This is a genomic window from Echinicola shivajiensis, from assembly GCF_018642165.1.
Taxonomy (GTDB): Bacteria; Bacteroidota; Bacteroidia; order Cytophagales; family Cyclobacteriaceae; genus Echinicola; species Echinicola shivajiensis.
Genome location: NZ_JAHHZM010000004.1, coordinates 57,672 through 173,014, shown reverse-complemented (window position 1 = coordinate 173,014; position 115,343 = coordinate 57,672). Strand labels below are relative to the sequence as shown.

Here is a 115,343-nt window from a genome sequence, read left to right as displayed (position 1 = left end):
CAACAATTAGTTTGCCACAATGGTTTTCCTGACAAACTGACACTAAGCCATTATCGCACTGTAAATTAGATCTTTGAGCTTATCTAGGTTATGCTGGCTTACTGACGAAATAAACAGGTATGGCACATCTTCTGGCACATCTGACTTCATCTCCTCCATCAATTCTTCATCCAACATGTCTGATTTCGAAATGGCAAGTATCCTTCTTTTGTCCAGTAACTCGGGATTATACTCCTTTAACTCATTCAATAAAATATGGTACTGTTCCTTGATACTGTCCGCATCTGAAGGGATCATAAATAAAAGAATGGAATTCCTCTCAATATGCCTTAAGAAACGCAGGCCCAAGCCTCTGCCTTCTGCTGCCCCTTCTATAATCCCTGGAATATCTGCCATTACAAATGACCTATCATCCCGATAACCGACTACTCCAAGATTTGGCACCAGAGTAGTAAAGGGGTAATCACCTATTTCGGGCTTAGCAGCTGAGATACTAGACAATAAAGTGGACTTACCAGCATTCGGAAAGCCAACCAGCCCAACATCCGCCAACAATTTCAGTTCAAGAATAATCCACTCTTCTATTCCTTCTTCTCCAGGCTGGGCATAATGCGGAGCCTGATTAGTGGACGTCTTGAAATGGTCATTCCCTAAACCTCCTCTTCCACCTCTGGTCAATATCACTTCCTGTCCATCTTCCGTTATCTCGAAGCGCACTTCCTTGGTTTCGGCATCTTTAGCAACTGTCCCCAAGGGAACCTCCAAAATGATATCACCACCATCTTTACCCTTTCTCCTACCTCCTTCACCGCCTTTACCGTTTTGGGCAATGACATGCTTCTTATATTTAAGGTGTAGAAGGGTCCATAGCTGGGCATTCCCTCTTAAGATTATGTGCCCACCTCTACCACCATCTCCACCATCTGGGCCTCCTTTAGGTACATGTTTTTCACGCCTAAAATGGGCAGAACCAGCCCCACCAGCCCCTGAACGGGAACAAAACTTTACATAATCAATAAAATTAGAATCTGCCACGGCTAAATTTGTTATTTCATTCCTTAAACAAAATTGGCTAAGAAAAATTCTTAGCCAATTATTAAATTATCTGCAAAGATACTATTTATTTCCCAGATTAATACTTATCAATTTCCGCACAAATCTTTCCGAAGATTACCTCGATACCACCTACACCATGAATAGTAGACAATTTACCTTGCTTTTCATAGTATGAAGCCACAGGAAGCGTTTCCTCTTTATACACCTTGATCCTGGTATTGATCTTCTCTTCATCTTGATCATCCACACGACCTGAGGTTTTTCCTCTGTGTCGGATCCTTTCCTTTAACTCCTCTTCAGGAACATCCAAGGCAATCATGCCAGAAATAGACTCGCCCTTTTCTTCCAACAATCTGTCCAATGCCTCTGCCTGTGCAACAGTCCTTGGAAAACCATCCAAGATAAACCCATTAGCATCAACTGTAGTTTTGAACTTATCATCAACCATCCCAATTACTACTTCATCAGGAACCAATCTCCCCTCATCCATATACTTCTGAGCAAGTTTTCCTAATTCAGTACCTTCACCAAGGTGCTTCCTGAACAAGTCTCCTGTAGAAATATGAACTAGATTATACTTGGAGATTAATTTTTCACTTTGTGTCCCCTTCCCTGCACCAGGAGGGCCAAATAAAACTATATTTAGCATAATATGAAAATTGTTTGTGCTGTGAGCCCCATGCTATTCGGGTCACTTAAGTTGATATATTTCTTTTAAATTTCTACCGAAACCATCATAATCCAAGCCATATCCTACCACGAATTTATCTGGAATCTCAAACCCAACATAATCTATCGTGACAGGTTTTTTCAAAGCGTCGGGCTTCAAGAGTAGACTTACGACTGAAATATTGGCTGGCTCCTTCTCAGAAATACACTCTAATAGATGAGTCATACTTATTCCAGTATCTACTATATCTTCCACCACGATCACTTCTCTTCCCTTTATTTCTTCCGACACGCCAATCAATTCCCTTACTTTCCCAGTAGAATTCATGGCTTGATAGGATGAAATTTTAATAAAAGACATTTGAAGCGGAATGTCCACTGCTTTCATTAAATCGGATAAAAACATAAAGGCTCCATTCAGCACACCCAAAATCAATGGGGACTTCCCTTCAAAATCCTTTGAAATCTCCTTACCCATACGGCCAATTCTTTCTTCCAACGCTTCTGCAGAGATAAACCGGGTGAATTCCTTATCTTTTACCTTCATCTTTAATAATAAAAAAGCCCTAAAACTAGGGCGCTACAAATATAGAAAATTTTACCCTCACCTTCCTAATTTGAAAGACAAAGACTTAAAGATGAGCCATTAGGTATTTATAAAGGTCTATCATTGCTGCTAAATCCTTAAGCGAAACCTTTTCATAAGGCGTATGAACATTGTCCTCGGGAGCTCCTATAAAGCACCAATCTACTGGATAAGGGCTCATTTGAATTTCCCTCCCATCGCTTCCTCCGGCACCTTCTACTTCTACTTGAAAAGGAATGCCACTTTCTTGAGCCAAAGCAATGATTTTATCAGTAAAAACCTTCCTTGGAATAAACTTGTCTCTTAACGAAATAGCAACCCCTTCATGGTGCTTTACACCCTCTGTTACCCAAGTAATATCAGATATTAAAGCTTGTTTGACATTCCAGTTTTCATAAATATATTTAATCAAAAAGGGCACACTTCCTCCCCCATGTTCTTCATAGGTAGAAAAAACAACCACTCCATTCTCAAGATCCTCACAAATTTTAAGTGCATTATACACCCCAAGCCTATTATCTAAATAAGCTGCTTGGATAAACTCATCGTCCAAAATGACATGCTGCTTAAATGACAAATTTGTTCCTGGAATAATACCTCTTTTAAAGTCATGGATAAGGCAATCATCAACTATTTTTACCTTGCATTCAATCGGTCCCAAAGCATCTTCTCCCACCAATATATCACCATCATTTACATCTGGACCACCCACGGTAACCAACTGATTTTCATACCTTGAGGTAAACCCTATAGTATCTATATGAGCAAAAACAGCTGTCTTGGGATTCCCGAATTTTAAGATAATATTGTCTTGAAATATTCCACCATGGTATACTTCAGGTTGAACTTTCCACTCTCCTTTCCGTTGAAGCACATAATCTGCAATAAATGCAGAAAGCTCATATTCGTCTCCTGACACACCTCTTTTTTTGAGGATTTCGAGTAAAATATCCATTGTTGGCATAGTTTATGAGTAAATTATTTTGCAAATTTCGGACTTAATAACTGAAAACAAATAGTCAAAAGTTTATAGTTATTGAATAAAAAATATACATTTGCATAACAGTTAATAGTTACTAAGTTTGGATTTAAATTAATTAAACACTTAATTTTGGAAAAAATTTTTTTTTAATCATGAAAAAATTATTACTATCAACATTAATGGCTGGTGCCTTAGCAGTTGGAGCTAATGCACAAGATGACTTCAACAAGTGGTCAATCGATGTTAATGGTGGGTTTAATAAACCAATGGCCCCTATTACGCCAGGTTATTATTCTCCATCTTTGAACCTTGGACATGCTGATCTAGGCGTTAGATACATGTTCAATGAGAAATTTGGTGCTAAACTTGATTACGGATTTGGTAAGTATCAAGAAGCTGACGGGACTCCTGAATTTGAGACCAATTACTACAGAGTGAACCTTCAAGGTGTTGCTAACCTTGGTAGAATCATGAATTTTGAGACTTTCTCAAGAGGATTTGGTTTATTGGGTCACTTCGGTGCTGGTTTCGGAAGAGTGACTCCTCAATCTAACACTTGGGCTGATTTCGAAGATAACGTTTATAACTTTATCACTGGATTAACAGCACAAGTAAAACTTGGAAACAGAGTAGCTCTTAACGGTGACATCAGCACTATCATTGCTGGCCGTCAAGATGTAGCTTTTGATGGAGCATCTTCTATCAATGCAGGTACAGAAAACGGTTACTATGGTGCTAATGCTGTATCTTGGACTGGTACTTTAGGTCTTTCTTTCTACTTAGGTGGAAACAGCACTCATGCTGACTGGTATATCAGAGAAGACAAATATGCTACTAAGGACGAATTGGAAAGCCAAATCGGAGAAATCAAAGATATGTTGAAAGACTCTGATGGTGACGGTGTGCCTGATTACCTTGACAAAGAGCCTAACACTCCTGCTGGTGCAAGAGTTGATTCTCACGGTAGAACTTTAGACTCTGACGGTGACGGTATTCCTGATCACTCTGACGAATGTGCTTTCGTTCCAGGTCCTGCATCTAACAACGGTTGCCCTGTAGAGGAAGTTGAAGAAGAAGACTTCTTCAAGAAAGCTATCAACGAAGGTTATGTAAATGTTTACTATGCTTTTGATAGCGCTAAGCCTCTAGGCTATTCTTCTTCTTCAGTTAACTATGTAGCTAACTTCTTGAAGAGAAACCCAGGCGTTAACGTAGAAGTTAAAGGTTATGCCGATGAAATCGGACCAGAAGATTACAACATCAAATTGTCAGAAAGAAGAGCTAAGGCTGTTTACGATCTATTGATCGCTGCAGGTATCGATGGTTCAAGAGTTTCTTACAAAGGATATGGTGAAGATACTAGTGTAGACAAGCAGTCTAAAGATGCTCGTCAGTTGGCTAGAAGAGCTTCTTTTGAAGTTCAATAATCTTCAAAAACACATAAATTTAAAAACCGACCTTTACAGGTCGGTTTTTTTTTGCTTAACTTTGGCCTACTATGTTTATACTGAACCATCACGATTCCATAGCGCATCAATTTTTAGAAGGCTTGAGAGATATTAATATCCAAAAGGACAGATTAAGATTTCGAACCAATCTTGAAAGATTAGGCCAAATTTTAGCCTATGAGATATCAAAGGCCTTAAGCTATGAAGAACACACAATTGCTACTCCTTTAGCCAAGACCAATTCCAAAAAACTAAAATCACAACCTGTTCTAATTTCTATTTTAAGAGCAGCTATGCCATTTTATAATGGCTTTCTTAACTATTTTGATGAAGCCGACAGTGGTTTTATCGGAGCCTATAGAAAAGAAAATGAGGGTGAAGAATTAAGTATTGAATTCAACTATCTTGCAGCTCCACTTTTAGCAGGCAAAGAAGTCATCATCATTGACCCTATGCTAGCAACAGGCAAGTCCTTAATTACCACTATCGATCATTTGCTTCAACATGGCAACCCTAAAAAAATCCACATTGCAGCAGCTATTGCAGCTCCAGAGGGCATAGACTATATAAAGGAAAACCTCAAAACTCCCTATCAACTTTGGATCGGTGCATTAGACGAAAAGTTAAATGACAAGGCTTATATAGTCCCTGGACTTGGAGACGCAGGAGATTTAAGTTTTGGACCTAAATTATAGTACAATAGTGATTTACTTTTTATTGATTATCGGCTTTGTCATATTATTGACAGGGGGAAAAGTATTAGTAGACGGAGCGTCTGCCATTGCTGCAAAATTGGGACTTAGTCCTAGCCTTATAGGAATGACTATCGTTGCATTCGGCACCTCCGCCCCGGAACTTCTAGTAAGTGTCACAGCTGCCCTCAAAGGTACCAACGACATTGCTATTGGGAATGTTGTTGGCTCCAACATTTCAAATATCACACTGGTATTAGGGATCACTGCTATTATTTATCCCATTTTGTTAAAATCGACAACACTAAAGTGGGACTTTAGCTTTACTTTACTTGCCACTGTTCTTTTCTACTTGCTTTCACTTAACAATATCATCAGTACAATAGAAGGCATTATACTTTTTATTCTTCTAATCCTTGTCAATTGGTTTCTCTTCAAAAAAATGGACCATAATTTAGAGGAGTTCACAGAAGAGAATGCGGAACAAATCAAGAAAGAGCCTATGCTAAAAGCTGTCACTTTGGTCTTGGGGGGCATTATAGGTCTATATTATGGCTCTGAATTACTGGTCAACAATTCAATAACTTTGGCAAAAGAATACGGCATTAGTGAACGAATAATTGGCGTAACCATTATTGCCATTGGGACAAGTTTACCAGAATTAGCTACCTCTGTTTTAGCTGCCATAAAAAAAGAAACAGATATTGCACTTGGCAATATTTTAGGTAGTAATTTGCAGAACATTCTATCCATTATCGGTGTTACATCTATTATAAAGCCCATTGAAGTAAGTGAGCTTTTTCTAAACAGTGATTTCCTTTGGATGATAGGTTTCACCCTTCTGCTTTTTCCTTTGATGAGATCAGGATATAAGATAAGCCGAGGAGAAGGTGCACTACTGATTGGAGCTTACGCTGCTTATTTAATATTTCTATTATAATGATTGAGTACATTTTACAGTTCTTGGCAATTTATATTGTCTGCCTGTTCAAATTTATAGGAGGGCCTGTTTTAGGTACGGCTGCTGATTATTCTGTACTGGAAATTGTGCTTGTGACTGTTTCTGGGATGATGACCAGTGTATTGGTATTTACATTTTTAGGAGAATGGATCAAAGACAAATGGGCAACAAATTCAAAAAAGAAATCCAAAAAGTTCTCCTCTAAAAACCGAAAGATTATTCAAATTTGGCAAAAATTTGGAGCATGGGGTGTCGCTGCTATCACCCCATTGATTCTAACTCCAATAGGAGGCACCATTGTGATGACTTCTTTTGGTGTAAAAAGAAGAAGGATTTTTTCCTATATGCTCGTAAGTTCTATTTGTTGGTCACTATTCTTTGGCCTCACCATCAATCGGCTTATGACTATTCCGTTTCTAAATAATTTAATCGGCTGATTCTTCATCCGGTAAGATCTCTATATCATTAATCAACACTTTTTGAGCTACACTTTTCCCTGTCAAAGTTGCAGCCAAACCACCTAATGCAGTCTCTTTGTATTTATTTTCCATACTAGCTCCTATCTCACCCATAGCTTCGATGCATTCATCAACTGGAATCACTCCACTCACGTTTGCCAGAGCGATTTGAGCTGAACTATTAGCAATTGCTGCAGCGCTTGCATTTCTTACCACACAAGGTACTTCCACCAAGCCTGCTACAGGATCACAAACCAAACCTAACATACATTGGATAGTGATCGCAACGGCATTGAATACCTGGTCGATATTACCTCCCAAACAGTAAACCATGGCTCCAGAAGCCATTGCTGCAGCAGAACCGGTCTCAGCTTGACAACCTCCAACGGCCCCGGCCAAACTAGCATTTTGTTCTATGATCAAAGCTATCCCTGCCCCAACCAACAACCCTTCTAATATTTTCTTATCTTCTAATTGATGGATTTCCTGGAGGGTGTATAAGGTTCCTGGCAATATACCTGAAGCCCCGGCAGTAGGCGCTGCCACTACCCTGCCCATACAACTATTTACCTCTTTGGCAGCTAGCGCTCTTGATATCAGTTTTTGAAATTCAGGAGACAATACTGCTAGAGGGTGGTTATATACTTTTTTTGCTCCATCATTGATCATTCCTGACCTTGATTTCATCTCTTCTGTCAGACCAGTATGGACAGCTTCCTTCATAACTGAAAAAGCATTTTGAAGCCCTGACCAAACTTCTTCTTCCTTCTTATCACCTTGGTCCATTTCATACTCTAGGACAGGCTCAAACAAATCCAGTTCTCTTTCCTCACAATAGGACTTCCAACCTTTAAAATTCTCAAATAAATAGCTCATTCTAATTGGGTTTATATTTAAGGCAAATTTGGGAATTGAACATTACAAAACAAATGATATCACCTTATTAAAGTGATAAAAAAAGGCCATTTAGAAAATTTTCCAAATGGCCTCTACAATTCGATTTGGTGAAATTATTTTTTATTTAATTCCAGTAACCTTGGCTTTAAAAAGGATAGGCTTGAATGGTTTAACCACACTGGTCAAATATCCCATTTCAAAATATTCGTCCCTAATTTCCATAGGAACAACTTGGGCCGTTGCATCATATGCTTGACTAGATGGAGAAATCACCTCAACCACTGCATCTTCATGCAAATCATTAAGTCCTATATTCAGGAAACCAAAATTCTCTGTGTCACCCAATGTAGTGGTAATCGGGGTGCTTTCTACTTTTGAGAACGGCTCATCATTACCTAACTGAAATAGTTCATAGGTAAATGAAACATCATTTCCGTTCTTGCTTTTATCAGAAGAGGTATCACCTTCTTCTACGACTTTTACATAGACTCCACTCTCCTTAATCGCAAAGCCTTCCAATTCATTTTCCTCAATATAAGCTGTAATCAAGTCATCTTCGATCGCACTTACTTCTTGAGTTGGATAAATTTTAGCAAAAGTCACCTTGATGATCATATTGGTATTTGCGGGGAATAATTGACCATAGCTAAAATCTCCAAAAGCTCTATAGGAAGGCACATAAAGTGTCAAGGTTTCACCTACATTTGACAAACCTACCGCTAAGTTGATAGCTATAGGGGCTAAAGTTTGTCTACTGATATCATATTGAAAAAGGACAGGGTCACCATCTGCTTCTGTGTGTGAGCCGATAAAAGAACCATCTAAACTTTCCATCTCATAGTAGATGCCTATAATATCCCCATCATTGAGCTTAGCACCCTCTTCATTCTCCACATCCTTTTTATAATAATATCCGGAGGCGGTTTGGGTAGCATCTATACTATGAGCACTAATGTATTCGGAGAGAATTTGATCATCTCTTTTTACAATTTTATCAAATTCCGATTCCTTCTCTTGAAGACAAGAAAACATCATTGCACTCATTGCTAGAGCGAAAGCTGTAGTTAAAAATCTTTTCATTGTTGGTAAGTTTAATTTATTTTTTGAATTGAAAATTCATTCTCAAGTTAACTCCACCTATGTAAAACTGCTGGTTGGTGAAAGTCAAGCTTCCCAAAGGAAGTTTATAAAAGGGCTCAATAGAAAGATATGTACCATTCATCAGGTTATATTCATATCCAAAGGACAGATTAAGCATTTTGCCCAAATCCACATTTGAATCGCCAGAGACTGGACTGTAACTTTCCGTATACTCCTGCACCGTACTGGCAAACTGAAGATCGCCAACAGCATTACTGGTGAATTTGGAGTCAACTGAAAATGTCTCACTGCCTCTCTGATCCAGATATACCATACTGGAAAGTCCGGTGATGAGATACATATTAGTATTCTTTTTGTCAAATACCTTATACTTCAAATTGATGGGAATATCCAAACCAGAATAGCTCAAGGTATATTCCGACCCAATATAGTTATTGGTAAAAGAATTGGCTTCTGTAGCCGTACTCGCCCTTGCAGTCATTGATTCAGGAAGATTTGAACTGCTGTTTGCTTCAACACTTTGGTGCGCATATGTCACTCCGACATCAATTTTGAGTTTATCACTTAAGGAAAATTCAGAAATTACTCCGCCACCAAATTGCATGCCTGAAACCTGATTAGAAGCAGACTGAGGTCCACCTATGACACCTAACCTGAAAGGGTTTTGATCCTTAGTTCTTTTGACTATTGTCTCAGAATTTGTTTTTGCCTCCTGCTCCCCATTCTTCCATTTCTCTACCCAAGCCTTGGCCTTTTCTTCATCAATCTCTTCTTCCTTATTAGGATTAGAAATAGCAACCATAGCATCTAGATTCGTCACTGAAGATTCAGTGATCAGGTTAATTTCTGGAAGAACAAATTCAATAGAAGGCGAATCATCAGCAAAAAAGCTTTCTTTGCTGGTAGCACCTATTTTTTCGACACCTTCGTAAGCAACTCTTTTTGAACTACTAGATGAAAAACCCTCAACTTTTTGATGTGATAGCCTTGCAACAGATGATTCAGACACATTAGGCTCAATTTCCTCTAAAGAAGATTCATTTTCATCAATTACTGAAGGAACTTTATCCACTTTTTGGGGGGCCAAACCTCTAATTACAGTAGGCTCATTTTTAAGTGCTGTCAATCCTTCGTCTATTTGCTTCTCAAAGGGCAGGAAGAAAAACAGCAACAATAAAGATGCTGCAATTCCAGAGAACCAAAATGGCCAATAAGCTATTCTCTTTCTCTTGTTTGGTTTGTTAAAATAAGCATGTGAAAACTTTTCCCACTCTCTTGGGTCAAAGGCCTCCTCATGATCTTGGAAGGAGTCCCTGATCTTCTCCACAAGTCGCTTATCGAATTGCTCCTTCATCATTTATTTTATTTAACTCAATTATCTTATTTCTTAATCTTTGCTTGGCCCTTGCCAAATATGTCCTACTGGTACTTGCTGGTATTTGAAGCTCTTCCCCAATTTCATTATGGGAATATCCTTCAATTTCATACATATTGAAAATAACCCTCATAACCTCAGGAAGCTCCCTCAGTGCCAATAAAATATCTTCCCTTGATAACTCATCTATTATATTGGGGTCACAACTTTCCGCACTTGCTTTTTCAATATCCATAGCGGCATAATGCTTCAGGTTTTTCCGATAACTATCTATAGCGGTATTGATCACAATTCTCCTAAACCACGCTTTGAAAGAGCTTGAATCAGAATATTGGTCAAGTCGATCAAAAGCTTTCATAAAACTGTCATTGACAATTTCACAGGCCTCCTCCCTTGAACTGGAATATCGCAGAGCTATACTCATAGCATATCCATAGAAATGCTTATAGAGCGTTTCCAGGGCTTTGGGTCTCCCCTTTTTGGCTTCCTCAATTAATTGTTGATCCAAATGAATGGGTTTTATATGCTATGCTTACTAATAAGACGGAAGGACAAAAAAAAATGCTACATCACATTTAAAAAAAAACGAAATTTATTAAAAGTTGAAATTGATGGTTTGCTTCACTTCCTCTGACAATGTAAGTGCCACGGGGCAAGTCCTCGCAGCATTTTTTAGCTTTAGCAAAATCTTCTCATCTTCCAATGGGTTCTCCCATTTAAAATCAACAATGATTTCCTTAATCTTTCGAGGCTGATCATTCATTATTTTGGTCACTTCCCACTTCAAGCCTTCCAAACTCACATTCTCTCTGTTTGCTACAATTCCCATAATAGTTACCATACAGCTTCCCAATGCAGCAGAAACTAAATCAGTTGGCGAAAAAAATTCACCCTTCCCGTTATTATCAACCGGAGCATCGGTAATAATTTGATTACCGGATTGAATATGCTCGGCCTGAGTTCTGAGATTTCCGAGGTAGGAGCTTTTAATAGTAGCCATAAACCTTTATTTTTATTTATAGTTTGTTAACTTAAATGGCAAAATTAGCGTTAAATTTCTTAGGAAATATGGCAAAAGAAACAAAATATCTTTTAATCTTACTGTTGTGGACATTCCCCCAATTTTTAATGGCCCAAGGTCGGGAAGCGGGTGATTATGACTACGATAAGGAAATTTTATTTGGGGTCAATAAAAACACCAATGGCGGGCTAATAGGTGGCTTATACCTTAAAATTGGCTCTAGAATAAACGAAGAAAATTTTCAATTTTTCTCTTTAGAATTAGCCAATGTAAAAAACCCTAGGGAAAGCAGATATAGCACAGTCCTTGGCAACAGCTTCATTTATGGCAAATCAAACTATCTTTACAGCGTCAGGCCTCAATACGGAAGGGAGTTGATTTTATTTAAAAAAGCCCCCCAAAAAGGTGTTCAAATATCTGTCCTATCCGCTATAGGCCCTACCTTAGGAATCGTTGCGCCCTATTATATTGAATACGCCACTAGTAGATCTGAAAGTTCAAGAGCCCAATACGACCCTGAAATTCACCAATCTTTGGCCTACTTCTTAGGGCCTGGGAGGTTGTTTGAGGGTATAGGCGAATCCGAAATAGCCATTGGAGCTAATGCAAAAGCCGCTCTATCCTTTGAATTTGGTGTATTTAAATCAAATGTCACAGGCGTGGAACTAGGATATCAATTAGAGGGTTTTACAAAGGAAATAGAACTCATGCCGACTGTCGAGAACCGCCAGGTTTTCCAATCAGTCTATTTTACTTTGTTCTATGGTTTCAGGAAATAGATTACAAATTGGTTTTGAATGCGTAAAACCTTAATTTCGCGTTAAGTTAAGATATAGAGATGATTGAACTACCCGTAATTTCAGAAGAGTCAAAAAAACGCAAAAAGCCTGACTGGTTAAGAGTTAAACTACCAGTAGGCAAGGAATATGCGAATGTAAGAAAACTTGTAGACGAACATAAATTACATACCATCTGTGAAAGTGGCAATTGTCCAAATATGGGTGAATGTTGGGGAGCAGGTACAGCTACCTTTATGATCTTGGGCAATGTATGTACCCGATCATGTTCCTTTTGCGCAGTTGCTACTGGCCGTCCACCTGAATATGATCAGGATGAACCAAGAAGAGTTGCAGAAGCCATTCATTTGATGAAGGTAAAACATGCGGTAATTACTTCGGTAAACCGTGATGAATTAAAGGATAGAGGAGCTGAAATTTGGTATCAAACAGTAATTGAAACTAAAAAGCTATCCCCGGAGACAACCATCGAGACTTTGATTCCAGACGTTAAGTCAAATTGGGATGCATTATATAGAATGATCGACGGAGGTCAGGAAGTAGTTTCCCATAATATGGAAACTGTAGAAAGTCTTTATAGGAGAGTTCGCCCCCAAGCAAAATACTATAGATCCTTAGAGCAAATAAAACTCACCAAGGAATATGGTAAGAGAACCAAAACAGGTATCATGCTGGGATTAGGTGAGACCAAAGAACAGGTTTATAAAGCCATGGATGACCTAGCTGAACATGGATGTGACATCCTAACTTTAGGACAATACCTACAGCCTACCAAAATGCACATAGAAGTGGCAGAATTCATTCACCCTGATTTATTTGATCATTACCGCGAAGAAGGCCTTAAGAGAGGGATTAAATATGTAGAATCTGGTCCTTTGGTAAGATCATCTTACCACGCAGAAAGACACGTCAATGTATAAAATAAAAAAACTCTCCACTTTCATGGAGAGTTTTTTTATTTGCTTTACTCTTTATTTTCTTAGTTGCCACCCAATGCTTCAGCACCAGCAACAATCTCAAGTATTTCATTTGTAATAGCTGCTTGACGCGTTCTATTGTACATCAATTTAAGCTCTTTAAGCAATTCTCCAGCATTCTCTGTTGCCTTATCCATTGCTGTCATCCTAGCGCCATGTTCAGAAGCATTACTCTCCAAAACAGCTTTATAGAATTGTATTTTCAATGATGTTGGCACCAAATCCTGGATGATATACTCCCTAGATGGCTCCATGATATAGTCAATATTGGTAGTCGAAGATTCTTCTGTAGCTTCTTGTTCCATTGGTAGAAATTGCTCGTTTCTAACGATCTGAGTAGCTACGTTTTTGAATTCATTGTACACCAAAACTACCTTATCATAAGTACCTGCAGTAAATCCTTCCATTGCGTGTTCTGCAGCCTCTCTCACAGCATCAAAAGACACATCAGCAAACACATTGGAATAATCATCTACCAATTTGAAATCCTGCTTTTTGAAGGTATCCAAAGCCTTTTTCCCTAAAGGAAGTACTGTGATATTTTTTCCTTCAAACTCAGTATTGATGGCAGCCATACTGGCTTTGATGATATTAGTATTAAAAGCACCACAAAGGCCTTTGTCAGAAGTTACAGGAACGATAAGTACATTGTTTACCTCGCGCTTTTCAGCATATACCAAATCGCTGCTACCCTCATTTCCAGAAGAAACATTATTAAGAATGGCAGTTAATTTCTGAGAATAAGGACGCATTTGGGTAATTTTATCCTGAGCTCTCCTAAGCTTTGCCGCAGCCACCATTTTCATAGCTTTGGTGATTTGCTGAGTAGAAACTACGGAGTTGATCCTTTCTTTTACTTCCTTTAAGTTAGCCATATTTACTAATAGAGAATATAGGATTCCACTCCCCTATCTACATAGGGAAGTGGATATATAAATTATTTTGCGTACTTAGGTGTAAGTTCTTTTGCTGCTTTTTCCAACAACTTACCAGCTGTGTCCAAGTCACCTTTTTTCAATGCAGTCAAAGCATCTTGATACTGGCTAGTCAATAGATTATAGAATTCCTTTTCAAATTCTCTAGCTCTTTCAACTGGAACAGTATCCATCAAACCTTTTGTAGAAGCATAGATAATCGCAGCTTGAAGTTCTACTCTAACTGGAGAGTACTGATTTTGCTTCAAGATCTCCTGGTTTCTACGACCTCTTTCAATAGTTCTCTTGGTAGTTGCATCAAGATCAGAACCAAATTTAGCAAATGCTTCCAATTCACGGAACTGGGCTTGGTCTAGCTTAAGCGTACCAGAAACCTTCTTCATTGATTTGATCTGAGCATTCCCCCCTACTCTTGATACAGAAATACCAACGTTAATAGCAGGACGGATACCAGCGTTAAACAAGTTTGTTTCTAAGAATATCTGACCATCGGTAATAGAAATTACGTTGGTAGGAATATAAGCAGAAACATCACCAGCTTGAGTTTCGATAATTGGAAGGGCGGTCAAAGATCCACCTCCTTTTACCAATGGCTTGATAGACTCAGGAAGATCATTCATTTCTTTTGCAATAGCATCAGAAGAATTCACTTTCGCTGCTCTTTCCAACAATCTTGAGTGAAGGTAGAATACATCACCAGGGTATGCTTCACGTCCTGGAGGTCTTCTAAGAAGTAGAGATACTTCACGATAAGCTACGGCTTGCTTAGAAAGGTCATCATAAACCACCAAAGCAGGACGACCTGTATCTCTGAAGAACTCACCAATAGCTGCACCAGTAAATGGAGCAAAGAACTGCATTGGAGCTGGATCAGCTGCAGAAGCAGAAACAACTACTGTGTATGGAAGGGCTCCACCTTTTTCCAAAGCTGCAACAACACCTGCTACTGTAGAAGCCTTCTGTCCGATGGCTACATAGATACAGAATACAGGTTCTCCCCTATCGTAAAATTCTTTTTGGTTAAGAATGGTATCGATGGCTACAGCAGTTTTACCTGTCTGACGGTCACCAATGATCAATTCTCTTTGCCCTCTTCCGATTGGAATCATGGCATCGATTGATTTGATACCTGTCTGAAGTGGCTCGTTAACTGGCTGACGATAGATTACACCTGGTGCTTTACGCTCCAAAGGCATATCATATAGATCTCCTTCTAAAGGCCCTTTACCATCAATTGGCTGACCAAGGGTATCTACTACTCTACCCAACATGCCTTCACCTACTTTGATTGAGGCAATTTGTTTGGTTCTTTTAACAGTATCTCCTTCTTTAACTCCCTTAGAGTCTCCGAAAAGTACTGCACCAACATTGTCTTCTTCTAGGTTAAGTACCATTGCTTTAAGTCCATTATCAAACTCAAGCAACTCACCAGATTGGGCTTTTGATAGTCCGTAAATTCTGGCTACACCATCACCAACTTGTAGGACGGTACCTACTTCTTCCAGTTCAGCTTCAGTTTTAGCGCCAGAGAGTTGTTCTCTCAATATCGCCGAAACTTCATCAGGTCTTACTTCTGCCATTCTTGAATATAGTTATATTGTTTCTGCTATGTTATTTTAAAACTGCTTCTCGAAATGATTATTCGAGAACTCTAGACGAAGGGCTTTAAGCTTACTAGCCATGGTCTCATCCAACTGACGATCATTGACTTTCAACACAAATCCTCCAATAATATCTTTATCGATCCTTTCCACCAACTCCACTTTGCTTCTTCCAGAAATATCTTTGACAGCTTCTTCGAATTTCTTTCTCATCGAATCATCTATCTTGAAAGTGGTAGTAAGATCTGCCACTTGAATATCCATGTGATCATTATATTGCTCATGGAATTCTGCTGCTATCTCAGGCAATATATTTTCCCTGTTCTTTTTAGACAAAATGCTATAAAAAGACAAGGTTAGTTCCTGGGAAGATTTTGAAAACAATTCCTTGATCACCTTAAGCTTAAGCTCCGATTTATGAATTGGGCTCTTCAATAAAAGCGCAAACTCCCTGCTTGATGCAACCAAAGAACGGAATTGTTGCATGTCTTGGTGTACTTCTTCCAGTACTCCCTTTTCTACTGCCAATTCTATCAAAGACTTGGCATATCGAGAAGCGACTCTTTTTGCTGACATTTGCTTTGGTTAATTTAACTTAAGATCTTTTACAAACTCCTCTACCAACTCCTTTTGCTCTTTTTCAGTATCTAGGTTTTTACGCAACAATTTCTCTGTCACGTCCAAAGCCAAAGAAGCCACTTGGTTCTTCACTTCGGTCAAAGCTGCTTTTTTCTCTGTTTCAATTACCGCTTTAGCATCTTCGATCATTTTTGCACCAGCTGCAGAAGCTTCTTCTTTTGCTTTCTCAATAAGTTTAGCAGAAGTTTCGTTAGCAGTTTTCAAAATCTGATCTCTTTCAAGCCTTGCTTCCTGAAGCAATTTCTCATTTTCAGCTTTAAGGTTAGCCATTTCATTTCTGGCATTCTCAGCTGCCTTAAGAGCTCCCTCGATGGCACTTTCACGCTCCTCTAGAGCCGAAAGAATTGGTTTCCACGCAAATTTACCTAGGATAATTAATAAAATCCCAAAACCAATAATTTGCCAAATGATTAATCCAGAACCAGGAATTATAAGATCCATCTATATTAAATTTTAATTTGTTTTGTCCAAATTTTAAAAGGAGGGGACAAACCTAACATTTGCCCCCAATCTTTGTACTTCTTAGAAAGTGATGTTTTCGTTAAGAGCAATAAGTAGACAAACTACTACCGCAAATAGGGAAACCACTTCAATAAGGGCAGCAATAATCAACATAGCAGTTTGGATTTTACCAGCTGCTTCAGGTTGTCTTGCAATACCTTCCATAGCCTGACCACCGATTCTACCGATACCAAGACCTGCGCCTATCGCTACAATTCCAGCACCGATACCAGCACCCAAAAGAGCGATGCCAGCAGTCAATAATAATGAAGTTAACATACGTGTTATTATTTATAAATTGAACAAAGAAATTTAATGATCATGATGCTCCGCTACCGCTGTACCAATGTACATGGCAGAGAACAAAGTAAATACGTAAGCCTGAATAGTCGCTACCAACAATTCGATCAGGTTGATAAATACCACCATTACAGTACTAGCTACACCTACAGCATAAGATTCAAAAACGAATATCAAACCGATGAAGCTAAGGATTACAATATGGCCTGCAGTGATCGCAACAAAAAGTCGGACCATCAAGGCAAATGGCTTTGTAAATAAACCAATGATTTCTACAGGAACAATTACTATTAGAAGTGGCAACGGCACTCCAGGAGTAGCAACTACGTGCTTCCAGTAATCTTTGTTTCCATTAAGATTAGTCGCAAAAAAGGTGAATACCGCCAAGGTCATGGTCACCGCAATATTTCCCGTCAAGTTAGCTGCACCCGGAACCAGTCCAAGCAAGTTACCTATCCAGATAAAGAAAAATATAGTCAATAAATAAGGAGTGAATTTCTTGTACTTAGGACCGATATTTGGCTTAGCCACTTCGTCCCTTACAAACAATACTAAAGGTTCTATAAATGAAGCAACTCCTTTTGGCGCTCCATTTGGATTCCTTTTGTAATTTTTAACAGCTGAAAACACCAAGAAAAACACAACAATCAAAACTATTATAAGCATTGCTACGTTCTTGGTAATCGAAAGATCTATATAAGACCTGCTTTCGTCAACAGCATGCAACTTATCATGCTCATTGATATAATAACCATTGTGCTCGATTCCGAACTTATGAGTTTCATGATCTTGAAAATCTGAAGAGGAATAAAACTCAAGCCCACGGTCAGCCGAATAGATAATCACTGGCAATGGCAAAGTCACATGGGTATGCCCCATTGTAGCAAAGTGCCACTCATGCGAATCCTTAATATGGTGCATGATGAAACCTGTCTTATTTTCTCCGCCTTCCTCAGATGAGGCAAAAGTCGCAGTTGAAAGTACCAGTAAAAACACTGATATCAAGGTGCTTATGCACAGAAACTTACGAAACATCAACTAATTTATTATAGACCTACTTAGAATGAGGGCGCAAGTTAGTTATTAAGCTGTATATATCAAACAACAAATACAACAAATAGATCACAAAGAAGTCTGCAAAAAACAGAATCTTATTATCCAGTTTGGTAAACAGAATAATGGCAATAAAAATCAAACTCGCTAAAAACCTTAGAATAGTTGCGCCCAAGGTTATTGCAACAGAATTTTCTTCCGATTGTTTTAACAAAAATTGAATAAGCTGTCCACTCGACAACATCAGCACAAAGTAAAAAATAATGATCTGCCATACCCTAGGATGAATTAAGTTAGGCAAGAAATATTGCAGCATTAAAGTCAAAGCTACAATAAATAGGCTTAGCACCACCAATGATCCTATATGCGACTTAATAAATTTCATTTCCACCAATTTTTTCTGGTCGCAAAAATAGAACTTTATTTTGGGCTTTCCGCTTTAATCCTGTTTCATGGATTTAAATAAGCTGTAAAAAGCAATTGCAATGGAAACAAAACAAAATAGAAGAAGCCAAACCGGAAATTTCATTTGACTTCTCTCTTGTACCTTCAAGCCCACCCAAGTCCCAAAACCAATAATGGCACACATCTGGAAGGCAAGGCCAATGTATTTCACATACTCTGGATAATTATCCTGTGACAACTTCTTTTCCTTTTTTTGCGGCAGCTTTTTCATCATCAACTACACCATTCCTTTTTACGGTGCTTGAATTATCAGAGGACTCCATTTCGTTCATTTTACAAATACCGTTGAATACGGCTCCATTTTCGATAATCAGTTTTTTGGTATAAATATCCCCATCAATAACTGCTGACTTTTTCAAAAACAAAATCTCGGTACATTTAACAGTACCTACTATTCGGCCTGCAATCTCGGCTTCTTTGGTCACTATGTTCCCTTCCAAAAGTGCTGATTCACCTATAACAATCTTAGTTTTAGAATTTAACGTCCCCTCTACCGTCCCCTCAATTCTAATATTTCCAAAGGTGATAATATCTCCTTTTATGGTGGTTTCTTTGGCGATTACGTTGCTGGAGTTCACCATCTCCGCGACTGATTTTTTTTCTTCTCCTTTAGTAAACATGTTTAATCGAAGGTTATAAATTCTTGTGGGTTTAAAGGATTCCCTTTATACCATAGTTCAAAATGCAAGTGTTGTCCTGTAGTTTGCTCTCCTGTGTTTCCTACTACAGAAATGACTTCTCCACCACTTACCGGTTCACCGACTGACTTCAATAATACCGAATTATGCTTATATATTGAAATCAATTCGTTCGAATGCTGTATCCCGATCACATAACCCGTTTCCAGCGTCCAGCTGGCAATGATCACCGTACCATCAGCCACTGATTTAACAGGTTCGTTTTCCTCTGATACCAAGTCCACACCAAAATGGTCCTCTGTTAGATCAAAACTACTGGTCACCACTCCTTTGAGAGGAGAGAAAAAGTAAGTCTCCGTAAAAGAACTACTTGAAATTCGCTCAAAACTCCTTTCTCCCGGGGGCATGGCTTCAAATTCTTCTATCACCTCTTTGGAAGCCTCGCCCTTGATAAATAAATCCTCCTCCTTTGGTGTGCTGAATGCAGTGTTATTTTGATTCACCGAATCATCCGTTACAACAATTGATGAATCGTTGACATATTCTCCAGCAATAATCTGCTGAATATTTTTTATATACTTATCCTTTGCTTCTGACTCTACCATCAGTGAATCGACAGTTTGAGAAAGTGCAAAGATTTTTTTCATATTCTCCGATTCCTGATATCCAGGATCAAACCAACTTGCTAAAATGGTCTTTGACATGATTAAGGAAATCAAGAAAAAGCATAATAAGGTAAATACAAGGATAAATCCAAATTTGATCTTATTAATGCTCAAAGAAGTGATTACCGAAAAGTCCTCTTCCCTTCTAATTACGAAGAGATATTTGTTATCAATCCATTTTCTTATCTTCTGTTGTAGGCTCAAGTGCTTGCTATTTTCCTAATATATAAGTTACAAAAATATAATATTAATCCGTAGCGTTTACATTATTGATTCAAAAGCACTAATTTGGGATTTTATAACAATAATGAAAATGTGAAAGTGAGAAACCATTCCTATTTATTCATCTTTTTAATTTTTATAGCCATTGGGTGCTCATCTCAAAAAGACACTTTTACCAACCGCTTATACCACAATGTAACGGCTCATTTCAACGCCTATTTTCTTGCAAAAGAAAAAATAGTTGAGGCTGAAAAGAGTTTTGCAGATGCCTACCAGGAAGACTACAGTCAAGTGCTGCCTGTATTCTTACCGATTGATAGCGCAACAGTTGATCAAAACGAAGAAACATTGGAGGAAGCAAGGGAATTGGCAGCTAAGGCAATTGACTGGCACCGCATCAGCAATTGGGTGGATGACAGTTATTTTCTCATTGGACTGATAGATTATTATGAAGCCCAAACCGACGATGCTATCAACACTTTTAAATACCTCAATGTAGAAAGCAAAAACGATGAAGTAAGACATAGGTCCCTCGTTCAACTTCTTAGGATCTTTATAGATCAGCGTAAATTTGATAATGCGGCTTATGTAATTGACTTTCTTTCCAAAGAAGAGGAAATCAGCAAGGAGAACAAAAGGATTCTTTACAAGACCTTGGCTTATTATTACGAAGTAAGGAACGAAACAGATGGTTTAATCGCTGCACTGGAAAAAACGCTGGAACATACTTCAGATTCCAAAGAGGCTTCAAGGTTATATTTTACTTTGGCACAATTGTACCAAGGTGCAGGGTTCGATGCTCAAGCCTATGCCTATTATCAAAATGCCATGGATGGTAACCCTCCCTATGAAAGAGCATTTTTCTCTCAACTATATTCCCAGCAAGTAGCGGAGCTTGAAAAAAGTAAGGACTTCAAAAAGGTCCGTGCCTATTATGATGAGCTTTACAAAAACAGAAAAAATATAGACCTGAGGGATGTGGTACTTTATGAAAAGGCCCTTTTTGAATTAAAGCAAAACGAAACTGATGAAGCCATTCGACTTCTTCACAAAGCAGCACAGGAACAAGGTAAAAACAATAAGCAGAAAGGCTATATATATCAAAAATTAGCCGAGGTATATTTCAACCAAAAAGAAGATTTCCAATCATCTAAGTATTACTTGGACAGTGCACTACAGAATTTCAAGCCAACTGACAGCAACTATAATGCTCTGTTAAACAAAAAAGAGGTTTTGGATAATTTCACCTTCAATTATGAGATCATTCATAGAAACGACAGCTTGATTGCATTAAGTCAGCTAAGTCCAGAACAACAGGAAAAAATTGCTGAAAAATACCTAGAAGAGGAAGAAGCCAGACTTTTGGCCGAGGCGGAGAAAAAAACCAGTAAAAAAAACGCCAGTATTTTCAATAATCTTTTGGCTTTTGGTGGCAATGGATCTGCCGCTTCATTTTATTTTGATAATCCTACTGCTATCCAGCAAGGGGAAATTGAATTTTTTAGAAACTGGGGAAACAGGGCTCTTGCTGATGACTGGAGAAGGAAATCCAGTGGTTACCAAGCGGGCTCAGGAATAACCAATAACAACACATCTGCTGACTCTTTGGAGACCCAAGAAGCCAGTGTTCAAATCAGGTCTTCGCTTCCATCCAAAGAAAGTCTATTGGCCAATATCCCTAAAGACAATAAAGCAATAGCAAAACTTAATGACGAGTTGGAAAGTGCTTATTTCGAATTAGGAAAAGTATTGTTTTTTGATTTGGCAAGGCCAGATATGGCTAGGGAATACCTGCACGATCTTATTCAAAAATATCCTGATTCTGATAAGAAACCTGAAGCTTACTATACTTTATTTCTAATAGAAGAAGAAACAGGAGGTAACGCTTCTTACTATGCCAATAGGCTGAACAATGAATTCCCAGAATCTCCATTTACCAAATCAGTAAACAACCCTATTGATGAAGCTTCCGGAACTATTGCCAACAAAAATGCGTCTGCCAATTATAGTGAAGCTTATGACCACTATCAGTCAGGCGATTATATGCAGTCTCGGCAAATCATCCGTAGCACGTTGGACAACTATCCTTTGACACCAGTTACAGACAAATTATTATTGCTTGACATAATGATAGCTGGAAAAATAGATGATAAGGAAATCTACCAAAAACGCTTAGAGCAATATATAAACACTACCAAAAATAAGGGGCTGGAAAAAATGGCAAGAAATATGCTTATTGCTTTTACAGGTGAGCAAGATAGCGATCAGGTGGATACAGAAAGTAATATAGCAACTACAGATTCCCTTGCAAACCAAAACCAAGCACTTGAAACGGAAACAAATACTGACAGTCTCAAAACAGAATCTATTTATAAAGTAAACCCAAACCAAACACACATATTTATTTTGGCAGTAGCTCCAGAACAAGCTGATAAATCAAAAAATTTAACTGCTGAAATGGAAAACTTCCATAATAAAAATTATCCTAATTCTCGATTGAGAACAGGCAGTCTGTCATTTACAAGGGAGTACACCATAATTTTGGTAAGCCCCTTCTCGAATGCGGCCAAAGCATTGGATTATAGAAATAAATTCTTAACAGAATTTAAGTCCCAAGCTTTATCAGAGGAAATAAAAAAGAGTAGTTTTGTGATTTCATTAGAAAACTTCCAACAGTTAAACAAAAGAAAAGACATCCCGGAATATGAAGCTTTCTACAAGGCTTCTTATCAATAAAGTCATGAGTAAAAAGAAACAAACCACTAATAGCGGCAGTTTTGCAGGTAAAATAGTTAAGTCCCTTTGGATTATTTTTTTCGCAGGACTCTTGAGTCTTATCATATTTATTTGGTCGGTAAGCGTTAATTTTTTGGGGCTATATGGTGAACTACCTGATTTCAAAACACTGGAAAACCCTGATAGCGAATTAGCTTCTGAGCTTTATTCTGCAGACGGAGTATTGTTGGGTAAATATTATAGGGAAAACCGTTCCCCTGTTAAATACAATGAACTTTCGCCAAATCTGATTCATGCCTTGATTGCTACTGAGGATATCCGTTTTGAAGAGCACTCCGGTATTGATTTGAAGGGGTTGGCCAGGGTATTTTTTAAGACCATCTTACTAAGGCAAAGTAGTGCAGGAGGAGGAAGTACACTTAGCCAGCAAACAGCAAAGAACCTGTTCAAAACCCGGGGGGCAGAATCTCAGGGGTCCCTGAGCAGAATTCCAGGATTGAGAATGCTTATCATCAAAACCAAAGAATGGATTGTAGCCTCACAGCTCGAGAAAGCCTACACCAAGGATGAAATCCTAACCATGTACCTGAACACATCGGAATTTGGGAGTAATGCCTATGGTATCAAAACTGCTTCAAAAACATTCTTCAATAAAACACCAAAAGATCTTAACGTTCAAGAATCTGCCGTCCTAGTTGGACTTTTTAAAGCGCCAACCTATTACAGTCCGGTTTATAATCCTGATAATTCCCTAAGAAGAAGGAATACAGTATTAAATCAAATGAAAAAATATGACTACCTGACTGATGCGGAATATGACTCTATTTCTTCATTGCCAATAGAATTGGATTATAATGTAGAAAGCCATAACCGAGGTTTGGCTACCTATTTTAGGGAAATCGTAAAAGCTGACTTAATAAAATGGACCAATGAAAACTTAAAGGTAGATGGCAAACCATACGATCTTTTTGGGGATGGTCTGAGAATCTACACGACCATTGACAGCAGAATGCAGAAATATGCCGAAGAGTCCGTTGATGAGCATATGAGAGAGCTTCAGGCAAAATTTAAAAATGAACTCAGAGGTAGAGAACCTTGGATCGACAGTGACGGCCGGGTAATCCCTAATTTCCTCGAAACCATGATCAAAAGAACTGAGGCCTATAGAGTCCTAGTCAATAAATATGGAGCAGGATCTGATTCAGTTAACATCAAACTGAACGAAAAGAAAAAGATGAAGGTCTTTTCTTGGGAGAAAGGTGAAATTGATACACTAATGAGCTCAATGGACTCATTAAGATATTATAAGACCTTCCTACAAACAGGTTTTGTATCCATGGATCCACATACAGGTCACATCAAGGCTTGGGTTGGTGGTCTGAACCACAAATATTTCAAATACGATCACGTAAGAGAAGGAAAAAGACAGCCAGGTTCCACCTTTAAGCCATTTGTTTATGCTGCTGCCATTGAGAATGGTTATAGCCCTTGCTATTCTGTAGTAGATCAACCTGTTGAAATCAATATCCCTGGTCAACCAGCTTGGATACCAAGTAATGCCGATAGCAAATTCTCCTATGAAAAAATGACCATTAGGCAAGCCATGGCCAGGTCCATCAATTCTATCACTGCTTATATCATGAAGCAAATAAGCCCTGAGGTAGTAGTGGAGACAGCACATAGATTAGGGGTTACCAGTGACCTGGACCCAGTACCGGCATTGGCTTTAGGGACCAGTGATGTATCTATTTTAGAAATGGTAGGTGCCATGAGTACTTTTGCCAATAAAGGTGAACACATAAAACCTTATTATATCGATAGAATTGAGGATAAAAACGGCAATGTACTTCACCAATTCCCTGCTAGAAAGAAACCTGCTATGAGTGAGGAACATGCCTATTTGATGCTACATATGCTCATGGGAGGTTTTGAAGAAACAGGTGGTACAAGTCAAGGAATCCCAATGAGCCTAAGAACTGACAATGAATTGGGCGGTAAAACAGGCACTACACAGAATGCCTCAGATGGATGGTATATAGGACTCAGCAAAGACCTAGTAAGTGGTGTTTGGGTTGGCGGTGACGATCGTGCTGTTCACTTTAGAAGCTGGCTAAACGGCCAAGGGGCAAGAACAGCAAGACCAATTTGGGTTAAATACATGACTAAAGTCTACAATGATCCAAGCTTAGGAATTACAAAAGGACCATTCCAAAAACCTGAAAGACCATTAAGCATTGAGCTTAATTGCGATGAATACAACCTTAAAACAGACGATTTCTCGGACTTTGACTACGACAGAAGTAGCAACGACTTTTAAGGAACTTATTCCATAGTTGAGACATTAAATAAACTTGAAAACAGCTCGCGTCGGTGAGCTGTTTTTTTATATTTGTTATTATGCAAACACCATCATACAATCGTGATGAATATCTAAAACTTCCTGATTCACCAGGAGTTTATAAATACTTTAATGATGAAGGAACTCTAATCTATGTGGGCAAGGCCAAAAGCCTGAAGAAAAGAGTAAGCAGTTATTTCGTCAAAAGTGCTGGGCTAAACCTGAAAACCAAAAGAATGGTCAGGGAAATCAATAAGATCGAGTTTACCATGGTTAACTCTGAGTTTGATGCCCTTTTATTAGAAAACAACCTCATCAAAAAAGCCCAACCTAAATACAATATCCTGCTCAAGGATGACAAGACTTACCCTTATTTGCTTTTAACCCAAGAACACTTTCCTCAAATCTATCCTACACGGAAGGTCATTCCATCTAAAGGCACTTATTTTGGGCCTTTTGCCAGTGTAAAAGCGATGAATAATGTCCTTGAATTGATCAGGACATTGTTTACCATTAGGACCTGCAAGCTCGATCTAAATCCCTATAAAATAGCTGAGCAAAACTACAAGGTGTGCTTGGAATACCATATAGGCAACTGCCTTGGTCCTTGTGAAGCACTACAAAGCGAAAAGGACTATATGAAAGATATAGATCAAGCTAAGAATATCCTAAAAGGGAATTTGGGTATCCCTAGGGCTTTCTTTAAGGCAAAGATGCAGGAGGCGGCAGAAAACCTTCAATTTGAGAGGGCACAGCGTTTTAAGGACAAATTGGAATTATTGGAAAAATACCAAGCCAAATCACTTGTAGCCAATCCACAAATCACCAGTTTGGATGTATTTACTATAGTCTCGGATGAAAAGTTTGCCTTTGTTAATTACCTCAAAATTAAAAATGGTGCCATCCATATCACCAAAACAGTTGAACTTAAAAAGAAACTGGATGAAACCGATCTTGAGCTTTTATTAACCGCACTGTTCAGATTAAGGGACCAATTCCAAAGTGACTCCAAAGAAATCATCAGTAACATCCCTTTGGAAGAACCTATTGAAGGGCTCCACTTGGTGGTTCCAAAAATTGGTGACAAAAGAAAACTAATTGAGCTCTCCCTTAAAAATGCCATGTACTATAAAAAAGAAAAGGCATTGCTGAGTGGAAAAGCAAAAGAAAAAAAGAACCGAATCCTATTGCAATTACAAAAGGATTTATCCCTAAAGGACATTCCAGAACATATCGAATGTTTTGACAACTCCAATATACAGGGGGCTTACCCAGTAGCCAGTATGGTATGTTTCCTCAATGGCAAACCTGCTAAAAAAGAATACAGACACTTCCATATTAAAACAGTAGTTGGCCCTGATGATTTTGCAAGCATGACAGAAATCGTTGGGAGGCGGTATAAGCGATTGTTAAAAGAAAACAAGGCATTACCTAACTTAATTGTAATTGATGGCGGTAAAGGCCAGTTATCCGCCGCTGTGGAAGCTATGAAAGCTATTGGCATCTATGGACAGGTTCCTGTTGTCGGAATTGCCAAAAGGCTTGAGGAAATTTATTTCCCCGAGGACTCCTACCCTTTGCATATAGACAAGAAATCAGAATCATTAAGATTGATCCAAAGAATAAGGGACGAAGCCCACCGATTTGCGATTACCTTCCACCGGGATATTAGAAGTAAAGATGCCTTTAAAACTGCCCTAGACGAAATTGATGGAATAGGTCCCCAGACCAGCAATAAATTACTTAAACATTTTAAATCTATTAAAAACATCAGGGAAGCCAGTCAAGATGACATCATTGAATTAATAGGCAAGGACAAGGGCCAAAAAATAATAGACTTCATAAAAAAATAGAGCAGATAAATATTTATCTGCTCTATTGCTGTTATTTTAATCTTCAGGAATTATTACCACTCCCAAAGGCTATTTTCAAATTCTAATAGATCATATTCAAACTTCAAACCATTGAGATAGGCCTGCAATTCTGGATTCGGGTGAGTTGGATCTACCAAATCCGCAATCAAGGCATCATCTGCATTGGAGAATTTCCTCACCACAGATTTAAACAATCTCAAATCAAATGCCTGACTATAAGATAAATCCTTGGAAGTATTCTTGAAGTTTATCCATCTAGCTTCAGGATGGTCTTTAAAGTATTCATAGAAATCTTTAAACCTGATATAAGCAATGGTTTTTTGCCCTGCATTGGAATTGGTCTCCGAAGGCATTACCATGTGAATATACTTCACATCAAATTTTACTTGTGAATGATGCTTATCAAAAAGGAAATCTTCTTTTAAATCTAAATAATAAAGATTTTTCACAAAAATACTATCACCATTGGCAGCAATCCAGAAGTTGGTCTGGAAATCAGCAATAGAAAGAGGTGTTGTGAATTTCTCATCAGCAAATACCTCAATAGCATTTTCTTCAACTACTGCTTTATAAATATTGTTAATAATACCATTTCTCTTGGTATCTCCTGTACCATAAAGTGGATGGTTGTATTTCTCTCTAAGATCAATCCTCCTCCAAACACCTATTTGATACATTTTGTCATCCTCCCTTATAGGGTGAGCGGAGAAGACCGTATCTATCTCAAACTGCCTATCGCCATAGCTGGAAGGGTCAACACTAGTTGCTCCTGCTCCCTGCCCGAAGACTTCTGCTCCACTTGCCGTAACAAGTAAAACCAGCAGCGATCCAAAGATTTTATTAAATAGTTTCATAACAATATTTTTTTGCTCTTCTAACTAAAGGCTCCTAAAACGCTGGGATTACTTAATTTGTATCCACATAATTTCATTCTGAGCACTTCTAATTTTGTTACCTCTAAAATTTGTTCGGGTAACTTCAGTTACTTGAATCACCAACCTATCCCCAGTTCTGGCAGCAGCTAGTAAGTTTCTAATCGCTACATTTTCACCAGTGATATTTACTTGGTCCCTAGGCACATCATTTCTTACCAACTTAACAACCCCACCAGTCACTTCAAACCTCGCATCCTTAGGCATGGTTCTTCCAAAGGTTGGTTCAGGAATAGCTTTCACAAGCAAAGTGGAAGGTCCTGGAGACGGATATGGATTTGTCAAATCAATTTCTCCTCTAGCATCAAATGGACGAATCGTAGGAGCTGGAACCGGTCTGATGTCATAGGTTTTGGTACCTATTTTAACACCTCCACTACTCACACCAATATTTACTTTTCCAGAACTTCCTGGGATAATCGTCACATCCCCTGGCTTACTTCCTTTGATTGCCTGTCCATTACTAATAGCAAATTCAGGAGCGTAGTTATTACCTAAAGCGGGCACCTTAATACTCAATTCATTTGCACATTCGGCATATAATTGCTGAATGGCTTCTGCAGTTACTTCAATGGTAGGATTAGCCACATAATAATCGTAAGAATAAGGCATTACACTATCCGTACCATTAATATTGATCACTACCTCACCAGAGAATGTTTTCTTAGCCAATCCCCTATCATCATAACTACCGGCAGGAGTAACAGGGAAACTAATTTGGCCAAAGCCGTTTTCTACTGGGATCTCCGCACCATTTGCCGTCATTTTTGGCTGTATAGAGGATGAAGATGAAGCAATAAATAAACTTCCTTCAAATTTGGTACCTGCAGCTACGATATTAGAATTAGCTGAAACCATTGGTTCAAATACATCCGACTTGAAATAAAACGAACCCAAAGAACTAGTTATTGCAGTAAGTGCCTCAGATTCAATATTGAGCACTTCATTTTGATACTGACTGATGATCGCCAAAACAGCACCTACTGGGGATTTCACAAAGTTTAGATTTACAAAATCCTTATAGCTAACATCTGGATCATTTTTGAATAAATCTATTTCATTGGCATCCTTTGCAATCTTATCAAAGGTCATTGGGATGTCAAGACTACTCAATATGGATGAAATTTCTTCTGGATAGGCATTTAGCCTTTCCTGCATTTCATAGCCCTTTTTGTTATTATTAAAGATATTTCCAGGAATATCAGTATTCTTTAGTGCACTATTCTGAAACTGTCCCTCATCATTCAAAGCGTTGGAGCTTGTGATCAGGTCCTGCTTTAAGCTTTCCAAATAAGCAAAAACCTCAGCGGTCTTTTCCCTTACTTCTTGAGCTGCTGCAACTTTAGGAACATCTTTGGCATTATTACCTTGCTGTTCCACCGTACTTTGTATTGAACTTACTGTAAACTCATTTTTTTGAATATAATTCTTGGAGGTCCTCTCCAATCCATCATTCAACAAAATGAACTTTTGTAATATTTGATTACTTACTTGCAATGCCAAAAGAGCAGTCAGAACGAGATACATCATCCCGATCATCTTCTGCCGTGGCGTTTCTTTTCCACCGGCCATATATCTCCAGTTAAATTAAAGTTCTAAGAAAAATTTAACCTCAACCTTTCATGGCGGTCAACATACCACCATATACATTGTTGAGAGAGCTAACGTTCTTGTTCAATTTAGCTAGTTCAGCTTTGAATGCTTCAGTTTCCTTACCTGCTTCATTCAATCCTTCCATAGCTGCGGTAACGTTAGAATAGAATTTATTAAGAACTTTAACATGACTGTTAGCATCCTGTAATTCCAATTCATAAACTGCATTCAATGCAGATAGGTTTTTGGTAACAGCAACTACTTGACCGTGATATTCTTTTGCATCTTGCGAAGCAGAAGACATTTCTGATAAAGCTGCGGCTGTTTTACTATATGATTGGTTAATATCGATCAAAGTTTTAGAAGCTGCTTTCACATTCTCAGCATACTCAGAAGTAGCTACAGCGGCATCGGAAACCTCGCCCATTTTCTCAGTAGATTTAGCCAACTTGTCCAAACCTTTACCTAAACTCTCAATTAATTCAGGTCCAACCTTAGCATCTGACAACATTTTATCCAGTTGTTGGGAAACATTATCACCTGTTGCTGCTTTTTTACTCCTGCGGCCTTGAGACGGAGCACTATCATCTTCCAATTCTGGATATACTTTACTCCAATCTAAATCCTTTGCTTTAGGTTCGAAGGCTGACAGAAAGAATATAATCGCCTCTGTTGAAAGCCCAACACCGATCATTAGAGAAGCTCCAGTCCAATCCAAAATTTTAAACATTGCCCCTAAAATCACTACTGAGGCACCGATCCCATAAATCTTAGGCATAACTGAGCCATAAAATTTATGAGCAAATGAATTTCCGTTATTTGTTGACATAGATTTTAAAAGTATGGTTTTTTATTAGTGTGTGTAGTTTAATAATATTTTGAGTGATTAACGTCTTCTTCTTCTTGATGCCCTTACATCCATAGAACCTGATCTACCAATAAAGGTCATCACAGTTCTAAAACCAATATGTGCAGTTTTCACATCTTGGTACTCGTAAGTTCTGGTACTTGTTTCCAGATAATGGGCTATGTCTTTCCAGGATCCCCCTCTAACTACTTTCCTAGATTCGTTTTCATCTTCATATCGCGGATCCAAATCCCAACTTAGTGCACTTCCTGCAGGGTTATAAGCATCCTCTACCCATTCTGCTACATTTCCAGACATATTATAAATCCCAAAATCATTAGGGGCATAAGTATCTACTGGAGCAGTGTAGGCAAATCCATCATCAATATAATTACCTCTGCCAGGTTTGAAATTGGCCATCAAACAACCACGTCTGTTTTTCAAATATGGTCCACCCCAAGGATATTTTGCGATTTCTTTCCCTCCTTTGGCTGCATATTCCCATTCTGCTTCAGATGGTAATCTAAAGCGCGGCATGTCATATTCTGACTTGTCATTGGCATTCATATGATAAGTCTTCCACTCACAAAATTTCTTTGCTTGCTCCCAACTGATTCCGACCACTGGATAATCATCAAATGCAGGGTGTTCAAAATAATATTCCATCAAAGGGTCTCCATAATGGTGGGTGAAACTTTGAGACCACACTGTAGTATCCGGTACCAATTCATCAATATTGAATTGCGGTGGATCTTTCAAGGTTGTAGGGGTTGACAAAGCCAATTCTCCCATCTTAACCGCTTCTAAAAATTGACGATATTTGTTATTGGACACTTCATATTTGTCCATGTAAAATTCTGATATCGTCACCTGCCTGTTCAGTGAGGATTTACTGACAGCTATATCCTCGTCTGCCTGGCCCATCCAAAAGGTACCTGCTTTTACCGGCACCATCTCATGGGGCAATACCTGCTGCCACCCAGATCGGTTTGGCACACCTGTTACCTCACCGGACCTGTTAGCTTTTTCACTTGCTGAGCCTTTACTGCCAAAAAGACCGCAACTCTGCAGAAGTACTGAAGCTATCAGCATCACGACTCCTGTCAAAAATCGTGAGTTCATTTTTCTGTACATATAAGACACTTTAGTTGACAATTCCCAATTTTCTAGACACACGTCTATTTACCAAGATCGAAATTTAACAGAAAATACCAAAAAAACGCAATGAATGCACGAAAATAAATGATTAATTAAAATCTAAATCTAGGTGTTCTTTGTATGGCTTTCTGTAAATTTCGTGTTACAGATGGCAAATTATACGACAACATAAGCTCATGGGAACTAGGTGATTTTGCTTCATTCCCACCAACTACCAAATCAAATGCATACCCTAATCGAAGAGATTTATCTCTCAACAATTGATAACCTAAAAGCACGGACACGGATTCTTCTCCTCTATAGGCTAAGCCACCGCTAATACGATCGTTATGTGTGGCTATAACGCTAATATCATAAGAAAAATTATTCAAGCCAACAGTTTTAACTAATAAACTTGGGCTGAACCTTATCTGTGCAAATGTTTTAAACTCATACCCCAACATCAAATAACTATGATTCCTCAGTTTATTATCAAATGTACCATCACCAAAATCGAAATTAGGTTCATTGATGTTTCTACTGCTTAAACTCACATAATAATCTGCTGTTTTATAGAGTAAGCCCGCACCAAAGTTTACGCTCATCTGACTTTCATCACCTGAGGCCGGTACATTTGGGTCAGGATTTACCAAATCCAACTCGTCATATTTAATGGTATTGGAAAACACTCCTCCAAAAACCCCAAGACTTAGTGTTCCTTTCCTGATGTTTTTATGATAAGCTAATGAAATATTAATATCCTGGCTGGTAGTGGGACCGATGTCATCATTGACAAATGTCAAGCCCCAGCCAAATGGTTTACTGGAAAATCTGCCAGTTGCTGTCAATAATTGAGTAGTAGGCGCCCCTCCTTGTCCACTAGAAGTAGTATATCCTAACCACTGGCTTCTATGAAGCGCTGAAAATTGATAACCTCCCTGTAATCCAGAAAAAGCAGGGTTATAAAAAAGTCGGTTATACATATACTGAGAAAACTGAGCATCCTGTTGCGCTTGCACAGTTTGGCCCATAAACAGTATTATGATAATGCTCGAAAAAATAACAAAATAAAGGTAAATTCTATTTTTCATGTGCATCAAAAGTACATTATGCTTAATATATCTAGTCTACACAATTATAATCGAATTTACCCTATAAATGTTATCTTTTTTTTAGACGTTATTCACTTTTTTAATATAAAGCTCCAAAGCACCTGTCATACTAGGTGCATTTGGCATAGGCGCCTCAATATCCAAAATCAAGTCTTGGTCTTTCACACTTTTTGAAGTGGTTGGGCCAAAAGCTGCAATCCTGGTAAATCCTTGCTCAAAGTCAGGAAAGTTTTGAATCAATGACTTAATTCCAGAAGGACTGTAAAAAGCTAAAATATCATACTTGATATCTTTCAAGTCCGAAAGATCAGCCGCTACTGTATGGTAAATAATGGCCTCAGTAAAGTCAATATTGTTTTTTTCTAAGAAATCAGGAATATCATTTTTCCTGATATCCGAACATGGGAACAAATACTTTTCCCCTTTGTGCTTTTTGAAATAATCAAATAGATCAGCAGCTGTTCTTACACCAACGAAAAGCTTTCTTTTCCTGATTACAATGTATTTCTGCAAATAATGGGCGGTTTGCTCAGAAATACAGAAATACTTCATGTCTGCAGGCATTTCAATTTTTAGCTCCTGGCAGATCTTAAAAAAATGATCGATAGCATTCCTGCTCGTAAAAATTACTGCAGTGTGCTTCAAAATATCAATCTTTTGCTTTCTGAAATCTCTAATACCTACAGGCTCTACCTGAATAAAAGGTCTAAAATCAATCTTTAGATTGTACTTCTCAGCGAGCTGAAAATAGGGAGACTTAGTGTCCGAAGGTTTAGGTTGAGAAACCAAAATACTCTTAACCGGCCGAAATCTGTCTTTGGTAGATTTAGTCATATTGTCTGTTTTCTACTTTTGTTTTCTCTAATCTTTTTTCCTGTAATCAGCCCAAGACTATCTTGGCGATTACCAAGAATGGAACCAATTCAGAGCTGCAAATGTAAGAAAATAAATGGTAACTTTTAAATGGGACTTTTTTTAACATGATGTAAAAAAGTCTAAAAATGCCCAATAAATAAACTAATAAAAATAAAGACACGGCATAATTTAACACCAAATCCATTTCTGTGAACCCTTGAATATAGAATACAATAATCACAATAAAGCATAATAACATTAGGATAACCAATCCTCTCATCAAGTAAAAGAATTGCCGAAAATCCCAGCGCTCAATTTGATAAACAGAAGTAAACAATTTGATCCACAAATACTTAAGAACTGACAGGATCATAAACACAGCCGTACCTGAAAGCCAAACTAGAAAAAGAAAATTAACATCGCCCATCAAGTACTTCTCCAAAAATGGCACTTCTGTAAAATGTATCCCCGACATAATTATCAAGGTTACAAGCATGCTAAAAACCAAAATATTAAATATCATATCTGATGAAAAAACTTTTCCACCTGTTCCTGGTTCTGAAAAATCTTCCGAGAAAATTGAAACAGGACGTAAAGCGGTTTTGAACATAAGTGGATAGGTCACCTTAAACAATGCTATCAATGCCAGAATGATCACCAAGGCCAAAATCAAAAAATCCTTTACTGAATCCTTTGCCCTGAGTTTTAGCCCGTCCACATTTTTTCCCCCATCAATTTCTAGTCCTGATCTAAAAACACCCTTTTTAATAGAGATGTCTTCCTTTCTAATACCAGATCGATAAACTTCTATCCCCACTTTTCCAGATAGTCCTGAAAATTGTTCTTTAAACGCTGACATGGGCAACAAAAAAGAGGTATCGCTTTTGGTATAAAACCACAATTGATCACCAACAAAAACCGCTGAAGATGTTGGAAACTTCATTTCAAAAGTAGATTCGGGAAAATTCTCCACATCTATGGAGACTGAAGCCATGACCGGGCTTATAGCAAACTCATGCTTCGTGCTCGTTGTAATCTGAGGATTGTAGTTTTCCAAAATCTGGGCATGGGCCTGGGAAAACACAAAAAATATAAACACCGCTAAAATTGTCCGTACTTCTTTTACCATAATTATTTAAAACCTCCCTGTATATCCGAAATGTACCTTAGCATAGTTCATGCCCATCTGCTGTTCATTTGATTTACCTACTCCGAGAATAAACTGGAATGCTCCCTGTCCGGTATCCAAACTTAGTCCCCCTCCAAATGAAACAGGCCGATCCATTTCTCTCTCCCCGATCAACCCATTTTGCTCCAACACTGCCACATCCATAAATCCCATAAAGTAGGAACCGTTCTCGAAGTAAAACCTGGGTTCAAAATTAGCATAAACATACTGATTTGCGAAAAAGAAATTTTCATTAAAGCCCCTTATGCTTCTTAACCCTCCCAACCTGAACATATCATTCTTCAAAACATTATTTCCTGCGATCTTTCCGGCCCTTAACCTGATCATGGCCATCAACATCGGGCTCCACCTCCAGTAATTTTCTATAGAAAACTCTCCATAATACTGAAGAGCTGTTAAATCAACATCCTCGTAAAGGTCTTCAGGAATGGCTGTATTCATCAGGATTTTTTTATTGCCAACCGCCGATTCAAAACTTACCCTCAACCCACTTCTGGGATTGAATATATCATCCAAAGCAAAAAGGTTAAACTGTGCGCCGTAGCTATTGAACCTAAAATCCAGGACTTCCGGCAAAGTACTGACTTCATCCTCTTCCGTTGACACTGACAATAAATCACCTGACTGCCTTTTTGAGAAGAAATTAAGGTAAAGCAAAGGACTCAATTGATGCCCCAAATCAATTCTAAAATCCCTATTGATGAAAGTGGTATCTTCCTTCAAAAGGTAAAAAGAAGCTTTAACATCTATTCCCGACCCAAAAACCATAGGCTCTTCTGCTTTGATTTTCAAGTTTTGAGAATATTGACTGAGCCGCTGCCAATGCAGCCCATAGTTTCTCCCTCTTCCACTCACATTGAAAAGCTCCAGGTCAAACTGGCCCGTCACCAGCATCTTGCTCCTTTCAGTTTCATTGGGCAATAGTCCAATAATCCCATCTATAGAATTAACTTTCCTATCCACCAAGGGCACATAGACTGTAGCTTCACTGTTTTGAAAGCTAACCTGTGGATTATCAGAAATTTTAAGTCCGTTTTGCTGCTTCAGCCTCTTACGAATTTCATCCACAGTATTTTGGCTAAAAGGCCTACCTGGATTAATTCCCAAATACCTTCCCAAATAAGCTACATTTGCTTTTGAATTCCCCACAAGCCTTAAGGTGTCAAAGGTTATCAATGGACCTTGGTTGAGCTGTAGGCTAGCGGTGAAAAGATTTTCCTCCTGCCCTATACTGTCTAATTTAACCGAGGCAAAGGGATAACCATTATCTTCATTTTCCTTGATGATTTTATCAATCAAGGAAAGTATTTCATCAAAATTGACTGGATGTCGATCAAATCGCTTTTTATTGAAACCGACCCTATTCAGAATTGACGGAGGGATATTGCCTTCAGAAAGGTAGAGCCATTCATACCTTTGTCCAGTATTTATCACTACCTCCTTGGCATTTCCATTAGTTAAAACTGCTACCATATCGGCCATTAGATAGCCCTTATTCCTCAATGAGCCCAAATACTCGTTTATAAATTCACTACGCCCAAATTCATGAGGGAACCCTTTCAACTCAGAATGGCTAATCCCCCCTTTGACTATCATGTTAAGGGATAGACTGTCCTGTCCAAAAACCAACTGTAATGCCGTGGTCAAAAATATAAATAATGTAATGATTCCCTTTTTCAAATAGCCAAACCTTGAAATTACTTACCTTTGCATCGATAAAAGTAATGATTTTGGCAGGAATATACATTCATATCCCCTTTTGTAAGCAAGCATGTCACTATTGTGATTTTCACTTCAGCACGCAAACTGATCTGAAATCCAAAATGGTGGAGATGATTTGTAAAGAATTGATACTCCAAAAAGACTATCTGGGCAAGTATTGCATTATCAAGACAGTTTATTTTGGTGGTGGAACCCCCTCTCTTTTGAGTAAGGAAGAAATCTCTGCAATTCTTCAAACCATTAGCCTACACTACAGTTTGGACTTGGAAGAACTGACCATAGAAGCAAATCCTGATGACCTTTCCCCTGCCAAGCTCCAAGAACTTAAAGAACTCCAATTTGACCGCCTGAGCATCGGGATACAAAGTTTCCATGACGAAGTCCTTAAATTCTACAATAGGAGCCACAATGCTGAAGAATCACTGAGGGTAATTGAAAATGCGAGGAATGCCGGTTTTGAAAAACTGTCCATAGATTTAATGTATGGCTTTCCCTCAGCCAGTCATGAGCTTTGGAAAAAAGACCTTCAAATAGCCACTTCCCTCGATCCTGGTCATATCAGCAGCTATTGCCTGACCATAGAACCTGGCACAGCGCTGGGCAATTGGACCCAAAAAGGAAAGTTTCTTCCCGCCTCTGAGGACTTTAGCGCCGATCAATTTGAAATCATGCAGAAGCATCTGGAAGAAGCCGGATACATTCAATATGAAATATCCAATTTTGGAAAACCGCATGCTTTTGCTGTTCATAATACCAATTACTGGAAGGGTATCCCCTATTTGGGTGTAGGGCCAAGTGCACATTCATTTGACGGAAAAACGCGACAGTACAATATCGCCAACAATGCCAAATACATAAAATCATTGGAAAACGGACTTATCGATTTTGAAAAAGACCTACTTTCCAGAGAAGATGTAATCAATGAATACATACTGACCTCATTAAGAACTATTTGGGGAACAGATCTCCAAAAACTTGAGGATCAATTTGACATCTCTCTAGTTGACTTAAAAAAAACCGAATTAAAAGAATTTCAGGAAGACAGATTATTGACCTTGAAGGATCAATATTTGGTCCTTACCAAAGAGGGAAAACTTTTGGCTGACTATATTGCCGGAAAGTTATTTCTATAGCGAATACTTAGTACCTTTAAGCATATGAAGAAATATCAGGATTATAATCCTCGTAAAAAGGAAATCACTCCGCTAAAGGAGGCTTTTGAAGAGCTTTTGCAAGCATATAGACTTAAAGACAGGTTCAACGAAAAGAAAATTGCGGGATCTTGGGGAGAGCTAATGGGCAATTCCATTGCCAGTAGGACAAGTAGTGTTTATGCGAAAGACAAAAAACTTTTTGTAAAGCTAAGCTCTGGACCCATCAAAAAAGAATTGATGATGAACAAATCAAAAGTGCTCCAAATCATTGAAGATAAATTCGGAAAAGGAGCGATAGAGGACATTACATTTCTGTAACATCCTCTATCCTTGCATTAATCCTGTGCTGCAAACACTCTTTTCAACAAAATGCTAGTTCTTTCCAAAGGGTCTTCACGAATCGCTTTTTCTTCTTCAGCAACTAGCTTAAAAAGGCCTTCAATAGCCATATTCGTAACATAACTGTTCAAATCTGGATCCAGTTTATCTTTTGTCGTAGGAACTCTGTTGTATGCATTGACCAATTCACTATAATGCTTTGTCGCTCCAACTTGATTTAAGGATTCCTGAACGTGGGGCTTAAAAAGCTCTGTGAGTTGATCAGAAGTAGTTCTTTTCAGGTACTGGGTTGCCGCATCATCTCCTCCCTTAAGAATATCCCAAGCATCCTGAATGGACAATTGCTTGATGGCATTGATGAAAATCGGTTTCGCTTCCATGGCAGCATTTTCCGCCCCACGGTTAATCGTAGTGATCGCTTTATCCACCTCATTTCCCAAGCCGAACCTCCTGAGCGTTGACTCTACCTTTCGTACATCTTCAGGTAATGCGATCCGAATCAGTTCATTTCCCAGAAAACCATCTGTCGATGAAGCACTTTCTACTCCTACTGAAATACCTTTAACCAATGCTTCCTTTAGTCCAGCACTAACATCTGCTTCTGATAATGTGCCCTGACTAGCTCCTTGGATAAATTTGTTTACTTCAGAAGCGGTGCAGCTTACTAGGATAAAAATGAATAGGACTCCAAAAATTCTGTTGATAATTCTCATTTCAAAACTAAGGTTATATTATTTGCTTATTAAAATGCTTCTTGATAATTGAATGACATTATGTATAATTGTAATGTTTTTTTAATCAATGTTTAAACTCCCCAATATAAATATCGGAAAGATCACCCTGCTAGTGACGATACTCACTTGGCTAGGGATGCTTTTTGTGGACCTTTTGAGACTTTTTGGGACCATTAACCAAATGAACTTGGGCATAGCTCCTGAAATCACTTGGTCCTTGGAAATCATGTTTTTCATCCTGATCTACATTTTCATCAGCCGGTCTCTTGCCCAAAATGAAAATAATAATTTCATTCAATTGATATGGAGAGGTGCATCTACTGGTTTGATGGCTTTGGGTACAGGTTTATTGATTCAATTTTTCTACTATCTCCTCAATAATACAAGACTGTCAAAAGATCCATTATTGGCCAATTTCTTTTACCATGTCAATTTTGGGATGACCACAATATTTCTGATTTCATGCACCTTGTTATGGAAACACCTCATTTTATACCAGAAAAACAAAAATGTGGTTCAACAGTGGCAAATATATGAAGTCATGCTCACAGTCAGCATGTTTTTCATTTATTTTAACCAAAACAGTTTTGACTTCACATTCCTTTTTGGCCTGCTGTTCCTTTTGATATTTAGCATTATCATTTCAGTAAACCTAAAATGGATCCCTTACCTTACTTTCAAGGACAAGTGGAAGTCAATATTATTCTTTGCCATTATCATCATAAGTAGTCTAGGGCTATTTATCCAAATGCTCTCCTATAGTGAAAAAGGGTTTGTCCTTGTCAATCTTACAGATAATCTTTTTCTATTAGGTCTGTTTGGATTTGTATTTATATATGCCCTGTTCAGCTTTCTGGTCACCCTGTTCAATCTGCCTACCTCATCAGTTTTCGAACAAAAACTGACTGAGGCCATCAACTTTCAGAAGCTAAGCCAATCCATACAGCCAGGACAAAGTGAAAGCCAGGTGCTGGACATCCTGATGGACAGCTGTATGAGCGCAGCCTATGTGGACGCAGCTTGGCTGGAAGTAAAAGATGAAAACAATCATTTCCAGACGCTCCACCAAAGGTTTATTACCAATAAAGACCGGAAAGACATCAAAGAAATGCTCGAGCAAAACAAGCCTTTTTCTGATTATCTGAAGGGCACTGAACAGGTTGATTTGGAACATATCAATGGCCCCCTGGATCATGAAATATTCCATTCGGTCCTTATTATTCCCATCAGAGTCAACAAGGAGCTGCTGGGGAATATCTTCCTATTGAAAGAGGTGAAAAATGGCTTCAATAAGGAAATGCTCAATATCATTACCACCTTTGTTGGACAAGCCAGCATATCTGTAGAAAACCACAGATTGCTTAATGAAGCCATTCGAAATGAAAGATATAAGGAGGAACTCAAAATTGCGCAAAGAGTGCAACGCAGCCTTCTTCCTTCTCGATTGCACCACAATGGAAGTTTCAACATTGTTGGTTTTTCAGAAGCGGCTGATGAAGTGGGAGGAGATTATTACGAAACGTATCAATTTAACAACCACCGCTTTGCGCTGATCATTGGAGATGTATCCGGAAAAGGTACTTCTGCGGCCTTTAACATGGCCCAAATGAAAGGGATCTTTCACAGTTTAGCCCAACTGGATCTTAGCCCTATGGAATTTCTGACTCGTGCCAATAACGCTTTAAGTAAATGTCTGGCCAAAAACCATTTCATTACCACCACTTATTACTTGCTGGATACATCAAAGCATGAAATCACCTTTGCCAGGGCTGGCCACTGCCCTACTTTATATTTCAAATCTGAAGAGGGAAAATCGGACTACCTTAAAGCTGAAGGACTTGGTTTAGGAATAGTAAGGAGTGAAAAGTTTGGGAAGTATTTGAAAGAAAAAACCATCAACTATCAACAAGGCGATATACTGGTAATGTATACTGATGGTATTATTGAAGCCAAAAACCAAGCTGGAGAGGAATTCGGCTATGATAGACTAAGAGAAATACTTGATATTTCTCATGAAAAGTCTCCAAATGAGATTAAAGAAAAAATAATCGATGAAGTGTATAGTTTTGTTGGAGCATCCTCCCTAACTGATGACGATTACTCTTTATTGGTCCTTAAATTTGAGAAGTAAACATTAGATAAATCTAAGCGTATAATCACATATGTTAGAAATCAGCAAACAAACCGAAAAAGACCAGATCACCTTGGTATTAGAAGGTCAGGTCGATGCTAGTAACTCGGTTGAACTTGATGAGGCAATTGGTGAATTACTGAAGAAGAACCATAAAAAAATCTTAGTGGATGGAAGTGGGCTAGAGTATATTTCATCAGCTGGACTTGGAGTTTTCATGTCCTATTTGGAGGATTTTGAAGAACAGGAGGTCCAATTTCTAATTTATGGTCTTTCCGAAAAAGTGGACAATGTGTTCCATATTCTTGGATTGGACCAGCTTATTACTATTAAAGCAAACAAAGAAGAGGCATTGCAGACTATCCATGAAGCATGAGCTAACCCTATATTGTGAAAAGAACAAATTAGCCGAGCTTAGGACTTTTCTTAATAAGGAGCTTAGCACTTCCGGTTTAACCGACGTGGTCAAAAACGAATTGATTTTGGCAGTGGAAGAGGTATGTGCCAATCGAATCATCCACTCTCATGGCTGTAACCCATCCAATCATCTCCGCATAAAAGTAAAGATGCTCCATCATCGGATAATTTTTGAAATCATCGACTCTGGAGAGGCTTTTGATATGTTGACATATGAAGAACCTCGACTTAAGGATGTAATCAAGGATAAAAGAAAAGGTGGCCTCGGCATCAAACTAGTCAAGACAATCATGGATGCCATAGAAATAGAGAGTAAAAATTCCCACAACGTTTGCCGCCTGATCAAACAATTGAATTCCAAATAATTGTTAATTCTTTCTACTTATCAAGGAGGAAACCACGCTTTCTTCATTAAAATTTGTAACATTGCACTATTGTTTTTGGCATGCAAACGACGATGAAATATACATATCTGTGCCTTTTCCTATTGGGCACTATAATAGCTTGTACTCCTTCTGGCCAGTTGAGTCAAAATGCTCCAAGCACTGAAGAAAGTCCATACTTACTCAAAGTAGGTAATGAACCCATACAGGCTGAGGAATTTTTATACATGCTTTCTAAAAATCGTGACTTTGAAGCTCCTGAGGATAAATTAAGCCCTGAGGAATTCGAAGAAAACCTCGAGCTATTCATTAATTATAAGTTAAAAGTCAAAGAAGCAGAAGCTTTGGGTCTACATGAATCCGAGGAATTCAAAAGAGAATTCAATGCATTCAAAGAAGATTTGAAAAAACCCTATTTGCTTGAAAACAGCCTTCAGGAGGGGGAGCTTAGGAAAGCCTACGCTCGAATGCAAGAAGTAGTCCACGCAAAACATATCCTTTTAAGGTTCCCTCGCAATGCCAACAAGGAAGATTCAATTGCTGTATTCCGAATGGCTCAAAAGATCAAAGAAAAAGCAGAAGCCGGTCAAGATTTTGAAGAGCTGGCTATAGAGTACTCCCAAGATCCATCCGTAAGTAACAACAAGGGAGATTTAGGCTACTTTACCTCATTACAGATGGTTTATGCCTTCGAAGATGCTGTTTACAACCTTCAAGAAGGTAAAGTTTCAGACCCAGTGTTAACCAGCTTTGGCTACCATATTATCAAGCTGGTGGATAGAAAGCCCAATCCTGGACAAATAAAAGTAGCACATATACTAGTAAGGACTGATGCTCAAGATCCCTTATCTGAAGATCGGTCAAGAAGGAAAATTGCGGATATTTACACCGAGCTCCAAAAAGAAAGCAGCAGCTGGTCGGAAGTTTGCCAAGCCTATTCCGAAGACAAGGACACCAAAAATAGAAATGGAGAATTACCATGGTTTGGCATTGGTTCTTTTATTAAGGATTTTGAGCAGGCAGCATTTTCTTTAAATGAAATTGGAGAAATCTCCAGACCAATCAGCACCCCTTACGGTTATCACATCATAAAGCTTATTGACACCAAGCCTATTCCGCCTTATGAGGAAATGGAAGAAAGCCTAAAGTCAAAAATTCTTAGGGACAGTCGCTCTACCTTGATCAAATCCCAGGTTCAGGCTATCCAAAAGTCAAAGTATAATTATCAGGAAAGGCCAGACAATATCAGTAAAACCAAGAACTTGCTGAGTGATCAAGCCTATGAAATGAATGCTGTCAAAAATTTGCTTGAAAATGAAGGTATTACGGACAGCACCCTCTTTGTTATCCAATCTGAACCTAGGAAAGTCAGTGACCTGATCAGCTTTATTGAAAACAGTGGTGAGGTAGTCAATATTGAGCCTAGAAACTTCTTCCAACCTTGGTTGGACAAATTCATAGAAACATCCTTAACAATAACAGAAGAAAATGACCTTATTGAAAACAATGAGGATTTCAGGCTGCTAATACAGGAATATAGGGATGGCATTTTGCTATTTGATCTGATGAACCAAATGGTATGGCAAAAAGCATTGCTTGATACAGCTGGCCAGGAATCTTACTTTGAAGAGCACCAGGACAACTACAAATGGAAAAAAAGAACTCAGGCAGTAATACTTAAGCTTAACCAAGCTACACTGCTAAGCCCTGCTGAAAAGTTTCTTAAAGATAAAGCTTATAGTGATGAATTAGGTGAAAGTATCAAAGCAAGATTTGCTGATGAATCTCCCATTTCCTTTGAGGTACAGCAAGGAACTTTCGAATATGAAAATCACCCAGTATTGAAGGAAATCAATCCTCTGGACAAGAAACTTCAAAAGGTAAAATATGATGGCAAAACCTATTTAGTAATTGCAGGAAAAACTTATCCGGAAATGCCTAAGGCCTTTAATGAGACCAAGGGAAAAGTCATTCAGGATTTTCAGGAATCGTTGAACAATAATTTAATCAGTTTATTAAGAAATAACTATATCATCCAAATAAATGAGGATGAGAAAAAGAAAATTGCAAATATCGTCGTTTCAAATAATTAGCCGATTTATCATCATCCTTTCCTGTTTGATTTTAAGCAGCTGTGATCTATTTAAGATAAAAAACACGGAAGAGGAAGAAAAAGATAATCCAGTAGTAGCTTCTGTGGACAATAATTTTCTGCGGAAAGCCGATTTGGCCTTTATAACCAAAGAAACTACCACTAGAGAAGACAGTATCAGCTTGGCAACCCGGTATATACAGTCTTGGGTCAAAAAGCAGCTAATGATCAAAGAGGCCGGCCAAAACATTACTTTGAGCCAAGCGGAGTTGGATAAAAAACTATTGGACTACAAATATGCTTTGATTGTTTACGAATATGAAAAACAATATATAGAGGAAAATCTCAATAAAGAGGTTTCTGATGAGGAAATCCAACGATATTATGAAGACAATCAGGACAATTTTATCCTAAAGGAGATCATAGTAAGGACTAACTTCATCAAATTAGAAAAGAACCTTTCCCAAAATTCAAAAGTGGAAAAGCTACTTAAGCAAAACACCGCTGAGAGCAAAGAAGCACTAAGGGAGTTGGCTATAAAATCTGCCAGCAACTATTTCTTGGAGGATTCAACATGGATTAAATTTGAAGATATTATCCTCAATACTCCACTCAACAACCATAACAATAAGGTTCAATTATTGACCAGATCCAGCAAGGTCATCAAGGTAGAAGATGAGGAATTTAATTATTATTTTAATATCCTTGAATATAAACTACAGGACCAAATTCCGCCGGTTGAATTTGTGAAAGATGAAATTTCCAGGATAATTGTCAATAAAAGAAAAGTAAACCTTGCAGAAACATTACAAAACAACGTTTATAAACGAGCACAAGAAAACAATGAGTTTAAGATATATGAGTAAGTTTACAAAAATACTGACTGTAGGACTGATGACAGTGATTTCTTTTCACTTACATGCTCAGAATGCAGACAGTACCAAAGCAAAGCCATCTGGCCAGATCTTGGACAAAATCATCGCTAAAGTCGACAATAACATTATCCTGGAATCTGATCTTCAAAAAGCTTATCTGGAGGCAGTTTCCCAATCTCAACAGGGATTTGATGCACCATCTAGGTGCGATATCTTCGAATCATTACTGATCAACAAATTGATGGTGGCCAAAGCTGCCATTGACTCCATTATAGTAACAGATGCTGAAGTGATCTTAGAAACAGACCAAAGGTTCAATATGGTTATGCAGCAATTTGGAGGTGATGAAGAAACATTAGTAGAAGCCTATGGAAAGACCTCTGAGCAACTTAAGTCGGAAATCCATGATATGATCAAAGAGCAAAAGATCATTGGAAAAATGAGGGCGAATATCGTCCAAGACCTTCAGGTTTCACCTGCTGATGTTAGAAAGTTCTATAATCAGATACCAAATGATTCCCTGCCTTTTTTCTCAGCTGAAGTTTCAGTAGGACAGATTGTAAAAAAACCTGAGCCTGGAAGAATAGAAAAAGACAAGGTTATCCAGCAATTGAAGGATATCAAGAAAAAGATCATGGATGGCGATGTTGATTTTGCCAGCATGGCAAAAAAATATTCAGAAGATCCAGGTTCTAAAGTCCAAGGAGGAGACTTAGGTTTCTTCCGTAGAGGTGAATTGGCCCCAGAATATGAGGCAATGGCTTTGAGCCTTAGACAAGGAGAGATTGGAGAACCTGTGGAATCACAATTTGGCTTCCACTTGATTCAGCTATTGGAAAAAAAGACAGACTCATTTAACACGCGCCATATTCTAATCAAGCCTAGACCTTCGGAAAACGACATCAAATCTGCTGAAAGAGAATTGGATAGTTTAAGAAACCTGATCAAACTGGATTCAATGAGTTTTGCCAAGGCAGCCAAAGAATTCTCCGATGACAGGAGTACATCCGATAATGGAGGTTTTTTCTCTGACCCTACTACTGGGGCTAACAGGCTTACTTTAAGGACCCTTGAGGATCCTATCTTATATTTCACCATTGATACAATGACCGTGGGCACTTTAAGTAAACCATTACGCTATGAAGAGCAAAATCAAAGAACAGGGGAGCCTGAAAAAGCAGTACGAATTCTTTTCTATAAAGAAAAATTCCCAGCACACAGGGCCAACCTAGAAGATGATTATGAAAAACTAAAAGCTGCTACCAAAAAGCAAAAAGAAACTGAAGCCCTTGAAAAATGGTTTAAAATTGCCAAGGAGGAGGTATTTATTGATATAGACCCAACCTATGATCGTTGCAATGCCCTCAAGGAGGATGACTAAGAAACTGGCTATTACAGTAAACAAAAAGGGAAGTTGAATCAACTTCCCTTTTTGTTTACAGATCATCAAACCACTTGCTATAACAGCGGCTTGAACTGTTTCAAGAACCTAATATCATTTTCAGTAAACAGTCTCAAATCTTTGATCTGGTATTTCAACATGGCAATTCTCTCTATCCCCATTCCAAAGGCAAAGCCAGTGTACTCTTCAGAATTAATTCCGCAGTTTTCAAGCACATTAGGATCAACCATTCCTGAGCCTCCAATCTCTACCCATCCAGTACCTTTACATACATTACAGCCCTTTCCTCCACATAATAAGCAAGAAATATCAATCTCTGCACTTGGCTCGGTAAATGGAAAATAAGAAGGCCTAAACCTTACTTTGGTTTCTTTACCAAACATCTCCTTAGCAAAGTGATAAAGTGTTTGTTTCAGATCCGCAAAGCCCACATTTTTATCCACGTATAATCCTTCCACTTGATGGAAAATACAATGCGCTCTAGCTGAGATCGCCTCATTTCTAAATACCCTTCCCGGAGACAAGGTCCTGATAGGCGGCTTCTCATTCTCCATCACTCTTACCTGTACTGAGGAAGTATGGGTTCTCAGGGCAATATCAGGATTCTTTTCAATAAAGAAAGTATCTTGCATTTCCCTTGCCGGGTGGTTCTCAGGGAAATTTAGGGCAGTAAAATTGTGCCAATCATCCTCTATCTCAGGGCCTTCAGAAAGATTAAATCCGATCCTCTCAAATATCTCAATGATACGCTGTTTGGTAGAGGTCAACGGGTGAATTCCACCGACAGGCACATTCGTGGCTGGCAAAGTCAGGTCAATATCAGAAGATTTAGATGAGCTACTGTTTGAATTGACTTTATCAATTAACTCCTTAAACTTATCTTCTGCAGCTACCTTAACGGCATTTACCAATTGGCCATAGGCTTTCTTTTCCTCATTAGGGATATCCTTCATTGCGGCAAAAAGCTCACCTACTACACTTTTCTTACTGATATAACGCATTCTATAAACCTCCAACTCATCTGAGTTTTTGGCATCCGCCTGCGCAATTTCTATTTTTAATGCTTCGATTTTATCCTGATGCATAAATACTTTCTGTTTTAGAAATGCAAATCTAAAATATTATCGATTAATGACCACATAAATATCCGATTGCTTTTACCATTAATGGACTAAGCTCCCAATTATTCCTCCTCATCCTCTTTTTTAGCTGTTCCTAAACCCATACTTCCCTTAAAGCCTGAAAAACTCAGCTTCCACCAGTAATTAAAAATAAATCGGCTAATATCCCTTTCAAAATAAATAGGAGCTTCAACCATACTCTTAAACAACTTGCGAGGATTATTACCCCGTAGTGCAAAGGAGTTAAGGACAAAATTCAACATCCCTATCCTCCCCCTGGCCTTTTTTAAGGTCCGCTCATTGAGCAACATTACCTTCAGGTGATTATACCTGAAGTTCATCGTTCCAAATGCCTCATATTTATTGGCACTGAATGTCCAATGAGAGGGTCTAACTACCCCATTGAGCACCTTCACAAAAGCATTGGGAGCTAAAATTGAATTGATAGTGCTCAACTGAAATTCACCTAGATTTACTGCCACATCCATTAGGTAAGGGTCGTCAAAATACAGCTTTGCACTCATATTGATTGGGCCGACACCATTCATTAAGGCAAATGCATTTAATTCACTCACTGAAATAGGATAGGGATCATCAAGGTTTTTATTCAAATAAAAAGGGCTGATGGTTGCTGTCAGAGAATCAAAAGCAATGCTTCCCGGCACCATCCCTTTCTCCGGAAACTCCTTATAAACTACTTTCCCATTCTGAACCTTAATAGTATCCAGTTCCATCTTAATCCCCGAAGACTGCATAAGCTTTTGAGGCATCGGACGAACAAGCGTAGAATCAAACGGCATTCGTTTATCCCTAAAGACATTGACTTCAGGCGCATTGATCGTCATACTTTGGGCCCTAATATCTTTGGATTCTATAATCCCTTTCACATCGACTCTATCAAAAACCACCTCAGGTAATTTGGCATGAATCACATCGGTTTGGTATTTCACCTTGTTCAAATACTCATAATCTCCATAGCGAGGCTTCAACTCCACATCCTTTAACACCATCTTCTCATTTGAAAGCAATACCAATCCCACTTCCAATACATTGAGGGAATCAGGAAGTTTCATGGAATAATTAGGTAGCTCAATTAAAAAATCCTTGTTAAGCACCATATTCTTATCGAAACCATTGGGACTGCTTAGGTCAAATACCAGATCTCCGAGTACGATATTGATACCAGAATAATTCTGAACCTTTCCTGTTGTATCCTTGTCCCTTATGCTGAGTGCACCACCATTGAGTCTAAAATCCTTCACCTCCAACTCCTTTATCACATCTTGGACCACTTCTTTAGACTTCCTTTTTTTCTGCCCCGAAGTCTCTTTCTTATCCAAATAAAGATGAATATCGGGCTGATCCAATTCCAAAGCTTCAATATCAAACCGACCAGTCTCTTGAAAACTTGTTAAGGAGGAAGTTTTGATTTTCACCTTAGGAATGTAGGCATCCACTATGGGGCTGCCGATATTTCCATTAAGCATCAATGGATTTATCCTAAAATCTTCTAAAGTGATCTCATCACTTTTAGTATTTAGTCCAACACTACTGAAATTTATTCTATGAATGCCATCATTAAGTGTCAAGGAAAAATCATCAATGTCCATGGACATGTTTTCGAAGAAGCTAACTATATCACCTTGCTGCAACTTGGCCGAATCCAAAAACAAGCCATAAAAGGACAAATTCACTCCTGTGTTGATAAGTTCTCTCTCCTCTCCCCCACTACTGTAGAAGGCATTAAAATGGGCATTAGAAGCTTCCACCGTATCGATGCTTATTAAGTCAATCCTTTTAGGTAATTTCCTATTCTTACCTGCTTGACTTTTTACCTCCCCACTGTCCAGTTCAGCCTGTTTGTCAATAAATAAATTAACCTGTGCATCAGCCAACATCACCTTAGACAGGGAGAGTGAATTTTCAAAAAGAAAAGCCTCCATATCTACTCCCCTAAAACTTAGACTTGGAATATTAGCACTAAGAGCCAACTTCATCCCCGAACTACGGTTCGGGCTCAATTTAACATTGAGAGTAACCAATTCATCCTTTGAAGAATTATAGCTTATCCTATCAGCACTCATACTGTATTTCCCATTGGCTACATCAAAAACATAATTGTTCAAACTTATATCCAGCTCCTCCGCAAATAAAGAGCCTGCCATCCTAGGAGAGACATCCTTATCTAAATGAAAGTTCTTGATATGGATGAACACGTCATTTTCTGCAAAAGTCTTGATTCTATCTCTCACATAATTATCATAGGCGATTGAACCATTACTCAAACTTACTGAGTCAACAATGATGTGTGAAAAGTAACTGGTTGCCAAATCATAAATATCATAAATCTTATCTTTCTCACTTTCTTCCTGCCTTGCCAAATAGCGACTCAGTTTAATATTAGGGCTATTTACATCAATGCGTTTTACCTCCAGTTTTTCCTCAAAATACGCTTTCCTTAAATCTATTCCATGTAAGTAAATATCCGGAATCGAGAGGTCCAGTACTGATTTTTTATTTACTCTTCGGAGATTTTCTTCCACATTCTCTGGATGCATCGGTTCAAAACCCAAGCCCTTTACCTGTAAACTTTGAGCCTTGGTATCAATAAATATTTTATCGGCTTTGAACAAGTGAATATCATCAGTCAATTTCATGGCATAGTCATCCAATTCCAACTGTAATGCCTCTGCCATAAAAAATCTTGCCGTACTGTCTCTTTCAGTACTTTCGTCGACAGCAAAATTCTCCATTACAAAACTTACTTTCCGAAATGAAATACTGTCTTTATTTATATCCAGTTTATTATCCACGACCATCTCCCCATCTTGCAATTCCAGCTTTTTAATATAGATGGCCCTTAAATAATCCTTGCTAAGTTCCTGAATAGTATTCATTCGGGCTCGATCTTCTTTCTTTTGGATATTCACAAATTTGACAAAAGGCTGACTGATCAAAAGGTTCTCAATATCCAAAACACTTTCGTTATACACCTTTTTTAAATTGGCCTCTTCCAAACTGAAACGGGGAATATCCACTTCGAATAAGGTAACATCTTTTCCTGCATCTCTGAAAGGCTCAACCTTAGCTCCCTCGACATCCACTCTATCATCAAAAGAAGAAATACTGACCTTATCACCTGTAATCCAATGAATTCCATCAGCCAATACCACCTTTACATTAGATAGTTCCAAGGCAGCATCATCTGCATAAAAAAACTGATCCGGATTGGATTTTTCCTCTGGCCCTATATAGACTTTCTTCATTCGAAAATCTATCCGATCAGCTTCAATTCGGTTTTTATACTCATCCTCTACCCCCCTTTGAAGATACACACCATCCTCAATGGTCAAATCATCAATACTTATAGAGGCCAAAATATCCTGAATCAAAGGATATAAGCTATAATCTTGAAGCACACTTTCAGACTGGGGGGAAAGCTCTGAGTACATCAAGAAGCTCGGGTTTCTGAGCATCAATTTCCCCACATTCACATCTGTGGTATAAAAGACTTGATTGATATCAGCATCGGTCAATTCAAGATTATCCAAAATCATACTGTAATAGACTTCCCTGTCCTTGCTAAGATCAGGGCTCAGGATTACACTTTTAGCCTGGATATAATTATCCAAGGATGAGACATGGATCTGACTGGCCTGGAGATTATGGACACTATCAGCCAATAGCATTTCAAAATTTTCCAAAGTAAAATTAAAACCAGCTGCATTAAAAGGGGTAGGTTTTGCCCTAGGATTAAGCATCAAAATATCCTTAATATGGAAATTGGTATTTTCCGCTTTAATGGACTTTTGGCTCACAAAATTCTCAATGAGCAGATCCGCCTTTTCTACATAAAGGTTCTCAATTATTATTTCCTCTAAGTTGACCTTTTCAACAGAGCGTTTAATTTCTACCAACAACTGCTCTAATCTGGATTGAGCTGAAAAATCATCGCTTATTTCTAAATCTTGCTTTGACTGCACTGAGGGCTCCACAAACTGGATGACACCAATATTCAGCACCTTTTTAGAAAAATCATAACCAATGGATCTGACAGCTATCTCGGGAGCTTGAATTTTATAGATGGGCTTTTGACTCACTGAATCCAATGCCTCTTGGGTGGGGGAAAGTACAAATCCCGAAAAATAAAATCCTCTCTCAAAAATCGAAAGATGAAAGCGGTCAAAATTAACCTCATAAAGTCCCCCAGAAGCTTCCTCCACCTGTCGCTGAACATAATTTCTAAGCAGGAGATCAGATCCAAAATACACACCCACATGGAGTATGCCTAATGCAAAAAGTGTAATGGAAAAAATGCGTATAATCCGCTTATGAGACCGTTTCAGCTTTTTCTTATCTTTTTTCTTTTCTGCCATATACTATCGTATAGATAGCAAATTATAATTAATTCACCTCAAAAAGAAGCACCATAAGATAAAATTACTCACCTGCCAAAAACAAAAAAAGAGAACGCTTCTATGCATAATGGTTACCCATTCTCCTTGCCATAAAAGCATTCTCTTTGAATTAATTTAACACCTGGCTGTAGGAGAAGGACTCGAACCTCCACGGAGAAGTTAGGCAACACAAGAGCTCTATGTGTGCTTTATCCCAGAATCTCCACCCCCGAGACAGGAGGGCTTGTCTGCCAATTTCAACACCCTACAGTTTAAAAAGCCGCGTTTGACTTATTTGATGCTTCAAAGGTAATAAAGTCATTTATATTTTAAAATATAATCAATTTTTTATGTTAATATTTACACATTCAACATTAAAAATCACTTCAAAATATCATTTCATTAATTTTACATCAATTTTAAACTAAAATTTTATCAATTTATTAACGAAGCAGTTTTTATAGTCACAAAACCAAAATACACCAAATCAAAAACCCACTATAAACTGACAGAAACACTTTTATTTGGAAGCAGCTAAACATTAATTTGAATAGTAGCATGGAAGCAAACTAAAAAAAGAATTACAAGTAAAGCTGACCAAGAACAAGAAGCGCCTCATCTTTAAAGTAATGGCATAAAAAAAACTATGAAATAATATCCCATAGCTTTAGTCAATTAACAATAAACCCAAAATAACCTGCTGTAGGAGAAGGACTCGAACCTCCACGGAGTAGTTAGGCAAAATACAAGCTCGATATTTGCTTTATCCCAGATTCCCCACCCCCGAGACAGGAGGGCTTGTCTGCCAATTTCAACATCCTACAGTATAAATGAAAAGACCTTTTATCTCTTCCTTATGATACAAAGGTAATAGATAGGGTTAATATACACAAATTATTCAACAAAAATTATAAAATATTACATTATCAACAATAAAAACACATAATAAATGAATATTCAACAATAAAATCATTCCAAAAAAAGCACTGATTATGAACAAATCAAAACAATCGCTCTTCTTTTAAAACAACAAACTTACTTACCTGATTTTTCGATTAGCTACAGAATCCTATCAAATGTCTCAAACATGTTTCTAAAAACTTAAAAAAGAGACATAAAAAAAAGCTATGAAACATAATCTCATAGCTTTAGTCAATTAACAATAAACCCAAAATAACCTGTTGTAAGAAAAGGATTCGAACCTTTTAAGTATTTCTAACTACCTCCAATTGCGATATTATTCGCCTTACAATTCAATTAAGAAGCTCTTCTTCCTCTTTAATTATATCACAAAGATACGTCAAGATTCCTTAATGTTAAAAATTTTCAATAAGTTTTAACGTATTTTTACATTTTTTTTAAAAAACAATACTATACATTATAAATCAATCGATTACACACCTAGAATTAGACTACTTTTTTGAAAACTCAATAATGAAATTACAGTTTCCAAAATCAAATATTTCAATAAAAGCATAATTTATCTAACGTATGCTCAATAATAAAGTTTAAGAGTTATGTATTTCTCAACCAATAACTCTAAATATCAAATTTTACATAATTCTCCCATTTATCCACTACTACTTGCATATCATTAGGTAAATCCGTAGAAAACTGCATAAACTCCCTGCTAATAGGATGGACAAACCCCAAAGATTTTGCATGCAATGCTTGTCTTGGAAGCTCTTTAAAGCAATTTTGGATAAAAGCCTTGTACTTAGAGAACTGTGTCCCCTTCCTGATCTTGTCCCCTCCATACATTTGATCATTAAATAAAGGATGTCCAAGATACTTCATATGTGCACGTATTTGGTGAGTACGGCCAGTTTCCAAATTACACTGTAGCAAAGAAACGTACCTTAATCGCTTTAAAACTTTCCAATGGGTAATTGCATGCTTACCGGATTCTCCATCAGGATAAGTACTCATCACCTTACGATCTTTTACACTTCTACCTACATGAGCATTTACAGTCCCCTCATCAGTCTCAGGCTCGCCCCAAACCAAGGCTATATAGGTACGCTCAATACTATGGTTAAAAAATTGCTTAGCAAGGTCTGTCATGACCTTTTCGGATTTTGCAATCACTAATAAACCACTGGTATCTTTATCAATTCTATGAACCAAACCAGGCCTACCAGTATTACCGGGCAATTCAGGCAATTGGTTAAAATAGTACACCAAGCCATTCACCAAAGTCCCTGTCCAATTGCCATGCGCAGGATGGACTACCATTCCCGCTGGTTTATTCACCACCAATAAGTGATCATCTTCATAAATGATGTCAAGATCTATCTTTTCAGGTATTACCTCCGTTTCCTTTGGTTCTGCAGCTAGGCTCAAAGTAATCACATCTCCAGGCTTAATCTTATAATTAGACTTACACGCTTTGTCATTTACCTTGACAGAGCCGCTGTCAATAGATTGCTGTACTTTATTTCTGGTAGCATTGGCTACCTTGTCGGTTAAAAACTTATCTATACGAATGGCCGCTTGCCCCTTATCTACCTCTATCCTTAAATGCTCGTATAGACCATCTTCCTCATTTTCAAAAATTTCGTCTTCCAATTCTTCTCTCATCCTGCAAAAATACAGGACTAATCATAAAGTTTTTGATAATTTTGAATGAAATAAAAAATATTATCTCTTGATAACTCCTAATCCATACCCAAATCAAAAGATCATTACTCCAGAAAGCCTTTCTCAAAATCTGGAAATCTATATAAAAAGACTTGACATGATCCACCCACTGGTGAGTGGAAACAAATTTTTTAAACTCAAATACAACTTAGAGGAAGCCTTAAATTCCGGAAATGACACCATACTTACATTTGGAGGAGCATATTCCAATCATATCCAAGCAAGTGCAGCGGCAGCAAAAGCCGCCCACTTAAAAGCCATTGGGATCATCAGGGGAGATAAGCAAAACTCCCTCAACCCCACATTACAGGCTGCTGTAGAAAACGGCATGCACTTATCCTATATGGACAGGGAAACCTACCGCAAAAAGAATCAAACCGAGGTCATCCACTCCCTTCACCAACAGTTTGGGAAGTTCTATCTCATTCCCGAGGGAGGTACCAATGCACTAGCCATAAAAGGCTGCAAAGAAATCATTGAACAGGAAGATCTCAAAATGGACTATATCTGTTCCAGTATTGGTACTGGAGGAACAATTGCAGGATTGCTTGCATCGGCTGCGGAAAAACAAAAAGTCCTGGGCTTCTCATCTTTAAAAGGCAGTTTTATAATCAATGAGATAAACGAGCTGCTAGAAACTCAGCAGATTCATCCAAAATGCTCATGGGAAATCTTCACAGACTATCACTTTGGTGGATATGCCAAACATAAACCAGCATTAATTGAATTCATCAAAAACTTCAAAAATGAGCACAATATCCCACTGGATCCAGTGTACACAGGAAAGCTGTTTTATGGCGTGTTTGACTTAATTAAAAAAGGCTATTTCCCTTCTGGGAGCAAAGTTTTAATTATCCACTCTGGAGGATTACAGGGAATCAAAGGATTCAACCAACGGCACAAAGAATCACTTTAGGCAACATCAAGCTTTGAAAGGATCTTTTTAGCCCTGTTCCTTATACCTGCAGAACCATAAGGCAACATATCTTCCAAAACAATCCTTAATTCCTCTTTGATTTCAGGATATTTTACCGAAAGATTAAACACTACCTGCATCGAAAATACCCGAATTGCTATGGGCTGCTTATTGTCGACCAAAAAAGCAAAAGCCAAATCAAGTATCTCCCCCTCAAATTTCATGGGAACATCTTGATTTTGAAGCATCCTAAAAATATTCCGCTTCACTGCATCATGTACATCAGATCTCTTAAGCAAATCAATAACCTCTGTATAATATGGCAACAAAAGAACCGGGTTTCGCTCTACAATCAACGCTATTGGATGGGCAGCTCTTTGACTTATCCTATAGGAACTCTTCACAAAAACATCAAACAAGTGGGCAAACCGGTCTTTATCATCTCCGACATACTTGACCACCTCCATAGAACGGGTTTTAGAATACCCTTCTTGCAAGTGTAAAAGAACATCCATGCTTATACACTATTTTCTTTCCCTATTAAAAATCCTTGCTGTAAACCTTGGGCGATCCTCCATCATATTAAAGTCATCTTCACTAATTTTCTTAACACTTTCAATGGTATAAAATGCCTTGTCATTACATTGTTTCACCTTATCTACAAACTCTTTCAAGGCATCTCTCTTCATCACCGTAAAAAGGAGATTCACCTTACCGTATCTTCCCTCGGCACCTACACTGGTGAAACGATAGTCTTTTTCCTTCATAAACTCAATAAGCTCCGGCATAGGCTCCTTAGTAATTACCCTTACCAAAACCCTACCCAAGGCTAACTTCTCCTCAACTACCATACCCATATAGGTTCCTGCAGCAAATCCTCCAGAATAAGCTATATAAGATAGGGGATTGTCAATATTTTGGAATATCTGCCCTATGGCTAACAACCAAATTAAGGCTTCAAAAAAGCCTAAAATAGGAGCAATGTTCTTCTTACCATTCAGCACAAACATTATTCGAAGCGTATTAATAGTGACATCCCCTACTCTAGCCAAGAATATCAAAATCGGCATGATGACATAAGTAAACAATTTGTCATCGAAGCCTAAAGCACCAAAGAACTCCTGCATGATTCAGAATTTAAATTATGGTATCTACAAATTATACTTTTACATCCCTACCTACCCTACTTCCCAAATAAGTAAGGATAGCTGCACATACTAATAATATTACGATAAGCATGTTCCAATCTTGAAACAAATCCAACAAAAGCCCCACTGCAAGCGGTCCCAAAGCTGCTAAAAAGTATCCAACAGACTGAGCCATTCCCGAAAGCTTACTGGTTGTTTCACCATCAGTTCTTAAACTAATCAAAGTATAAATCAAACTAATGCTGGCCCCTAAACATAAACCAATTATCGTCAAAGCAATATAAAGAATATACAAACTAGCAGTAAAGAAAAGACCATACCCAAAAAGGAATGTAACCCCTGTAAGAACAGAAATAGCTACCTGAGATCTATATTTTACGGCAATCAGAGGAGCCAAAAATGAGCCAATCAATCCAACAATCTGCATTAAGCTCAATGCAAACCCAGCCTTCTCTGCAGAAAAGCCTTTGCTGATAAGCAGGTCTGGAAGCCACGCAACTAATGTAAAAAACATCAAAGACTGCACCCCCATATAAATACTCACCTCCCATGCCAATCTAGATGTCCAAACATTATTACCAAAGGAAGTGGTTTCGGCAGTCCCCTTTACCTTATGCCTTCTGACTTGAGGTATCCAAACCAAAATGGCCAATAATATCAAAGCCAGCCATACCAATAACGCTCCTCTCCAGCCTAAGCCCATACTAACAGCAAAGGGAACACTGAGTCCAGATCCTATCGCCGCAAAAAGCGACATTCCTGTAGTATAAACACTCGTCATTAATCCCATTTTATTTGGCAACTTAAGCTTGATCAGTGGAATTAATAAAACATTGCATAATATTATCCCAATACCTGTAAGGGCAGTGCCAAAGTACAAAATAAATATCCCTCCCTGAACCCTTATAAAGATGCCAAAAGCCAAGATCACAAGCGCCAATAAAATTGCTCTGACATTACCGAAATAACCACCGATTTTACTTGCAAGCAATGAAAAAACACTAAATATCAATAAGGGAAGAGTAGTCAAAAAACCAGCCCAACCATTGGACAAACCTAAGTCTTCCCTAATAAAAGGAATAAGCGGTCCAACAGAGGTCAATGAAGGCCTTAAACAAAATGACACCAATATAATCCCCAATATCAATAGCCATTGGACCATTTTGTCCTCTCGATTTATCATAAATACATTATATGGATTCCTTTATTATTTTTGTCCGCATCCCCAAAAAAATTAGATCAGGTATTTTGAAGTACTATATCCTTGATACAATCCACCCAAGTATCATTTGAATTCAAGCTTGGCACCAAATCCCATTGCTCTCCTCCTGCTTCTTCAAAAACTTCTTTATACTCCTCGCCTACCTCAACTGTTGTTTCTAAACAATCAGCGACAAAAGCCGGAGAAAATGCCAACACTTTCTTTGCCCCTGCCTTAGACAATTCGTTGATTTTATCCTCTGTATAAGGTTGTACCCATGGATCTTTCCCTAATCGAGACTGAAAAGCTGTATGTACTTTATCTTCAGGAAGGCCTAATTTCTCCGTCAACAAACGAGTGGTATAAAAACATTGTGCCCTATAGCAATACTGATTGGAGGGAGTTTGATTCGAACAGCACTTATCATTCAACTGACAAAAACCATTGCAAGAAGCTTTTTTGATTTGTCTTTCAGGAAGCCCGTGGTAGGAAAACAAGTAAGCATCATATTCCTTCCCCTTCATGGTCTCATCAGCAATTTCCTTCCAAGCCTCCAAAAACAAGGGATGGTCCATAAATCTAGCTATATAATTTATGGAAGGTACTACCTGCCAACCTTGTACAATCTCCATTACTTTGTGAATCACAGAGCCGTTCGTTGCGGAAGCATATTGCGGAAACAAAGGCAAAACAATGATCTTTTGAACCTTTGCATCCTGCATTGACTTCAGACCTTCCTCAATACTAGGGCTTTGATACCTCATGGCCATCTCCACATGGTACTTCTTGGAATCCAATTGTTGGCTAAGTTTGGTCTTTAAATCTTCCGTATGAAACAATAAAGGTGAGCCTCTTTCTGTCCATAACTTTTCATACTCAGCTGCTGACTTGGGCGCTCTAAAGGGAGCAATAATTCCATTTACCAAAAACCATCTAGAAAGAAAGGGAATATCTATCACTCTTTCATCCATTAAAAATTCCCTAAGGTACTTTCGTACATGGGGTACTGCAGTACTGTCAGGAGTTCCCAAATTCACTATCAGCACGCCGGTTTTTGCCTTATTAATCATAAATCTTATTGCTTTTTTAGAGAAACCAAAATTACAACCTATTGTTATAAATTACCAAGTGATTAAATCAACCATAGATTGATAAAACCTATTGAACAATAAAGGTACGCCCAAATCAAGACATTTGGATGTTACTTCTCGATCAATTGAAAATAGGAAATAATTGTCAAAAAAATTCAATCCGCAAAACGCAGTCACTCTGAAGTGACCGGCAGAAATGGCATTAAGCACTATATCCTTGATCAATCTTTATCTCATAACAAATCGAACCTAATGGATTACAATCATGCGTAAAATCAAAAACCAAGAATTAGACCACTCCCTTTAGCTGCTTGAGCAAATCCCTTTTGGTCATCACTCCTCCTTTACGCCAAAGGATTTTCCCTTTTTTAAAAAGTATATAATGAGGAATAGATCTCACTGCAAAGTTCAAAGCAAGTTGATTATTCTTGTCAATATTTACTTTTAATATTTTCACCTTACCGGAAAGCTCCTCTACCACCTCTTCCAAAACGGGGTTCATGGTTTGACAGGGGCCACACCAATCTGCATAAAAATCTACCAGTACGGCCTCATTTGATTGCCTGATGATATCCATCGTTTTCTTTTTAGCCATAGTAATATAATTAAGCTTGCAATGAACGCAGTTTAGTCAACAAATTATAAGATGTCAGGCCGAGCGGGGTCGAGGCATTCACCATCCTTCGACTCCCTGTCCTCCGGAAGGCGGGCGCTCAGGATGACACTCTTCTATATATTATTCTGTTATATAAAGAAGACTCATCCATGTATTAAGGAGAATCTACTAATTTATCTTTCCCAAGTATAAAAACAAAAAGCCCGGCTATTGACCGGGCTTTGATGTATGCTATATTATATATTACTGAGGTAATTCAGCATTTTCTGGCATTTGCTCAGGAAGTTCGATTCCCAATTTCGCAGCTACCAACTCAGTGAACTTGTCAGCTTCCTTAGTGTAAAGCAACACTGGAGATTGACCAGCAGTTTCAGAGAATATATGCGTGTAATTGTGCTCAGCTGCTACTGAATTAATGGCGTTGAAAACCTTTGTTTGTACTGGCTCTAACAATTCTCCCAATTTTCTCTGATAAGAAGTTTGGGCATCTTGTTCAAATTTCCCAATCTCCTCACGCAACTTAGTCAATTCTTGTTCTTTAGCTACTCTAGCATCTTCAGTCATAGTCTGAGCAGCTTGTTGGTATGATTGAAGCTCCCTTTGGAAGTTTTGAGATTTAGTTTGGATACTGGTTTGTAACTGGGTTCCATAATCCTTCATATCGGCATCGATTTGTTGCATTTCTGGCATCAAGCTCATCAACACCTCTACATTGGTATAGCCAATTTTAACTTCTTGGGCTTGTGCTACAAGGCATAAACCGAACATTGCAATGGCTGAAAGGATAATTCTTACTTTCATAATTTTAGTTTAATTAAGTTATTTGTTTTCTTCTATTCCTAGTTCCTCTATCACAAAATCCGAATAATCGTGTATCGGATCTGTATAAATCATGGATAAATCAGCGGCTTTGTCAAACATGATAGCTATCCCATTACGCTTGGCCACTTTATCAATAGCATCAAAGATTTCCGACTGCAAAGGTTGCAAAAGCTCTGACTGCTTTTGAAAGTATTGGCCTTTTAAGCCAAACACTCTGGTATTAAATTCAGTTGCTTCGTTTTCCTTTTCTCTGATCTCATCGAGCCTTTGTTGATACATTTCCTCTGTCAGCAGGACTTCTTCCGCCTTCAGTGCATTGTACTTCTCCTTGATCTCATTCTCCAAATTCTGTGCCTCTTTTTTCCAAGTACTTGCCAGGCTCTTCATTTCCGTCTGAATCACCTTATAATCAGGATGCTTATTCAGTATGTATTCGGAATCTACATAGCCTATCTTCTGCGCCATAGCCACAGGGCTGAGCAACAGTAACAAAAGTACTAATTTCAGACACTTTTTCATGTTTTACCTGAATTGTTGACCAATCGTAAAGTGGAACATTCCACCACTTGGCTCTATTGCTCCCGGAGCCGGATCAAATCCATAACCCCAGTCTATACCTAGCAAACCAAAAGCCGGCATAAAAATTCTCGCGCCGAAACCAGCTGATTTCTTCAAATCATAAGGATTGAATTCAGCATAACTTCCCCAGTTATTTCCTGCCTCAGCAAAACCAAGTAGGAAAATGGTTGCGGAAGGGTTAGGAGAAACCAAGAATCTCAGCTCCATTACCTGCTTATTATAAACTACACCACCATATGGATCAGCACCTTCCTGCCCCCTTGTCAATCTTCCCGGCGTGATCACCTGGTTTTCATAACCTCTCAATCCAATAATATCCTGTCCCAAAGAGAAGTTATTAAAAGTCATACCATCACCACCCATTACAAATCTCTCTAGTGGAATGATACCAATCTTACTTCCGTACGAACCTAAGAATCCAAGGTGCGTTCTGGCATTGATAACAAATTTACTGGAGCCAAATATAGGTGTATAGAATTTCGCATCAAACATCCACTTATGATATTCAAGCCATTTATACTTTTCCTCATCTGGTGTTTCAGCATTGATTGATTTGTTTAAAGCCGAATATGGAGGAGTAAAGTTGGCACTCAGTGAGATTGTAGAACCTACTCTTGGATAGATCTGTTGATCGACATTGGATCTACTTACTGTTATATTATAGGTTAAACTATTTGATTTACCTGTATTATAGCTCAAACCAAAACTTCTTCCATATTCGTCAAATTCATAGATCTGGTACTGCAATGAATTACTTACACTGAAATAATCATCCGGCCAAGTAACTCTTTTAGCTAAGCCCAAAGTCACACCGGTAATTTTAAAGAAGCCTAACTCATTACCAAAATTGTTTTGGTTATAAATATCGATCTGTCTCTGAACAGAGTGGTTAAAGCTCACACTCAATGCATTTGGCTTTTTACCGCCAAACCAAGGCTCGGTAAATGAGAAACTGTAGTTCTGGAAACTCTTACCATTCGCCTGAACCCTAAGCGACAATTTCTGACCGTCCCCCACAGGTAGTGGTCTCCACTTGGAGAAATCACCAATATTCTTAACGGAGAAGTTATTAAACACCAAACCCACAGTGCCCACAAATCCATAGAAACCGCCCCAACCACCGGACAATTCAATCTGGTCATTAGGTCTCTCTTCCAATTGGAATACAATATCTACTGTCGCATCTTCAAAATTTGGCCTTAAATCTGGATTAATGGTCTCAGGATCAAAATATCCGATTTGGGAAAGCTCTCTGATCGTCCTTACCAATAGCGCCCTATTGAACTTCTGTCCAGGCAAGATCCTTATTTCACGCATCACCACATGATCAGAAGTTCTTTCATTTCCTTCAATGGAAACTGAGTTTACAGTCACCTGTGGACCTTCGAAAATCCTCATCTCAATATCAATGGAATCAGCAACCACATTGACCTCTACTGGATCAATCGTAAAGAATAGGTAACCGTCATCTTGATAAAGTGAACTTACATCATCTCCGCGGGAAGGATCATAGTTCAGCCTTTTGTCAAGTCTTTCCTTATTATATATATCCCCTTTCTGAATGCCCAACTTTTGCAGCAAGACCTCATCATCATGGATATAATTTCCTGTGAAGCTGATATTTCTGTAGTAATACTGCTTACCTTCTTCTATATCAAGTTCAATATTGATGGTTCTTTCATCAAAATTATAAATGGAATCTCTAATGATTACTGCATCCCTGTATCCCTTATTTTGATAAAAGCTGATCACATTGTCCTTGTCGTTCCTGTATTCTTTTTTATTGAATTTTGAAGAAGCGAAGAAATTTAGCTTGATGTTTTTGTTGATATAGGTTTTCACCTCTTCATCAGAAACAGGATTTCTATACTTTATAGAATTGGCCAAATTTCCTCCTTTGGCATTTCCAAGTCTTTCGAAAACATCTCTAAAAATACGAACACGGGCATGTTCGTTGGTCTTTTTCATTTTCTTCTTGATCTTGCCATCTGTAATGTTTTCATTTCCATCTATGGCAATCTCATTGATTTTGATCTTGGACTTTTTATCCACATCAAATCTCAGCTTAACGCTGTTTGGGAAAGTAGTATCTCTTTCCTGAATTACTCTTACATCAGTATTAAGGTATCCCTTTTCTACAAAATACTGGGTGATATTCCTTTTTGAAGTATTTAATACATCATCGCGCACCACTCGCCCTCTGATCTGTACTTTATCTTTTAGCTCACTCTCCTGGGTTCTGGTCACCCCGCTAAACTCCACAATACTGAACCTAGGTCTTTCTGTAAGATCCAATAAAAGGTAAATCTCATCCCCCTCAATCTTGGTCACCAGGATCTTAACATCGCCAATAATCCCTTGGCCCCAAAGCTTTTTCAAGGCATTGGAAATCGCATCTCCTGGCACACTGATCTCATCACCTACCTTAAGTCCAGACAAGGAAATAATTGCTGTCTCATCAAGCGTTGAAAGCCCAACAGCTTGGATTTCGGCAATTTTAAAATTCTTTGGCTGAACATAATTCAACTCAAGAATGTCCACTGGTTTTTGAACCGAGTACCTGCTTTGCCCCAGTCTAATCTGCGCTTGGGTGATACCGGCAAAAAGAAGTAAACAAATTATTAGTAAGCTTTTTCTCATTAATCTCATGATTTAATCTGTGCACCTGTTTTTCCAAATCGTCGTTCCCTGTTTTGGTAATCGACTATGGCCTCATACAAATGCTCTTTTCTAAAGTCTGGCCATAATACCTCTGTAAAATACAGTTCTGTATAGGCCAGTTGCCAAAGCAGAAAATTGCTGATCCGCAATTCACCACTTGTCCTGATCAATAACGCTGGATCAGGGATGTCTTTGGTCAGTAAACTCGAAGAAATATACTCTTCAGTCACTGCCTCCAAATCAATTTCTTTGTCAGCTACTTTTTTGGCAATATCTTTCACCGCGTTGGTCAATTCCCATCTTCCGCTATAACTTAACGCTAACACTAAAGTCATTCCGGTATTTCCGGAAGTTGCCTCCATTACTTCGGAAAGTTTTTTCTGAAAGCGAGAAGAAAGACTGTTAAAATCTCCCACATAGGTCAACTTCACATTATCCTTCATTAGATCGGGGAGCTGACTGGTCATGGTATTCATTAGGAGTTCCATGATAGCATTAACCTCAAACTTTGGCCTAGACCAGTTTTCAGTAGAAAATGTATAAAGTGTAAGGTATTTTACGCCCAAATCGTTTGCTCCAGTGATCGCCTCTCTCACAGCAGTAATCGCATTCCTGTGTCCAAAGACACGTTTAGCACCCTTGCCCTGTGCCCATCTTCCATTTCCATCCATTATGATGGCTATATGATTGGGTATGTTCTCCTTGTGAATCGCTTCCTTCATTCCAGTATAATCCGAACTTAATTTTTTGGAGGTACAAAAATGCTATTTCTTTTTTAATAATCTATCCCAAGCTCCAATTAATTAATAATTAAAGCATTCTACTTGGTGAAAAGAATAACTGAGTGTAACACCTAAAAAATAGTACCAGTCTTTGTCAGACTTGTTGCCATAATTTATACCGTAGGGTAATGGATAATTATTGGGGTCATTTAAATCCAATGGTGGGTCATTGGGATCAGGGAAACGTGGTATATAATTTTCGTTATATTCTATTTTATCAAGAAAATCTGTCACTGTTGGCCTGAAACCAAACTCCACAGCCAAAAACAACCTTTCTTTCAGCTTGTACTTAACGCCCAAACCAAAAGGGATAACAGGAGTGGACAAAGAGTATTTCCCTTTGTCATCAGGGTGGATTTCTCCCTGATAAGCCTGTCCTTTTCCAGAGAAAAAGGAGTAGCCAAAACCAAAGAAACCATAGGGTGAGAACCTAAAGGTGGAATGCGGAGCCAGATAATCCAGAAAGTGGTATTCCATCAATGCATGCCCCTCTACCAACAATCCTTTAAAATAGGCATTTCTGGACTGGGCCATTACATCCAATGGACTCACACTATCTGCTGCATTTAAGCCCGCTACGGAAAAGCCGAAGCGAAGGCTCCAAACATTGTCAAAATTTCGTCTGCCAAAAAACGTTCCTTGAAGGCCCAATTGTCTCGGATCCAACTTTCTGACAATATCACCAGAATAAGTTGCTACCCCTAGGCCCAAGCCATATTCGTTTTGCTGTGCTTGCAGAGTTACTATGGGAAAGCTTAATAACATCCCAAGGACCAAGACCAAACACAATTTTTCAAATTTGACTTTTTTCAAGACGCTGCAATTTATAAAGTACCTAACGAATAAAAAACCCTCTACAGTATTCTCAGGGTTAAAGATTGTTAAAACTAATTTCTCATATCAAAGCCCCAATTCAGCTTTTTTCTTAAGGTGTCAAAGAAACTGTAATCGTGAAACTTAACCAACTTTGCTACAAATTTTTCTTTTTTCACCGTCAATTTCACAGATGCATCCACCGCTGTTGATCTGGAGTCAAGCGAAATCAGGAACTTCTCGCTCCTCCCCTCTATGGTAAAGGTTATCTCACTTTCATCCGACACAATCATGGGCCTGACATTTAGGTTATGTGGGCTTACAGGCGTAATTACAAAGTTCTTGGCCAAGGGTGATATCAATGGGCCTCCACAGCTTAATGAATAACCTGTTGAGCCGGTAGGCGTTGCAATAATAAGCCCATCCGCCCAATAACTATTCAAATACTCCCCATCTATATAGGTATGTACCGTAATCATCGATGAGGTATCCCTCTTATGTATCGTAAACTCATTCAATGCAAAAGGAACCCCATTGAACAGGGTCTTATCTGCCTTCAGATTAATAAGCGCACGATCCTGGATGGTGAACTGACCATCATAAAGCACCTCTACTGCCTTTTCCACATCTTCTTTGGCAATGGTGGCCAAAAACCCCATTCTTCCGGTATTAATCCCAAGAATAGGAATCTCATAATCACCTACCATGGAAACAGTATCCAATAAAGTCCCATCACCTCCTACAGAAATCACAAAGTCCATTTCCTCCAGCTTTTCTCTATTGGGTAATATAGTGAATCCGGAAGCCTTGGCTCCGGATTTTTTCAAATTCTTCTGGAAAGCAGCTGTAAGGTAAATCTCAGCATCATGCTTATGAAGAGCATTAATTAGTTGTTCAATAAATGGAACAAATTCCCGCTGAAACTTTATTCCATGAATGGTTATATTCATTGAAAATGGTTCATTTAAATATTCAAAAATCTTAGCAGGTTATCCAATCGGTCTTGCTCTCCACTTTGGGTCATTTCTTCTTGGTAATGGTCAATGACCTTATACCCAAATCTCTCCAAGGTGGCTTTTACATGCCTCAATTCTGTTTTGTCAATCTTAAGGATGACTTTAATTTTGCTATCATCCAAAGGATCACTGGTGAGAAAGCTACTTAATATCTTGGCATTTTCAGATTCAATTACTCTTGCAATTTCAAATAGGCTGTAATCTGTCATAAACATAGACAAAACCAACACGCCTCCTTGGGCCTGAATGGCCATAGAATCAGCAAAAGCAGCAATGGCATCTTCCAAGGTCACTACCCCATGATATATATTGTCCTTATCTACCACAGCTACCATATTGGTTTGATATTCTGAAGCAACCCTAAGCACGTCATAAATATGCTTCTCCTTGGAAACAAAACAGCCCTCAGATTCTAACGGCAAGTCTGCTATCAAAATATCTTCCCTATTGAAATTATAAATCATTTCATCAGTCACTAGACCTTTGAACATCCCCTCTTCAACCACTGGCAAAACATCAGTACGAATTTCCTCCATCCATGACAAAGCCATCTTGACCTTATCAGTCAGTTTTAATGGAGGGATCATATTATTGATAAATTCGTAAGCCTGCATGTTTTAAAGATATTAAATTGTAGTTAATATTTAAAACGAATCCTTCTATAAACAAGTTTGCCAATTGGAAATATATAAATAGACTCCAAACATGGTAAAAGATTACGGTCGTTGCTATTAGCTTCTACGAAGAGCCCTTTCTGCAATAAAAATCGGCCCATTGCTGTATTATCTCAAGACCAAACTCTGTTAAATGTGCTTCCGGATGAAATTGAATACCAAAAATTGGAAGTTGCTTATGGGCCATAGCCATAATCTCACCCCTGTCAGTTTCCAATACTACTTCCAATTCTTCGGGTAAATCCTTGATCTCCAATGAATGGTACCTGGTAACCATAAAACTATCAGGAAGCCCCTTCAAAACAGGATGTTCTTTAACCTTATTTACCCTAAAAACCTTTCCGTGAACTGGCTTCTCTCCTTTTATTAATTTGGCACCAAAAAATTCGCCTATACATTGATGTCCAAGGCAGACACCTAAAACGGGCAATTTATTATGGTAGTAAGCCAAAATTTCCTTCAAGTTTCCTGCCTTATCAGGAGTCTCGGGACCTGGAGAAAGTACCAAAGCCTCATAATTTTCTTCTTTGAGCAGTGCCAAGGGAGTATCATTCCTCACAATTTTCAATTCCATATTGGTCTGAAGAAAATAATCCGCAAGAATATGGGAGAAGGAATCAAAATTATCAATTAGCAATAGCATCCTGACTCATATTTACCAGTTCATTGATCCTGTCAACGGCATCTTTTATTACTGGAGTAATACTTCCAATGATATTGATGATAAAGGGTGCAAAAGGCTCTAGCATATTATATAACCTCGATTCTTCCAAGTCCTCTTCAGGAAACTCGATACCAAAAGAATTTGCCGCCCAGATCAACAAGCTTATCATAAAGGCCCATTTCAAAATCCCCAAAATGGCTCCTGCAAAATTATCAAATGTCCCTAACAAGGTCAGGTCTAAGGTTTGTTTCACTAGATAAGCCAACAACCTAATCGTCAAGGTAACGATGAGAAAAATGATCAAAAATGACACAAAGGGCAACATAAAAGTCAGACTTTCCACCTTTTCTGCCAGTATCTCAGCCCCCCAGTGCATAAACTTGAAGGCAAATACAATTCCTATTATAAAGGCCACGATAGACAAAATCCCAATAAATAGACCACGTTTATAGCCGCTATATGCACCTATTCCCAGTAATATCAGTATGATAATATCTATCGCGCCCAAGAATACTTATACCAATAGTCCTTTAACTTTCTGGGAGATCATCTTCCCATCAGCTTTTCCAGCTAACTTCTTAGTGGCTATACCCATCACCTTGCCCATATCCTTAGGTCCTTCAGCTCCTACCTCTGCAATTATCTCCTTCAAGGCAGCTTCCAACTCTTCTTCACTAAGTTGCTTGGGCAGAAATTCATTGATGATTTCCAGCTCAGATAATTCAGTGGCAGCAAGGTCCTCACGGTTTTGTTGTTGGTAAATCTCCACAGAATCCTTTCTTTGCTTTGCCGCTTTGGTCAAAAGTTTAAGCTCATCATCTTCTGTTATGCCTTTATCACCACCCTTAGTCTCCTCCAACATAATTAGTGACTTAATTGACCGCAAAGCCCTCAGCCTGTCCTTATCTTTGGCCAACATGGCCTTTTTAATTTCGCTTTCTATACTTTGCTTTAAACTCATTATCTTTATGTTTATGTTATTTAAGGTGTAATTTTGAACAAAATTAAGAGTATAATTTATTAAAATGACCAAACTCAGTGTAAATATTAACAAGATTGCCACCTTGAGGAATGCCAGAGGAGGCAATAATCCTGATGTCGTAAAGGTGGCATTGGATGCAGAAAAATTTGGATCACAGGGCATCACGGTTCACCCTAGGCCAGATGAGAGGCATATTACCTATGATGATGTGATGAAACTCAAGGATGTGGTAACCACAGAATTTAATATTGAAGGCTATCCTGATAAAAGATTTATGGAAATCATCAGGATTGCCCAACCTGCCCAAGCTACTTTGGTTCCTGACCCTCCACATGTGCTGACCTCCAATACTGGCTGGGACACGATTGCCCACCAAGAAGAACTCAAGGACATTATCGCTGAACTACATGAGTACGGCACCAGGACTTCCATCTTCATCAACCCTGAACCAAAATACTTTGAACCAGCAAAACTGACAGGAACTGATAGGGTAGAACTGTATACCGAGCCCTATGCTACCAATTATCATAAAAATAAGCAAAGCGCCGTTAAACCTTATGTAGAGGTGGCGCGCCTGGCAAAGGAGTTAGAGCTTGGACTGAATGCTGGCCATGACCTGGATTTGGACAATCTTAAATTCCTGAAGCAAAGTATTCCTTTTTTGGATGAAGTATCCATTGGGCATGCACTGATTTGTGACGCCTTATATTACGGGCTGGAAAACACCATCCAAATGTATAGAAGGCAACTGGAGGAAGAATAAACCCTTAGCATCAAAATCTATTGAAATTTTTCAACACCTTAGGATGAAATTAAATTTTAAGAAAGTCGGAGAAGGAAAACCCCTGATTATACTTCATGGGCTTTTTGGTTCTGCTGACAACTGGCTGAGCATTGCTAAAGAGCTTGAAAACAACTATACCATGTATTTGGTTGACCAACGTAACCATGGGGATTCTCCGAAGAGTGAAGACTGGGACTATAAAGCCATGGTGGACGATCTGGCTGCTTTTATGAGCTCCCAAGGACTGGAGTCTGCTGATATTATGGGACACTCCATGGGAGGAAAGACCGCCATGAACTTTGCATTGAAGTATCCCAACAAAGTCAATAAATTGATCATTGCTGATATAGCCCCAAGATATTATCCACCTCATCATCAAAAAATATTGGAAGGCCTGAATGCCATCAATATGGATGAGTTGAAGTCCAGAAAAGAAGCGGATGACACTTTGGCAAAATATATTGATGAAATTGGCATACGTCAATTCCTTTTGAAGAGTTTGGGCAGGGATGAAAACAGGAAATTCATTTGGAAGGTAAACCTGCCAGTTATCACAGAAAAAATCAATAATGTAGGAGAAGCACTTTCAGGCCATAATTCTTTTGATGGCCCAACTTTATTTATGCGCGGTGCCAATTCAAATTATATTCAGGATACCGACAAAGAAGACCTGGAACAATATTTTCCAAACTATAAATTAATTACCATTAAAAATGCGGGACATTGGCTTCATGCGGAGCAACCTGCTGCAGTGGTCGCAACCATAAAAGCATTTCTTGGCTAAACAACCATAGCATTCAGTACTGACCAAATGAAAAAAGGAAAACTATACCTTATCCCCAATGTCTTGGCTGAAGGAACAGCCCAAGAAATCATCAGCCCACAGGTAAAGGACATCATTAAAAACACCACCCATTACCTAGCGGAAAACCTTCGAACGGCCAGGAGATATATTTCAAGCCTAAGACTGGGACTTACCATTGAAGAGCTTCAATTTGAAATCCTTGACAAAAAGACCAAGGAAGCCAAAGTAGCTCAACTTCTCAAACCTATTTTTGAAGGACATGATATGGGGGTAATTTCTGAGGCAGGCTGCCCTGGCATTGCTGACCCAGGTGCCGTTGCAGTAGCTTATGCTCACCAAAAAGGCATTCAAGTAGTTCCTTTAGCTGGCCCATCTTCCATGTTCATGGCATTGATGGGCTCTGGTTTCAATGGCCAGTCTTTTGCCTTTGTTGGGTATATCCCCATTGACAAAAAAGCCCGAATTGATACCATCAAACAGTTAGAAGCTGATTCCACCAAATTCAGAAGGACTCAGATCTTTATGGAAACCCCATTCAGGAACAACCACTTAATGGATGACCTTAAGCAACATCTGAATCCCAACACCAAACTTTGTGTGGCCAAAAACATCAGTGGGAAAGACGAAATGATCGTCACCAAGACCATTGCTGAATGGAGAAAAACCAAAGTGGACCTCCACAAAATCCCAACAGTTTTTGTTCTTGACACAAATTTCTAACACTTGAAATAAAATAAGCTAGCCTTACAAACCCTCTAGGAGCCAGTAAGATCATGACTTGTATTTTATCACAATCCAAAGTTTTTTATTTCCTGCTTATCCTGTAATTTTACACGCCATTTGAAATAGTAATAATTAAATACATCAATATATGCCATATCTATTCACTTCGGAGTCTGTGTCAGAAGGACATCCTGATAAAATATCTGATCAGATTTCTGATGCACTCATTGATAACTTTTTAGCTTTTGACCCAAAATCCAAGGTAGCCTGTGAAACATTGGTTACCACTGGACAGGTCGTATTGGCTGGTGAGGTTAAATCTGACACCTACTTGGATGTTCAGAAAATCGCTAGGGACGTTATCAATAGAATCGGATATACAAAAGGAGAATACATGTTTGATGGAAATTCTTGCGGGGTACTTTCCGCTATCCACGAACAATCTCCAGACATCAACCAAGGGGTGGACAGAACCAGTCCAGAGGAGCAAGGTGCAGGTGATCAAGGAATGATGTTTGGCTATGCCACCAATGAGACAGAAAACTATATGCCTTTGGCATTGGACCTTTCTCATAGGTTATTGAAGGAATTGGCCAATCTTAGAAGAGAAAACAAAGAAATCCGCTATTTGAGACCTGACGCCAAGGCACAGGTAACTATAGAATATAGTGATGACAATGTCCCTCAAAAAATTAAGGCCATTGTTATTTCTACTCAGCATGATGAATTTGCTGATGAACCTACCATGCTTGCCAAAATCAAGGAAGACTTGATCAATATTTTGGTGCCAAGGATTAAGTCGCAATTGATTCCTGAAATCCAAGCATTATTCACCGATGATATCACCTACCACATCAATCCTACTGGAAAATTTGTGATTGGCGGACCTCATGGAGATGCTGGACTTACAGGTAGAAAGATCATCGTAGACACCTATGGTGGTAAAGGTGCTCATGGTGGTGGAGCATTCTCAGGAAAAGATCCTTCAAAAGTGGACCGCTCTGCGGCTTATGCTACCAGACATATTGCTAAAAACATGGTAGCTGCCGGAATTGCTGACGAAGTATTGGTACAGGTTTCTTATGCTATCGGGGTAGCAGAACCTATGGGCATCTATATCAACACCTATGGCACTTCCAAGATTGATATGACAGATGGGGAAATAGCAAGACTCATAGAGAAAATATTTGATATGAGACCCTATGCTATCGAGCAAAGACTGAGGCTAAGAAATCCTATCTATGAGGAAACTGCAGCCTATGGCCATATGGGTAGAACCAATGAAGTGGTTACCAAAACCTTTGTATCTCCTGACGGGACATCCATCACATTGGATGTGGAACTCTTCACTTGGGAGAAACTAGACTATGTTGATACAATCAAAAAAGAATTCAACCTATAACAGAAAAGCGGCCTTAGAGCCGCTTATATTTTTTCCATTTATAGAGATAATAAGGTCTTTTAAACCTGTTTATTATCCACCTTGAATAGTTCTTACTTGAACATTTCTTCTATAATTTCTGAGTAAAAGTCCTTAACCGACTTCCCAATAGCTCTCACTTGTTGGGAAATCAAGCTGGTCTCAGTCTGCCCCGGCACTGTATTGATTTCAATAAAGAATATTTTGCCGGTTTCGTGCTCCAAAAAGTAATCCATCCGTACAGCTCCCTTGCAGTTAAGCTTTAGATACACTTTTTCAGCCACTTTCTTAACCCTTTCCACCTCATCATCCGTCATTCTTCCAGGGGTAATTTCTTCTGTCACCCCAGCGGTATACTTGGCTTCAAAATCAAAAAACTCTTTGGAACTCACGATCTCAGTTGCTGGCAATACAATCACTTCGCCATCTACCATATAGATACCTATGGAAAACTCCCTGCCAGAAACAAACTCCTCTACCAAGACCTGACTATCTTCAGCAAAAGCCTTATCCAATGCTTCCTGAACCTCATCCACAGTTTTTACCTTGCTCATGCCTATACTGCTCCCCCCGCTATTGGGTTTCACAAAATAAGGCAGATTTAACTCCTCAATCACCCTTTTGGTATTCTGTGGACTGTTCTTGAAAAGCTGTATGGACTTAGCAACATTCAAATCTTCAATATCCTGAATAATGGCTTTAGTATAGCCCTTGTTCATCGTAATGGACGAAGTGATGGCATCACAGGTAGTATATGGAAGTCCTAGCATATCAAAATAGCCAGCCAACTTTCCGTCTTCGCCAGGCGAACCATGAAGAATATTAAAAATCCCATCAAAAGTGATCTTCTCACCATTAAGGCTAATCGAAAAGTCATTCAGATCAACAGGGTATTGGTTTCCTCCTTCTTCCTGATAATACCAATTCCCTTTTTCTATGATTATCTTATAGATATCATACTGCCCCAAATCAATGTTTTTCTCAACAACAGCGGCACTTTTCAGAGAAACCACTGCCTCACCGGTAAATCCACCGGTCACCAATGCAATTTTCTTCTTCTTCATGACAGTAAAGGTAAATGTAAGTTTTGAAAAATGGTATAACTAATGAGCGCTCTTGGTAAAAAGATTATTCCGTATTTCACTAATTTCTCGAAGCATTTTTCAAAAGCTAACTTTTTTGAATACAGCCATTTATCAAGACCAGACTGATTCTTCCTCCCTTTTTCCTTATATTTAGCCCGCAGAATAAAAATCCAGAATATAATTATGAACCAAGTAAAATTATTTGCCATTATGGCTATAGTCATGGGTATGTGCTTTCAGGGCCTTGCACAACAAAAAAAGGTCTCTCTAGAATCTATTTTCAAAGAAGATGTTTTTGCCCAAAAATCAGTTGGCGGGATCAACTGGATGAAGGACGGTCAATATTACAGTTCCTTCAAAAGGAATAACGGTGCTTCCCAAGTAGTAAAAATCAACGTTTCCACTGGAGAAGAGGAAGCCGTATTGATCGATGGTGAAAAACTGGGAATCAATTTCTCCAGCTATTCATTCAATAATGACGAAACCAAGGCTTTGGTTGCTACTGAAATAGAAAGCATCTACAGAAGATCCTCCAAAGGGATATTTTATGTGATAGACTTGGCTACTGGAACAAGTCAAAAGCTGATGGGTGGAGAGAAGATTTCCTACGCCACTCTTTCTCCTGACAATACCAAAGTCGCATTTGTGAAGGACAATAACCTTTACTATATCGGCCTTCAAGACAATGTAGTGCACCAAATCACCAATGATGGAAAGTGGAATCATATCATCAATGGATCTGCAGACTGGGTGTATGAAGAAGAATTTTCCATGGCACAGGCATTTAAATGGTCTCCTGATGGAAAAAAAATCGCCTTTATTCGATTTGATGAATCAGAGGTACCTGAATATAATATGCAGCTGTGGGGACCTTTATACCCTAAGGACTACAAATTCAAATACCCTAAAGCAGGTGAGAAAAACTCTGAGGTAAGTATTCATGTATATGACTTGGACCAAGAAGAAACCGTAGTTATCGAATCCGGAAAAGAAAAAGACATTTATCTTCCTCGTATCTATTGGACTGGTGGTGAAAATAACACACTGGCCTTTATCAGATTGAATAGACTTCAAAACCAACTTGACTTGTTTCATGCTGATGCCAATACAGGTGAAAGCAAAGTTATCTTGACTGAGACCTCTGAAACCTATGTGGACATGGACTATAATGACAATCTATTATACCTGTCAGACGGAAAAGGGTTTATTAGAACTTCCGAACAAGATGGCTATAAGCATATTTACCACCATGATATGGATGGCAAATTGATCCAGCAAATTACTGAAGGAAATTGGGAAGTAACTGAAATGGTAGGTGTAGATGAAAAATCTAAAAAGATCTATTATATCTCTACCGAAAAATCTCCATTGGAAAGAAATCTTTATGCCATCAAGTTGAATGGCAAAGGAAAGTCCGAACTTACACCAGCACAAGGAACCCATGCGATCAATATGAGTCCTGATTTCAAATATTATATTGATTATTTTTCTACGGCCAACAGTCCTCTTCATATCACTTTGAACACTTCCAAAGGTAAAACCATCAAAGTCCTAGAAGACAACAGCGAGTTGGTGGAAAGATTAGGTGAATATGCACTTAGCCAAAAGGAATTTTTCGAATTCTCAAAGGTAGATGGCACGCAGTTAAATGCTTATATGATTAAGCCAGCTGATTTTGACCAAAGCAAACAATATCCAGTTTTAATGTACGTATACGGAGGACCAGGTTCCCAAAATGTCAAAAACTCTTGGGGTGGGACCCGTGATTTCTGGCATCACCAATTGGCTGCTGAAGGATATATCGTTGTTTGTGTTGACAACAGGGGAACTGGAGCCAGAGGACGTGACTTCAAACATGCCACTTATGCACAGTTGGGCAATCTTGAAACCCAAGATCAAATCGCCGGAGCAAAATATTTAGCCGGACTTTCCTATGTTGATGCCAGCAGAATTGGTATCTGGGGTTGGTCATATGGTGGATATATGTCCTCTCTTTCTTTAATGTTAGGAAATGATGTATTCAAAATGGCCATTGCAGTAGCTCCTGTGACTACTTGGAGATATTATGACACTATTTACACTGAGAGATATTTACAAACTCCGCAGTTAAATGCAAGCGGTTATGATGATTTCAGCCCAATCAGCCATGTAAGCAAATTACAAGGTAACTACCTATTGATTCATGGAACGGGCGATGATAACGTGCATTTCCAGAATTCAGTAGATTTGGTAAATGCGTTGATCAGTGCGGACAAGCAATTTGAAACTTTCTATTATCCGAATAGAAACCACGGCATCTATGGAGGCAATACCACTTGGCACCTTTATAATCTGATGACTGATTTTATCAAAAGAAAACTATAAGAAATAAGTTCTTAAGATCATTTTGATAGGCCTTGGATAGGAACATCTCTTTTAAACTATCAATAAAGTGATGTCAGCCTGAGTGGAGTCGAAGACTAAACATTGGACCTCGACTCCGCCCGGCCTGACAATTTAATTCAAATAGCATCATTGGTTTAAGGCGATTTCCCTGGGGCCTTGGGAGGAAATAGTGTTCTTGTCCCAAGGCCTATTATTTTTGTCATAAAGCCACACATTGATTTTTCAGGCAAAAGCACCTATATTGTTTAACACTCAACCCAAAAAATCTATGAAAGAAAAACTGAACACTTCCTTACATTCTTTAAGTTTAATAGCTGTAGGAGGCATGGCCGCTTGGGCTGTTTTTGCCGGTGACCTTTCCACTCAAAGGCTCTTGACCTACCTTATACTTTTTCTTGTGATAGTTGAGATCCTTAGTTTGATTTTAATTGGCAAAACCTATCCGGAAAACCATACAAGTTTTAAAATTGGCATGATTGCTACATTCCTGATCCTATTGGGAATCAAGCGAATGCTCCCCAGTTTATTTATCCCCTTGACCATTACCGCATTTGCAGTGAATTTCATTTATAATTTTTACACCAATAATAAACGGAGGAAGGGACAGTTTAAACGGCGAAAAGAAAAAAAGTACAAATTATGAACCATTGGCTAAACGGCACGTTATTTGAGCTTTTGTAGCAAAACCTATAATCATGAAGAACATTTTACTCATAGCCTGCCTGCTATGCCTATCTTTAACTGCCTATCCCCAAAAACGGCTGGAAAAACTAGTCGATGAAAGACAAGACCTGCATCGTCAATGGAAAGCATCAGAATCTAAAAAGTCAGGTATTTTCGGCAATAGGACAAAAAAAGACATGATTGCCACCAATGAATGGATGGAAAGGATTATCCTTAAAGATAACCTAATCATGGATGAGTTGGAAATGCTTAAAAACATTGAAACAACAGAAATCAAATACGAAAAAGACGATTATAAATTTATTGCCCAGAAACAGGAACAGGATATTAGCAAACTTAAAAGGGCACTCAAAGAAAAAGATGAGGAAATAACATCAGAGGCCAATAGCAAAAGAACCTACGAATGGAGCACGCTGATTTTCTTCCTGAGCACAGTGATTTTAGGTTTCTTTTTGTATAGGCTGAAATTCAAATCCTGACCAACAGTTTAAAAATATCATCTTCAATGAAAATCTATTCAGCCATCTAAAAGTGGATTCAACGGGCTGAACATTAAAACTAAACCATTTTTTCATTCTCAAATTTAAATAGATTTCCCTATTTTTGCGGCTATGGCAAAGACAGAACAAGTAACTGAAAACGCGCAGCTGAAGGATATCATTTCACATGCCAAGGAATATGGCTTTGTATATCCTTCTTCAGAAATATATGATGGACTTCAGGCAGTATATGATTATGGTGCCTATGGAGTAGAGCTTAAAAATAATCTTAAGCGCTTATGGTGGGAATCAATGACCCGATTAAACGATAATATCGTTGGTATTGATGCCTCAATCTTCATGCATCCCACCACTTGGAAGGCCTCTGGTCACGTTGACAGTTTCAATGATCCAATGATTGACAATAAGGACAGTAAAAAGCGCTACCGTGCGGATGTACTTATTGAAGAAAAAGCTGCTGCTTTAGAAAAAGAAGGTAAGCAGGAAGAAGCCAAAAATCTTTTGGCCGCAATGGGGAAATTGCTGGAAGCTGAAGACCTTGATGGTGTAAGGGATTTGATCATCAATGAGGAGATCTCTTGTCCTATTAGTGGCACTACCAACTGGACCGATGTAAGACAGTTTAACTTGATGTTCTCTACCCAGGTTGGTTCTGTAGCTGAGGATGCTTCCACGATCTACCTGAGACCGGAAACTGCCCAAGGAATTTTTGTCAACTTCCTTAATGTTCAGAAAACGGCGAGAATGAAAGTTCCTTTTGGCATCGCCCAAATTGGTAAGGCCTTCAGAAATGAAATTGTAGCCCGTCAGTTTATCTTCCGTATGAGGGAGTTTGAACAAATGGAAATGCAATATTTCGTACGTCCTGGTTCTGAGCTGGATTGGTATAAAACCTGGGCTGAAACGAGGCTTAAATGGCACAAAGCTTTGGGTGTTCCTGAAGAAAAATTGAGAACCCATGATCATGATAAGTTGGCTCACTATGCCAACGCTGCCATGGATATCGAGTTTGATTTCCCTTTTGGTTTCAAAGAAGTAGAAGGTATCCACTCAAGAACTGATTTCGATCTAAAAAGCCATCAGGAATACTCCAAAAAGAAGCAGCAATACTTCGATCCTGAGGTAAACAAAAACTACATTCCTTATGTAATCGAAACCTCAATCGGTGCGGATAGACTCTTCTTGATGACCCTTTGCAATGCCTTCACTGAGGAGGAAAAAGAAGGTAAAACCAGAACTTTCCTGAAATTCCATCCAGCAATTGCTCCTGTAAAAGCAGCTATTCTTCCTTTGACCAAAAAAGATGGCTTACCGGATAAGGGTAAAGAAATTGTCGATAAGCTAAAATATGATTTTAACATCATATATGAAGAGGCAGCATCAATTGGTAAGCGCTATACACGTCAGGATTTGATCGGAACGCCTTTCTGTATTGCCGTGGATCACCAAACATTGGAAGACAATACGGTTACTATTCGCCACAGAGATACCACAGAACAGGAACGTGTTCATATCGATGAGCTTCATGGCAAGCTTGCTGAAGCAACAAGCTTTAAAAATATATTTAAGCAGATTTAATTCATAAAGCTGCAGTATAAAAAAGAGGGGCCGGAAAAATTTCCGGTCCCTCTTTTTTATAGTCTTTTTTTTATCACTCACAAATCTCTACATCTAAGTGGACTGCGTAATACCTGGCTCCTTCAACAGTGTCAATTACCAATGAATTGGATTTGTCAGGTGCCTGTCCTGGAGTAGGTCTTCCTGCATTTGGAAGTTCACCATCCGCATAGCTGTACCATTTCACACTTTCTTCGTCATCCTGCAAGCTCCAGTCACCCAAATCAATGGTAATTGTTCCTTCCAGCACATCGTAAGTTACCGTACCGATGATCTCATCCTTATTTGCGTAAACATTTTGCTCTGCATCACCTTCGATATCAAAAACATACCACCAAGCATTGTTAAAGCCTCTTGAAGGTTCTCCATCATTTTCACCTAAAAGATCACCTGCATAAGCAGAAGCCGTTCTGATTTCACATTCATCAGGACAAAGTCCAACCAAACTGTAAGATTCATCAAAAGTGATTCCAGAGCCTAATCCTTCCTGCAAGATAGAAAAGTTAATAAGATCACAAGCTTCCCATCCCTCAGGCAACGGAATACTATGCATCACGGTACTACCTGAAGCAACCTCGTCAAACTCGACTTCATCACCCTCAATATTAATTGTAATGGTAGCTTTAGCATTGGAATTTCCTTCAGTGATCTCATACATCACCTCAACAATAAATTCACTTTCCGTATTGTATGCGGAAAAACTAACTGCTTTGGTATTGGTATTACCATTATCATTGGCCCTCGCATTATTTGGATTTCCACCTCCTCCTCCGTTGCCAGTACTTTGGGTTTGCATTCCAGAAATTGGATAATACATTACATCTTCCGCTGATAAATCTATGCAATCCAGATTACAGTCTCCTGTATTGGGAACAGCCATACTGGAAAAAACTTCATTTGACTCCTGTTGCATTTCAAAAGTCTCAACTTGATTGCAAGAAAAAAGCAGTGCAATCATCAATACCCCTAATTCCTTGAATCGGGACATACTAGTAAATAATTGTTTCATAATGTTCAAAATGATTTTCATCAAATATATAAGAGAAAAACCATTAAAACAAAATGTAAAGCATTATTTGGTATTTAAAAAGCTTATTTATATAAATAAACTACAACTACGGAGCTACTAAAATTCGATAAGATTCATATATGCTTAGTATATCTTCCACATAAGCTACTGCCAAATGCCCCTTGGCATATCCACTCCTTACCACAGGATCACGATAAACTTCTGGTTGGGACTTGCGCTCTAAAAAATAGGCCACACTATCCCAGTTTTGGGTATCCATACCGAATTTGAGGGCTAGCCTCCATGCGTCATTTACATGACCATGGCCCACATTATATGAAGCTAAAATAAACTTTATCCTTTCATTCACTTCAGGAACACGTTCAATCCAAAATTTATCAAGGTATTTCAGGTATTTCACTCCACCTATTAAGCTTTCCGATGGATCATTTGGGTTCTCAACACCGAATCTTGCTAGGGTAACCGGCATTAATTGTAATAAACCTTTCGCTCCTGCATAGCTAGTGGCAACAGTATCAAATCGTGACTCCTTGTAAACCAGAGAAGCCAGCAAACGCCAATCCCAGCCTATTAGTGTAGATCCGTTTTTGATAATATCATCATAAACAGATATGCGATCACCTGAAATAGAGGAAAAAGGACTTTTATTTCTATAATAACTATTCTTCTTATTCAAAAAATACTTCCCATATAGCACTGCAAAATAAGTAGATCTCTTGCCCCTTTTTATCCATTCATTAACTTCCTTTTCCAAGTTTGGAGCATTCTTTCTTACTGCCCAAGCCACTTCCGCTGCAGGGCCTATCTCTAGCTCTATATCCAGATTATTATAGTAAGTGGAGTTTACCAAGGCAACATCTTTGTCCACAACAGTATAATCTATTTCCTCTCGAACCACATCTTCTACCAATGCATCTGAGTTTTTGTCCCATTCCACGATCTCTATATTGATATTCAGACTATCCTGAATGGCCTCTAATTGACCTCTATAGACAGTAGACTTACGAACGTATATAGATTTCCCATTGAGTTCCGATGGATCCTTTATTATGGGTCGATCATCCCTTTGAACCAATACTGATGAAAATGAATTTAATGGCTCGGTGAATTTGCCGTATTTCTCCCTTTCAGGATTATTAAAAAGATTAATTGCGATAATATCTGCTTCCCCACTGTTCAACATCTTATAAGCCCTCATGATGTCTGCATCCACAATCAACCTGAGCTGTACGTCTAGTCTCTTTGCCAGATTACGGAGCAGCTCATATTCATAGCCCATTCGTCTACCCCTATAGATATAATAGCTAGTTGAGGAATTATCCACTACAGCCCTTATAAAGCCCCGCTGCTTAATCGCATTTAAGTCCAGTTGAACCGGATTTTGCCAAAATGGCTCCTTCTTTTTTTTGGCTTCAGGCCTCTGATTACAGGAAACAGCCAAGAAACCAAAACAAATAAGGATCACAATGAAAACTTTTTCCTTCATGGACAATCGAAACGCAAAAGCGCAATGGTTCAAATCAATATTAGTATAATTATACCATTTGTCCAACTGAAACAAAAAAGTGATCCCTGCTAATCTACTTATCCTCTTTCTTCGCCTTATACTGATTTGCTTTTTACTATCGCTTCAAACAGAGTAAGTACCTCATCCTTTTTTCTTTGACTTATGGGCAATTGTTCTCCATTGTCCATTAATACACTTCCCCCGTCATTTCTTAAATACTTTTTCATATAATTTGGATTAATCAAATACGATTGATGGATCCTTAGAAAAAAATACTTTTTGAGAGCTTTTTCCACTTCTTTGAGGGTCTTACTGAAAAGCAGCTTGGTACCGTCTGATAAGTAGAGTAAAGTATAATTATTTTGGCTTTGACCATAAAGGATATCGTCAACCTTAATAAACTCCAGCCCATCACTTACCGGAACAGCTATCTTGGATTTGATAATATTTTCTTTCTTTAGCAGCTCAATCAGCGCAGCAACCTCCTTGCTAGAGTTTCTGGATGCATATCCCCTACTTTGTGAAAACTTCTCAATGACTTCTCTTAGATCCTCCTTGCCTACGGGTTTGAGCAAATAGTGAAAGGCTTTATATTGGAAAGCCTTGACAGCATACTGACTATAGGCAGTGGTGAACACCACTTCAAAATCAAACTCCCCTAACAAATCAAGCAGTTCAAAGCCGTTTAATCGAGGCATTTCCACATCAAGAAACAATAAATCCAACTCCTTTTCTCTCAGGACTTCAATAACTTCATCCACCTTGGTAGATTGAAAAACTATTTCAATAGGCAAATCCAAATCTTCCAGTTCATAACTTAAACTTTCAATACAGTGAAGCTCATCATCAATAATACCTACTTTCATACCTGCTCTATTAAGCGCTGTAAAAACAAAATTAAAGATAATAAACATCCCTATATCCCAAAACAAAATATCACCAACTATTCCTTGTGCACAAGTAGGTAAATCAAAAATTATAACCAAAATTAATGGCTTGCTCATTTAAATAGAGTGCTTACTATTTCGCTATGGTAAGTCTAACATATATTATATACTTTAAATTAAAACTCAAACTGACTTTTAGACCTATTTTTCTGAACATTGATCAATGCTTCCTATTTATAGTTAGCTTCTTGGATAAAATTGAAAGGGTTCTTAAAAATCTATATCCTGGATTTTAATACAATTCTGTAGCAATGAAACTTTACAGCCAAATAATCACATATTGCTTTATCTCCCTATTATTGGGCTGTAATAATCAATTGAATAAAGCTCCAAATTCAGAAAATCTTATCACATACCATTTGATGATTAGTCCAAGTCATGATTATCCATCATATTTCAAGGATGATGTAAAAATCGGGGAGGTTCTTTTAGCTCCTGATGAGCAACAGCAAGTGTTCAAAATAAAAACCATAGTTAACAAAACATTCAAAACGACAGGTTACCAACTTTTTGTGGAAGGAGAATCCAATTATAAATTATTGGACTATAATACCTCTTATTTTTGCATTGGAAATGTAAAAGATCCCAAGGCCATAAAAATTCGTCTAAGAATCGATAAAGACCAATTTATTACTGCAAAATTGAGTGAGGTAAAAGATTTTGATAGCAAAGATAAACCACAAATCGCAGGCCCTGAATTATTTATCAAATAGCCCCCCCTTTATCTCACAGAATCTGTCGCCTCTTCCAAAACAATACTGATTTTGGCTTTTGTTCCAATAATCTCCTCCTTACTTCCATGCCTAGCCGCAATTTTAAAATCTACCCTATTATTACTTTGTTGATTATAAATCGCTAGGCGTTCTTCGATCAGCTTTAATCCCAAATGTGTACCGTACACATTACTTTCATTGTTCCGGCTTCCTTGCTCCCTAAAACCCACTCCATTGTCCATCACCTCTATAATCAACACCTCATCCTTTTCAAAAACTTTTATCTCTAACTGCTTTTCTATTTTTCTGCTTGGTAATAGACCATGCTTTATGGCATTTTCTACTAATGGCTGAAGAATTTTTGGAGGAACTTCCACATGCTGGGCGTTCACCTCTGATGAAACATCGACACCAAAATTAAAGCCTCCATCAAATCTTAATTTTTCGATTTTAAGGTACAGTTCTGTCGCCTTTAGTTCTTCAGCTAAGCTGATCGTATTTTTCCTATTATTGGTCAAACTCAATCTCAAAAGTTGGGCAAATGTATCTATGTATTCCTTGGCCTCTGCATTTTTATTCTTCATCACTAACCAGCGCACTGCATTCATTCCATTAAACAAAAAGTGGGGGTTCATTTGGGATTCCAAAGATTGTAGTGCCAAAGATTGTATGCGGTTTTCAAACTTACTCTCTAAAAGTTTGACCCGTTTCTCTTCATTATTTTTTTGCTCGGCCATTAATTCCTTAAAGGTCTCCTCCAATTGCTCATTCACCATTTCAATTTGACTTTTCTGTTCACTTATCTGCCTATTCTGCCTCGTCAACATCAAATTGGCCATTTTTTTGGACTTAATATTTTTAAATTGCATAAGGGCAATCACCGCGATAGCCACTAAAACCATCAACAAAAGTACAAGTATTATCCGCTGACTTTTTAGCTCTGCCACCTGGCTATCCAGTTGGACCTGTTGAAGCGATTTATCTTTCTCCAATAGTTCAATCTGTGATTCCTTTTTCTCCAAGGCATATCGCTTTTCTATTGCGGCTATTTCTGTCTCCTGATTGATCAGATTAACACTATCCTTATATTGATCAGAAATCTTATAATACTTCAATGCCAAATCCGGCTTTGATTGCTTTTCATAAATCGAAGACAACTGATAAGAAGCGGCCTGAATGAGACTTTTATTAGGTATGGCAATGGCTAGATCCCAAGTTTTATGATAGTATTCTATGGCCAAATCATACTGTTTATTGATGCGATAAACATCTGCCAATGCCTTCAGAAGATCTGCTTCTTTATGGGAATCATTCATCTTGACAAAAAGACCCAGGGACTTCTTATAATAATCCGCTGCTTGCTCAAGATCATTACCTTCTTTTAAATAGTTATGCCCAAAATATTCATAGGTAATACCCAAGCCATAATTGTCATTCCTTTTATGATTAATTTCCAGTAGCTTATTCAAATAGCTACGGGCTCTTTTAAAATCCCCCTTTTCTGTAAAATAATCCCCGATAGATAGATAATTCATGGCTATCCCCAAAGTATTTCCCCGCTCCCTTTCTGCCTCAAGTGACCGCACAAAATAAGTTAATGCATCCTCTTCCCTGCCTGGAATATGCAGTAAAGTATTCCCCAATCCATTGCAAGAAATAGCAATATTACGAAGGTCCTGCTGCGATTCCGCAATTTTCAGGGCCTCCAAATAATAAAATACCGCATTGTCAAAGTCCTCACCATAGCGACTCGCTACTCCCGCATTATTGGCGTAAATCATTTTTGCCAAAAAAGAAGAATCCTCCTTTGCTATTAAACCATAAGCTTTGGCATGCAAAGCTGTAGCTTCAGAATACCGCTGATGGTACCTGTACAGCAAACCTATATTATCCAGAGACCTGGCATATAACAAAGTATCCCCCAGCTCCAAAGACAAATCCAAGGCTTTTTCTGCTTCTGCATATTCTGACTCTTCATCATGTCTTTCTTGATGTATCTTTCTGGAAAATTCTATTGCATTATCAATAGCCCTTACTTTATCTATTGAAACGGAATCTGAAATTTTGTCCTGAAGAAAATTATTTGCCGCTGGAAAACTAAAAATGGGATTACAAAAGAAAATGAGCATACAAGCATAGCTGAATGCAAAATTCAGCTTTAAATCGAAAAAGTACTTCATTAATCTATTCCCATTCATAAAGTCATATAAATTAGACCTTTAATATCAGGAAATAAATTGAAAAATGCACTAAACATTAAGTTGGGAGCGATGATATATTACCCTCGCTCCCTATATAAAGGTTAATCAATTCAAAATAGGACTGGAATTACTGTCATAATAAATGCCCCCAGCCAATCTTTGCAATTCCACTTCAGCTACCTTAATGGAATAAACCGCCTCAATCAATCTAGTTTCTGCCTGTAACCTGTTTACCTGCGCATCCCTAAATTCCAAAAAGCTGGTCAGGCCAGATTTGAAACGGTCAAAAGCAATATCGGTATTTTCCCCCACTACCAAAAAATTGGCTTTTTCAATCTCTAATCTACGTTTACTGTTTTCATAGACATTAAATGCCCTATAGATATCGGCATTCAACTGGGTTTCGTATTGCTCAAGTACATAAGCTTGCGCCTCTTGCCTTACTTTGGCCCTTTGAACCTGTCTGTTCAATATAAATCCACTAAAAAGATTAATACCCACTGTCGCCCCAAAGTTAAAGCCACTGCGTTTATTTTGGATCAAGAAACCAGCATCAGAATTCGATACGGATTCGCGATAATTACCATTCAAGCTCAATGTGGGCAGCCTTTGCGCCTGAATTTCCTTCATTTCCAAATAGGCCACATTCTGCTCTCTTCTATTGACCAATAGAAGTTTATTCTCTTCCGAGGCTTGGTCCAATAATGGTCCCAACTTAAGGTCCTCTTGAATTTGAATGGAATCATTAATGATGAATTCCGTATTGGGCTCTATGGCCAAAAGCTCATTTAGGTTAATTCTTGCATTTCTGATCACCTGCTCTTGGGAAACCAATTGGGACATATCTGTATTATAGTCCACTTGTGCAGCCAAATATTCTCTTTTTGAGGTACCTCCCAACTCATACTGGGCCTTTACGATATCCAACCTCTGTTTTGATAGCCCAAGAGTCTCTTTTAAAAGGTCGTTGCGCTCAAGCTCTAACACCAACCTGTAATAACCCGTTGAAATAGCTGCTACGGTATTTTCAATCACAATTTTAGCTTGAAGTTCTCCAATCTCATTAAGCTTCCCCAACCGCTTCATTGCCACTACTGCATCATATCTAAAACCATATATGGCATTTAGATTAAAGTTTTCCCCTGTTGAATTCGCTCCCTCGATAAGCCTTGGCTCATTTTCATTGACAAATTGCTGCTCCACATCCTCTACACTTTTTGTTCTTCCATAAGTGGCATCAACTCCAGGCAATAAGGCTCCCAAACCGATTTTTTTATCTATCTCGGTAATTTCCTTATCCTTAATTGCAATCTTGACATCATAGTTATTTTCCAAACCCATCATCACTGCTTTCTCAAAGGAAAGTTCTTCTTGCGCCAATACTTGGCTGGAGACAGCTACAGCCATTAAAATAATCAAACAATACTTCATCATACTCTCGCTAATCTTCCGGATTTAGATGTCAAATAGGTGTATATAGCTGGGATAATAAATAGGGTCAAAATAGTAGAGAATACCAACCCACCAATTACGGCTACCCCCATTGGCATCCTACTTTCCGCTCCAGCTCCCAAAGCCAAGGCAATAGGAAGTATTCCCAAAATAGTGGACAAACTGGTCATCAAAATAGGCCTAAACCTTGCTGATGCAGCTCCAATAATGGCATCATCAATATCATGGCCATGTGCTTTCCTCTGATTAGCAAATTCCACGATTAGTATACCATTTTTGGTCACCAGACCTATCAACATGATGATACCTATTTGGCTGAAAATATTCAATGTAAAATCAAACAACCATAGTGAAAGCAAAGCTCCGCACAAAGCCAATGGCACAGTGAACATAATGGTCAGTGGATCCATGAAGCTTTCAAACTGGGCTGATAAAACTAAGTAAATAAGAACAAGGGCAAATAGAAAGGCAAAGACCAAACTATTGGAACTTTGTCTAAACTCTTTGGAAACACCGGCCACGTCGGTAGTATAACTGTCATCCAAAACCTCATCTGCTATTCTATCCATCTCATCCAAACCATTTCCAATAGTGTATTTCCCTGCCAAACCTGCCGAAACTGTTGCACTTACAAAACGGTTATACCTGTAGAGTTGTGGCGGTGTGCTTTTTTCTCTAATAGTCACCAAATTATCCAGCTGTACCAGTTGTCCATTCTCAGCTCTCACATACAGCATCCTCAAATTTATAGGCTCATTTCTGTCCTCAAGCTGCATCTCTCCTACCACCTGATATTGTTTCCCCTTCATGATAAAATAATCGAAGCGTTGGCCTGAATAGGAAAGTTGTAAGGTTCTTGCTATTTCCTGTACGGATACGCCGATATTTCTGGCTTTGTCTCTGTCTATTTCTACTTCAATTTCAGGCTTGGTAAACTTTAAGTTGATATCTGAAAAGGCAAAAACTTCACTTTGGTTTACCTTTTCCATAAATGAAGGAATAATCTCCTTCAATTTGTCAATGCTCGGAGCCTGCAAAACATACTGAATAGGCAGACCTCCTCTTCGATCCCCTATTGATTGTGGTTGGGAAGCAAATGCCCTGACATCTGTTTTGTTCTTGATCACCCCAGAGACGGTTTCGAAAATCTGCTGTTGACTCAAATCACGGTCTACCGCATCTACCAACCTTACAATAACCAATCCAGAGTTGGTACTAGCTGTACCAAAACCAGGTGAAGTTACCGAAATCAAACTGCTTCTATACCTCTCTGGAACAACATCCATGATCTCCACCAGCAACTCATCTATCACCCTATCCATATAGTCAAAAGTAGCACCTTCGGGACCACTCATGCTTATTCTAAATTCACCTCGGTCTTCCATAGGTGCCAACTCTGAAGGAATCGAGATAAATAGAAAATAAATACCAAAACCCATGGAGGCAATGATCAAAAATGCAGTCCACCTAAACTTCATAAATGCCCGCAGAACGATTTCGTATTTTTCTGTTAACCAAACAAAAACAGGTTCTGTTACATTATAAAACCAATTGTGCCTTTCCCTTTTCTTAAGCAACTTAGCACTGAGCATCGGGGTCATGGTCAAGGCCACAAAAGAGGAAATAATTACTGCTCCAGCAACCACAATACCGAATTCCCGGAACAACCTTCCTGTGGTACCTGATAAAAATATTACTGGCAAGAACACTGCTGCCAAGGCTATTGTCGTGGCAATTACTGCAAAGAAAATCTCCTCCGCTCCCTGCTCCGCGGCTTTGTCAGGGTTTTGCCCCTTTTCAATTTTCGAGTAGATATTCTCCAATACCACAATGGCATCATCTACTACCAGACCAATGGACAATACTATCCCCAGCAAGGTCAACACATTGATGGAAAAGTCCATCAGATACATGATGAAGAAAACACCTATCAGCGAGATAGGAATGGTTAGCACCGGGATAAATGTGGTCCTCCAATCCCTCAGAAACAAAAATATAATCGCTACTACCAGTAAAAAGGCCAAAACAATGGTTTCCTGCACCTCACTGATCGAGCTTCTGATATACTTGGTAGTATCGAAACCAATTCCAAGCAACACATCATCTGGCAAATCCTTCTTGATAAACTCTAATCTTCTATAAAATTCATCTGCAATCTCAATACTATTGGATCCAGGCAGTGGAACGAGTACAACTCCCACCATTGGAATCCCATCCCTTTTCAATACGGTCCTTTCATTCAGTGGAGCCAACTCAGCTGTTCCAACATCTTGGAATCGAACAATATTATTGTTGTCCTCTTTGATGATCAACATATTGAATTCATCAGGAGTAGACAATCTACTTTTGGTCCTAACGGATAGTTCAATAGTCGACCCTTCTATCCTACCTGAAGGCAACTCCACATTTTCGCTTTGGACCTTATTGAGTACATCCAAAGGAGTAACACCGTAAGATGCCATTCTAATTGGATCCATCCTCAATCTCATAGCATATTCCTTTTCTCCCCAAATCCTAACCTCACTAACTCCAGGAATAGTCTGCAAACGTTCTTTGAAGATATTGTCAGCAATCTCTGAAAGCTCTAAAAGACTTTTTTCATTACTCTGAACATTCAAAAATACTATGGGACTTGAATCTGCATCTGCCTTCGATACTACTGGTGGTTCTGCATCTGGAGGAAGGTTTCTTTGCGCTCTGGCTACTTTGTCCCTTACATCGTTTGCAGCAGCCTCCATATCTGCACCTACCTCAAATTCAACAGTTATATTACTGGTGCCGTCATTACTGGTTGAAGTCAGGGACTTAATTCCAGAAATGCCATTAATAGATTCCTCCAATGGTTCAGTAATTTGCGCTTCGATGACGTCAGCATTTGCACCGACATAAGTTGTTCTCACACTGATCACCGGAGGGTCCACACTTGGGTACTCCCTTACACCCAAAAAGCTCATCCCGATAATTCCAAAGAGAAGAATCGTCAGAGAAAATACTATGGCCAAAACTGGCCGTCTGATACTAACTGTAGATAAACTCGACATTTCAGTTGATTTTATTCATCTTCACCTTCATACCATCTTTTACCTGTAAAACACCAGTAGTTAAAACAAATTCACCAGGCTTGACCCCATCAGTGATCTGTACGTTTCTTTCTGTTCTCATTCCTATGGAAACCTTTCTTTCCATCACCACTCCTTCTTTGTTGGCCAAGTATAATTTATACCCCTCCAGCTCTGGGATTAAAGCCTCAGAGGGCACCAAAATGGCATTTTCCTCCACATCCAGATTAAACTGAATCCCCACAAACATCCCTGGCAAAAACTTCCTTTCCTTATTGGGACTTATCGCCCTTAATTTTAAGGTTCTAGTATTCGCATCAATAATAGGTTCGTAAGCATAAACCTTCCCACTTTCCATCCCCTGTGATGCATTGTTTGAAAAATGGATGATGGACCCGATGGTTACCTGACTAGCATACCTTTCTGGTATAGAAAATTCGATTTTAATAGGGTCTATATTAACAATATTTGCAATTACATCTGTGCTACCAATTACAGCCCCTTCAGAAATCCTTCTCAATCCTAAAACCCCATCAAAGGGTGCTCTAATCACCATTTTATCCAGTTGGGCCTTTACCAGCCTAATATCAGCAAGAGTAGTGTTATACTGATTCAATATAACATCATATTCTTCCTGACTGATCGCTTCTCGCTCCAATAATTGCTTCTGACGGTTTTCCTGGCCCTCATAAAGTTTCTTGGTAAATTCTAATCTATCCAGCTGAGCACTCAACTCATCATCATTCAAATACACAAGCGGAGTACCTTTCTTCACGAACTGGCCTTCCTTGAAATTAATGGACTCAACCAGCCCATTGATTTCCGGCCGCAGTTCTACAGACTCATTTGGAAGGACATTTCCTGTAACTTTAAGATTATTTTCTAGCCGCTCCGTTTTGATTTCTAAAACATCTACTGGCAGTAGTTCCCCTGAAGATGCAGAACTTGCTTTGGCCTCAGTACTTGAAGGCACATGTACACTGCTATTCCAGTTCATCCTGGGGTATAAAAATATGATGGCTATCACCAGTCCAATAGCCAAAATCAACATGATTTTTGTCTGCTTCTTCATTACTTTATAGAAATTCCTTCTAATCTAGGTCAACTATCCCTTAGCTCACCTCTATGCTTACTAAACAAAGTAAATCAATAATACAAAGAGTATCTTCAAATAAAACATAGAAGGCAAATGACAGTTTTCAGTGGTTGAGAATTTTACAAACATTTACCCAAAATCTAAAAAATGATCAAGTTGAAGTTCTTTACCAGATGGGCTTAATTGAATTGAGGATAGATTTGGTTTTAGGACCAGGAACAAACCTATAAATGAAATTCATTCTAAAGTTACCTGTAAACACCTCAGTATTAAAATCCTTTGTCTTTGCTAACTTCACATTTTCATATACAAAATTACCATTGAATGCCCATTTTTTTGCATTATACCCAAAGCTTCCTTTTAAAAGATAATTGGGATTTAAACTCCAACCAATAGTATATCTCTCACCCTTCATCTGTGTAAACCCAAAGCTTGGACTTACTGAACCATATCCCATTATAAAAAAATGCTTAGCAATCACCAATGTATAAGCATAACCTACATTTGGACCAAACTCAAAAAAATTCACTTTGGAAAAATCCCTGCTCAGATCAACTAATTCTGGTCGTGGAATTAAAGAACTATCTCCACTGACCCTGCCACCATACATCTCAAATCCAAATAATGGAGTACCCGCAGACCTTTGCTGCCATTCAGTTTGATAAAATGCCGCCTTGTATGAAAACTTACCTTTATTCAAAATATATTGAACTGAAGCCCCAATTTCACGGACCCTCATATCAGGCCTGTAATAGAAATCCTGATTCTCTTCGGCAAATGTCCCTTCTGGTATCAGGTGAAACCCCCTATAAAACTGAAGATAACCATCTACTATCCATCCATTAGGATTAGTGTGGAATTGGGCATCCAAATAATTGGTTTTACCCTCACCTCTGTCAGGATTTAAAAAACCATAACCATACCCTAAATTCAAGTTCAAATCATCATACCCCACCCCAAATCCTAAATTCAAGGTAGAATTCGGCCAATAATTCAAATATGGAACTTCATGTAATTTATCATGTATTTTCACACCAGTGAATTTTCTTGAGGTATAAAGTCTTCCGGAAATCATTTCCGAAAATTTCAAAAAATATCCGTTTGAGCTATCCTCTTTAGTAGATTGAGCAAATACATAACTTCCCAGACAATGAAAAGCCAAAATAAAAAGGACTAGCCTTTGGGTACTTTTTTTTAACAAAAACGTTTTGGGCATAAAATTTTACTAAAGTTTCTATAGAGAAAGCTTATTGCCCGTGAATAAACAATTTAGTTATTGTATAAAAAAGTGCATGTACAAAAAAGTAAACACAAATGCCAAAGCCCCAGACCACAAATAGGCCTTTACCAGTATTGCTTTAACCCTTTGGGAATAATCAAAAAAAGACATGATCCCAAGCATATAAATCATAAAGATAAAGATACCGCTTGTAATGAATTCTAGCATTTAACAGCTTTATTTTAAACGAAATACAAATTAACTAACTAGATCATGTTTTTATTGCATTCAAAATTAAATAATTGTTAAGTATTCAATTTCAATCTAGAAAATGGTACAAATATGCGAATTGATAAAGATTCAAATTCCGAGGTTAAAAGGAAATACCATCCTGAACACTCAAGATGGTATTTGTTTTTAAACCTTGTATTAAATTACGGAGGCTGATAAAAAATAATCCATAAAATTACCTCCAACTCAATTACACACACTAAAAGTCATAAGTAGAAAAAGTTGCTTAATCACCCAAGACAAATGTACAAATTTTTTTACAGATAAAACAAACTCAACTTCATGGAATTATTTGATTAATTAACGGAATATTAACAATTACACACAAAAACCAACACTTTTTGCCAACAAAAAGCCAATTTGACCAATTATACCATTATGACACCGTGAATAAATAATTTTAAAATAATATATTAATTTTTCCGGCTAAGCTTTATTTGTTCATTTTCATTTATGAGTAATAATTTAAGATTAAAACGCATTCAAAGGTTATCTTTAATTATGACCTTTTATATTTGTCTCCAACAAAACCGCACCCATTGATAATCCCTATGGAGGAATTAAATCAAAAAGTAAGCATAGTAATCCCCTGTTTCAACCAAGGAATTCACCTTAGAGAAACAGTTAATTCCGTACTTGCCTCTACCTATTCTAATATAGAATTAATCATAGTTAATGATGGATCTACTGACAACTCTTTGCAACTTGCCAAAGAGATTCAGAAAGACCATCCTCAGGTTATTTTGATCGACCAGGAAAATGGCGGTGTTTCAAGCGCCAGAAACACGGGCATTGAATCCTCAACTGGAGAAATCATTTTACCCCTCGATGGAGATGATTTGATTTCGCCAAATTATATCAGTGAAGCAGTAAAAGTTCTAATTTCCCAACCTGAGGTAAAAGTAGTTTACTGCGATGGCATAAAGTTCGATGAAACCGGTCAAAAAGAATGGAAACTCAAGCCATTCAGCAGGCACCAGCTCGCCAAGGACAATATGATCTTCAACGCTGGACTTTTTCGAAAAAGTGATTGGCAAAAAGCAGGAAAATACTCTGTGGAGATGAGAACCATGGGCAGAGAAGACTGGGAATTTTGGATTAAAATGCTAAAAAATGAAGGAGAGGTCCACAAGTTACCTTTTATAGGATTCTTCTACAGACTCCATCCTGCCAGCAAAAGAAAGAAAACCTCCACTAGAGAAAAGAAAAAGGAGAGAATAGACTTTCTTAACTCCAGACATATGGATTTCTTCCAAAGGGAATTAAACGGGCCACTCAGATACCAACGTTCCTTCTCAAAAACTTACAACACGATCCTCAAATGGTTTAACCTAATCTAAACCAACTTCTTCGTTCAATAATTTAGTACAAAATTACTTTTAGATTAAGGAGTGGCTACACTGTAGTTTTTCCTAGCTGATAAGCAGCTACATTTTTACAACTATTAAATCTTATCCAGCCCCTTCCAGAATTTTAAGAAATAATATTTTAAAGGATTTTTATACTTGAGCTGTTTCCAGGGCCTACTCCCATGAGGTTTATGTAATACTGGAACATTCATCAAGACAAAGTTTTTATACCCAAGCTCTATGGCTTTCTTGGAGATAAAGGTATCATACCAGTCTTTGGCATCATCCAATTCCATAAAATCATACGCTGCTAAAAACTCCTTACTAAATAAAGTACAACAAAAACTAAGGCTTCTCTTGGTATCTATAACATCTTCCCTAACATCCTTGAACTTCAAATAGGGAAAATTCACCTTTTTATCATAGCCTACAGTAATTGCCCCAACAAGTCCTACATCCTTATGTTGCTGGTAAAAATCAAGCATTTTGGCTATCGTATCCTTCTCCACGGTAACATCCGATTCAACTACCAAGAGAGGCAGCCCCTTTTCAATTGCCTCCTTTTGGGCCATTTGAAGCACCAATTTATAATTGGGAGAGGGAGTATCTGTTACATCCTCCAAATGCAAAACGGTATAACCTACCTTGGAAGCTTTCTTATCCAACTCAGACTTGGTCTCTGCAGTACTGAAATCATTGTAAATCTTATGCTCCACAGAAACGGTTGATGCCTGGATAGCTTCAGCGGTTTCCAAGGTAGTTTCAATGGAATTTTTCACGGGAGTGATGACAAGTACTTGAGCCATAATTGGAGGGATTAAAGAGAAAAGAGCTTGCCGGGGCACTGGTCCCCAAGCAAGCTCTTCCACTATATGTTATGAATTAGCTTAATTTAGCTACAGCATCTTTGATACGCTTCAAAGCTTCTTTCAACTCAGCTTCAGAAGCAGCATAAGAAAGTCTCACACAGTTTGGAGCACCAAAAGCAGCTCCAGTAACCAATGATACGTGAGCATCATTCAAGATATATAAGCAGAAATCATCTGCATTTTCAATTTTTTGATCACCAACTGACTTACCGAAGAAAGCAGTTACATCAGGGAAGAAATAGAATGCTCCTTCAGGAACATGCGTCTTGATTCCCGGAATGTCTCTCAACAAATCCAAAACAAGGGCCCTTCTGTCATGATAAGCTTTTTCCATTTCCTTAGATGGAGTCTGGTCACCAGTGATTGCCGCCAAAGCAGCTCTTTGAGCGATACCAGTACCACCCGAAGTGAACTGACCTTGAATTTTCTCACATGCCTTAGCAATGAAAAGAGGCGCACAGATATACCCTACTCTCCATCCAGTCATTGCATAACCTTTAGAGAATCCATTCACTGTGATAGTTCTATCATACATACCATCAAGTGCGGCCATACTTGCATGCTGTCCTGTGAAATTGATCAATTCATAAATCTCATCGGCTATCACATAAACATCATCATGCTTCTTCACTACTTCTGCGATAGCTTCCAACTCTTCCTTACTAAATACTGAACCAGTAGGATTACAAGGAGAAGAATAGATTACGGCTTTGGTTTTATCAGTGATGGCTTCTTCTAACTGTGCAGCAGTTGCTTTGAAGTTATTTTCCAAAGTACCTTCAATCAATACAGGCACACCACCTGCCAATTTGATGATTTCAGCGTAGCTCACCCAATATGGAGAGAAAATCACTACTTCATCGCCTTCATTCAACAAGCACATGAATATATTGGCAATTGAATGCTTTGCACCTGTAGAAAGCACAATATTTTCTGCCTTAGCTTCAGTGATTTTGTTCTCAACTTGTAGCTTTTTAGCAATCGCCTCTCTCAGGTCCTGATACCCTGCTACTGGTGGGTAAGAAAAGTATTTTCCCTCATCAATGGCTGCCTTGGCGGCATCCTGAACATGTTGTGGGGTTTTGAAGTCAGGCTCTCCCAAGCTCAAACTGATAATGTCAATTCCTTGACCTTTAAGCTCACGGGCTTTTTTGGCCATTGCCAGCGTAGCTGACTCTTCCATATTGTTAATACGGTCTGATAAGATACTGCTCATTGCTTTATAATTGTTTATTCTATGGTCAGATTTAAATTGAAAACTTTCTAAAAATTGCTTCCTTGCTTTTTCTTTTCGGCATTTTTTAGCTGTCTTCAATAATAACTGGGCAAAATTAAGGATTATGCTTGTTAATTCTAAACCTTTCGATTATTTAGAGCACATATTCTTTAGATAAATTCGTTTTGATAGAAAATCTTCATTAGTTTGTCTTGATTAAGCTATGAAAAAGATATTACTAGGCATCGGACTTTCAGGTTTTGTTGGGATCTCAAATGCGCAAAGCTTTGATTCACTTACTGCCATTACTCCAAAGGACACTTCTGGCGTGATCGTAGATGAACTATTGCCAAGCAATGCGCCTATTTTGCTTTTTGACGACACCCAAAGAAAGGAAGAAAAGAAAAAGGAGAAAAAGAAAAGAAGCAAAAACGTATACTTTGGGGAAAAGACCCGAAAATCATTTTTGAGAACAGAAATCAAGGGTAAAACCCAGTATCAATTATTTAATTATACCCTACGCAACAAAGAAGTAGATCCTTATATTCGAGATGTTTACTGGTTAGACACTGGCGATAAAGTTATCAGAACTTCTGGCTTTGACCCAAACAGAGGTTACTTGCTGCATGGCCCCTATGAAAAACGCATAGATGAGGAAGTCGTAGAAACGGGAATGTATTATTTTGGCACAAAGCATGGACGCTGGATGAGCTTCAACAGCAAAAACATCCTAACGGATAAGTCCCATTATTATGAAGGCTGGCCCAAAGACTCTAGGGTAAGCTATTATAACCAAAAACAACAAAAGCTAGAGAAAGTCATCCCTATTGAGTACGATTTAAAAGAGGGGAACTTTTTCCATTTTTATGAAAATGGACAATTAGCAGTGAAAGGTGAATACCACTATGGAGAAAAGGTCGGTCTCTGGACTGAATATTGGAATACCCAAGGAGGAAAAACCATTCGAAAAAGGGAAATCCAATATCAGGAAAAACCTTTTACCAAAGGATTTTTACCCTATATTAAATCAGAGTGGGATCAAAATGGAGCTTTGATCTATCGAAACCCGAGGAGTCTTTAGCATTAAGGATCAATAAAATGCATCTTCAAAATGCTTATACCGAATTACACCTTCCTTATCTCTGTACACCCCCACAATATCAAATCGGATATCTCTGTGCCAGTTAATTTCATAGATATAATGGTCAGCCGCCCTTAAAATCAATTGGCGCTTACGATAATCCACAAATTCCTCGGCATAGCCATAGCCCGTTCCACTACGGAACTTTACCTCCACAAAAATAAGCAGCCCTTTAAATTCCATTATTAAATCAATCTCAGCGTATTTGTGTCGGTAGTTACGCTCCTTCACCATATAGCCCTTGGACACCAAAAAATCAGCGGCCAACTTTTCGGCATCGCGGCCTGTGTCATTATGCTGTGCCATCACCAAATATTTTATTAATTTTGACAAAAATTCTCCTCCTTAGTAGAATAATGAAGGGAAAGGAATTCAGAAACCTCAAAAAAAGAACCCAAACACCAAAACTGGTGTTACCTAGGACCAATATCTAAAGCCTTGACAGTGAATCAAATTATCAATAAAAAAGTAAAATTTATAGACCTAGGGCAAAAAGATTACAAAGAAACCTGGGATTATCAAGAGGAACTTTTTGCGGACACGGTTGCCTTAAAAATCCAAAACCGTAAAAATGGACCTGAACATCAACAGGTCACTCCCAATTACCTATTATTTGTAGAGCATCCTCATGTATACACTTTGGGGAAAAGTGGTGAGCTTTCTCATTTGTTACTGGATGAGAATTCACTAGCTGAAAAGAATGCCACCTTCTACAAGATCAACAGAGGTGGGGACATCACCTATCACGGACCCGGACAATTGGTCGGCTACCCTCTATTGGACCTGGATAATTTCTTTACTGACATTCATAAATATCTCCGTTATTTAGAAGAGGCCATTATATTGACCCTAGCGGATTACGGAATTACGGCAGGAAGAATTGAAGGGTTGACAGGTGTATGGCTGGATCATGAAAAACAGGAAAACCCTAGAAAAATATGTGCACTTGGAGTGAAATCCAGTCGCTGGGTGACCATGCACGGCTTTGCCTTTAATGTAAATGCTGACTTATCATATTTCAACAATATTGTTCCTTGTGGCATTTCGGACAAGGCAGTCACTTCCATGCATCTGGAACTGGGAAAAGCGGTGGATGAAGCCGGGGTTAAGGAAAAAGTAAAAAATCATATTGCTAAACTTTTTGAAATGGAATGGGAGGACTGACGGTACCGACTCTTTAAACTAAGATTAAGAAAACATAGAAATGAAAAAAGACATCAACTTTCACCCTGTTACGGGAGTGAAGCTCGCTATAGCAAAAGAAGAAGTAAATGGCCAAACTGAATGGGGCGTATATATCATCAATCTGAACATGATCGAATTAAAAAACCTGATGATTACTTCTAAAGGTTATGGCACCATCAATGGAGAAGAAAAAAAGACTTCTACCCTAAGGCATATGATAGAGGAATTGGGACCACAAAGCATAGCAAAAGTTGAACCTATTGACCCAAATTTGTTCTCTCTCAACAATGAATTCTGGGTAAGTTATTATATCTTAGATCAGATATTTGACAAAAAATTCGTCTTCGTAGAGGGCAGTATGGATCAAAGCAATATTCAATACATTCCTGACCTGGACCTTGAGGGCGTTTTACATCCTTAAAGGCCTATGGCAGACTTTTTGAGTGATCTTAGGGACATCCTTTTTTTGGACATAGAAACCGTGTCCGGCGCAGCATCCTTACATGAACTTCCAGAAAGACTTAAGGAAGAATGGCTGAAAAAATCTTCCTTTTTGGAGATAAGGGAAGACCTCACTCCTGAAGAACTTTACTTAGAAAAAGCAGGGATTTATGCAGAATTTGGCAAAGTAGCCTGTATAGGAATGGGCTACTTCCAATACGACCCCGAAAATGAACAGCTTCAGTTTAGGACAAAGTCCATAGCGGAGAAATTGGAACATGATACACTATTGAATTTCAGGGAAATTCTTGAAAAAAGGCAGTGGACCCTTTGTGCCCATAATGGGAAGGAGTTTGACTTTCCCTATTTATGCCGAAGGATGCTGGTGAACCGAATCCCGCTTCCAGATGTTCTTCAAATGGCCGGAAAAAAGCCATGGGAGATTCATCATATGGACACTTTGGAACTTTGGAAATTCGGTGATTACAAGCACTACACTCGTCTAGAGCTTTTAGCCACGTTGTTTGATATTCCAAGCTCCAAGGACGATATCACTGGAGCTGAAGTCAATATGTATTATTATCACCATGAAGACCTACCAAGTATCAGAAAATATTGCTTGAAAGATGTAGAGGTGACCGCTAGGATTTATTTAGCATATCAGGGCTTACCAAGTCAAATGGATATAAAAATCATCAACTTAGATGAAAATCAGAAAATCAATTGATAAGTTTTAGGTTACTTTGTAAACCCAATCAGTTTTTAAATTGTATTATTAGGAAAACTGCGGAAAGCCTGACTAAAGCATGAAAATCAATCACCCAAAACCCACACATTAAAAAAAATTACCAGCAGCATTCAGGCTGCAGGAAAAAACATTAAATTTTTATGAGCAAAAGATCAAAAAAACATTCACGAGGGAAAAAGCAAGGAGGCAAGTTTACGAATTCTGCCCAACTGGCAGAGCGCATCCTTAACTTTTTAGATAACCATTTTGGAGAAGAATTTTCCTCAAAACAGATTATTAAAAAACTAGCCATCAGGGATGCCGTCGCAAAAGGAGGCGTCGAACCTGTATTGAATAAATTAGTTGATGGAGGTTCCGTTTCAAAGAACCCAAGGAATCATTATTCCTCCACAAAAGAACCTGACTTTATAGTAGGCACTGTGGATTATGTCAATCCTCGATTTGCATTCATCGTCCCTGACAACAAAGGAGAACAAGAAGAGGACATTATGGTGAAAGCTGGGGACATGAAAAATGCCTTAGATGATGACAAGGTAAGAGTAATGGTTTACCCTAATAAGCGCCATGGTCAAAAACGCGAGGGCAAAGTACTTGAGATCGTTACTAGGGCCAGAGAAGAGTTTGTTGGAAAAGTGGAAATTTCCCCAAGGTTTGCCTTTGTGGTGCCTGATTTCAAAAAAATGCACCACGACATTTTTATCCGAAAAAGCGACCTCAAAGGTGCAGAACACAACCAAAAGGTAGTGGTAAAAATGACCGAATGGAGAGAGGACGATAAAAACCCAACTGGTATCATCACCCAAGTATTGGGTAAAGCTGGAGAACATGAAGTAGAAATCCACTCCATCATGGCGGAATTTGGACTTCCTTTTGAATACCCAGAAGAAGTGGAAGCAGCAGCCGATGCCATACCAGAAGAAATCACAAAATCAGAAATCAAGCTAAGAAAAGACTTCAGGGAGGTAACCACTTTTACTATTGATCCTGTTGATGCAAAGGATTTTGATGACGCCATCTCTTACCGGGCTTTGGAAAATGGAAATATTGAATTGGGAGTTCATATTGCTGACGTTACCCACTATGTCAAACCAAAGACCCTCTTAGAAAAAGAAGCTTACGACAGGGCCACCTCGGTATACCTAGTGGACAGGACCATTCCCATGCTTCCAGAAAGGTTAAGTAATGGGCTTTGTTCCCTCAGACCAAACGAAGATAAGCTGACCTTCTCCTGTGTTTTTGAGATAAACCAAAATGGGGACATACTAAATCAGTGGATAGGTAGAACCATCATTCACTCTGACAGAAGATTTGCTTATGAGGAAGCTCAAGAAAATATTGATAATCAGTCAGGGGATTTCTATAAAGAACTCACACTGCTAAATGATATTGCCAAAAAAGTCAGAAAAAGACGATTTACCCATGGGGCGATAAACTTTGAGACCGTTGAGGTGAAATTCAACTTGAACGAAAAAGGCATACCTTTAGGGCTTATCATCAAAGAGCGCAAGGACATCCATAAAATGATCGAAGAATACATGCTCTTAGCCAATAAAGCAGTAGCTGAATTTGTTTTCAAAAAGAACAAAGGAAAGGACACCTTCGTTTATCGTACTCACGACTACCCGGACCTCGAGCGTTTGGAAACCTTCGCCAATTTTGCCAAGAAATTTGGCCATCAACTTAATATTGGAGACGAAAGCAATGTTTCTTCTACTTTAAACAAGCTGATGAAGGAAATTGAGGGCAAACCTGAACAAAACCTTTTGGAACAATTGGCCATCAGAAGTATGGCAAAAGCTAAATATACCACTGAGCCAAAGGGGCACTTTGGACTGGCATTTATGCATTACACCCATTTTACCTCACCTATAAGAAGGTATCCTGATATGATGGTTCATCGATTATTGCAACATTATTTGGATGGTGGTAAATCCCCTGATCAGGAAGAATGGGAAAACAAATGTATCCATTCGTCTGAAAGGGAAAAAAGAGCCTCAGATGCTGAAAGGGCCTCTATCAAATACAAGCAAGTTGAGTTTATGTCCTTGGCTGAAGACAAAGCTTATGAAGGTATTATTTCAGGTGTCACAGAATGGGGTATCTTTGTGGAAATTACTGAGACCAAATGTGAGGGCATGATTCGTCTGCAGGATTTGCGGGATGATTATTATGAATTTGACGAGAAGAACATGCGTCTCATTGGGTCAAAAAACAAAAAAATGATCACTTTGGGAGACCAAGTGAAGGTCCGCGTCGTAAACACGGATATTGATAGAAGAACTATAGATTTGGAATTTGCAGATGACAACGATTAAAACCAACTTGACTAAAGAGGTACTGATAAAACTGGAAAAACACTTACAAGATTTTTCTTACGGCAACTCCCCAAAAGAGCTATATGAGCCCATCTCTTATATTATGAGCTTAGGAGGAAAACGTATCAGACCTTTATTGACCCTGCTTGCTTATTCCCTGTATAGAGAAGATTATCAAAATGCCCTAACTCCTGCCATGGCGGTGGAAGTTTTCCACAACTTCACCTTGATGCACGATGACATCATGGACGAAGCTCCCTTAAGAAGAGGTAAGGAGACGGTCCATGAAAAATGGGACACCAATACAGCCATACTTTCAGGTGATGTCATGTTGGTAAAAGCCTATGAAATTTTATCTGAAGTACCTTCCGATAAATTGGGAAATTGCCTTACGCTGTTCAACAAAACTGCCAGAGAGGTTTGTGAAGGTCAGCAGAGAGACATGAACTTTGAGACCATGGACGAGGTAGCTGAATCAGAATACCTTGAAATGATCCGCCAAAAGACCGCTGTCCTTTTGGGTTTTGCCCTGCAATTTGGAGCCATACTCGCCGGCGCATCCAAAGAAGATAGTCAGCACCTTTATGATTTTGGAGTAAATATTGGTATTGGCTTCCAGCTTAAGGATGATTTACTGGATGTATATGCTGACAAGGAAAAATTTGGCAAGCAAGTAGGCGGAGACATCATTGCCAATAAAAAGACCTTCCTTCTGATAAAAGCTAAAGAATTAGCTAAGGGAGAAGATAAAGGCAAATTGGAAGAATGGCTTTCAAAAACTGATTTTGATAAAGATGAAAAAGTAAAGGAGATAACTGCACTCTATGATAAGCTAGGCATTAAGGATATTACAGAAACCAAAATGACTTCCTATTTCGACTTGGGCTTTGCCCAATTGGATGATCTTAATATTTCAAATAAGGAAATGTTGGCGGCCTTAAAAGACCTTACCCAAACCCTTATAGACCGGGAACAATAAATCCTTTCCCTACCTTTAGCCTATATCATGGAATTGTCAGCTACCCTATTCATCATCATCATAACTGTCTTAACGTCTTATTACGCATGGAAAAAACCTGCTTTTCTTAGTAGAAGCATGTTCAATCCTTACTTGATAAATCAAAGCAAACAGTATGACCGCTTCATTTTGTCAGGATTCATCCACAAGGACGGTGTTCACCTATTGTTCAACATGATTACTTTCTTTTATTTTGGCGGATTGGTGGAACAATACCTGACCTACAGGTTTGGTATTATGACAGGTATACTGATTTTTGTCCTATTCTACTTGACAGCAATTGCGATATCGGATATCCCTACCTTTTTGAAATACAAAAACAGCCCTCATTACCAAGCTTTAGGAGCTTCTGGAGGAACTGCAGCAGCTGTATTTGCCAGTATTGTGCTCGTACCAATGGCAGACATTTGCATTTTCGGTATCCTCTGCTTGCCCGGCTTTATCTTGGGAGGATTGTTTTTAGCTTATTCCTATATCAAAAGCAGGCAGGACAATGACAGCATCAACCATGACGCTCACCTATATGGGGCCTTGTTTGGCATTGCCTTTATCCTTATTCTATCACCAAGTAGCGCAGTGCACTTTTTGGATCAAGTTAAAAATTACAGATTGTTCTAAAAATGGAGCCCAGCTTCCATAAAAATAGCACCGAGTCGATATTCGGTGCTATTTTAAATCATCTTTTAAATTTCATATTCAATTAAGTGACAGAAAATCACAAGGAAAACATTTAAAACATCCTCTCATCTTTTCTGAAAGAAATGGCTTCAATTTCCGCCCTTAGAGTCTCTCTGTCCAGAATAATATCTTTATCTATTTCTGACTCCTGAAGATGTTTATCCAAGCTTCCCATTCGTTTATATACCATTACTTTCAAAGATCTTTCCAGTTGGTTATCTATTAATTCTGGATAAGGCTTGCCCACCCCCAAATTCCAAGGCCATTCTTCACTTTCCTCAATTTTGTCCAAAGCTTTCGAAAATGCTCCTTCCTCCATTGCCTTATAGGCCAGCATTAATTTAGTTTGTCTATAAAATTTCTTGGCATCAGTTGCTCCTTCAAAAGGTAATACCTTGATTGAAGACAATAACTTTTCTGCTTCCTTATATTGATCCCCCATCATCAGTACTTTTATCAAATCCATACCAACCATATAATTGGACTTATCGGCTTTATATGCTCGTTCAAGGATTTCTGAGGCTTTGGTAATATTTCCAGCTTGTAAATAGAGCTGGCCAAGTATTCTTTGAAAACGCCATTCCTTTGGCTGAAGAGCCACTGCTTTTTCCACATAGTCTATTTTCTTTTCAACAGGTATATCATCTTCAATTCTTGCTTTGAAGATATAATACGGTGCAAAATCCACTCCATATCCCCCCTTGACTAAAGAGCTAGCTTTTTCCCTGTTTCCTCTAAATTCATTAATCAAAGCCAACAAATAACCTGATTTCCAAGAAGACCTTACAGAGGTAGCCCATTCCAAAATTTCTGCAGACTCTTCTCTGAAAGGGAAAACAAAATTCATGGAAATCTGTTCTACCTGATCCAAATAAGCGGATGATTGGGGCGTTCCTCGTGTCAACCACGCTAACCAGTAAAGACTCTCCGCATTATTGGGGGCTAACTGTAAAACCTCCACACTTTCCTCCAATCTGCCGATATTTGAATACCATATGGCCAACTCCAGAAAGGATTCTATGGGAAACTCATTTCTGATCAGATTTACAAAATCAGCTTTTCTTTCATCGGATTTACTTTGATAGAATTTTTCAAACCTTAAAAAATGATCAATAGGATTTAATTCCTTTATCCGTGCTTCTAAATCATATAATTGCTCCTGTTCACCTTTTAGCCTTGCCAACACATATAATAAATGGAGTGCCTCCAAATTTCCCGGACTAATGCCAAGAGCCAAATTGGCATAATCCTCTGCCTTCATTAATTCACTTCTTTGCAGATAGATTTTACTTAAAGCTGTGTAGGACGCATTTCTAAATTCAGGAGATAAACTGGCTACTTCAAATCCATCCATAGCGTCAAAATCTTTCGATAGCTGTTCAGCTGCAAGCCCATAATAATAATTGGCTTCCCCATCATAGGTATCAATACTCAAGGCTTTTTTGGAATAGTAAAAAGCTGAATCGTATTGCATCCGATAATACTTTAGCTTGGCCATTTCCACCAGTGCGGGAATAAATTCACCATCCTTTGAAAGTGAGCCTATTATTTTTTCCTCTGCTGTCTGATAGTTTCTGAACCTATACAAATCCCTTCCTTGCAGATAAAGTCCATAAGCACTCTCAGCATCAAAGCCTGGTGAAATTTCCAAAGGTCTACTTAAGTTCTTATCATCCGATTCCTTAATATAGATTCTGCTGCCTTCCAGTTCAATAAATAAAGGCGACTCCCCTTCAGGAAGTGTCATTGTATAACTAAGTTCATTAAGTGGTTTTGCATTGATATATTTTGAAAGGATTACTTTCTCCTCCTGATTATAAACATTCAAGGAATCTTCAATACACTGAGCAGGGCTCATGTTAAAAGAGACTTCTTGACCTTTAACCTCTATCTTAAATGCTCCTGTTAAATTAGCATGAGTGAACCCTTCCAATCCTCCAAAAGGATACCAGTACTCGGTCCATTGCTCATCAGAATAGGGAGCAAAACCAATTTGCTTGAAAGGAGTCAGACTGCTGGAAAACACATTTTGATTGAACAGCCGCCCACTTTGGATCTCGACATATTGTCCGCTATTATCCGTTAGGAGATCTTCCCATATTTGACCTTGCTCGGATTGCGCCCAGAGGAATATCTTCTTTCCCAATTTATCTCCCCTTCGGGAGTAGCGAATCATCCCAAAATCATCCTTTTCCCAAAGCGCTCCAAAATAATTGCTATGGGTACCCAACACATGAAAGGATTTGGAGCCCCCAAACTTGTTCTCTGAGTAATTAGAAAGATTTCTTCCTTCATCATCTATAGGCCATTTTTTAGCCTCTCCCCCATGGCCGATATAGCTATTCCCAGGATAAAGGAACTTCATGTCATCACCTTCCGGAATTCCAGCATTCATCCAAGTATAATAGGGTTGCTCTGTGCCTGTAGCATTAAACCAATAAGACTGTGTAGTAAAATAGGCCTTATCCTTTTCCAACTTTATTTCAAGTACCCAACGGGTACGGGTAAGCAAGTCTAAAGTACTGGTAAAGCAACTAACACTACCATCTTCATTATTCCTAACCAAATAATCCACAGGAGTAGCGCTATTGGGAGTATGCCCAATAGTGCCGTAATTCGCTTCAATTCCTCCGCTGACCCAGGGACCTCTCATAGCGATATCCCGAAACTTTACTACTTCATTATTATAAAGAAAATGCTTCTGATGGATCTTATCATAAGCTGTCCACACTTTGCCCCCTATTTCAGGCATAATCTGCACTTTGATAAAATCATTTTCCAGCTCTACCACCTTCCATTGCTGGACTTTCCCATTATCTGTAAATCCATCAAACCTGAAATAAGGATATAACTTGACCTGAGCAGGAATAGGATCGGGGTCTGAAAAAGAATAAGTCAGGTAATCCTTATAATACTCCTTTGATGAAACATTACTTTGACCGTATACTAAATTTACCGAAAGAGTAAGGATGAAAACCAACCAGTATTTAACCATAACTAATCAATTATTAACATCCAGCCTTGATTCATTTTAACTGGAATTTCTCCCTCCAGATCAAAATTTGCAGCAGGCTGAAAATTCTTTATTTCTGGAGCAGTTATTTTCGCCTTTTTAGGATCGATTCCCAATTGTACCCAATCAATATCCAATTTTACATTGACATCACTTTCTGCCCAACTGGCCAATGAGACCATTACTTTCCCTTCTTTTTGGTAAACTGTAGCCAAGACGCTTTCATGAGTAGTTTTCACTGGGTTGTCACTTACCCAATATCCAATCATCCTACTACCCATTATACCGAAATCATCCCAAGCCTTCCATATATGGTCTGGTTTAAGTTTTTGATAGGGCATTCTATTGGTCATCCCATAGAGCATTCCCCTCCAAGGGTTACCTCCATCCTGCAACATTTCTCCCATAAGCCCAAATGGTATTCCACTTACCTCGGTCAAATAAAATTCAGGACTCCCCTTTTCATAATCAAAGTATTCCCCAAACCATAAACGGTTGATATAAGGGAAATGCTCCATATACAAATTGGCACTATTATTAAACCCATCCCTTTTGTTGTATTGATTGGCTGAATGTAAATCAATCAGACCGGAATGCCCATCTTGAGTCAACACCCGCTTGATCCTCTTCATGGTTATTCGATCAAAAGCAACATCATCCAGATAAATACCATCGATACCAATATTTTGGACCAGCCAATTCATTCCCTCTACATAATAATTATGCCAGCGGTTCATCCCGCTATTGATGATTGCAGCATCTTTAAAACGGGGCACATACCAAGCCGCTATATAATTATCCTGAAGGTGCTCCTGGAGCCATGAATATCCTCCACCAGAGCCTTTGGAAAAAACCTCGTTATTCAGGCTTCTTAATGGATACAGTTCATACAGACGATTGGAAACCTCCCGAACTGTATTGTATATTTTAACTTTAAGGTTCTTACTGTGAGCCGCATCAATATATGCCTTCATTTCCTTGGTGGCGATAAAGGGATAATTGATATATGGATTGATCTCGTTTGCATGGTGAACATTAATGATGTTCGCTCCACTTTTAAGAACAGAATCTATTGGGTTGTAAGCATGATAATAACGTTCGCTCCACTGAGCATCTGTGTTTATCGGATGAAAAGGAGTGATCAATAAGGTAAAGTTATAATACAACGTTTCACCAGACTTCATGAACCTGCTTCCACTGTAATTATTAACCATTACTGTATTGGCATTTCTATTGATTTTTATGCCTCCTTTGTTTTCATTTCCCCAAGATGATGGCAAAACCAATGGTTTTTGTAGGTAAAAGTTGGTATTCAACGGACGTTCGTAATGCTCATCCCTCAAGCTCACCTGCATGCCTGAATTGACATCTCCAAGCCACCAGCCATCCTGGTTTTTATTGGCCACATCCCAGTTCCAATCAACTCTATCTGGTCTTGCCCCTCCTTTATATCCCATGCCTAGGATATATTTGGAAGAATTATTGTTCATAGGAATTTCCAAAGCAATATCCTTTAGATCAAGATCCTGTTGAGCTATGACTTTTATTTCAAAATTTGCAAAACCATCAAATTCCAAAGAACCATTCACTTCCATACTTATTTCTGGGGAATTGCCCATTGCTTGCCACGTCACCTTGCCCGACTCCTGCTTTAAGAAAGTCGGCCCGTCATAGGACAAATCAATATTTTGTCCATTTGCCTGTATGAATTGCAATGAAAAAGGAGCTGTCAATATATTCTTTGCATCCTTTGTAATTGATGTCATCTCCTCTGTAAAATAGCTCTTTACCTGAGCTGGCAGTCCGCTTGGTCCAAGTTCAACCTTTCTCCCCAATAGAGAAATTGAAGTCCCAGAAACCTGTACGGGTACATAGGGAGCTATTACAGTATTTTCCTGGGCTAAAGTAGAGTTAAGCCAATTTAATCGTGTTTGCTTCCATGGCTCGTCAATTCCACCACGTTGGACTTTCTCATCAGAAACCACTAAATGTATCGGAAGAACTGTTGGTTTTGAATTGCCAGGAGTTATCGTGACCGTACCGCTATACCTGCCAGAAACAAGGTCATCTGAAATGGTCACGCCACACCACAAAGCCTGAACTTTCCCCTTCTCTATATTAACTGTTTTGGTGAAGGAACTGCCAGTATAATCTATTCCATCTTTATTGAAACAGGTAAATTTATCAGAAGGTAATAAGTCTCCTCTCTCCCCTTCTAAATTCGAAAAGCTAATATCTATGTCTTCCAGACTTTTCTCGAAAGCCCAAACACCAAGCTGAAAAGTAAAGTTTTCCCCTATTTTCACATCATCCTCAAAACTTGTAGATAGATTTGACTCCACCCATTTTTGAGGTAGAAAATCTTTCATTCTAATTGGGTAATCCCTCTTTTCAGGAAAGACTAAATAATCTTTACCTTCATATCTGCTCTTAAAATCTTCAAGTTCCTTTTTTGTAGCAATAACTTCCATTGGGAAATTACTATTGAACATATCAACTGATTCCAATCGAAGCACTTGGGCTATTTTTGAATCCGTAATATCTTTTGAAGAATTTCCAGAAGAAAAATTCTTTTTCTTTTCAAGATAATCCACATCAGGATAATTTCTTCTCCCGTTAATTTTATAAGGTAAATAATAAACATAATAGATACCTTTCCTTCCAGAAGTACTAAATGTGACCACCCCTCTTTCAGGGGTCATCTCTACAGGAAGTACTTCTTTGACCAATTGATTGGATGCACTATCTACCACATATACCTTTTGATCTGATCTTATATTTCTATTTCTCCAATCAATCGCTACGGTAACCTGCTCTACCTTTTGAGCTACATGGATTACTGCTCGGTGATTACCTAAAGAATCTGCCTGCCAAAGTTCCTTTTGCGGAGGATAAATATGTTGCTGAGCAGTCAAACCACCAACAAAAAAAAGCACCCCAAAAAGACCTAATGAAAATCTTATCCAATAAATAGTTTTCATATTTTAATTATCAAACTTTATATATTTCTCCCAAATAGTAGCCGGCACATATTCTGCTCTATAGGGGATAAAATGTGAATTCAGTGCCCATAAAACATTTCCGGAAAGATCAGTAATGACGACTTTACCGGTTTTGGAAATTGTCTGAAGGATATATCCATTTGGCATCAAGAAAGTACTTCCCATCCTAGCAGTATAATGCTCCTTAGGAAGCGTCGCCTTAATCTCTACATCGGCCACCATATTGGCTGTATCCAGTTTAAAGGAGAGGCTTCTTGATAGTTTATTGACCTTAGAAGTGTCATTTGGAGCAAAATCCCCATTATCAAACAACATTAAATCTCCATTCCGGTTGATATGGGCCGCATGTTGAAAATAAAAATATGCTGAGGAATCCATTTTGAAATCTCCATCCTTCCCCAGTTTCCACATCAGTTCACCTGTTTCTGAATTCACCTTCCATACCTGGTTTTCTATGGGGGTAGAAAGCAAATAATTATCATCGCTATCCAACACTACAGAGTTAAAATGAAAGCGATCTCCAGAATACTCTTTGATTCTTTTATCCTTAGAAATATCCCAAACATCCCAGGCAGACCACTTTTTAGAAACATTTCCCAATGTATCCATGAGCATCACTCCATCTCCCCACAAGGTATCTTGGGCTGTTCCAAGACCTTCAAGATCATACATTTTATAATCCCGATAGATGCTCATGATTTGAAGATCAGGGGTCATTCTTAGATCATGATGAAAGACAATGTCCTTATCCTCAATATTGGTTCTCCACAATACATTCCCTTCCAAATCGATCTCCGCTATCTCTGTTCCACCTACAAAACCGATTTTACCAGTCCTTAGATAATAACTGGCCACTCCCTTTTTATCTCCTTTTTTGGGCTTTTTAAATTCATCCTTTCTTGCAGGTGCCAATAAAGCCAAAATGGTATTTCTTGGAGTAAGCGTAGCCAATCGCACACCAAGTTTCTCATCTTGCCAGTACCACCTAATGGTTCCCTTGCCATCCACCATAGCAATATAACCTGGATAGCCCCTGTAGCAAAGCATCACCAAGCCATCCCCCAAGGCTGTTTCATCATGTGGCTTGTCCTCCTTTATCCAGTCGTGAACCATCCATGAGGAAGCCTCCCTTGTTTGGAATGAATAAATTTCTGTTGATCTACTTCTCCAACCATCAAGAATAATCCGATATTCGTATGTAGTGCCGGGCTCCAAAAGTACCAGGTGAACCTTATGGTTCACCTGGTTATCAGACACAGGAGTCGTGTATTTGACCGATTCCCCTTTTTTCCAGTATTCAACAGTTAAGGCTGATTTTTTATTCAGCGTAATAAGTATATCCTCCTTTAAAGCTGAATTATCAGGAGACACCAACTCCACTTTCTTGATTTTGATATTATTACTGGTGTAATAAAATACTCCCAAAATACCCAACAACACCAAGCCAATGAAGAAAATAATTTTACTGTTTTTTTTCATATTGCTTAAAACAGATTATGGCAGTCTATTCGCATTTTCTGCGGCCATTTCGTTATGGATCATCGCCTCTTCCAATGGATAAGGGAAATAGCGCATATTCTGTGTAACAATTGGATCCATTCCTCTTTCTACCAAATAAGCATTAGATACCTGTTCAAACTTACCCAAACGGATAAGGTCAGCCCTCCTATGGTATTCAAAAACAAATTCAAAACCACGTTCATCCACCAAAGCATCTATCATTTCTTCCTTGGAAGACGGCGCAGGGAATTCAGGGCTGCTACCATAAGCTGGCGCTCCAGCACGGGTCCTAACTTCATTGATATAAGGCAATGCAGCACTAGGTCCTGCCAGTGCATTTTCTATTTCAGCTTTAGAAAGAATCACATCCGCTATCCTAAATACTTGAATAGTCCTTCCGTCCAAATAGGAGTTGGATACCATTTCATAGGAATACTTTTTGGTAGCTACGTTTTGGAGCAACCTAGTAGTATCATTTGGAGGAGTAGTTTCTCCTACCTCAGGCATCTTATAATAGAATCCATTTGAAGTAGTACCATCTCTTGGAGAACGTCCTTCATAGTTGAAATAGAAGAAATCTTTTCTTGGATCTTGGTCAGAATATTTTCTCCAGAAAGGCAGAGACACAGCATAATATTGCCATCTGTTTTGAACTTCCTTATGGTCTCGGGGGCCAAAATGGTTAGTGATCTCTCCACCATTTTGAGCAGCTTCATGAAATATTCCGAAGATAAGCCCCATATCTATTTTATTATTATCAGACCATTCATTCTTAAAGTCCGGATTCAGGGCATAGTACCCCTCATCACGAAGTTCTAGTACCTGATCAATATAAATTTTGGCATTTGTATAGTCATGTGCTCTCATATACACTTTACCCAAAAGCGTAAGAGCAGCTCCTTTTGAAGCTCTTCCTAATCCATATTCTTGTGCCCATTCTTCTGGCAAATGCTCTATGGCAAACTTACAATCCTCAATAATAACCGCGTCTACCTCCTCTACGGTAGACAAGGGATAATTCACCATTTCAGCAGGGTTCACAGCAGTTGTAATCAAAGGTACTGCCCCCCATGAGTCTGTCAAATCCCGGTAGGATAAAGCCCTTAAAAACCGAGCCTGCGCCTTTATTTGATTCTTTTTGGTCTCATCCATCTCCACATCGTCTATCTTTGAAAGCAAAATATTGGCGTTACTGATCACCTCATACATATTGATCCAGTTCAAGCGAAAATACCTATTATTGTCATCATAGGTAAAATTGCTCATTTTGGTAGGATCTCCTGCTGCAGTAGAAAATCCCATATCTGAGGCATAATCTGTAATCATCACCAAATAACCCGCATAATAAAGATAGGCATCCCCTGGGTATGGCTTCAGTTTGGCATAAGTCCCTGTCAATGCTGCATCGACGTCACTTTCTGTACTATATGCATTTTTTGTGGTAAGGTCGCTATAAAGTTCTGGCTCCAAATTGGTACATGCAGCAGACAGTACTACCAATGTGCCAGCTGCTAAATGGTTTATATATCTTCTAAAATTCATGGTTTTCCTTTTTAAAATTTAGCACTTATTCCAATGGTAAATGTTCTCATACTAGGATATGAATTAAAGTCCAGTCCGGCACCTGCGTTAGCAGCTTGGGCATTTCCACCATACTTCACCAAATTATCATTCTCATATCCTTTTGTATCTACTTCAGGATCCCATCCTGAATAACCACTGATTGTAAACAGGTTTTCTCCCATGGCATATAACCTAATGGATTGAACTGCTTTTGATTTTAAAGGAATATTATAACCTAGAGTAACATTACGCAGGCGCAAATAAGATGCATCTTCTATAAAATGATCGTTGATATATCCTCCATATTGTGAATAGAAGAATCCATTTCTAGGAAGGTCAGTATCGGTATTGGTAGGAGTCCAACGATTCAAGGATTCAGCTGTCCTGTTCCATTCCAAATTCATTCTGGTCATGTTCAACAAATCGTTGCCGACTTTTCCATACAGAAATAAGGATAAATCAAAATCTTTGAAATAGAAGCTATTATTTAAGCCAAAGGTGAATTTCGGATAAGCAGAACCAATAATCCCTCTATCGGCTGAAGTAATCAAACCATCGCCATTCACATCTTCAAATTTAGGGTCACCTGGCTGTGCATTAGGCTGCGGAGCATATGCTTCTCCTTCTTGGATAACCCCTATATACTTATAGCCAAACAAGGATCCCAATGGTTTGCCCTCTTCGATAACAGCATAGCTTTCTTCGGACACATTCCCTATTGGTTTAGATGAGGTCAATAAAATTTGACTTTGATCACCCAAGCTTAACACCTTGTTTTTGTTCAAAGCAAAATTCAACCCTGATTTCCAGGAAAATTCAGAATTATCGGCAATTTGATATTCGACACCAAACTCCAAGCCTTTATTTTCTGTAGAACCTACATTACTTAGTCCTGAAGTATATCCTGAATACTTAGGAAGATTAACTCTTATCAATAGATTATCGGTTCTCTTATAATATCCATCGATATTGAACTTCAACCTATTTTCCAACAAACCGAAATCAAGTCCCACATTATACTGATCAGTAGTTTCCCATTTCAGCTTACTGTTTTCAGGAGTTGTACTGTTCAAATATGTTCCCGAATTGTTTCCAATACCATCAAATGTATATCTTGCGTTAGACACCAAACCATATGAAGCATAATTACCTATACGCTCGTTACCAGTACGTCCATAGCCAGCCCTAAACTTCAAATCAGAAAACAAAGTCTGATTTTTCATGAAATCTTCATCAATCACCCTCCAAGCAAATGATCCAGATGGGAAAACACCCCATTTGTTATCCTCTCCAAACCTTGATGAACCATCTGCCCGAACAGTTACAGTGAACAAATATTTATCATCCAAAGAATAATTGGCCCTTCCAAAAAAGGAAATAAGGATATTTTCTGACTTATAGGAAGACACTCCAGTTATTGTGGACGCTGCACCCAAATTATTGTACCCATATAGATCGGTAGAAAAGCCGTACACATTGATCCCTTGTCGCTCATTGATGAATTTCTCATAAGAATACCCACCCATTACCTGCAATGCATGTCTATCCTGGAAAAGTTTATCATAGGTAAGAAAGACATCAAATAAATTATGCGTTAGAGAATAATTCGACACATTGGCCACACCATCGTTTATTCCTCCTTGGTAGGAAGAGCGGGTCAAATAACCTCCCAATTTATCTTCACGTATCTCAGTTGCACCATCAACTCTGGCTTTTAAACCTTTAGCTAAATTAAACTCTAAAAACATGGACCCATTTAAGGTACTCTTCTGCAAATCATTCTGTCTGGCTGTTAAATTGGCCAAAGGATTATCACCTCTTCCCCCAGGAGGTCTCGCAAATGACCCATCAGGATTATAAACTGGTACTGTTGGATCGTAAGTCAAAATGCTATACAGAACATTAGAGCTCAATATATTACCATCATAAATTTGATAGTTAGATTTTTCTCTTTGAGCCATAAGAGTCGCTCCAGACTTAACAAAGTCATTGATTTCATGGTCGATATTCAAACGACCAGAAAACCTTGAAAAGCTTGTATTTTTTAAGACTCCCTCTTGATCAAAATAACCTAGGCTAGTTAGTATCTTAGTTTTCTCACTACCACCAGTTACCTGCAAGCTATAACTCTGTACCAAACTTCTTCTCGTCGTAGCATCTACCCAATCAGTATTTACATCAGATGCTAATTGTGAAGGTGTATAAGCCCCATTTTCCTGATTTTCCTGCCCTGGTATTTCCTTAAAAAGATCATTGGCCAAATTCATGTACTCCTTACCGCTTAACATGTCAAAAGGGACAATGGCGTTTTGTGTACTGGTATAAGCATTAAAAGCAATATTACTTTGGCCGGACTTGCCTCTTTTTGTAGTAATCAATACGACACCATTAGCTCCTCTGGATCCATAGATGGCTGTTGCTGAAGCATCTTTTAGGATTTCCATTGAGGCAATATCCTGTGGATTTATATTGATACCATTATCTGTGGGCAATCCATCCACAACATACAGAGGTTCATTCGAGCTACTTACTGAATTCGCTCCCCTAATCCTTATAGACATACTTCCTCCTGGAGCTTTGGAATTTTGAGTAACAACAACTCCAGAAGCCCTACCCTGAATAGCTTGGGCTACGTTGCTAACTGTTCCTCCTGAAGTTAAATCTTCAGAACTCAATGATGAGATTGCCCCGGTGAGATCGCTTTTCTTTTGTGATCCATATCCTACTACCACTACTTCATCCAATTGAGCAGCATCTTCCTTTAGCACAATTTGCAGTACTTGTTGATTTCCAACTTTATATTCTGCGGTAGTATATCCTACAAAAGAAACCACCAATGTAGCTCCTTCCGGAACATCCAAAGTAAATTTACCATCAATGTCTGTAGCTGTTCCAATGGTAGTTCCTTTTACTAAAATAGTCGCTCCGGGAATGGAATTTCCCTTTTCGTCTTTTACTATTCCTTGTACCTTTATATTTTCCGTAGATATGTTTTGTGCAGAGCTACTGGAAAACCGCTCGGGATCTCTTACTTGAACTGCAATATTCTCGTTTACCTGTTTAAAAGAAAGCCCACTCTGCTCAGCAATATCGTAAAGGATATTCGAAAGAATTTCGTTGTTGAAATTAATGGATATTTTAGCTGGATTGCTCTCAAAAAGAGCCTTACTAAAATGATAGGTAAAACTAAAGCCGCTCTTACTCTCGATTTCTTCAAAAATCTCAGGCAAATCTGCTTTATTCAGTTCCAAGGAAATCCTAACCTTATCAATGCTTTGGGCAGTTGAAGGTCCGGCCATTAACATTCCTGAAAATAAGCTAGTAATGAATAGTATTAAGAATGAGTTTACAGTCATCCAAAATAATTTTAATAAATAGTTTTTCATATTTTTGTAGTGGTTTGAATGTAACAATTCGACTTATAGGGCTGCTCATACTGTTTCGACCCGGTAAAGCAGCCCTTTTTTATTTTTCATAGGCAGTATTAATTATTTTGACAATTTCCTCCTTGTAGTATTATCTTTTTATTTTGGCTATCCATTTTGTATTCAAATCCCAAAGCATACTGTAATGAAGTCAGTACATTCTCCAGATTTTCATTGGAATACTTCCCTTGAACAATACAGGAATTTGTACTTTCAGATAGATTTTCAATATCGACCCCGTACCATCGCTCAAGCTTCGTTATAACCTTTGAAAAAGGCTCTTTATCAAACAGAAGCGTTTTTTCTTTCCATAAAATAGCTTGGGAAGCATCGACTTT

99 protein-coding genes and 1 tRNA gene (1 of these 100 only partly in view) are annotated in these 115,343 nt (G+C 38.5%); 35 read left to right on the top strand and 65 right to left on the bottom strand.

What is annotated here, in order from left to right; genetic code table 11:
- Positions 1 to 42: 42 nt before the first annotated feature.
- From obgE to KMW37_RS09220, 4 genes are all read right to left on the bottom strand, one after another.
- Positions 43 to 1,035 carry a GTPase ObgE gene (obgE, locus tag KMW37_RS09235; protein WP_215224337.1) on the bottom strand — a complete coding sequence of 331 codons (993 nt, stop codon included), beginning with the start codon at positions 1,033 to 1,035 and terminating at the stop codon, positions 43 to 45.
- A gap of 97 nt (positions 1,036 to 1,132) precedes the next feature.
- On the bottom strand, positions 1,133 to 1,705 hold the full coding sequence (locus KMW37_RS09230) for an adenylate kinase (RefSeq protein WP_215224336.1): 573 nt from the start codon (positions 1,703 to 1,705) through the stop codon (positions 1,133 to 1,135).
- 42 nt (positions 1,706 to 1,747) lie between these two features.
- Positions 1,748 to 2,272, bottom strand: a complete 525-nt coding sequence (hpt, locus tag KMW37_RS09225) for a hypoxanthine phosphoribosyltransferase (protein ID WP_215224335.1) — start codon at positions 2,270 to 2,272, stop codon at positions 1,748 to 1,750.
- Between the two features lie 85 nt (positions 2,273 to 2,357).
- Positions 2,358 to 3,266: a M20/M25/M40 family metallo-hydrolase gene (locus KMW37_RS09220; protein WP_215224334.1), complete on the bottom strand. Its 909-nt coding sequence runs from the start codon at positions 3,264 to 3,266 to the stop codon at positions 2,358 to 2,360.
- A gap of 179 nt (positions 3,267 to 3,445) precedes the next feature.
- Between KMW37_RS09220 and KMW37_RS09215 the strand changes: the two genes are divergently transcribed.
- The 4 genes from KMW37_RS09215 (at position 3,446) to KMW37_RS09200 (ending at position 6,831) form a co-directional block, all read left to right on the top strand.
- Positions 3,446 to 4,720, top strand: a complete 1,275-nt coding sequence (locus KMW37_RS09215; RefSeq protein WP_215224333.1) for an OmpA family protein — start codon at positions 3,446 to 3,448, stop codon at positions 4,718 to 4,720.
- Between the two features lie 71 nt (positions 4,721 to 4,791).
- A complete protein-coding gene (gene upp, locus KMW37_RS09210) occupies positions 4,792 to 5,436 on the top strand; it encodes a uracil phosphoribosyltransferase (RefSeq protein ID WP_215224332.1) in 645 nt (214 codons plus the stop codon).
- 7 nt (positions 5,437 to 5,443) lie between these two features.
- Positions 5,444 to 6,373: a calcium/sodium antiporter gene (locus tag KMW37_RS09205; RefSeq protein WP_215224331.1), complete on the top strand. Its 930-nt coding sequence runs from the start codon at positions 5,444 to 5,446 to the stop codon at positions 6,371 to 6,373.
- Positions 6,373 to 6,831: a hypothetical protein gene (locus KMW37_RS09200; RefSeq protein ID WP_215224330.1), complete on the top strand. Its 459-nt coding sequence runs from the start codon at positions 6,373 to 6,375 to the stop codon at positions 6,829 to 6,831. Before KMW37_RS09205 ends, KMW37_RS09200 begins: the two co-directional genes overlap by 1 nt.
- On the opposite strand, the gene sdaAA is transcribed toward KMW37_RS09200, so the two are convergent.
- The 5 genes from sdaAA to KMW37_RS09175 all read right to left on the bottom strand — a co-directional run bounded on the left by sdaAA (position 6,820) and on the right by KMW37_RS09175 (position 11,225).
- On the bottom strand, positions 6,820 to 7,728 hold the full coding sequence (gene sdaAA / locus KMW37_RS09195) for an L-serine ammonia-lyase, iron-sulfur-dependent, subunit alpha (protein WP_215224329.1): 909 nt from the start codon (positions 7,726 to 7,728) through the stop codon (positions 6,820 to 6,822). The two genes, KMW37_RS09200 and sdaAA, sit on opposite strands and share 12 nt — an antisense overlap.
- Positions 7,729 to 7,869: 141 nt before the next feature.
- A complete protein-coding gene (locus KMW37_RS09190) occupies positions 7,870 to 8,829 on the bottom strand; it encodes an FKBP-type peptidyl-prolyl cis-trans isomerase (RefSeq protein WP_215224328.1) in 960 nt (319 codons plus the stop codon).
- A 16-nt stretch (positions 8,830 to 8,845) separates the two neighbouring features.
- Positions 8,846 to 10,207 (bottom strand): outer membrane beta-barrel protein, encoded by a 1,362-nt coding sequence (locus KMW37_RS09185; protein ID WP_215224327.1) that lies wholly within the window; start codon positions 10,205 to 10,207, stop codon positions 8,846 to 8,848.
- A complete protein-coding gene (locus tag KMW37_RS09180) occupies positions 10,185 to 10,733 on the bottom strand; it encodes an RNA polymerase sigma factor (protein WP_215224326.1) in 549 nt (182 codons plus the stop codon). Before KMW37_RS09180 ends, KMW37_RS09185 begins: the two co-directional genes overlap by 23 nt.
- Before the next feature lie 87 nt (positions 10,734 to 10,820).
- Positions 10,821 to 11,225, bottom strand: a complete 405-nt coding sequence (locus tag KMW37_RS09175; protein ID WP_215224325.1) for an OsmC family protein — start codon at positions 11,223 to 11,225, stop codon at positions 10,821 to 10,823.
- A 68-nt stretch (positions 11,226 to 11,293) separates the two neighbouring features.
- On the opposite strand from KMW37_RS09175, the gene KMW37_RS09170 reads away from it, so the two are divergent.
- A complete protein-coding gene (locus tag KMW37_RS09170; protein WP_215224324.1) occupies positions 11,294 to 12,025 on the top strand; it encodes a hypothetical protein in 732 nt (243 codons plus the stop codon).
- A gap of 59 nt (positions 12,026 to 12,084) precedes the next feature.
- Positions 12,085 to 12,963, top strand: a complete 879-nt coding sequence (gene lipA, locus KMW37_RS09165; protein ID WP_215224323.1) for a lipoyl synthase — start codon at positions 12,085 to 12,087, stop codon at positions 12,961 to 12,963.
- Positions 12,964 to 13,022: 59 nt separating this feature from the next.
- On the opposite strand, the gene atpG is transcribed toward lipA, so the two are convergent.
- The 10 genes from atpG to KMW37_RS09115 form a co-directional block, all read right to left on the bottom strand.
- Positions 13,023 to 13,895, bottom strand: coding sequence for an ATP synthase F1 subunit gamma (atpG, locus tag KMW37_RS09160; protein ID WP_215224322.1), 873 nt, complete (start codon positions 13,893 to 13,895; stop codon positions 13,023 to 13,025).
- Between the two features lie 62 nt (positions 13,896 to 13,957).
- Positions 13,958 to 15,535, bottom strand: coding sequence for a F0F1 ATP synthase subunit alpha (atpA, locus tag KMW37_RS09155; RefSeq protein ID WP_215224321.1), 1,578 nt, complete (start codon positions 15,533 to 15,535; stop codon positions 13,958 to 13,960).
- Positions 15,536 to 15,571: 36 nt separating this feature from the next.
- A complete protein-coding gene (gene atpH / locus KMW37_RS09150) occupies positions 15,572 to 16,132 on the bottom strand; it encodes an ATP synthase F1 subunit delta (RefSeq protein ID WP_215224320.1) in 561 nt (186 codons plus the stop codon).
- Between the two features lie 9 nt (positions 16,133 to 16,141).
- Positions 16,142 to 16,636 (bottom strand): F0F1 ATP synthase subunit B, encoded by a 495-nt coding sequence (locus KMW37_RS09145; RefSeq protein WP_215224319.1) that lies wholly within the window; start codon positions 16,634 to 16,636, stop codon positions 16,142 to 16,144.
- A gap of 81 nt (positions 16,637 to 16,717) precedes the next feature.
- Positions 16,718 to 16,975 carry an ATP synthase F0 subunit C gene (gene atpE, locus KMW37_RS09140; RefSeq protein WP_186753890.1) on the bottom strand — a complete coding sequence of 86 codons (258 nt, stop codon included), beginning with the start codon at positions 16,973 to 16,975 and terminating at the stop codon, positions 16,718 to 16,720.
- 33 nt (positions 16,976 to 17,008) lie between these two features.
- Entirely contained in the window at positions 17,009 to 18,031 is a 1,023-nt protein-coding gene (gene atpB, locus KMW37_RS09135) for a F0F1 ATP synthase subunit A (RefSeq protein WP_215224318.1), read from the bottom strand.
- Positions 18,032 to 18,050: 19 nt separating this feature from the next.
- Positions 18,051 to 18,434 (bottom strand): hypothetical protein, encoded by a 384-nt coding sequence (locus KMW37_RS09130; protein WP_215224317.1) that lies wholly within the window; start codon positions 18,432 to 18,434, stop codon positions 18,051 to 18,053.
- Positions 18,435 to 18,488: 54 nt separating this feature from the next.
- Complete coding sequence (locus KMW37_RS22525; protein ID WP_215224551.1) at positions 18,489 to 18,725, bottom strand: AtpZ/AtpI family protein; 237 nt, start codon at positions 18,723 to 18,725, stop codon at positions 18,489 to 18,491.
- Positions 18,679 to 19,134 carry a bactofilin family protein gene (locus KMW37_RS09120; RefSeq protein WP_215224316.1) on the bottom strand — a complete coding sequence of 152 codons (456 nt, stop codon included), beginning with the start codon at positions 19,132 to 19,134 and terminating at the stop codon, positions 18,679 to 18,681. Before KMW37_RS09120 ends, KMW37_RS22525 begins: the two co-directional genes overlap by 47 nt.
- 2 nt (positions 19,135 to 19,136) lie before the next feature.
- Entirely contained in the window at positions 19,137 to 19,856 is a 720-nt protein-coding gene (locus KMW37_RS09115) for a M23 family metallopeptidase (RefSeq protein WP_317195560.1), read from the bottom strand.
- Between the two features lie 249 nt (positions 19,857 to 20,105).
- Here KMW37_RS09115 and porW point away from each other — a divergent pair, with 249 nt between their 5' ends.
- From porW to uvrC, 3 genes are all read left to right on the top strand, one after another.
- A complete protein-coding gene (gene porW / locus KMW37_RS09110) occupies positions 20,106 to 22,775 on the top strand; it encodes a type IX secretion system periplasmic lipoprotein PorW/SprE (protein WP_246581420.1) in 2,670 nt (889 codons plus the stop codon).
- A gap of 4 nt (positions 22,776 to 22,779) precedes the next feature.
- Positions 22,780 to 25,092, top strand: a complete 2,313-nt coding sequence (locus KMW37_RS09105) for a penicillin-binding protein 1A (RefSeq protein WP_215224314.1) — start codon at positions 22,780 to 22,782, stop codon at positions 25,090 to 25,092.
- Positions 25,093 to 25,172: 80 nt separating this feature from the next.
- Positions 25,173 to 26,966, top strand: a complete 1,794-nt coding sequence (uvrC, locus tag KMW37_RS09100; protein ID WP_215224313.1) for an excinuclease ABC subunit UvrC — start codon at positions 25,173 to 25,175, stop codon at positions 26,964 to 26,966.
- A 53-nt stretch (positions 26,967 to 27,019) separates the two neighbouring features.
- Here uvrC and porN read toward each other — a convergent pair whose 3' ends face one another.
- The 8 genes from porN to KMW37_RS09060 form a co-directional block, all read right to left on the bottom strand.
- Positions 27,020 to 27,841 (bottom strand): type IX secretion system ring subunit PorN/GldN, encoded by an 822-nt coding sequence (porN, locus tag KMW37_RS09095; protein WP_215224312.1) that lies wholly within the window; start codon positions 27,839 to 27,841, stop codon positions 27,020 to 27,022.
- A gap of 48 nt (positions 27,842 to 27,889) precedes the next feature.
- A complete protein-coding gene (porM, locus tag KMW37_RS09090; RefSeq protein WP_215224311.1) occupies positions 27,890 to 29,491 on the bottom strand; it encodes a type IX secretion system motor protein PorM/GldM in 1,602 nt (533 codons plus the stop codon).
- Positions 29,492 to 29,531: 40 nt separating this feature from the next.
- A complete protein-coding gene (gene porL / locus KMW37_RS09085) occupies positions 29,532 to 30,341 on the bottom strand; it encodes a type IX secretion system motor protein PorL/GldL (RefSeq protein WP_246581419.1) in 810 nt (269 codons plus the stop codon).
- Positions 30,342 to 30,398: 57 nt separating this feature from the next.
- Positions 30,399 to 31,493, bottom strand: coding sequence for a T9SS ring complex lipoprotein PorK/GldK (gene porK, locus KMW37_RS09080; protein WP_215224310.1), 1,095 nt, complete (start codon positions 31,491 to 31,493; stop codon positions 30,399 to 30,401).
- A gap of 116 nt (positions 31,494 to 31,609) precedes the next feature.
- Positions 31,610 to 32,587: a PorP/SprF family type IX secretion system membrane protein gene (locus KMW37_RS09075; RefSeq protein WP_215224309.1), complete on the bottom strand. Its 978-nt coding sequence runs from the start codon at positions 32,585 to 32,587 to the stop codon at positions 31,610 to 31,612.
- Positions 32,588 to 32,668: 81 nt separating this feature from the next.
- The gene (locus KMW37_RS09070; RefSeq protein ID WP_215224308.1) at positions 32,669 to 33,442 is read right to left on the bottom strand and encodes a uroporphyrinogen-III synthase; all 774 of its coding nucleotides are present in this window, start codon (positions 33,440 to 33,442) and stop codon (positions 32,669 to 32,671) included.
- 46 nt (positions 33,443 to 33,488) lie between these two features.
- Positions 33,489 to 34,592: a DUF4271 domain-containing protein gene (locus KMW37_RS09065; protein WP_215224307.1), complete on the bottom strand. Its 1,104-nt coding sequence runs from the start codon at positions 34,590 to 34,592 to the stop codon at positions 33,489 to 33,491.
- Between the two features lie 6 nt (positions 34,593 to 34,598).
- Positions 34,599 to 36,332 carry a BamA/TamA family outer membrane protein gene (locus KMW37_RS09060; RefSeq protein ID WP_215224306.1) on the bottom strand — a complete coding sequence of 578 codons (1,734 nt, stop codon included), beginning with the start codon at positions 36,330 to 36,332 and terminating at the stop codon, positions 34,599 to 34,601.
- 50 nt (positions 36,333 to 36,382) lie between these two features.
- Here KMW37_RS09060 and hemW point away from each other — a divergent pair, with 50 nt between their 5' ends.
- Positions 36,383 to 37,507, top strand: a complete 1,125-nt coding sequence (gene hemW, locus KMW37_RS09055; RefSeq protein ID WP_215224548.1) for a radical SAM family heme chaperone HemW — start codon at positions 36,383 to 36,385, stop codon at positions 37,505 to 37,507.
- Positions 37,508 to 37,531: 24 nt separating this feature from the next.
- The gene (locus KMW37_RS09050; RefSeq protein WP_215224305.1) at positions 37,532 to 37,846 is read left to right on the top strand and encodes a DUF721 domain-containing protein; all 315 of its coding nucleotides are present in this window, start codon (positions 37,532 to 37,534) and stop codon (positions 37,844 to 37,846) included.
- Positions 37,847 to 37,863: 17 nt separating this feature from the next.
- On the opposite strand, the gene KMW37_RS09045 is transcribed toward KMW37_RS09050, so the two are convergent.
- Positions 37,864 to 38,580, bottom strand: a complete 717-nt coding sequence (locus KMW37_RS09045) for a DUF4197 domain-containing protein (protein WP_215224304.1) — start codon at positions 38,578 to 38,580, stop codon at positions 37,864 to 37,866.
- Positions 38,581 to 38,668: 88 nt separating this feature from the next.
- On the opposite strand from KMW37_RS09045, the gene KMW37_RS09040 reads away from it, so the two are divergent.
- The 6 genes from KMW37_RS09040 (at position 38,669) to KMW37_RS09015 (ending at position 45,880) form a co-directional block, all read left to right on the top strand.
- Positions 38,669 to 40,732, top strand: a complete 2,064-nt coding sequence (locus KMW37_RS09040; protein ID WP_215224303.1) for a GAF domain-containing SpoIIE family protein phosphatase — start codon at positions 38,669 to 38,671, stop codon at positions 40,730 to 40,732.
- A gap of 31 nt (positions 40,733 to 40,763) precedes the next feature.
- On the top strand, positions 40,764 to 41,108 hold the full coding sequence (locus KMW37_RS09035) for an STAS domain-containing protein (RefSeq protein WP_215224302.1): 345 nt from the start codon (positions 40,764 to 40,766) through the stop codon (positions 41,106 to 41,108).
- Entirely contained in the window at positions 41,098 to 41,514 is a 417-nt protein-coding gene (locus KMW37_RS09030; protein WP_215224301.1) for an ATP-binding protein, read from the top strand. Before KMW37_RS09035 ends, KMW37_RS09030 begins: the two co-directional genes overlap by 11 nt.
- A 92-nt stretch (positions 41,515 to 41,606) precedes the next feature.
- Complete coding sequence (locus tag KMW37_RS09025; protein ID WP_215224300.1) at positions 41,607 to 43,625, top strand: peptidylprolyl isomerase; 2,019 nt, start codon at positions 41,607 to 41,609, stop codon at positions 43,623 to 43,625.
- A complete protein-coding gene (locus KMW37_RS09020) occupies positions 43,582 to 44,490 on the top strand; it encodes a peptidylprolyl isomerase (protein ID WP_246581418.1) in 909 nt (302 codons plus the stop codon). Before KMW37_RS09025 ends, KMW37_RS09020 begins: the two co-directional genes overlap by 44 nt.
- Positions 44,483 to 45,880, top strand: a complete 1,398-nt coding sequence (locus KMW37_RS09015) for a peptidylprolyl isomerase (RefSeq protein WP_215224298.1) — start codon at positions 44,483 to 44,485, stop codon at positions 45,878 to 45,880. The genes KMW37_RS09020 and KMW37_RS09015 overlap by 8 nt, the downstream gene beginning before the upstream one ends.
- A gap of 77 nt (positions 45,881 to 45,957) precedes the next feature.
- Here the strand turns inward: KMW37_RS09015 and KMW37_RS09010 are convergent, their stop codons facing one another.
- The 4 genes from KMW37_RS09010 to KMW37_RS08995 form a co-directional block, all read right to left on the bottom strand.
- On the bottom strand, positions 45,958 to 46,986 hold the full coding sequence (locus KMW37_RS09010) for a phenylalanine--tRNA ligase subunit alpha (protein ID WP_215224297.1): 1,029 nt from the start codon (positions 46,984 to 46,986) through the stop codon (positions 45,958 to 45,960).
- A 98-nt stretch (positions 46,987 to 47,084) separates the two neighbouring features.
- The gene (locus KMW37_RS09005) at positions 47,085 to 51,398 is read right to left on the bottom strand and encodes a hypothetical protein (protein ID WP_215224296.1); all 4,314 of its coding nucleotides are present in this window, start codon (positions 51,396 to 51,398) and stop codon (positions 47,085 to 47,087) included.
- 164 nt (positions 51,399 to 51,562) lie between these two features.
- Positions 51,563 to 51,689: transfer RNA gene (locus tag KMW37_RS09000), tRNA-Asp, on the bottom strand.
- A 1,269-nt stretch (positions 51,690 to 52,958) separates the two neighbouring features.
- Complete coding sequence (locus KMW37_RS08995; protein WP_215224295.1) at positions 52,959 to 53,999, bottom strand: RluA family pseudouridine synthase; 1,041 nt, start codon at positions 53,997 to 53,999, stop codon at positions 52,959 to 52,961.
- Between the two features lie 67 nt (positions 54,000 to 54,066).
- Here KMW37_RS08995 and KMW37_RS08990 point away from each other — a divergent pair, with 67 nt between their 5' ends.
- On the top strand, positions 54,067 to 54,975 hold the full coding sequence (locus KMW37_RS08990; RefSeq protein ID WP_215224294.1) for a 1-aminocyclopropane-1-carboxylate deaminase/D-cysteine desulfhydrase: 909 nt from the start codon (positions 54,067 to 54,069) through the stop codon (positions 54,973 to 54,975).
- Here KMW37_RS08990 and KMW37_RS08985 read toward each other — a convergent pair.
- From KMW37_RS08985 to KMW37_RS08915, 15 genes are all read right to left on the bottom strand, one after another.
- On the bottom strand, positions 54,972 to 55,490 hold the full coding sequence (locus KMW37_RS08985; protein ID WP_215224293.1) for a hypothetical protein: 519 nt from the start codon (positions 55,488 to 55,490) through the stop codon (positions 54,972 to 54,974). The two genes, KMW37_RS08990 and KMW37_RS08985, sit on opposite strands and share 4 nt — an antisense overlap.
- A gap of 9 nt (positions 55,491 to 55,499) precedes the next feature.
- Positions 55,500 to 56,102 carry a DUF2179 domain-containing protein gene (locus KMW37_RS08980; RefSeq protein WP_215224292.1) on the bottom strand — a complete coding sequence of 201 codons (603 nt, stop codon included), beginning with the start codon at positions 56,100 to 56,102 and terminating at the stop codon, positions 55,500 to 55,502.
- A gap of 31 nt (positions 56,103 to 56,133) precedes the next feature.
- The gene (locus KMW37_RS08975) at positions 56,134 to 57,306 is read right to left on the bottom strand and encodes a CynX/NimT family MFS transporter (protein ID WP_215224291.1); all 1,173 of its coding nucleotides are present in this window, start codon (positions 57,304 to 57,306) and stop codon (positions 56,134 to 56,136) included.
- A gap of 56 nt (positions 57,307 to 57,362) precedes the next feature.
- On the bottom strand, positions 57,363 to 58,394 hold the full coding sequence (hemH, locus tag KMW37_RS08970; RefSeq protein ID WP_215224290.1) for a ferrochelatase: 1,032 nt from the start codon (positions 58,392 to 58,394) through the stop codon (positions 57,363 to 57,365).
- Positions 58,395 to 58,704: 310 nt separating this feature from the next.
- Positions 58,705 to 59,010, bottom strand: coding sequence for a thioredoxin (gene trxA / locus KMW37_RS08965; RefSeq protein WP_215224289.1), 306 nt, complete (start codon positions 59,008 to 59,010; stop codon positions 58,705 to 58,707).
- Between the two features lie 264 nt (positions 59,011 to 59,274).
- Positions 59,275 to 59,832 (bottom strand): OmpH family outer membrane protein, encoded by a 558-nt coding sequence (locus KMW37_RS08960; protein WP_215224288.1) that lies wholly within the window; start codon positions 59,830 to 59,832, stop codon positions 59,275 to 59,277.
- 18 nt (positions 59,833 to 59,850) lie between these two features.
- Positions 59,851 to 60,372 (bottom strand): OmpH family outer membrane protein, encoded by a 522-nt coding sequence (locus tag KMW37_RS08955; RefSeq protein ID WP_215224287.1) that lies wholly within the window; start codon positions 60,370 to 60,372, stop codon positions 59,851 to 59,853.
- Positions 60,373 to 60,375: 3 nt separating this feature from the next.
- A complete protein-coding gene (locus tag KMW37_RS08950) occupies positions 60,376 to 63,072 on the bottom strand; it encodes a BamA/OMP85 family outer membrane protein (protein ID WP_215224286.1) in 2,697 nt (898 codons plus the stop codon).
- Positions 63,073 to 63,077: 5 nt separating this feature from the next.
- Positions 63,078 to 63,815: an isoprenyl transferase gene (locus tag KMW37_RS08945; protein WP_215224285.1), complete on the bottom strand. Its 738-nt coding sequence runs from the start codon at positions 63,813 to 63,815 to the stop codon at positions 63,078 to 63,080.
- A gap of 81 nt (positions 63,816 to 63,896) precedes the next feature.
- Complete coding sequence (porG, locus tag KMW37_RS08940; protein ID WP_246581417.1) at positions 63,897 to 64,688, bottom strand: type IX secretion system protein PorG; 792 nt, start codon at positions 64,686 to 64,688, stop codon at positions 63,897 to 63,899.
- 74 nt (positions 64,689 to 64,762) lie between these two features.
- Positions 64,763 to 65,638, bottom strand: a complete 876-nt coding sequence (locus KMW37_RS08935; protein WP_215224284.1) for an NAD kinase — start codon at positions 65,636 to 65,638, stop codon at positions 64,763 to 64,765.
- A 14-nt stretch (positions 65,639 to 65,652) separates the two neighbouring features.
- Positions 65,653 to 66,318 carry a CBS domain-containing protein gene (locus KMW37_RS08930; protein ID WP_215224283.1) on the bottom strand — a complete coding sequence of 222 codons (666 nt, stop codon included), beginning with the start codon at positions 66,316 to 66,318 and terminating at the stop codon, positions 65,653 to 65,655.
- A 124-nt stretch (positions 66,319 to 66,442) separates the two neighbouring features.
- Positions 66,443 to 67,021, bottom strand: a complete 579-nt coding sequence (locus KMW37_RS08925) for an anthranilate synthase component II (protein WP_215224282.1) — start codon at positions 67,019 to 67,021, stop codon at positions 66,443 to 66,445.
- The gene (locus tag KMW37_RS08920; RefSeq protein WP_215224281.1) at positions 67,005 to 67,550 is read right to left on the bottom strand and encodes a CvpA family protein; all 546 of its coding nucleotides are present in this window, start codon (positions 67,548 to 67,550) and stop codon (positions 67,005 to 67,007) included. Before KMW37_RS08920 ends, KMW37_RS08925 begins: the two co-directional genes overlap by 17 nt.
- A gap of 6 nt (positions 67,551 to 67,556) precedes the next feature.
- Positions 67,557 to 68,003, bottom strand: coding sequence for a GatB/YqeY domain-containing protein (locus KMW37_RS08915; RefSeq protein WP_215224280.1), 447 nt, complete (start codon positions 68,001 to 68,003; stop codon positions 67,557 to 67,559).
- A 64-nt stretch (positions 68,004 to 68,067) separates the two neighbouring features.
- On the opposite strand from KMW37_RS08915, the gene KMW37_RS08910 reads away from it, so the two are divergent.
- From KMW37_RS08910 to metK, 4 genes are all read left to right on the top strand, one after another.
- On the top strand, positions 68,068 to 68,787 hold the full coding sequence (locus KMW37_RS08910; RefSeq protein WP_215224279.1) for a pyridoxine 5'-phosphate synthase: 720 nt from the start codon (positions 68,068 to 68,070) through the stop codon (positions 68,785 to 68,787).
- Positions 68,788 to 68,830: 43 nt separating this feature from the next.
- Positions 68,831 to 69,592: an alpha/beta fold hydrolase gene (locus KMW37_RS08905; RefSeq protein WP_215224278.1), complete on the top strand. Its 762-nt coding sequence runs from the start codon at positions 68,831 to 68,833 to the stop codon at positions 69,590 to 69,592.
- Between the two features lie 27 nt (positions 69,593 to 69,619).
- Positions 69,620 to 70,333, top strand: a complete 714-nt coding sequence (locus KMW37_RS08900) for an SAM-dependent methyltransferase (RefSeq protein ID WP_215224277.1) — start codon at positions 69,620 to 69,622, stop codon at positions 70,331 to 70,333.
- Between the two features lie 151 nt (positions 70,334 to 70,484).
- Positions 70,485 to 71,738, top strand: coding sequence for a methionine adenosyltransferase (gene metK / locus KMW37_RS08895; RefSeq protein ID WP_215224276.1), 1,254 nt, complete (start codon positions 70,485 to 70,487; stop codon positions 71,736 to 71,738).
- 92 nt (positions 71,739 to 71,830) lie between these two features.
- On the opposite strand, the gene KMW37_RS08890 is transcribed toward metK, so the two are convergent.
- On the bottom strand, positions 71,831 to 72,820 hold the full coding sequence (locus KMW37_RS08890; protein ID WP_215224275.1) for a D-alanine--D-alanine ligase: 990 nt from the start codon (positions 72,818 to 72,820) through the stop codon (positions 71,831 to 71,833).
- 204 nt (positions 72,821 to 73,024) lie between these two features.
- Between KMW37_RS08890 and KMW37_RS08885 the strand changes: the two genes are divergently transcribed.
- The 4 genes from KMW37_RS08885 (at position 73,025) to KMW37_RS08870 (ending at position 77,988) form a co-directional block, all read left to right on the top strand.
- The gene (locus tag KMW37_RS08885; protein WP_215224274.1) at positions 73,025 to 75,205 is read left to right on the top strand and encodes a S9 family peptidase; all 2,181 of its coding nucleotides are present in this window, start codon (positions 73,025 to 73,027) and stop codon (positions 75,203 to 75,205) included.
- A gap of 289 nt (positions 75,206 to 75,494) precedes the next feature.
- Positions 75,495 to 75,869 carry a hypothetical protein gene (locus KMW37_RS08880; RefSeq protein WP_215224273.1) on the top strand — a complete coding sequence of 125 codons (375 nt, stop codon included), beginning with the start codon at positions 75,495 to 75,497 and terminating at the stop codon, positions 75,867 to 75,869.
- Between the two features lie 52 nt (positions 75,870 to 75,921).
- Entirely contained in the window at positions 75,922 to 76,389 is a 468-nt protein-coding gene (locus tag KMW37_RS08875) for a Clp protease ClpB (RefSeq protein ID WP_215224272.1), read from the top strand.
- Positions 76,390 to 76,521: 132 nt separating this feature from the next.
- Positions 76,522 to 77,988 carry a glycine--tRNA ligase gene (locus tag KMW37_RS08870; protein ID WP_215224271.1) on the top strand — a complete coding sequence of 489 codons (1,467 nt, stop codon included), beginning with the start codon at positions 76,522 to 76,524 and terminating at the stop codon, positions 77,986 to 77,988.
- A gap of 73 nt (positions 77,989 to 78,061) precedes the next feature.
- On the opposite strand, the gene KMW37_RS08865 is transcribed toward KMW37_RS08870, so the two are convergent.
- The 3 genes from KMW37_RS08865 to KMW37_RS08855 form a co-directional block, all read right to left on the bottom strand.
- Entirely contained in the window at positions 78,062 to 79,036 is a 975-nt protein-coding gene (locus tag KMW37_RS08865; RefSeq protein WP_215224270.1) for a hypothetical protein, read from the bottom strand.
- 106 nt (positions 79,037 to 79,142) lie between these two features.
- Positions 79,143 to 80,543 (bottom strand): MltF family protein, encoded by a 1,401-nt coding sequence (locus tag KMW37_RS08860; protein ID WP_215224269.1) that lies wholly within the window; start codon positions 80,541 to 80,543, stop codon positions 79,143 to 79,145.
- Positions 80,544 to 80,659: 116 nt separating this feature from the next.
- A complete protein-coding gene (locus KMW37_RS08855; RefSeq protein ID WP_246581416.1) occupies positions 80,660 to 81,568 on the bottom strand; it encodes a LytR/AlgR family response regulator transcription factor in 909 nt (302 codons plus the stop codon).
- A 305-nt stretch (positions 81,569 to 81,873) separates the two neighbouring features.
- Here KMW37_RS08855 and KMW37_RS08850 point away from each other — a divergent pair, with 305 nt between their 5' ends.
- A complete protein-coding gene (locus KMW37_RS08850; RefSeq protein WP_215224268.1) occupies positions 81,874 to 82,224 on the top strand; it encodes a hypothetical protein in 351 nt (116 codons plus the stop codon).
- Between the two features lie 8 nt (positions 82,225 to 82,232).
- Here the strand turns inward: KMW37_RS08850 and KMW37_RS08845 are convergent, their stop codons facing one another.
- The 5 genes from KMW37_RS08845 to KMW37_RS08825 form a co-directional block, all read right to left on the bottom strand.
- Positions 82,233 to 84,404, bottom strand: coding sequence for a tetratricopeptide repeat-containing sensor histidine kinase (locus KMW37_RS08845; protein ID WP_246581415.1), 2,172 nt, complete (start codon positions 84,402 to 84,404; stop codon positions 82,233 to 82,235).
- A 126-nt stretch (positions 84,405 to 84,530) separates the two neighbouring features.
- Positions 84,531 to 85,859, bottom strand: a complete 1,329-nt coding sequence (locus KMW37_RS08840) for a TolC family protein (RefSeq protein ID WP_215224267.1) — start codon at positions 85,857 to 85,859, stop codon at positions 84,531 to 84,533.
- Positions 85,856 to 88,918 carry an efflux RND transporter permease subunit gene (locus tag KMW37_RS08835; protein ID WP_215224266.1) on the bottom strand — a complete coding sequence of 1,021 codons (3,063 nt, stop codon included), beginning with the start codon at positions 88,916 to 88,918 and terminating at the stop codon, positions 85,856 to 85,858. Before KMW37_RS08835 ends, KMW37_RS08840 begins: the two co-directional genes overlap by 4 nt.
- A 1-nt stretch (position 88,919) precedes the next feature.
- A complete protein-coding gene (locus KMW37_RS08830) occupies positions 88,920 to 90,008 on the bottom strand; it encodes an efflux RND transporter periplasmic adaptor subunit (RefSeq protein WP_215224265.1) in 1,089 nt (362 codons plus the stop codon).
- Between the two features lie 190 nt (positions 90,009 to 90,198).
- Entirely contained in the window at positions 90,199 to 91,122 is a 924-nt protein-coding gene (locus KMW37_RS08825; protein ID WP_246581414.1) for a DUF4421 domain-containing protein, read from the bottom strand.
- A 971-nt stretch (positions 91,123 to 92,093) separates the two neighbouring features.
- Here KMW37_RS08825 and KMW37_RS08820 point away from each other — a divergent pair.
- Complete coding sequence (locus KMW37_RS08820) at positions 92,094 to 92,882, top strand: glycosyltransferase family 2 protein (RefSeq protein WP_215224263.1); 789 nt, start codon at positions 92,094 to 92,096, stop codon at positions 92,880 to 92,882.
- Positions 92,883 to 92,986: 104 nt separating this feature from the next.
- Here the strand turns inward: KMW37_RS08820 and KMW37_RS08815 are convergent, their stop codons facing one another.
- Positions 92,987 to 93,697 (bottom strand): glycosyltransferase, encoded by a 711-nt coding sequence (locus KMW37_RS08815; RefSeq protein WP_215224262.1) that lies wholly within the window; start codon positions 93,695 to 93,697, stop codon positions 92,987 to 92,989.
- Positions 93,698 to 93,773: 76 nt separating this feature from the next.
- Positions 93,774 to 94,976, bottom strand: coding sequence for a pyridoxal phosphate-dependent aminotransferase (locus tag KMW37_RS08810; protein WP_215224261.1), 1,203 nt, complete (start codon positions 94,974 to 94,976; stop codon positions 93,774 to 93,776).
- 223 nt (positions 94,977 to 95,199) lie between these two features.
- On the opposite strand from KMW37_RS08810, the gene KMW37_RS08805 reads away from it, so the two are divergent.
- A complete protein-coding gene (locus tag KMW37_RS08805; RefSeq protein ID WP_215224260.1) occupies positions 95,200 to 96,057 on the top strand; it encodes a toxin-antitoxin system YwqK family antitoxin in 858 nt (285 codons plus the stop codon).
- Positions 96,058 to 96,066: 9 nt separating this feature from the next.
- Here KMW37_RS08805 and KMW37_RS08800 read toward each other — a convergent pair whose 3' ends face one another.
- On the bottom strand, positions 96,067 to 96,423 hold the full coding sequence (locus KMW37_RS08800) for a YraN family protein (protein WP_215224259.1): 357 nt from the start codon (positions 96,421 to 96,423) through the stop codon (positions 96,067 to 96,069).
- 138 nt (positions 96,424 to 96,561) lie between these two features.
- Between KMW37_RS08800 and lipB the strand changes: the two genes are divergently transcribed.
- The 6 genes from lipB to KMW37_RS08770 all read left to right on the top strand — a co-directional run bounded on the left by lipB (position 96,562) and on the right by KMW37_RS08770 (position 102,442).
- Complete coding sequence (gene lipB / locus KMW37_RS08795) at positions 96,562 to 97,281, top strand: lipoyl(octanoyl) transferase LipB (RefSeq protein WP_215224258.1); 720 nt, start codon at positions 96,562 to 96,564, stop codon at positions 97,279 to 97,281.
- Between the two features lie 40 nt (positions 97,282 to 97,321).
- Positions 97,322 to 97,723 carry a hypothetical protein gene (locus tag KMW37_RS08790; RefSeq protein WP_215224257.1) on the top strand — a complete coding sequence of 134 codons (402 nt, stop codon included), beginning with the start codon at positions 97,322 to 97,324 and terminating at the stop codon, positions 97,721 to 97,723.
- Positions 97,724 to 97,729: 6 nt separating this feature from the next.
- Entirely contained in the window at positions 97,730 to 98,470 is a 741-nt protein-coding gene (locus KMW37_RS08785) for a 3'-5' exonuclease (protein ID WP_215224256.1), read from the top strand.
- Positions 98,471 to 98,631: 161 nt separating this feature from the next.
- Positions 98,632 to 100,806 (top strand): ribonuclease R, encoded by a 2,175-nt coding sequence (rnr, locus tag KMW37_RS08780; RefSeq protein WP_215224255.1) that lies wholly within the window; start codon positions 98,632 to 98,634, stop codon positions 100,804 to 100,806.
- A complete protein-coding gene (locus KMW37_RS08775; protein WP_215224254.1) occupies positions 100,793 to 101,785 on the top strand; it encodes a polyprenyl synthetase family protein in 993 nt (330 codons plus the stop codon). The genes rnr and KMW37_RS08775 overlap by 14 nt, the downstream gene beginning before the upstream one ends.
- A gap of 27 nt (positions 101,786 to 101,812) precedes the next feature.
- On the top strand, positions 101,813 to 102,442 hold the full coding sequence (locus KMW37_RS08770; RefSeq protein ID WP_215224253.1) for a rhomboid family intramembrane serine protease: 630 nt from the start codon (positions 101,813 to 101,815) through the stop codon (positions 102,440 to 102,442).
- Positions 102,443 to 102,554: 112 nt separating this feature from the next.
- Here KMW37_RS08770 and KMW37_RS08765 read toward each other — a convergent pair whose 3' ends face one another.
- The 6 genes from KMW37_RS08765 to KMW37_RS08740 form a co-directional block, all read right to left on the bottom strand.
- A complete protein-coding gene (locus KMW37_RS08765; RefSeq protein ID WP_215224252.1) occupies positions 102,555 to 105,497 on the bottom strand; it encodes a DUF5107 domain-containing protein in 2,943 nt (980 codons plus the stop codon).
- A gap of 2 nt (positions 105,498 to 105,499) precedes the next feature.
- On the bottom strand, positions 105,500 to 108,496 hold the full coding sequence (locus KMW37_RS08760) for a glycoside hydrolase domain-containing protein (protein ID WP_246581412.1): 2,997 nt from the start codon (positions 108,494 to 108,496) through the stop codon (positions 105,500 to 105,502).
- Positions 108,497 to 108,499: 3 nt separating this feature from the next.
- A complete protein-coding gene (locus KMW37_RS08755; RefSeq protein WP_215224251.1) occupies positions 108,500 to 109,996 on the bottom strand; it encodes an aryl-sulfate sulfotransferase in 1,497 nt (498 codons plus the stop codon).
- A 15-nt stretch (positions 109,997 to 110,011) separates the two neighbouring features.
- A complete protein-coding gene (locus KMW37_RS08750) occupies positions 110,012 to 111,559 on the bottom strand; it encodes a RagB/SusD family nutrient uptake outer membrane protein (RefSeq protein ID WP_215224250.1) in 1,548 nt (515 codons plus the stop codon).
- A gap of 11 nt (positions 111,560 to 111,570) precedes the next feature.
- Entirely contained in the window at positions 111,571 to 114,966 is a 3,396-nt protein-coding gene (locus tag KMW37_RS08745) for a SusC/RagA family TonB-linked outer membrane protein (protein ID WP_246581411.1), read from the bottom strand.
- A gap of 98 nt (positions 114,967 to 115,064) precedes the next feature.
- Positions 115,065 to 115,343, bottom strand: the 3' end of a protein-coding gene (locus tag KMW37_RS08740) for a FecR family protein (RefSeq protein ID WP_215224249.1). 780 nt of this gene lie beyond the right edge of the window; 279 of the gene's 1,059 nt are visible here — the last part of the coding sequence; its start codon lies off the right edge, out of view — the gene reads right to left on this strand; it ends in the stop codon at positions 115,065 to 115,067.

Coding starts and splice junctions, on each gene's coding strand:
- KMW37_RS08805 (WP_215224260.1), top strand. CDS start 95,200: ATGAAAAAGATATTACTAGGCATCGGACTTTCAGGTTTTGTTGGGATC.
- upp (WP_215224332.1), top strand. CDS start 4,792: ATGTTTATACTGAACCATCACGATTCCATAGCGCATCAATTTTTAGAA.
- KMW37_RS09065 (WP_215224307.1), bottom strand. CDS start 34,592: ATGGTAAAAGAAGTACGGACAATTTTAGCGGTGTTTATATTTTTTGTG.
- KMW37_RS08770 (WP_215224253.1), top strand. CDS start 101,813: ATGGAATTGTCAGCTACCCTATTCATCATCATCATAACTGTCTTAACG.
- KMW37_RS08915 (WP_215224280.1), bottom strand. CDS start 68,003: ATGAGTTTAAAGCAAAGTATAGAAAGCGAAATTAAAAAGGCCATGTTG.
- atpG (WP_215224322.1), bottom strand. CDS start 13,895: ATGGCTAACTTAAAGGAAGTAAAAGAAAGGATCAACTCCGTAGTTTCT.
- KMW37_RS09005 (WP_215224296.1), bottom strand. CDS start 51,398: ATGGCAGAAAAGAAAAAAGATAAGAAAAAGCTGAAACGGTCTCATAAG.
- KMW37_RS08755 (WP_215224251.1), bottom strand. CDS start 109,996: ATGAAAAAAAACAGTAAAATTATTTTCTTCATTGGCTTGGTGTTGTTG.
- KMW37_RS08985 (WP_215224293.1), bottom strand. CDS start 55,490: ATGGATGTTCTTTTACACTTGCAAGAAGGGTATTCTAAAACCCGTTCT.
- KMW37_RS09200 (WP_215224330.1), top strand. CDS start 6,373: ATGATTGAGTACATTTTACAGTTCTTGGCAATTTATATTGTCTGCCTG.
- KMW37_RS08810 (WP_215224261.1), bottom strand. CDS start 94,976: ATGAGCAGTATCTTATCAGACCGTATTAACAATATGGAAGAGTCAGCT.
- KMW37_RS08930 (WP_215224283.1), bottom strand. CDS start 66,318: ATGCAGGCTTACGAATTTATCAATAATATGATCCCTCCATTAAAACTG.
- KMW37_RS08845 (WP_246581415.1), bottom strand. CDS start 84,404: ATGAAGTACTTTTTCGATTTAAAGCTGAATTTTGCATTCAGCTATGCT.
- KMW37_RS09040 (WP_215224303.1), top strand. CDS start 38,669: ATGTTTAAACTCCCCAATATAAATATCGGAAAGATCACCCTGCTAGTG.
- KMW37_RS08745 (WP_246581411.1), bottom strand. CDS start 114,966: ATGAAAAACTATTTATTAAAATTATTTTGGATGACTGTAAACTCATTC.
- uvrC (WP_215224313.1), top strand. CDS start 25,173: ATGCAAACACCATCATACAATCGTGATGAATATCTAAAACTTCCTGAT.
- lipA (WP_215224323.1), top strand. CDS start 12,085: ATGATTGAACTACCCGTAATTTCAGAAGAGTCAAAAAAACGCAAAAAG.
- atpE (WP_186753890.1), bottom strand. CDS start 16,975: ATGTTAACTTCATTATTATTGACTGCTGGCATCGCTCTTTTGGGTGCT.
- KMW37_RS08820 (WP_215224263.1), top strand. CDS start 92,094: ATGGAGGAATTAAATCAAAAAGTAAGCATAGTAATCCCCTGTTTCAAC.
- porL (WP_246581419.1), bottom strand. CDS start 30,341: ATGTCAACAAATAACGGAAATTCATTTGCTCATAAATTTTATGGCTCA.
- KMW37_RS08800 (WP_215224259.1), bottom strand. CDS start 96,423: ATGGCACAGCATAATGACACAGGCCGCGATGCCGAAAAGTTGGCCGCT.
- KMW37_RS09035 (WP_215224302.1), top strand. CDS start 40,764: ATGTTAGAAATCAGCAAACAAACCGAAAAAGACCAGATCACCTTGGTA.
- KMW37_RS08760 (WP_246581412.1), bottom strand. CDS start 108,496: ATGAAAACTATTTATTGGATAAGATTTTCATTAGGTCTTTTTGGGGTG.
- KMW37_RS09130 (WP_215224317.1), bottom strand. CDS start 18,434: ATGAAATTTATTAAGTCGCATATAGGATCATTGGTGGTGCTAAGCCTA.
- KMW37_RS09190 (WP_215224328.1), bottom strand. CDS start 8,829: ATGAAAAGATTTTTAACTACAGCTTTCGCTCTAGCAATGAGTGCAATG.
- KMW37_RS09045 (WP_215224304.1), bottom strand. CDS start 38,580: ATGAGAATTATCAACAGAATTTTTGGAGTCCTATTCATTTTTATCCTA.
- KMW37_RS09215 (WP_215224333.1), top strand. CDS start 3,446: ATGAAAAAATTATTACTATCAACATTAATGGCTGGTGCCTTAGCAGTT.
- KMW37_RS08885 (WP_215224274.1), top strand. CDS start 73,025: ATGAACCAAGTAAAATTATTTGCCATTATGGCTATAGTCATGGGTATG.
- KMW37_RS08875 (WP_215224272.1), top strand. CDS start 75,922: ATGAAGAACATTTTACTCATAGCCTGCCTGCTATGCCTATCTTTAACT.
- KMW37_RS08855 (WP_246581416.1), bottom strand. CDS start 81,568: ATGAGCAAGCCATTAATTTTGGTTATAATTTTTGATTTACCTACTTGT.
- KMW37_RS09175 (WP_215224325.1), bottom strand. CDS start 11,225: ATGGCTACTATTAAAAGCTCCTACCTCGGAAATCTCAGAACTCAGGCC.
- atpA (WP_215224321.1), bottom strand. CDS start 15,535: ATGGCAGAAGTAAGACCTGATGAAGTTTCGGCGATATTGAGAGAACAA.
- KMW37_RS08835 (WP_215224266.1), bottom strand. CDS start 88,918: ATGTCGAGTTTATCTACAGTTAGTATCAGACGGCCAGTTTTGGCCATA.
- KMW37_RS08865 (WP_215224270.1), bottom strand. CDS start 79,036: ATGAAACAATTATTTACTAGTATGTCCCGATTCAAGGAATTAGGGGTA.
- KMW37_RS08935 (WP_215224284.1), bottom strand. CDS start 65,638: ATGAATATAACCATTCATGGAATAAAGTTTCAGCGGGAATTTGTTCCA.
- hemH (WP_215224290.1), bottom strand. CDS start 58,394: ATGATTAATAAGGCAAAAACCGGCGTGCTGATAGTGAATTTGGGAACT.
- trxA (WP_215224289.1), bottom strand. CDS start 59,010: ATGGCTAAAAAGAAAACGATGGATATCATCAGGCAATCAAATGAGGCC.
- porK (WP_215224310.1), bottom strand. CDS start 31,493: ATGTACAGAAAAATGAACTCACGATTTTTGACAGGAGTCGTGATGCTG.
- KMW37_RS09145 (WP_215224319.1), bottom strand. CDS start 16,636: ATGGATCTTATAATTCCTGGTTCTGGATTAATCATTTGGCAAATTATT.
- KMW37_RS09070 (WP_215224308.1), bottom strand. CDS start 33,442: ATGACTAAATCTACCAAAGACAGATTTCGGCCGGTTAAGAGTATTTTG.
- rnr (WP_215224255.1), top strand. CDS start 98,632: ATGAGCAAAAGATCAAAAAAACATTCACGAGGGAAAAAGCAAGGAGGC.
- KMW37_RS09075 (WP_215224309.1), bottom strand. CDS start 32,587: ATGAAAAATAGAATTTACCTTTATTTTGTTATTTTTTCGAGCATTATC.
- KMW37_RS09025 (WP_215224300.1), top strand. CDS start 41,607: ATGAAATATACATATCTGTGCCTTTTCCTATTGGGCACTATAATAGCT.
- KMW37_RS08850 (WP_215224268.1), top strand. CDS start 81,874: ATGATTAGTCCAAGTCATGATTATCCATCATATTTCAAGGATGATGTA.
- KMW37_RS08995 (WP_215224295.1), bottom strand. CDS start 53,999: ATGAGAGAAGAATTGGAAGACGAAATTTTTGAAAATGAGGAAGATGGT.
- KMW37_RS08910 (WP_215224279.1), top strand. CDS start 68,068: ATGACCAAACTCAGTGTAAATATTAACAAGATTGCCACCTTGAGGAAT.
- KMW37_RS09230 (WP_215224336.1), bottom strand. CDS start 1,705: ATGCTAAATATAGTTTTATTTGGCCCTCCTGGTGCAGGGAAGGGGACA.
- sdaAA (WP_215224329.1), bottom strand. CDS start 7,728: ATGAGCTATTTATTTGAGAATTTTAAAGGTTGGAAGTCCTATTGTGAG.
- KMW37_RS08890 (WP_215224275.1), bottom strand. CDS start 72,820: ATGAAGAAGAAGAAAATTGCATTGGTGACCGGTGGATTTACCGGTGAG.
- KMW37_RS08900 (WP_215224277.1), top strand. CDS start 69,620: ATGAAAAAAGGAAAACTATACCTTATCCCCAATGTCTTGGCTGAAGGA.
- KMW37_RS09050 (WP_215224305.1), top strand. CDS start 37,532: ATGAAGAAATATCAGGATTATAATCCTCGTAAAAAGGAAATCACTCCG.
- KMW37_RS09020 (WP_246581418.1), top strand. CDS start 43,582: ATGAGAAAAAGAAAATTGCAAATATCGTCGTTTCAAATAATTAGCCGA.
- KMW37_RS08925 (WP_215224282.1), bottom strand. CDS start 67,021: ATGCTATTGCTAATTGATAATTTTGATTCCTTCTCCCATATTCTTGCG.
- KMW37_RS08790 (WP_215224257.1), top strand. CDS start 97,322: ATGAAAAAAGACATCAACTTTCACCCTGTTACGGGAGTGAAGCTCGCT.
- KMW37_RS08765 (WP_215224252.1), bottom strand. CDS start 105,497: ATGGTTAAATACTGGTTGGTTTTCATCCTTACTCTTTCGGTAAATTTA.
- atpH (WP_215224320.1), bottom strand. CDS start 16,132: ATGTCAGCAAAAAGAGTCGCTTCTCGATATGCCAAGTCTTTGATAGAA.
- KMW37_RS08870 (WP_215224271.1), top strand. CDS start 76,522: ATGGCAAAGACAGAACAAGTAACTGAAAACGCGCAGCTGAAGGATATC.
- porM (WP_215224311.1), bottom strand. CDS start 29,491: ATGGCCGGTGGAAAAGAAACGCCACGGCAGAAGATGATCGGGATGATG.
- KMW37_RS08815 (WP_215224262.1), bottom strand. CDS start 93,697: ATGGCTCAAGTACTTGTCATCACTCCCGTGAAAAATTCCATTGAAACT.
- KMW37_RS08880 (WP_215224273.1), top strand. CDS start 75,495: ATGAAAGAAAAACTGAACACTTCCTTACATTCTTTAAGTTTAATAGCT.
- KMW37_RS08905 (WP_215224278.1), top strand. CDS start 68,831: ATGAAATTAAATTTTAAGAAAGTCGGAGAAGGAAAACCCCTGATTATA.
- KMW37_RS09010 (WP_215224297.1), bottom strand. CDS start 46,986: ATGCATCAGGATAAAATCGAAGCATTAAAAATAGAAATTGCGCAGGCG.
- KMW37_RS08860 (WP_215224269.1), bottom strand. CDS start 80,543: ATGAAGGAAAAAGTTTTCATTGTGATCCTTATTTGTTTTGGTTTCTTG.
- KMW37_RS09185 (WP_215224327.1), bottom strand. CDS start 10,207: ATGATGAAGGAGCAATTCGATAAGCGACTTGTGGAGAAGATCAGGGAC.
- KMW37_RS08840 (WP_215224267.1), bottom strand. CDS start 85,859: ATGATGAAGTATTGTTTGATTATTTTAATGGCTGTAGCTGTCTCCAGC.
- KMW37_RS09220 (WP_215224334.1), bottom strand. CDS start 3,266: ATGGATATTTTACTCGAAATCCTCAAAAAAAGAGGTGTGTCAGGAGAC.
- hpt (WP_215224335.1), bottom strand. CDS start 2,272: ATGAAGGTAAAAGATAAGGAATTCACCCGGTTTATCTCTGCAGAAGCG.
- KMW37_RS08750 (WP_215224250.1), bottom strand. CDS start 111,559: ATGAATTTTAGAAGATATATAAACCATTTAGCAGCTGGCACATTGGTA.
- atpB (WP_215224318.1), bottom strand. CDS start 18,031: ATGTTTCGTAAGTTTCTGTGCATAAGCACCTTGATATCAGTGTTTTTA.
- KMW37_RS08960 (WP_215224288.1), bottom strand. CDS start 59,832: ATGAAAGTAAGAATTATCCTTTCAGCCATTGCAATGTTCGGTTTATGC.
- KMW37_RS09105 (WP_215224314.1), top strand. CDS start 22,780: ATGAGTAAAAAGAAACAAACCACTAATAGCGGCAGTTTTGCAGGTAAA.
- KMW37_RS08975 (WP_215224291.1), bottom strand. CDS start 57,306: ATGATAAATCGAGAGGACAAAATGGTCCAATGGCTATTGATATTGGGG.
- KMW37_RS09030 (WP_215224301.1), top strand. CDS start 41,098: ATGAAGCATGAGCTAACCCTATATTGTGAAAAGAACAAATTAGCCGAG.
- KMW37_RS08785 (WP_215224256.1), top strand. CDS start 97,730: ATGGCAGACTTTTTGAGTGATCTTAGGGACATCCTTTTTTTGGACATA.
- KMW37_RS08980 (WP_215224292.1), bottom strand. CDS start 56,102: ATGCAGGAGTTCTTTGGTGCTTTAGGCTTCGATGACAAATTGTTTACT.
- KMW37_RS09170 (WP_215224324.1), top strand. CDS start 11,294: ATGGCAAAAGAAACAAAATATCTTTTAATCTTACTGTTGTGGACATTC.
- KMW37_RS22525 (WP_215224551.1), bottom strand. CDS start 18,725: ATGAAAAAGCTGCCGCAAAAAAAGGAAAAGAAGTTGTCACAGGATAAT.
- porN (WP_215224312.1), bottom strand. CDS start 27,841: ATGAAACTATTTAATAAAATCTTTGGATCGCTGCTGGTTTTACTTGTT.
- KMW37_RS08775 (WP_215224254.1), top strand. CDS start 100,793: ATGACAACGATTAAAACCAACTTGACTAAAGAGGTACTGATAAAACTG.
- KMW37_RS08830 (WP_215224265.1), bottom strand. CDS start 90,008: ATGAAGAAGCAGACAAAAATCATGTTGATTTTGGCTATTGGACTGGTG.
- KMW37_RS09015 (WP_215224298.1), top strand. CDS start 44,483: ATGAGTAAGTTTACAAAAATACTGACTGTAGGACTGATGACAGTGATT.
- KMW37_RS08950 (WP_215224286.1), bottom strand. CDS start 63,072: ATGAGAAAAAGCTTACTAATAATTTGTTTACTTCTTTTTGCCGGTATC.
- KMW37_RS08955 (WP_215224287.1), bottom strand. CDS start 60,372: ATGAAAAAGTGTCTGAAATTAGTACTTTTGTTACTGTTGCTCAGCCCT.
- KMW37_RS08945 (WP_215224285.1), bottom strand. CDS start 63,815: ATGAAGGAAGCGATTCACAAGGAGAACATACCCAATCATATAGCCATC.
- KMW37_RS09115 (WP_317195560.1), bottom strand. CDS start 19,856: ATGTCAAAGACCATTTTAGCAAGTTGGTTTGATCCTGGATATCAGGAA.
- metK (WP_215224276.1), top strand. CDS start 70,485: ATGCCATATCTATTCACTTCGGAGTCTGTGTCAGAAGGACATCCTGAT.
- KMW37_RS09120 (WP_215224316.1), bottom strand. CDS start 19,134: ATGTTTACTAAAGGAGAAGAAAAAAAATCAGTCGCGGAGATGGTGAAC.